The 115343-nt window shown below is 65.5% G+C and carries 97 protein-coding genes and 1 tRNA gene (1 of these 98 cut by a window edge); 33 read left to right on the plus strand and 65 right to left on the minus strand.

Annotated features, from left to right (window positions below; translation table 11 throughout):
• The first annotated feature begins 282 nt into the window (after positions 1-282).
• Positions 283-1659: a septation protein SepH gene (gene sepH / locus AC50YA_RS03550; protein WP_494980982.1), complete on the plus strand. Its 1377-nt coding sequence runs from the start codon at positions 283-285 to the stop codon at positions 1657-1659.
• Between the two features lie 4 nt (positions 1660-1663).
• Here the strand turns inward: sepH and AC50YA_RS03555 are convergent, their stop codons facing one another.
• From AC50YA_RS03555 to AC50YA_RS03565, 3 genes are all read right to left on the minus strand, one after another.
• Positions 1664-2830 (minus strand): alkaline phosphatase family protein, encoded by a 1167-nt coding sequence (locus tag AC50YA_RS03555; RefSeq protein ID WP_494981092.1) that lies wholly within the window; start codon positions 2828-2830, stop codon positions 1664-1666.
• 79 nt (positions 2831-2909) lie between these two features.
• Entirely contained in the window at positions 2910-3656 is a 747-nt protein-coding gene (locus AC50YA_RS03560; RefSeq protein ID WP_494980983.1) for a DUF5998 family protein, read from the minus strand.
• A gap of 42 nt (positions 3657-3698) precedes the next feature.
• On the minus strand, positions 3699-6383 hold the full coding sequence (locus AC50YA_RS03565) for a bifunctional acetate--CoA ligase family protein/GNAT family N-acetyltransferase (protein WP_494980984.1): 2685 nt from the start codon (positions 6381-6383) through the stop codon (positions 3699-3701).
• A 112-nt stretch (positions 6384-6495) separates the two neighbouring features.
• Between AC50YA_RS03565 and AC50YA_RS03570 the strand changes: the two genes are divergently transcribed.
• Together AC50YA_RS03570 and AC50YA_RS03575 are read left to right on the plus strand one after the other, a co-directional pair.
• Positions 6496-9006 (plus strand): DNA gyrase/topoisomerase IV subunit A, encoded by a 2511-nt coding sequence (locus AC50YA_RS03570; RefSeq protein ID WP_494980985.1) that lies wholly within the window; start codon positions 6496-6498, stop codon positions 9004-9006.
• A gap of 9 nt (positions 9007-9015) precedes the next feature.
• Positions 9016-9534, plus strand: coding sequence for a DinB family protein (locus tag AC50YA_RS03575; protein ID WP_494980986.1), 519 nt, complete (start codon positions 9016-9018; stop codon positions 9532-9534).
• Positions 9535-9623: 89 nt separating this feature from the next.
• On the opposite strand, the gene cydD is transcribed toward AC50YA_RS03575, so the two are convergent.
• Genes cydD through AC50YA_RS03590 form a run of 3 tightly spaced genes read right to left on the minus strand, consistent with a single transcriptional unit; the run spans position 9624 to position 15783 of the window.
• The gene (gene cydD, locus AC50YA_RS03580) at positions 9624-13112 is read right to left on the minus strand and encodes a thiol reductant ABC exporter subunit CydD (protein WP_494980987.1); all 3489 of its coding nucleotides are present in this window, start codon (positions 13110-13112) and stop codon (positions 9624-9626) included.
• Positions 13113-13118: 6 nt separating this feature from the next.
• Complete coding sequence (cydB, locus tag AC50YA_RS03585; protein ID WP_494980988.1) at positions 13119-14168, minus strand: cytochrome d ubiquinol oxidase subunit II; 1050 nt, start codon at positions 14166-14168, stop codon at positions 13119-13121.
• A gap of 22 nt (positions 14169-14190) precedes the next feature.
• Complete coding sequence (locus AC50YA_RS03590) at positions 14191-15783, minus strand: cytochrome ubiquinol oxidase subunit I (RefSeq protein ID WP_494980989.1); 1593 nt, start codon at positions 15781-15783, stop codon at positions 14191-14193.
• Between the two features lie 260 nt (positions 15784-16043).
• Between AC50YA_RS03590 and AC50YA_RS03595 the strand changes: the two genes are divergently transcribed.
• Positions 16044-16430, plus strand: a complete 387-nt coding sequence (locus AC50YA_RS03595) for a BlaI/MecI/CopY family transcriptional regulator (RefSeq protein WP_494980990.1) — start codon at positions 16044-16046, stop codon at positions 16428-16430.
• Between the two features lie 6 nt (positions 16431-16436).
• Positions 16437-17462, plus strand: coding sequence for a M56 family metallopeptidase (locus tag AC50YA_RS03600; RefSeq protein ID WP_494980991.1), 1026 nt, complete (start codon positions 16437-16439; stop codon positions 17460-17462).
• 97 nt (positions 17463-17559) lie between these two features.
• Here the strand turns inward: AC50YA_RS03600 and AC50YA_RS03605 are convergent, their stop codons facing one another.
• Positions 17560-19668 carry a DNA gyrase/topoisomerase IV subunit B gene (locus AC50YA_RS03605; protein WP_494980992.1) on the minus strand — a complete coding sequence of 703 codons (2109 nt, stop codon included), beginning with the start codon at positions 19666-19668 and terminating at the stop codon, positions 17560-17562.
• 256 nt (positions 19669-19924) lie between these two features.
• Here AC50YA_RS03605 and AC50YA_RS03610 point away from each other — a divergent pair, with 256 nt between their 5' ends.
• Positions 19925-20146: a DUF7455 domain-containing protein gene (locus AC50YA_RS03610; protein WP_160670061.1), complete on the plus strand. Its 222-nt coding sequence runs from the start codon at positions 19925-19927 to the stop codon at positions 20144-20146.
• A 161-nt stretch (positions 20147-20307) separates the two neighbouring features.
• Here AC50YA_RS03610 and AC50YA_RS03615 read toward each other — a convergent pair whose 3' ends face one another.
• The 4 genes from AC50YA_RS03615 to AC50YA_RS03630 all read right to left on the minus strand — a co-directional run bounded on the left by AC50YA_RS03615 (position 20308) and on the right by AC50YA_RS03630 (position 25662).
• Positions 20308-21615 carry an RNA polymerase sigma factor gene (locus tag AC50YA_RS03615; protein WP_494980993.1) on the minus strand — a complete coding sequence of 436 codons (1308 nt, stop codon included), beginning with the start codon at positions 21613-21615 and terminating at the stop codon, positions 20308-20310.
• 357 nt (positions 21616-21972) lie between these two features.
• Positions 21973-23220, minus strand: a complete 1248-nt coding sequence (locus tag AC50YA_RS03620; RefSeq protein ID WP_494980994.1) for a DUF4192 domain-containing protein — start codon at positions 23218-23220, stop codon at positions 21973-21975.
• 84 nt (positions 23221-23304) lie between these two features.
• Positions 23305-24654 carry an MFS transporter gene (locus AC50YA_RS03625; protein ID WP_494980995.1) on the minus strand — a complete coding sequence of 450 codons (1350 nt, stop codon included), beginning with the start codon at positions 24652-24654 and terminating at the stop codon, positions 23305-23307.
• A 69-nt stretch (positions 24655-24723) separates the two neighbouring features.
• On the minus strand, positions 24724-25662 hold the full coding sequence (locus AC50YA_RS03630; protein WP_494980996.1) for a proteasome assembly chaperone family protein: 939 nt from the start codon (positions 25660-25662) through the stop codon (positions 24724-24726).
• A 24-nt stretch (positions 25663-25686) separates the two neighbouring features.
• Between AC50YA_RS03630 and AC50YA_RS03635 the strand changes: the two genes are divergently transcribed.
• From AC50YA_RS03635 to AC50YA_RS03660, 6 genes are all read left to right on the plus strand, one after another.
• Positions 25687-25911 (plus strand): hypothetical protein, encoded by a 225-nt coding sequence (locus AC50YA_RS03635; RefSeq protein ID WP_494980997.1) that lies wholly within the window; start codon positions 25687-25689, stop codon positions 25909-25911.
• An 11-nt stretch (positions 25912-25922) separates the two neighbouring features.
• A complete protein-coding gene (locus AC50YA_RS03640; RefSeq protein WP_494980998.1) occupies positions 25923-27449 on the plus strand; it encodes a leucyl aminopeptidase in 1527 nt (508 codons plus the stop codon).
• Between the two features lie 280 nt (positions 27450-27729).
• Positions 27730-29112: a dihydrolipoyl dehydrogenase gene (lpdA, locus tag AC50YA_RS03645; RefSeq protein WP_494980999.1), complete on the plus strand. Its 1383-nt coding sequence runs from the start codon at positions 27730-27732 to the stop codon at positions 29110-29112.
• A 124-nt stretch (positions 29113-29236) separates the two neighbouring features.
• Positions 29237-30985: a 2-oxoglutarate dehydrogenase, E2 component, dihydrolipoamide succinyltransferase gene (gene sucB, locus AC50YA_RS03650; protein WP_494981000.1), complete on the plus strand. Its 1749-nt coding sequence runs from the start codon at positions 29237-29239 to the stop codon at positions 30983-30985.
• Between the two features lie 166 nt (positions 30986-31151).
• Positions 31152-31502: a hypothetical protein gene (locus AC50YA_RS03655; RefSeq protein ID WP_058929351.1), complete on the plus strand. Its 351-nt coding sequence runs from the start codon at positions 31152-31154 to the stop codon at positions 31500-31502.
• A 232-nt stretch (positions 31503-31734) separates the two neighbouring features.
• Entirely contained in the window at positions 31735-32163 is a 429-nt protein-coding gene (locus AC50YA_RS03660) for an OsmC family protein (RefSeq protein ID WP_494981001.1), read from the plus strand.
• Between the two features lie 106 nt (positions 32164-32269).
• Here the strand turns inward: AC50YA_RS03660 and AC50YA_RS03665 are convergent, their stop codons facing one another.
• Positions 32270-35755, minus strand: a complete 3486-nt coding sequence (locus AC50YA_RS03665; protein WP_494981002.1) for a S41 family peptidase — start codon at positions 35753-35755, stop codon at positions 32270-32272.
• A gap of 74 nt (positions 35756-35829) precedes the next feature.
• Between AC50YA_RS03665 and AC50YA_RS03670 the strand changes: the two genes are divergently transcribed.
• Entirely contained in the window at positions 35830-36723 is an 894-nt protein-coding gene (locus AC50YA_RS03670; RefSeq protein ID WP_494981003.1) for a TIGR01777 family oxidoreductase, read from the plus strand.
• Between the two features lie 41 nt (positions 36724-36764).
• Here AC50YA_RS03670 and AC50YA_RS03675 read toward each other — a convergent pair whose 3' ends face one another.
• Positions 36765-38672, minus strand: coding sequence for a serine/threonine protein kinase (locus AC50YA_RS03675; RefSeq protein ID WP_494981004.1), 1908 nt, complete (start codon positions 38670-38672; stop codon positions 36765-36767).
• A gap of 137 nt (positions 38673-38809) precedes the next feature.
• On the opposite strand from AC50YA_RS03675, the gene lipB reads away from it, so the two are divergent.
• From lipB to AC50YA_RS03695, 4 genes are all read left to right on the plus strand, one after another.
• Positions 38810-39478, plus strand: a complete 669-nt coding sequence (gene lipB, locus AC50YA_RS03680; RefSeq protein ID WP_494981005.1) for a lipoyl(octanoyl) transferase LipB — start codon at positions 38810-38812, stop codon at positions 39476-39478.
• Complete coding sequence (lipA, locus tag AC50YA_RS03685; RefSeq protein WP_494981006.1) at positions 39475-40482, plus strand: lipoyl synthase; 1008 nt, start codon at positions 39475-39477, stop codon at positions 40480-40482. Before lipB ends, lipA begins: the two co-directional genes overlap by 4 nt.
• An 86-nt stretch (positions 40483-40568) precedes the next feature.
• Entirely contained in the window at positions 40569-41321 is a 753-nt protein-coding gene (locus AC50YA_RS03690) for a DUF4191 domain-containing protein (protein ID WP_494981007.1), read from the plus strand.
• 101 nt (positions 41322-41422) lie between these two features.
• Complete coding sequence (locus tag AC50YA_RS03695; RefSeq protein WP_494981008.1) at positions 41423-41779, plus strand: DUF3817 domain-containing protein; 357 nt, start codon at positions 41423-41425, stop codon at positions 41777-41779.
• A 52-nt stretch (positions 41780-41831) separates the two neighbouring features.
• Here AC50YA_RS03695 and AC50YA_RS03700 read toward each other — a convergent pair whose 3' ends face one another.
• Positions 41832-42269 carry an RDD family protein gene (locus AC50YA_RS03700; protein ID WP_494981009.1) on the minus strand — a complete coding sequence of 146 codons (438 nt, stop codon included), beginning with the start codon at positions 42267-42269 and terminating at the stop codon, positions 41832-41834.
• Positions 42270-42553: 284 nt separating this feature from the next.
• Between AC50YA_RS03700 and glnA (AC50YA_RS03705) the strand changes: the two genes are divergently transcribed.
• Positions 42554-43978 carry a type I glutamate--ammonia ligase gene (glnA, locus tag AC50YA_RS03705; RefSeq protein WP_494981010.1) on the plus strand — a complete coding sequence of 475 codons (1425 nt, stop codon included), beginning with the start codon at positions 42554-42556 and terminating at the stop codon, positions 43976-43978.
• Positions 43979-44244: 266 nt separating this feature from the next.
• Here glnA (AC50YA_RS03705) and AC50YA_RS03710 read toward each other — a convergent pair whose 3' ends face one another.
• The 4 genes from AC50YA_RS03710 to glnA (AC50YA_RS03725) all read right to left on the minus strand — a co-directional run bounded on the left by AC50YA_RS03710 (position 44245) and on the right by glnA (AC50YA_RS03725) (position 49639).
• Positions 44245-44787, minus strand: coding sequence for a GNAT family N-acetyltransferase (locus AC50YA_RS03710; RefSeq protein ID WP_494981011.1), 543 nt, complete (start codon positions 44785-44787; stop codon positions 44245-44247).
• Positions 44784-45215, minus strand: coding sequence for a VOC family protein (locus tag AC50YA_RS03715; RefSeq protein ID WP_494981012.1), 432 nt, complete (start codon positions 45213-45215; stop codon positions 44784-44786). Before AC50YA_RS03715 ends, AC50YA_RS03710 begins: the two co-directional genes overlap by 4 nt.
• Positions 45216-45280: 65 nt before the next feature.
• Positions 45281-48292 (minus strand): bifunctional [glutamine synthetase] adenylyltransferase/[glutamine synthetase]-adenylyl-L-tyrosine phosphorylase, encoded by a 3012-nt coding sequence (locus tag AC50YA_RS03720; protein WP_494981013.1) that lies wholly within the window; start codon positions 48290-48292, stop codon positions 45281-45283.
• A 6-nt stretch (positions 48293-48298) separates the two neighbouring features.
• Positions 48299-49639, minus strand: a complete 1341-nt coding sequence (gene glnA / locus AC50YA_RS03725) for a type I glutamate--ammonia ligase (protein WP_463861239.1) — start codon at positions 49637-49639, stop codon at positions 48299-48301.
• Between the two features lie 264 nt (positions 49640-49903).
• On the opposite strand from glnA (AC50YA_RS03725), the gene panB reads away from it, so the two are divergent.
• Complete coding sequence (gene panB, locus AC50YA_RS03730; RefSeq protein ID WP_494981014.1) at positions 49904-50809, plus strand: 3-methyl-2-oxobutanoate hydroxymethyltransferase; 906 nt, start codon at positions 49904-49906, stop codon at positions 50807-50809.
• Between the two features lie 24 nt (positions 50810-50833).
• Here the strand turns inward: panB and AC50YA_RS03735 are convergent, their stop codons facing one another.
• The gene (locus AC50YA_RS03735; RefSeq protein ID WP_111906938.1) at positions 50834-50998 is read right to left on the minus strand and encodes an SPOR domain-containing protein; all 165 of its coding nucleotides are present in this window, start codon (positions 50996-50998) and stop codon (positions 50834-50836) included.
• A 119-nt stretch (positions 50999-51117) separates the two neighbouring features.
• Between AC50YA_RS03735 and map the strand changes: the two genes are divergently transcribed.
• Both map and ppgK read left to right on the plus strand, forming a co-directional pair.
• Positions 51118-51996, plus strand: coding sequence for a type I methionyl aminopeptidase (gene map, locus AC50YA_RS03740; protein ID WP_494981015.1), 879 nt, complete (start codon positions 51118-51120; stop codon positions 51994-51996).
• Between the two features lie 58 nt (positions 51997-52054).
• A complete protein-coding gene (gene ppgK, locus AC50YA_RS03745; RefSeq protein WP_494981016.1) occupies positions 52055-52858 on the plus strand; it encodes a polyphosphate--glucose phosphotransferase in 804 nt (267 codons plus the stop codon).
• 77 nt (positions 52859-52935) lie between these two features.
• Here ppgK and nrdR read toward each other — a convergent pair whose 3' ends face one another.
• The 3 genes from nrdR to AC50YA_RS03760 all read right to left on the minus strand — a co-directional run bounded on the left by nrdR (position 52936) and on the right by AC50YA_RS03760 (position 55513).
• Positions 52936-53442: a transcriptional regulator NrdR gene (gene nrdR, locus AC50YA_RS03750; protein WP_160669950.1), complete on the minus strand. Its 507-nt coding sequence runs from the start codon at positions 53440-53442 to the stop codon at positions 52936-52938.
• 151 nt (positions 53443-53593) lie between these two features.
• Positions 53594-54970 carry a histidinol dehydrogenase gene (gene hisD, locus AC50YA_RS03755; RefSeq protein ID WP_494981017.1) on the minus strand — a complete coding sequence of 459 codons (1377 nt, stop codon included), beginning with the start codon at positions 54968-54970 and terminating at the stop codon, positions 53594-53596.
• Positions 54971-54979: 9 nt separating this feature from the next.
• A complete protein-coding gene (locus AC50YA_RS03760) occupies positions 54980-55513 on the minus strand; it encodes a hypothetical protein (RefSeq protein ID WP_494981018.1) in 534 nt (177 codons plus the stop codon).
• A gap of 160 nt (positions 55514-55673) precedes the next feature.
• On the opposite strand from AC50YA_RS03760, the gene AC50YA_RS03765 reads away from it, so the two are divergent.
• On the plus strand, positions 55674-56171 hold the full coding sequence (locus AC50YA_RS03765) for a flavin reductase family protein (protein WP_494981019.1): 498 nt from the start codon (positions 55674-55676) through the stop codon (positions 56169-56171).
• A gap of 10 nt (positions 56172-56181) precedes the next feature.
• Here the strand turns inward: AC50YA_RS03765 and dnaE are convergent, their stop codons facing one another.
• From dnaE to dinB, 23 genes are all read right to left on the minus strand, one after another.
• Complete coding sequence (gene dnaE / locus AC50YA_RS03770; protein WP_494981020.1) at positions 56182-59739, minus strand: DNA polymerase III subunit alpha; 3558 nt, start codon at positions 59737-59739, stop codon at positions 56182-56184.
• 50 nt (positions 59740-59789) lie between these two features.
• Entirely contained in the window at positions 59790-60716 is a 927-nt protein-coding gene (locus tag AC50YA_RS03775) for an RluA family pseudouridine synthase (protein WP_160669938.1), read from the minus strand.
• Entirely contained in the window at positions 60709-61299 is a 591-nt protein-coding gene (lspA, locus tag AC50YA_RS03780) for a signal peptidase II (protein WP_494981021.1), read from the minus strand. Before lspA ends, AC50YA_RS03775 begins: the two co-directional genes overlap by 8 nt.
• 91 nt (positions 61300-61390) lie before the next feature.
• Positions 61391-62086: a DivIVA domain-containing protein gene (locus AC50YA_RS03785; protein ID WP_494981022.1), complete on the minus strand. Its 696-nt coding sequence runs from the start codon at positions 62084-62086 to the stop codon at positions 61391-61393.
• A 177-nt stretch (positions 62087-62263) separates the two neighbouring features.
• Positions 62264-62551, minus strand: a complete 288-nt coding sequence (locus tag AC50YA_RS03790) for a YggT family protein (protein ID WP_494981023.1) — start codon at positions 62549-62551, stop codon at positions 62264-62266.
• Between the two features lie 120 nt (positions 62552-62671).
• Positions 62672-63202, minus strand: a complete 531-nt coding sequence (locus tag AC50YA_RS03795; RefSeq protein ID WP_494981024.1) for a cell division protein SepF — start codon at positions 63200-63202, stop codon at positions 62672-62674.
• Positions 63203-63290: 88 nt separating this feature from the next.
• Positions 63291-64031 (minus strand): YggS family pyridoxal phosphate-dependent enzyme, encoded by a 741-nt coding sequence (locus AC50YA_RS03800; protein WP_494981025.1) that lies wholly within the window; start codon positions 64029-64031, stop codon positions 63291-63293.
• Positions 64024-64713 (minus strand): purine nucleoside phosphorylase YfiH/LACC1 family protein, encoded by a 690-nt coding sequence (locus tag AC50YA_RS03805; protein ID WP_494981026.1) that lies wholly within the window; start codon positions 64711-64713, stop codon positions 64024-64026. The genes AC50YA_RS03800 and AC50YA_RS03805 overlap by 8 nt, the downstream gene beginning before the upstream one ends.
• A gap of 8 nt (positions 64714-64721) precedes the next feature.
• On the minus strand, positions 64722-65954 hold the full coding sequence (ftsZ, locus tag AC50YA_RS03810; RefSeq protein WP_494981027.1) for a cell division protein FtsZ: 1233 nt from the start codon (positions 65952-65954) through the stop codon (positions 64722-64724).
• Positions 65955-66141: 187 nt separating this feature from the next.
• Entirely contained in the window at positions 66142-67050 is a 909-nt protein-coding gene (locus AC50YA_RS03815) for a cell division protein FtsQ/DivIB (RefSeq protein ID WP_494981028.1), read from the minus strand.
• The gene (gene murC, locus AC50YA_RS03820) at positions 67043-68419 is read right to left on the minus strand and encodes a UDP-N-acetylmuramate--L-alanine ligase (RefSeq protein ID WP_494981029.1); all 1377 of its coding nucleotides are present in this window, start codon (positions 68417-68419) and stop codon (positions 67043-67045) included. The genes AC50YA_RS03815 and murC overlap by 8 nt, the downstream gene beginning before the upstream one ends.
• Entirely contained in the window at positions 68416-69516 is a 1101-nt protein-coding gene (gene murG, locus AC50YA_RS03825; RefSeq protein ID WP_494981030.1) for an undecaprenyldiphospho-muramoylpentapeptide beta-N-acetylglucosaminyltransferase, read from the minus strand. Before murG ends, murC begins: the two co-directional genes overlap by 4 nt.
• A gap of 6 nt (positions 69517-69522) precedes the next feature.
• Positions 69523-70911, minus strand: coding sequence for a putative lipid II flippase FtsW (gene ftsW, locus AC50YA_RS03830; RefSeq protein WP_494981031.1), 1389 nt, complete (start codon positions 70909-70911; stop codon positions 69523-69525).
• A gap of 2 nt (positions 70912-70913) precedes the next feature.
• Positions 70914-72491 carry a UDP-N-acetylmuramoyl-L-alanine--D-glutamate ligase gene (murD, locus tag AC50YA_RS03835; protein ID WP_494981032.1) on the minus strand — a complete coding sequence of 526 codons (1578 nt, stop codon included), beginning with the start codon at positions 72489-72491 and terminating at the stop codon, positions 70914-70916.
• Positions 72473-73582, minus strand: coding sequence for a phospho-N-acetylmuramoyl-pentapeptide-transferase (gene mraY / locus AC50YA_RS03840; protein ID WP_494981033.1), 1110 nt, complete (start codon positions 73580-73582; stop codon positions 72473-72475). The genes murD and mraY overlap by 19 nt, the downstream gene beginning before the upstream one ends.
• Positions 73579-75045, minus strand: a complete 1467-nt coding sequence (locus AC50YA_RS03845; RefSeq protein WP_494981034.1) for a UDP-N-acetylmuramoyl-tripeptide--D-alanyl-D-alanine ligase — start codon at positions 75043-75045, stop codon at positions 73579-73581. The genes mraY and AC50YA_RS03845 overlap by 4 nt, the downstream gene beginning before the upstream one ends.
• Before the next feature lie 6 nt (positions 75046-75051).
• Positions 75052-76689, minus strand: a complete 1638-nt coding sequence (locus AC50YA_RS03850; protein ID WP_494981035.1) for a UDP-N-acetylmuramoyl-L-alanyl-D-glutamate--2,6-diaminopimelate ligase — start codon at positions 76687-76689, stop codon at positions 75052-75054.
• An 89-nt stretch (positions 76690-76778) separates the two neighbouring features.
• Positions 76779-78581 (minus strand): peptidoglycan D,D-transpeptidase FtsI family protein, encoded by a 1803-nt coding sequence (locus tag AC50YA_RS03855; RefSeq protein ID WP_494981036.1) that lies wholly within the window; start codon positions 78579-78581, stop codon positions 76779-76781.
• Between the two features lie 63 nt (positions 78582-78644).
• Positions 78645-79334 carry a cell division protein FtsL gene (ftsL, locus tag AC50YA_RS03860; protein WP_494981037.1) on the minus strand — a complete coding sequence of 230 codons (690 nt, stop codon included), beginning with the start codon at positions 79332-79334 and terminating at the stop codon, positions 78645-78647.
• Positions 79331-80323: a 16S rRNA (cytosine(1402)-N(4))-methyltransferase RsmH gene (gene rsmH / locus AC50YA_RS03865; RefSeq protein WP_494981038.1), complete on the minus strand. Its 993-nt coding sequence runs from the start codon at positions 80321-80323 to the stop codon at positions 79331-79333. Before rsmH ends, ftsL begins: the two co-directional genes overlap by 4 nt.
• A 170-nt stretch (positions 80324-80493) precedes the next feature.
• Positions 80494-80922, minus strand: coding sequence for a division/cell wall cluster transcriptional repressor MraZ (gene mraZ / locus AC50YA_RS03870; protein WP_494981039.1), 429 nt, complete (start codon positions 80920-80922; stop codon positions 80494-80496).
• A gap of 487 nt (positions 80923-81409) precedes the next feature.
• Positions 81410-81784, minus strand: a complete 375-nt coding sequence (locus AC50YA_RS03875) for an SCO2097 family morphological protein (protein ID WP_494981040.1) — start codon at positions 81782-81784, stop codon at positions 81410-81412.
• A 263-nt stretch (positions 81785-82047) separates the two neighbouring features.
• Positions 82048-83205 carry a DNA polymerase IV gene (gene dinB / locus AC50YA_RS03880; protein WP_494981093.1) on the minus strand — a complete coding sequence of 386 codons (1158 nt, stop codon included), beginning with the start codon at positions 83203-83205 and terminating at the stop codon, positions 82048-82050.
• A gap of 140 nt (positions 83206-83345) precedes the next feature.
• On the opposite strand from dinB, the gene AC50YA_RS03885 reads away from it, so the two are divergent.
• Together AC50YA_RS03885 and AC50YA_RS03890 are read left to right on the plus strand one after the other, a co-directional pair.
• A complete protein-coding gene (locus tag AC50YA_RS03885) occupies positions 83346-83873 on the plus strand; it encodes a hypothetical protein (protein WP_494981041.1) in 528 nt (175 codons plus the stop codon).
• Complete coding sequence (locus AC50YA_RS03890; RefSeq protein WP_494981042.1) at positions 83870-84964, plus strand: polyprenyl synthetase family protein; 1095 nt, start codon at positions 83870-83872, stop codon at positions 84962-84964. Before AC50YA_RS03885 ends, AC50YA_RS03890 begins: the two co-directional genes overlap by 4 nt.
• A gap of 60 nt (positions 84965-85024) precedes the next feature.
• On the opposite strand, the gene AC50YA_RS03895 is transcribed toward AC50YA_RS03890, so the two are convergent.
• Positions 85025-85378, minus strand: coding sequence for an Rv2175c family DNA-binding protein (locus AC50YA_RS03895; protein ID WP_494981043.1), 354 nt, complete (start codon positions 85376-85378; stop codon positions 85025-85027).
• Positions 85379-85618: 240 nt separating this feature from the next.
• Between AC50YA_RS03895 and AC50YA_RS03900 the strand changes: the two genes are divergently transcribed.
• Together AC50YA_RS03900 and pknB are read left to right on the plus strand one after the other, a co-directional pair.
• Positions 85619-87046, plus strand: coding sequence for a lytic transglycosylase (locus AC50YA_RS03900; RefSeq protein ID WP_494981044.1), 1428 nt, complete (start codon positions 85619-85621; stop codon positions 87044-87046).
• An 81-nt stretch (positions 87047-87127) separates the two neighbouring features.
• Positions 87128-89218, plus strand: coding sequence for a Stk1 family PASTA domain-containing Ser/Thr kinase (pknB, locus tag AC50YA_RS03905; RefSeq protein ID WP_494981045.1), 2091 nt, complete (start codon positions 87128-87130; stop codon positions 89216-89218).
• A gap of 52 nt (positions 89219-89270) precedes the next feature.
• On the opposite strand, the gene AC50YA_RS03910 is transcribed toward pknB, so the two are convergent.
• The gene (locus AC50YA_RS03910; RefSeq protein ID WP_494981046.1) at positions 89271-90662 is read right to left on the minus strand and encodes a class II 3-deoxy-7-phosphoheptulonate synthase; all 1392 of its coding nucleotides are present in this window, start codon (positions 90660-90662) and stop codon (positions 89271-89273) included.
• Between the two features lie 71 nt (positions 90663-90733).
• The gene (locus AC50YA_RS03915; RefSeq protein WP_494981047.1) at positions 90734-91513 is read right to left on the minus strand and encodes a lysophospholipid acyltransferase family protein; all 780 of its coding nucleotides are present in this window, start codon (positions 91511-91513) and stop codon (positions 90734-90736) included.
• A gap of 111 nt (positions 91514-91624) precedes the next feature.
• Here AC50YA_RS03915 and AC50YA_RS03920 point away from each other — a divergent pair, with 111 nt between their 5' ends.
• From AC50YA_RS03920 to AC50YA_RS03930, 3 genes are read left to right on the plus strand one after another with little or no spacing between them, the layout of a single operon-like run.
• Complete coding sequence (locus AC50YA_RS03920; RefSeq protein WP_494981048.1) at positions 91625-92446, plus strand: alpha/beta hydrolase; 822 nt, start codon at positions 91625-91627, stop codon at positions 92444-92446.
• Positions 92443-93237, plus strand: a complete 795-nt coding sequence (locus AC50YA_RS03925; protein WP_494981049.1) for an alpha/beta hydrolase — start codon at positions 92443-92445, stop codon at positions 93235-93237. The genes AC50YA_RS03920 and AC50YA_RS03925 overlap by 4 nt, the downstream gene beginning before the upstream one ends.
• Positions 93230-93898 carry a hypothetical protein gene (locus tag AC50YA_RS03930; RefSeq protein WP_494981050.1) on the plus strand — a complete coding sequence of 223 codons (669 nt, stop codon included), beginning with the start codon at positions 93230-93232 and terminating at the stop codon, positions 93896-93898. Before AC50YA_RS03925 ends, AC50YA_RS03930 begins: the two co-directional genes overlap by 8 nt.
• A 10-nt stretch (positions 93899-93908) precedes the next feature.
• On the opposite strand, the gene AC50YA_RS03935 is transcribed toward AC50YA_RS03930, so the two are convergent.
• On the minus strand, positions 93909-94997 hold the full coding sequence (locus tag AC50YA_RS03935; RefSeq protein ID WP_494981051.1) for an ROK family glucokinase: 1089 nt from the start codon (positions 94995-94997) through the stop codon (positions 93909-93911).
• 178 nt (positions 94998-95175) lie between these two features.
• Between AC50YA_RS03935 and AC50YA_RS03940 the strand changes: the two genes are divergently transcribed.
• A complete protein-coding gene (locus tag AC50YA_RS03940; protein WP_494981052.1) occupies positions 95176-96984 on the plus strand; it encodes an AMP-dependent synthetase/ligase in 1809 nt (602 codons plus the stop codon).
• Positions 96985-97066: 82 nt separating this feature from the next.
• Here the strand turns inward: AC50YA_RS03940 and AC50YA_RS03945 are convergent, their stop codons facing one another.
• Positions 97067-100468 (minus strand): pyruvate carboxylase, encoded by a 3402-nt coding sequence (locus AC50YA_RS03945; RefSeq protein WP_494981053.1) that lies wholly within the window; start codon positions 100466-100468, stop codon positions 97067-97069.
• Between the two features lie 301 nt (positions 100469-100769).
• Between AC50YA_RS03945 and AC50YA_RS03950 the strand changes: the two genes are divergently transcribed.
• Positions 100770-101591, plus strand: coding sequence for a ParA family protein (locus AC50YA_RS03950; protein WP_494981054.1), 822 nt, complete (start codon positions 100770-100772; stop codon positions 101589-101591).
• A 136-nt stretch (positions 101592-101727) separates the two neighbouring features.
• Here AC50YA_RS03950 and AC50YA_RS03955 read toward each other — a convergent pair whose 3' ends face one another.
• The 5 genes from AC50YA_RS03955 to gcvH all read right to left on the minus strand — a co-directional run bounded on the left by AC50YA_RS03955 (position 101728) and on the right by gcvH (position 104815).
• Positions 101728-102324 carry a MerR family transcriptional regulator gene (locus AC50YA_RS03955; protein WP_160669851.1) on the minus strand — a complete coding sequence of 199 codons (597 nt, stop codon included), beginning with the start codon at positions 102322-102324 and terminating at the stop codon, positions 101728-101730.
• A 239-nt stretch (positions 102325-102563) separates the two neighbouring features.
• Positions 102564-103067, minus strand: coding sequence for a bifunctional nuclease family protein (locus AC50YA_RS03960; protein WP_056342311.1), 504 nt, complete (start codon positions 103065-103067; stop codon positions 102564-102566).
• Positions 103067-103783 carry a transcriptional regulator FtsR gene (ftsR, locus tag AC50YA_RS03965; RefSeq protein ID WP_494981055.1) on the minus strand — a complete coding sequence of 239 codons (717 nt, stop codon included), beginning with the start codon at positions 103781-103783 and terminating at the stop codon, positions 103067-103069. Before ftsR ends, AC50YA_RS03960 begins: the two co-directional genes overlap by 1 nt.
• Positions 103784-103806: 23 nt before the next feature.
• The gene (locus AC50YA_RS03970; protein WP_494981056.1) at positions 103807-104283 is read right to left on the minus strand and encodes an FHA domain-containing protein; all 477 of its coding nucleotides are present in this window, start codon (positions 104281-104283) and stop codon (positions 103807-103809) included.
• A 145-nt stretch (positions 104284-104428) separates the two neighbouring features.
• On the minus strand, positions 104429-104815 hold the full coding sequence (gene gcvH, locus AC50YA_RS03975; protein WP_494981057.1) for a glycine cleavage system protein GcvH: 387 nt from the start codon (positions 104813-104815) through the stop codon (positions 104429-104431).
• A 118-nt stretch (positions 104816-104933) separates the two neighbouring features.
• Between gcvH and AC50YA_RS03980 the strand changes: the two genes are divergently transcribed.
• Positions 104934-105551 (plus strand): hypothetical protein, encoded by a 618-nt coding sequence (locus AC50YA_RS03980; RefSeq protein WP_494981058.1) that lies wholly within the window; start codon positions 104934-104936, stop codon positions 105549-105551.
• Between the two features lie 4 nt (positions 105552-105555).
• Positions 105556-106425, plus strand: coding sequence for an Fpg/Nei family DNA glycosylase (locus tag AC50YA_RS03985; protein WP_494981059.1), 870 nt, complete (start codon positions 105556-105558; stop codon positions 106423-106425).
• Between the two features lie 61 nt (positions 106426-106486).
• Here the strand turns inward: AC50YA_RS03985 and AC50YA_RS03990 are convergent.
• The 10 genes from AC50YA_RS03990 to AC50YA_RS04035 all read right to left on the minus strand — a co-directional run.
• A tRNA-Pro gene (locus AC50YA_RS03990) sits at positions 106487-106563 on the minus strand.
• Between the two features lie 147 nt (positions 106564-106710).
• Positions 106711-108261, minus strand: coding sequence for a ribosome biogenesis GTPase Der (gene der, locus AC50YA_RS03995; protein ID WP_494981060.1), 1551 nt, complete (start codon positions 108259-108261; stop codon positions 106711-106713).
• A 10-nt stretch (positions 108262-108271) separates the two neighbouring features.
• A complete protein-coding gene (locus AC50YA_RS04000) occupies positions 108272-108952 on the minus strand; it encodes a lysophospholipid acyltransferase family protein (RefSeq protein WP_160678824.1) in 681 nt (226 codons plus the stop codon).
• A 31-nt stretch (positions 108953-108983) separates the two neighbouring features.
• A complete protein-coding gene (gene cmk / locus AC50YA_RS04005) occupies positions 108984-109697 on the minus strand; it encodes a (d)CMP kinase (RefSeq protein ID WP_494981061.1) in 714 nt (237 codons plus the stop codon).
• Positions 109697-110806 carry a prephenate dehydrogenase gene (locus AC50YA_RS04010; RefSeq protein ID WP_494981062.1) on the minus strand — a complete coding sequence of 370 codons (1110 nt, stop codon included), beginning with the start codon at positions 110804-110806 and terminating at the stop codon, positions 109697-109699. The genes cmk and AC50YA_RS04010 overlap by 1 nt, the downstream gene beginning before the upstream one ends.
• Before the next feature lie 3 nt (positions 110807-110809).
• The gene (locus tag AC50YA_RS04015) at positions 110810-112081 is read right to left on the minus strand and encodes a pseudouridine synthase (RefSeq protein ID WP_494981063.1); all 1272 of its coding nucleotides are present in this window, start codon (positions 112079-112081) and stop codon (positions 110810-110812) included.
• Positions 112082-112191: 110 nt separating this feature from the next.
• Positions 112192-112854: an SMC-Scp complex subunit ScpB gene (gene scpB / locus AC50YA_RS04020; protein WP_494981064.1), complete on the minus strand. Its 663-nt coding sequence runs from the start codon at positions 112852-112854 to the stop codon at positions 112192-112194.
• Positions 112851-113663, minus strand: coding sequence for a segregation and condensation protein A (locus AC50YA_RS04025; RefSeq protein ID WP_494981065.1), 813 nt, complete (start codon positions 113661-113663; stop codon positions 112851-112853). The genes scpB and AC50YA_RS04025 overlap by 4 nt, the downstream gene beginning before the upstream one ends.
• 7 nt (positions 113664-113670) lie before the next feature.
• The gene (locus AC50YA_RS04030; RefSeq protein WP_056342349.1) at positions 113671-114570 is read right to left on the minus strand and encodes a ParA family protein; all 900 of its coding nucleotides are present in this window, start codon (positions 114568-114570) and stop codon (positions 113671-113673) included.
• Positions 114571-114802: 232 nt separating this feature from the next.
• On the minus strand, positions 114803-115343 hold the 3' portion of the coding sequence (locus AC50YA_RS04035; RefSeq protein ID WP_494981066.1) for a cation:dicarboxylate symporter family transporter. It continues 806 nt past the right edge of the window; the window shows 541 of its 1347 coding nt (coding positions 807-1347); the start codon falls outside the window, past its right edge — the gene reads right to left on this strand; it ends in the stop codon at positions 114803-114805.

Here is a 115343-nt window from a genome sequence, read left to right on the forward strand (position 1 = left end):
CTCGGCTTGGCTCCATTCCTTTCCGGTCAGCGGGTGACACCCTCGATAACGCCGGAGGCCTCCTGTTTGTGCCCTGCGCGGGGCACATCTTTCGGGGAACCGGCCGCAAAATTAAGACTTCTACTCCGGTCCGTTCCGCCGGCACCGCTGAAACCCCTGCTGCTGGCCGCAATGGCGCCCGAAAGTGCCGGAATATCGCGGCGCGCCCTTGCTCCTAACCCAAAAGGGTGCCGGTGGGTGGCAGAGTTTCGATTGATAGTAATGCCAGGGTGGAGGATTTGTATGCAGGATCTACGGCTTGTAGGCGTACACGACGACGGGGAGCATCTCCTGTTGAGCGGTGCCGGCGGCGAGATGTTCCAGCTGCCGATCGATGAAGCACTGCGGACGGCCAGCCGGTCTTCGGCGAGGACCGCTTCCGCGGCTGCGCCCATTGCCATGTCACCGCGGGACATCCAGTCACGGATCCGCAGCGGCGCCACCGCAGCGGAGGTGGCTGAGCTTTCCGGGCTTCCCCTTGCAAAAGTCGAGCGGTATGAAGGCCCTGTCCTTGCCGAACGGGAGTATATAGCGCAACAGGCGCGGAAGGTGGAAGTGGCTTCGCCCTCCCCCGGCCATGACACCTACCGCTCCGTTTTTGGCGACAACCCGGCGTCCCTCAACGACATGGTCAACCACCGGCTCTCAGCCCACGGGATTGAACCTTCCACCGTGGAATGGGATTCATGGCGGCGCCAGGACGGCAACTGGACCGTGGTGGCCCGTTTTGAAACCAAAAAGGCAGGCGCCTCAGGCATCGGCGAGGAGCCACCTGCGCAGTGGACCTTCAGTCCGGCCCGCAAGTCACTGCAGAACACCAACCGCTGGGCCCAGCAGCTCAGTGAGCTGGAGCCGCTGGACGGTCCCGTCCCGGCCCGCCGCCTCACGGCCGTCTCTGACCGGCCGTTTGACTTTGAAACCGACGCAGAAGCGGCCGCCCGCAATTCGACCGGTCCGCAGGCTGTCCCGCAGGCCAGGGAATCCGACGGTCTGCTGGATATGCTCCGTTCACGCCGCGGACAGCGCCTGGGCGTCGACGAGGACGCGGACGACGCCTTGGCTTTGCTGCTGACCCACGGCGTGCCCGCAGCCCATCCACGTCCTTCTGAGGTTGTCCCTGAACCGGAATCCAAGGAACAGCAGTACCGCGAGCCGGAAATCCGCGAGGCAGCTCCCGCCGAGTCCACCGCACCGGACGACGCCGCACCCGCCGCCGCAGCTGATCCACTCACCCGCAAGCGTGATGCGCGGCCGTCAATGCTGTCCCGGCTGAGCCTTATCCCGCCGCACCGGGACTCTGACGATGACGTCCTGAAACTGCACGACGGCGTCAGCACCGATACGAGGGAAATCACCATCGTGGCGTCCCAGCTTCGTCCCGCAGGACAGGGTGCCCCAGGCGAGTCAGGGCCGGGACGCCCCTCGCCGAACGTGGGCCTGGACGAACTGCTGGGCGGCGGAAGCCCGCGCCGGGCAGCTTACACGGCCAGCAGCGATGACGCAGGATCCGGCCAGCATCACGACCATGACGCGGACCAGCCCGAACGGCAGCCCGCGAAACCGAAGCGGTCAACGGTTCCCAGCTGGGATGAGATCGTTTTCGGGACCAAGCGGGACTGACGCCTCAGCGGCGCCGTGGCCTGCCCTCGGCCGTAAAGCACAGCAACGGTACTTCACGTTCCGCTTTGGTCAGCGAGCCGTGCTGGCCTACCACCTCCATGGCGGCGGGGCGCCCGCGGCGTGTGTCGTAGAGGGCCAGGGCGTCCCGCGCGCCAATCATGATGTCGCCAATCCGGGGCCCGACGGCGGGACGCAGCGTCCCGAACAGTCCGGCGGCGATGGCATCCTCCCGGGTAAAGGCCCAGATCCTGTCGCCGAAACGGGCACGCCACGCGCCCAGCAAGCGCTCCCGGCCCGAGGCGTCTGCCGGGTCCTCAAGGTATAGGTGGACCATCCGGGGTTCCCCCGCCGTATGCCGCACACCGTCAACAAGCGACGCGTCCGCGGCGAAGTCGATCCGCTGCTGTTCCGGGACGTCCAGCATCCCGTGGTCCGCGGTGAGGAGTACGGTGGTCCCGGCCGGGAGCGACGCGTGGAGCCGTTTGACCGTTGCGTCGAGCTCTTCGAGCTGGTGTTCCCACTGTTCAGACTGGCACCCGTGCCGGTGGCCTGCCTTATCCAGTTCGTTGACGTAGAAGTACATGAGGGACGGCCCGCCGGTGTCCATGGCTTCGGCAGCGGCTGCTGTGCGGGCGTGGGCTGTCACGGCTGAGACGAAATTCCCGCCGCGGAGGGCCGCCTGGGTCATGGGCGAGTTGCCGAACTGCGGCAGGCTGACGGTGGTCACATTAACTGATTCGGCGGCCCGTTCGAAGACGGTAGGGAACGGCTGCCACTCAGCGGGGTCCACCTTGGCATCCCAGTTGCCGAGCATGTTGACTACTTTGTCCTGGTCCGGGTCCAGGACGTCATAGCCCACCATTCCGTGCTGGCCGGGCGGGAGGCCGGTGCCGAAGCTGGCCAGGGCAGCGGCCGTGGTTGAGGGGAACGTGGAGTCCAGCCAGACGGGGACTTCCCCCTGACCGGACTGCATAACGGAGCGCAGGAAGGGCGTGTGGGCAGACTTCTGTTTCAGCAGGTTCCGGCCCAGGCCGTCGGCCAGGACCACGCAGACGCGCGACGCCGGCGGAAGGCCGAGGGAGTTCGTGAAACCCTCCACCCCCAGGCTGGCCGCCGCGCTGGTGAGGACATCCGCGATGGACCGCCGGCCAAAGGCAGGCGCGGACGGCATACTCAGCTGCGGGGTGGCCACTTGGGAAATGTGTGCGGAAGAGTCTGAGGAGACTGTTGCTTTGCTTTGGTCCGGCATCTCAGCGCTGCTGGTGACCGCGGCTGAGCCTGTTTCCGAACACACCTGTCCGGGGCCGGGGCTGGAGCGTCTGGCCGGTGTGCGGCACGGGGGCCGTGGAGCCGGTGTTCACGGCCCGCAGGGCGCGGGCGAAGAGTTTGGCGTCCTGGACGGCCTGGGGGCCGTCGGCTTCAGCGCTGATCCGCAGGACGATATCCTCCTGGGCAATGGTGCCGCTGTAGCCGTGGTCTGCTTCGCATTGCGGGTCTCCGCAGCTCGCGGGCCCCATGTCCAGCCGCTGGCCGCCGGACCAGGCAATCGCGAGGGTGACTTCCCGGACCGGATCCGAGGGCTTATAGTCCTGCGGCTGGGAGTACATGTAGCTCAGGACCACTGAGCGGATCTGCGCGACCGGCACGGATTCGGTGGAGATCTGGGCCACGATCTGTTCGCCGGCTTCATCGAGCTGCTGGTCGTCCACGTGGGTGATCACCAGCATGTCGGCGGTCAGGACCAGCACGGTGATGTGGCGGCGGACTTCGGCCCGGTCAAAGTGGGTTTCCAGGTGGACCAGGTGGGCCACGCATTCGCGGCCGTCCAGGGCATCGTCAACGACGTCGGACACCAGCCGCGGGTAGAAACCAGCCTTCTGGAGCGCACCGTCCAGGCTCTGGCCCTGGGGCGTGTGGCTGTGTGAGCTGTGGGGGCGGGTTGCCTGGTTGTCACTGCCGGAAGTGGAAGGCGTCGACGGGGAAGGCTGTGAGCTCATTCCCCCATTTTCACAGATCGGCCGGGGACATGCTAACCGCGGTCAGCCCAGCATGGCCCGGCGGGCACTGTCGGTGCGCTGGGCTGGGTTGCCGATCCGGATATCTGCGGCCAGGATGGACACGCCCTGGGTTCCGCAGAGGACCGGGTTGAATTCCACCAGGGCTATTTCCGGATGGTTGTCCTTCATCCAGGCCAGCCGCCCGGCGACTTCCTCCAAAGCGTCAAGATCCACGGCGGGAAGTCCCTGGTAGCCGAAGAGTTTGCGGGCTGCCCGGGGCCCACGGATGAAGTCCTTCACGTCGGCCGCGGACAGCGGAGGAACCCGGTGCGCCCAGTCATCGAGCAGGTTGACCGCGTCCCCCGCCAGCCCGAAGGAGACCACCGGCCCCAGCAGCGGATCCTCAATGGCCCGGAACGTGCATGCCTGCCCCACGGGGGCCATGGACTGCACCTCCAGGGCCGACGAACCGTAGGGTGCCAGCGAGCGCCGCATCTGCGCGATGTTGCGGCGGAGGGAATCCGGATCCTCGATGTCGAGGCGGACTCCGCCCAGGTCCAGGCGGTGGCGAAGTGCCGGGTCTGTGGTTTTCAGCGCGACGGGCCAGCCCAGCCTGCCGGCGGCAGCAACGGCCTCGTCTTCTGAGTCGAACCCGGCGGACGGCAGCACGGCAATGCCGTAGTGCGCCAGCAGCTCTGCCGCGGACGCCGGTTCCAGGGTCTTGAGCTGCTCCCCGTGGACACCTGGCAGAAGCTGATCCAGCAGGATCCGTGCGCTTTCCGGGTCACAGCCATCGGGTTGGACAAAATGACCGGGGTCCCGCGCCACCCATTCCGCGTAGCGCACCACGGCGGCGAGCGCCGCCACAGCCGCTCCGGCGTTGGAGAAGCACGGCACTGTCCGTCCCTCACCTCCCACCATGCCCTCCACATAGATGGAGGGGTCAAGGATGCCGGTAAAGGCAGCGACTACGGGTTTCCCGGCGGCTGCCGAGCATTCGGCCAGGACCTCGGCAATATGGTCAACGGTCAGGCCGCGCGCCGGGAGCAGTGCGGCCACTACGGCGTGGACGGCATCGGACGCGAGGGTGTCCTCGAGGCTGCGGCGGAGGGCCGGCAGTGCCAGGGACATGCCGGCGTCGAGATCCAGGTCGGTGATGATGCCGTCCACGGTCAGGCCGTGCGCCTCTGCGCTGTCGGCCACCACTTTGCCCAGCGCGAGGGAATTGCTGAAGATGGCCAGCCCTGGCCCCGCCGGGAGCGGCTGGCCGGACACTATCTGGGTGATGTCCATCAGCTGTTCGATGCTCTCGACCCGGATGACGCCGGCCTGGCGCATCATGGCGTCCAGCGCACCGGCAGGTGCCTGGGTGGTCCGGACGGCATGGCCAGGCGGCAGCCGCAGGCCCATGGTTTCAGACTTGGCCACCACCACGGGCTTGGTGCGGGCGAGCCGCCGGGCGATCCGGGAGAATTTACGGGGGTTCCCGATCGACTCCAGATAGAGGCCCACCGAGGTGGTGTCGGCGTCGTCCTCCCAGAACTGCATCATGTCGTTGCCGGAGACGTCCGCGCGGTTGCCCGCCGACAGGAACGTGGAAAGACCCAGCCTGCGGCGGTGTGACGCCGCGTAGAGGGACACGCCGATCGCCGCCGACTGGCTGAACAGGCCCAGGCCCCCGCGCCGCGGCAGGGTTGGCGCCATGGAGGCGTTCAGACTCACGTCGGGATGGGTGTTCACGATCCCCAGGGATGCCGGCCCGATCACCCTCATCCCGTTGGCCCTGGCCTTGCGGACGAGGTTGCGCTGGCGGGCGAGGCCGCGTTCGCCGTCGTCCGCGAAGCCCGCGGAGGCAATCACCAGCCCCTTGACCCCTGCTGCCGCGCACTGGTCAACCACCGTGGCCACTTCCTCATAGGGAACGGCTACAACGGCGAGCCCCACAGGCTCCGGAACCTCGGAAATCCTGCCGAAGGACATCATTCCGGCGAGCTCCAGCGCCTCCGGGTTGATGGCGTAGACCTGCCCCGAGAAACCGCCTTCGATGATGTGTTCCAGCAGCTGGTACCCCACGGTCCCCCATTTGCGGCTCGCCCCGATGACTGCAATGGACGACGGCGCCAGCAGGTCCCGGACGCTTCTCGCCTCGGCGCGGTGCTCGCGTGATTCCATCACCGCCCGTGACTTTTCGGTGGGGTCGATGTTGAACTCCAGGCTGACCACGCCGTCGTCGAAATGGCGTTTGACGTCGTAGCCGGCATCCGCGAACACCATCAGCATTTTGCGGTTTTCCGGCAGCACTTCGGCGCTGAAGCGGCGGATCCCGTTTTCGTGCGCCGCGGCGGCAAGGTGTTCGAGCAGGATCGAGCCGATGCCCCGGCCCTGGTGGGCGTCGGCGATGTTGAACGCAACTTCGGCTTCGAGTGGATCATCAAGCCTGTCGTAGCGGCCGATCCCCAGGATTTCGCCACCAAACGTGATCACCAGGGCAACCCGGTCCTTGTAGTCCACTTCGGTGAAGCGCTTGAGCTCCTTGCTGGAAAGCCGGGCTTTGAACGCGAAGAACCGCATGTAGATTGAGTTCTGCGACTGCCCGGCATGGAAAGCCTGGACGGCGTCCGCATCGCTGGGGTGGATGGGCCTCAGATGGGCGGTTCCACCATCACGCAGCACGACATCGGCTTCCCAATGTTCCGGATATTCGCCGTCCCCGGGCTGATCCACCATAGGCTTAGCCTAACCACAAACTGACGGCGCAGGCCGTGTGCCCGGAGATCATCCTCCACACCTGCACCCAGACCACAGCACCACCAGTCACGCAGAAGGATCCACCAGCCCCATGGCCCGCCGCCAAAGCCCAGCCCCTGCCGGGGACGCTCCCCAGGATTTCGTCGAGAACATCGTGGACATCGATGTCACCTCCGAGATGGAAGGCTCCTTCCTGGAGTATGCCTATTCGGTGATCTACTCCAGGGCATTGCCTGACGCCCGGGACGGGCTCAAGCCGGTCCAGCGCCGGATCCTGTACATGATGAGCGAGATGGGCCTGCGTCCGGACCGCGGCCACGTCAAGAGCGCCCGTGTGGTGGGCGAGGTCATGGGCAAGCTCCACCCCCACGGCGATACCGCCATCTATGACGCCATGGTCCGGATGGCCCAGGACTTCTCACTGCGCCTGCCGCTCATTGACGGCCACGGCAACTTCGGCTCCCTCGACGACGGCCCTGCAGCACCCCGGTACACGGAGGCCAGGCTCGCTGCGGCGGCCCTGACGCTGACCGACCACCTCGACGAAGATGTGGTGGACTTTGTCCCCAACTACGACAACCAGCTGACCCAGCCGGACGTCCTCCCGGCCGCGTTCCCCAACCTGCTGGTCAACGGCGCCACCGGCATCGCCGTCGGGATGGCCACCAACATGGCCCCGCACAACCTGGTGGAGGTCATCTCCGCCGCGCGGCACCTGATCGCCCACCCGGACGCGACCCTCGATGACCTCATGCGCTTTGTGCCCGGACCGGACCTGCCAACGGGCGGCCGGATCGTTGGCCTGGACGGCATCCGGGACGCCTACGCCACCGGACGCGGTTCCTTCAAGACCCGGGCGAAGGTGGAGATCGAGCAGCTCTCGGCCCGGCGCACCGGCCTGGTGGTCACCGAACTGCCGTACATGGTGGGCCCGGAAAAGGTGATCGAGAAGATCAAGGATGCGGTCAACAGCAAGAAGCTGACCGGCATCAGTGACATCGTTGACCTGACGGACCGGCAGCATGGCCTGCGCCTGGTCATCGAACTGAAGAACGGGTTCAACCCGAACGCGGTGCTCCAGCAGCTCTACCGTTACTCGCCGATGGAGGATTCCTTCGGCATCAACAACGTGACCCTGGTGGACGGCCAGCCGCAGACCCTCGGACTGGTGAAGCTGCTCTCCGTGTACGTGGAGCACCGGATTGATGTGGTGCGCCGGCGGACGGCCTTCCGGCTGGGCAAGAAGAAGGACCGCCTGCACCTGGTGGAGGGCCTGCTGATCGCCATCGTGGACATCGATGAGGTCATCCAGATCATCCGTTCCTCGGATGAGGTGGCGGCCGCCAGGGTCCGCTTGATGTCCATCTACGATCTTTCCGAAATCCAGGCCAACTACATCCTGGAACTGCGGCTGCGGCAGCTGACCAAGTACTCCCGGATCGAGCTTGAAAAGGAGCAGGAGGAGCTGCGCCGCGAGATCGCGGAGCTGGAAGCCATCCTCGGCTCCGAGGAGCGGTTGCGCGGACTTGTGTCCTCCGAACTCGGCGAAATCGCCGAAAAATACGGCACGCCGCGGCGGGCCGTCCTGCTCGAATCCGAGGCCGTCTCCCCCACAGTGGCCGCGGCCCTGGCGGCTGCCCCCAACGGCAAGGGCAAGGCCGCGCCGCTCGCCCTGGAGATCTCGGACGATCCCTGCTGGGCCATCCTGACGGCGTCGGGCCAGATCGCACGCACGTCCAACCAGGAGCCCCTCGCCGAGTCCGGGCCGCGGGCCAAGCACGACGTTTTCCGTTCAGTGGTCACGACCTCGGCCCGCGGGGAAATAGCCGCGGTCACCTCCCAGGGCCGGATGCTGCGGCTTCAGGTCATGGACATGCCGGTGCTCCCGCCGATGTCCGGACTGCCCAACCTCGCCGGCGGTGTCCCGGCCAAGGACTTCGTCACGCTGCTGAAGAATGAAACTCTGGCGGCGTTTGCCCCGCTGGATGAAATCCTGGCCATCGGCACCGCCCAGGGTGTGGTCAAGCGGGTCCAGCCCGATTACCCCCTGAACCGCGAAGACTGGGAAGTCATTGCGCTCAAGGACAAGGACCAGGTGGTGGGTGTAGCGCCGGCCGGGTCTGAGGAGACCGATCTGGTGTTCCTGACCCGTGAGGCGCAACTGCTGCGTTTCAGCGCCGCCAACGTCCGGGCCCAGGGCAGGACGGCCGGCGGCATGGTGGGTATCAAGCTGGGCGCCGGAGACCAGGTGTTGTTCTTCGGCGCGGTCACCGCAGCCGACGACGCAGCCGTGGTGGTCACCATTGCCGGCACCAACGGCGCCCTTCCGGGCACAGCGCCGGGTGCGGCCAAGGTGACGTCCTTCGCCGAATACCCTGCCAAGGGCCGTGCGACTGCAGGCGTCCGCGCCCACAGGTTCCTCAAGGGCGAAGACATGCTGCTGCTGGCGTGGGCCGGGCACGGGCCAGCGAAGGCGTCATCGCTGGGCGGCGTGGCCAGGTCGCTGCCGCAGGAGCACGGCCGGCGGGACGGTTCGGGGATTCCGCTGTCCCAGGCAGTGGATGCGGTGGGTCCGGCCATGGCGTGGAGCGATCCGTCCTAGACTGCTGCCATGCCTATCATTCCTGATGAAAAGGACTGGACCTGGGTCCTTTCCCGGCCTTGCCCCGAGTGCTCCTTCGACGCTTCCACCGCCACACCAGCTACGGTGCCGGGCAGCGTGGAGAACATGCTGCCGCGCTGGCGGGCAGTCCTCCGCCGGCCCGAGGTTGCCGAACGCCCGGATGACAGGACGTGGTCGGCCCTGGAATATGCCTGCCACGTCCGCGACGTCTTTACACTGTTCGACCAGCGGCTGAACCTCATGCTCGACGCCGACGCCGCCCAATTTGAGAACTGGGACCAGGACCGCACCGCCGTCGAAAAGGATTACGCCAACGCCGATCCTGCCGTGGTCAGCGCCGAGCTGACGGCCGAGGGCACGCAGATCGCCGAGTCCTTCGCCGGCGTCCGGGAAGCAGAGTGGGGCCGGCGGGGCGTCCGCAGCAACGGCTCCGAATTCACGGTCCTGACGCTGGCCCAGTACTTCCTGCACGACGCCGTCCATCACCTCCACGATGTGGACGGCTGAGGAGCAGACGGCTGAGCCGGACAGGCTGGGCAGAGGACGCCGCACCGGGCACGCCGGGCAGCGCACGCCTTGCTCTAAGGCCGCCGTACTCAACCCACCAGCGAAGCAGCCGCGCCCGTCCGGGAAACTGCCGAGAGCTCCAGCCGGGCGTCATCCGGCCGGATGTCCGCCGGATTGTGGGTGACCATGACCACTGTGCGGTCTTTCAGGCCGGCACGGAGGTCCGCCAGCATGTCCCGTCCCGCCTGCGCGTCCAGATGAGCCGTGGGCTCATCCAGCAGGATGACCTCGGCCCCGGTCAGCAGGGTCCGCGCCACGGCCAGCCTCTGCCTTTCGCCGCCGCTGAGGAAGGAACCGCCCGGCCCTATCCGGGTATCCAGCCCGGCCGGCAGCCGCGACACCAGGGCGCTGAGGCCGACGGCGGCCAGTGCCGCTTCCAGCCCGGCGTTACAGGCTGCAGGCGCACCCGCGGCGGGGACACCCAGCATCAGGTTGCCCCGCAGCGTCGAATCGAACAGGTGAGCCTCCTGCGGGCACCATGCCGCCTTCCCGGTCACCGCTGCCCGGCCGGTGGCGGCCGGCAGGAATCCCAGCAGGACCGCGAGCAACGTGGATTTTCCCGCACCGGACGGTCCGGTGACCGCCAGCCACGTGCCCGGTCCGGCGGTTGCTGTGACGCCGGAGAACACCGGTTCCCCGCCGGGCCACGCCGCCCCGATGTTTTCCAGTTCAACGCCCGCGGCTGCGCCGGAACGGGCGGGGACAACGTGCAGGCCGTCGGCGTCCCCGGTGTCCCCGGCGTCCGTGGCGCCGCCATCCAGCACGCCGGACGCCCCGACCCGGCGCATTACGCTGCGTAGCGCCGGGTACTGGCGCACCGCCGTCGTCATCGCAGCATACGGTTCCACCAGCGCCAACTGGAGCAGGACAACAACCGCGGCAGTGGCGGGGGCCATGGTGCCCGCGAGGACGTCAGGTGCGGTCAGCACGGCAGCAGCCAAGGCCGCGCATCCGCAGGCAGCGACCGTAATCGCCTGGCCGAGGCCTTCGGCCCAGGCGGAGCGCTGCGATGCCCGGGTGGCCAAGCGGTCCTCGGAGCGCAGCGCGTCCAGGACGGTTGCCGCGACGCCGTTCGCGTGCAGCTCCGCCCGGGCATCCAACGCAGCGGACGTGCGCCGCAGGACGCCTGCCCGCAGGCTTTGCTCCGCTGTGGCAGATCGGCGGTCGCCCCACAGGGCGGCGGCCGGTGCCAGGAACAGGCTGAGCGCTGCTGCGACGGCAACGGCCGGCAGCGCGGCCGGCGCCACCAGGGCGGTCGCCAGCAGCGCCGAACCGGCCACGGCCAGCGCCGTGACGGGCGGCAGGACAACGCGCGGCAGCAGGTCCCGGACGGTGTCGACGTCGTCAATCACCGTGCCCAGGACGTTGCCGCCCTGCAGGAGCCGCCGGAGTGAGAGTGCCCTGCGGCTCAGTGATTCCCAGAGCCGTCCGCGCAGCCGGGTGAGGGCGCCGAAGACGGCATCGTGCAGCAGGAGCCGTTCCCAGTAGCGCAGGACGGCGCGCCCGATCCCGAAGAACCGCACCCCGACGATGGCGGTGAGCAGGTACAGGATGGGCGGCTGCTCGCTGGCCCGGATGATGAGCCAGCCGGACAGACCGGACAGGGCCACAGCGAAAAAGGCGGCAAACGTGCCCACCACGGCGGCGCCGGCGAACCGGCCGGCCACCGGTGACAGCAGTCCGGCCAGGAGGCGGGCGGTCCCGTTTGGCCGGGGATCTCCGGCCGCGGGCTTTTGCATCCTCGCCGGACGAAGCCCGGCAGGTTCCAGGGCCTGCTCCTGCTCCTGCTCCACGGTGGCCACGGGTCCGCCATCGCGCCCGGCTCCGGACGTCGCGGTAACCCCGGACCCTGCCAACAACACGGATCTTTCGGAGGGCGCGGTGAGGCCGAGGGCGGATACGGGCACCACGTGGTCAGCCAGCTCGCGGGTCTGCTGGTCGTGGGCCACCAGGATGACGGTGACCTGGCCCCGGAGCGCACGGATCGAGTCCTGAACGAGCGCCGCCGATACCGCGTCAAGGTGTGCCGTGGGCTCGTCAAGAAGCAGAACGGTGGCACCGGTCCTGATTCGGGCGAGGCCGCGCGCCAGGGCAACGCGCCGCAGCTCGCCCGGGCTCAGTTCGGCCGGATGGTGGCCGGCGAGGTGCCCGGCGGCCGCGGCGGCCAGGCAATCCTTAGCCGTCTCCGCTGCTGCCGGCGTGTCAGGGCGCATTCCGCCGCTGAGGTACAGCAGGACCTCGTCGAGCACGGAGTCCGCCACCATGACCGGATGCTGCGGAACCCAGGCGATTGTGCCGCGCGCCAGGCCGGAGAGGCGGCCGGACACCGTGGTTCCGGCGCCGTCCCCTACGGTCCCGGCCAGCACGCCAAGGACAGTGCTCTTGCCGGCGCCGCTGGGGCCGTCCAGGGCGGTGATCAGCCCGTGCGGGGCAGTAAAGGTTAAGGGCCCGACGGCGGGAGCGGACCGTCCGGAGTACGTGACGGTAAGGTCGGTAACCGTCACTCCCCCGGGCCCGGGCACGGAACCCCGGGTGCCGCCGTCGTACGCGGAATCTCCGTTTTCCTGTGCGGGCAGCGGCCGCGGCTCGGGTGCTTCGGTGACTTTCCTGGTCTCGGCCAATGCCGCCCGGCCGTCATCGCTGGCGTGGTGGGCGGTCCCCAGCTCGCGGAGCGGCAGGTAGCAGTCCGGGGCGAGGATCAGCGCCAGGAGGCCGGCCTCGAGCGGCATCTCGCCGTGCACCAGGCGGACGCCGATGAAAACGGCAACCACTGCGACGGAAATCGTGGCGATGAGTTCGAGCGCCAGCGCGGACAGGAACGCCGTGCGCAGTGTCCCCATGGTCCTGGCGCGGTATTCCTCCGAGATCTCCTCAAGGGCCTTTCGCTGCGCCGTGGCACGGCCCAGTCCCACCAGGACGGGCAGGCCCTTGGCCAGCTCGAGCATGTGGGCCGACAGCCGGGTCAGGGTTTCCTGGGCCTCGCGGACATGGTCCTCGGTGTAGCGGCCGATCAGCACCATAAACAGCGGGACCAAGGGAACGGTCAGGACAATCACCACCGCGCTGACCCAGTCGGTGAACAGGATGCGCGCCCCGAGCAGCAACGGGATCGCGGCACAGTTCACCAGCGCGGGGAGAAACTGCGTGTAGTAGCTGTCCAGCGCATCCAGCCCGCGCGTAGCCAGCACGGCCAGTCCGCCGTCGGCCGGGCCGGTGCTGCGCGCACCGTTCCGCAGGGCCCGGGCCAGCAGCTCGGAGCGGAGTTCCTCTTTGATGCCCAGTGCGGCGCGGCGCGCGGCGATGCCCTGGGCCCACACCGTGGCGGACCTCAGGACAACGCCCGCCAGGCCCCAGGGCAACTGCTCGGGCCATGACCCGTTCCCGGTGGCCAGCCCGGCCAGCATGGCAGCCACGGCCTGCCCCATCAGAACCAGTGACAGCGCCTTCAGCGCTGCCAGCAGGCCAAGCCAGTAGATGGCGGAACGGGTGGGCGGTCCGGCCGGAAAATCCGGGCGCACGGCCGGTCAGCCCTTCGTGGTGAACGCCCTGACGGCAATGGCCGGCAGGAAGCTGTGGGCCGCGGGGATCTGGGACGCGCTGACACGCCGCCGGAACACCCAGTAGGTCCACGCCTGGTAAGTGATCACGAGGGGCAGGCCAACGGCTGCCACCACGCTCATCAGCCCGAGCGTGTAATCGGAAGACGACGCGTTGGCAACGGTGAGGTCAAACGCAGGGTCCAAGGTGGAGGGCAGCACCACGGGGAAAACGGCGCCGAAAATGGACGCGCTGCCGAGGAGGAGGAAGACCCCCATCGCCATAAACGCCTTGCCTTCGGACCCCCGCCGGGCCAGGAACCACGCCGCTGCCGCGGCCACCACGGCCACGATCACCGCTGCCCAGGTCCACGGCTTGCCCTCCAGGAACTGGAGGATCAGTGCCCAGCCGGCCATGGGCAGCAGCAGGACCGGAAGCAGCCGGACGAACCAGCGGCGCGCACGGTGGCGGATATCGCCGTCGGTCTTCAATGCGAGGAACGCCAGCGCGTGCAGCAGGGAGAAGCCCACCACCGCCAGCCCGCCCAGCACGGCGTAACCGCTGAACCACGCAAACGCACCGCCTTCGCGGTCACCGTTCGCGTTCAGCGGCAGGCCGGTGGTGGTCAGTGCCAGGGCGGCCCCGACGCCGAAGGCGGCAAAGAAGGAGCCCAGGGCGATGGCCCAGTCCCAGCGCGCGCGCCATGTGTCGGTGTCACCCTTGCCGCGGTATTCAAACGCCACGGCACGGAAGATGAGGGCAACCAGCACCACCAGGAGCGGGAGGTAGAGGGCGGAAAACAGCGAGGCGTACCACAGCGGGAACGCCGCAAACGTTGCGGCCCCGGCCGTAATCAGCCAGACCTCGTTGCCGTCCCAGACCGGGCCGACGGTGTTCAGCAGCACGCGGCGCTCGGTGTTGTTCCGCGCGAACAGCTTCATCAGCATTCCCACGCCGAGGTCAAAGCCTTCAAGGAAGAGGTAGCCGGTCCAAAGCACCGCGATGACGATGAACCAGATGGTGGGCAGCAGTTCCATGCTCGAGTATCCTCTGCTCTTCTTAGTAGGCGAATGCCAGGACGTCGCCGGCGGGCTTGCCGGTGCCAGGGCCCTTGGCGGCGTCCCCGTTTTCGTCGGCCGGGGTATGGGCAAGTTCCGGCATCGCGGACACCACACCGCCCCGGATGAACTTGACCAGGAGCTTGACCTCAACCACAAGCAGCGCCGCGTAGACGGCGGTCAGGACGATCAGTGACGTCAGCAGTTCACCGGCCGACACTCCGGGTGAGACGGCCGCCGCGGTGAACATAAACACCTGGTCGATGCCGTTCAGGTCCGGGTTGGGGGCCACCACAAACGGCTGCCGGCCCATCTCGGTGAAGATCCATCCGGCGGCGTTGGCGCCGAACGGGGCCAGGATGCCGAACACCGCGAGGCGCATCAGCCAGCGCGATGCAGGCACGGTGCCCTTCCGGGTCACCCAGAGCGCGATGAGCGCCGCCAGCGCCGCAATACCGCCGAAGCCGATCATCATCCGGAAGCCCCAGTACGTGACTTCCATGACCGGGACGTACTCAATCTCCTGGCCTGCCCTCTCGCCGTAGATCGGGTTGTTGGGCAGGTGGGTTCCGTAGTCGGCCTTGTACTGGTCCAGGAGGCTGTTGACGCCCCTGACCTCGGTGGTGAAGTCGCCCTTGGCGAGGAAGGACAGGATGCCGGGCACTTCGATCACGGCCTTGATGTCATCGCAGTTCTTGGACCCCAGGTTCCCGATGCTCAGCACGGAGAAGCCCGTACCGTCGTGGCAGGCGGCCTCGGCCGCAGCCATCTTCATGGGTTGTTGCTCAAACATCAGTTTGCCCTGCAGGTCGCCGGTCAGGGCGGTGCCGGCGAAAGAGATCATGGCGACGACGGCGCCAATCCGCAGGGAGCGGATCCACACTTTGTAGTCGGTCAGGTCTCGGCCGGGAATGGCTGCTTCGCCGGGGACCACCCTGCCATCAGCGCCGATGGTATCGATGCCGTCCCGGCGACGCCGCCAGAGGTGGTACCAGGCGATGCCCAGGAGGAAGCCACCGGCCACGGCCAGGGCTCCCATCAGCGTGTGCGGAACTGCGACGAGTGCGGTGTTGTTGGTGAACACGGCCCAGGCGTCCGTCATGACCGGCCGGCCGTCAATAATTTCCGCGCCCACCGGATGCTGCATCCAGCTGTTGGCCACAATGATGAAGTAGGCGGAGAACACCGATCCCACCACGGCTACCCAGAGGCAAGCCAGGTGGATGCCCGGCTTCAGCTGCTTCCAGCCGAAGATCCACAGGCCAAGGAACGTGGACTCAACAAAGAAGGCCAGCAGCGACTCCAACGCCAGCGGCGCCCCGAACACGTCGCCGACAAACCGGCTGTACTCGCTCCAGGCCATACCGAACTGGAACTCCTGCACAATGCCGGTGGCCACGCCCATGATGAAGTTGATCAGGAAAAGCTTGCCCCAGAACTTGGTCATGCGGAGGTATTCGACCTTGCCGGTGCGGTGCCAGAGCGTCTGCATCACGGCCACCACCAGGCCCAGCCCGATGGTGAGAGGCACCATCATGAAGTGGTAAACGGTGGTGATGCCGAATTGCCAGCGTGCGATTTCCAGAGCTTCCACAGCAGTCCCTCGGGTTGGCGGAGCAACTTTTCTACGGTTCGTAGAACTTTGACTTCTACAGAGTGTAGAACAATGCGGCGGGCACAGTAAACCAACAGTTCCATGCGGAAGTGGCTCCCACAAGGTCGCGGCGCGCCCAGTGTTCTACCGTACGTAGAAACTCAGGCGAAAAACAGGTAAATTTGTTTTGTATCTGTAGCGCATATCGCAGTCACCGGGCCGTGAACGGTTCGGTGCGGGGAATCGAAGGATGTATGTCAATGGCAAGTCTTGGCGAACTGGAACGGGCAGTGATGGATCTGCTCTGGGCGGGCCACGAGGCAGCCACGGCGAACACGCTGCGCGACAGGCTGGCAACCACCACCGAAGCCAAAGGGGACGCTGCCGGGCATGAGGGCAAGGAACTTGCCGTCACAACCGTCCTGACCGTCCTCTCGCGGCTCGAGAAGAAGGGCCTGGTGGAGCGGGAACGCGGCACCCGGCCGCACCGCTACCAGGCCGTTTCCAGCAGGGAAGACCACACGGCGGAACTGATGCATGAGGTTCTGGGCTCAGCGCCAGACCGGGCAGCCGTGCTGGCACGGTTCATCGGCTCCGTGACGGACAGTGAAGCGGAAACACTGCGCAAACTGCTTGGCCACATCTAGCGGACCATGTTCTGGACCTCGTACCTGCTGGCGGTCCTGGCGATAGTCTTGGCGTGGCCAGTGCCTATCCTGCTTTCCCGTGCCGCGTGGCCTGCCCGGTCACCGTTCACGGCCATGCTGCTGTGGCAGGCAATAGCACTCGCGGGCGGGCTGTCCATGATCGGCGCCATGCTGGTCTACGGGCTCGAACCGATCGGCGACAACCTCATATCCGGGCTCCGCGGGCTCGCAGGCATGGTCCTTTTCAACGCGCCCACCACGGCACTGGGCTTCTGGCATCTCTTCGCACTGTCCGCCGCGGCCCTGCTCACCGCCCATCTGGTCTTCACCCTTTTGCTGACGTACTACAAGATTGAACGGCAGCGGCGTCGGCACCGGGAGCTCCTGGCTCTGCTGGCCGCCCCGTCCGTGGATGCAGCCCGCACGGTGGTCATCAGCCACGATTCACCTGTTGCCTATTGCCTGCCTGGCGGGGCCCGCTCGGTGACGGTGCTCTCGGACGGCCTGATGGCTGCCCTGGAGCCGGCGGAATTACGGGCCGTCCTGAGCCATGAGAATGCCCACCTCAACCAGCGCCACCATCTCCTGCTGTGGGCGTTTGCAGCCTGGCGCCAGGCACTCCCCTGGCTTCCCACCACGCGCCTCGCGCAGGAGGCAGTGAACTCGCTCATCGAAATGCTGGCGGACGACGTTGCGCTGAAGACGGAAAGCAAAGCCACGCTCATCAAGGCGATCGCCATTGTGGCCAGTGGCCCTACCAGCGGTATGGCGGCGGGTATGGGGGCAGGGATGGCCGGAAGCACGGCGGCCGCTGCGATGCCGTCCGCGCACCCCAGCCTTCCCCTGGACGGGCTTGAGGCGCCCACCGGCGCCGTCACAGGTTCTGCCAGGACCACCATTTCCCGGGTCAGCCGGCTGCTTTCCCCTCAGCCGCAGCTGTCTGCCGCCGCCCGCGGGATGGTTCTTGCGGGCTGCGCCCTGCTCCTGGCCGTGCCCACTGCCCTGCTGATCGTGCCGGGCCTTCTGGGCTGAATCCCAGGCGTGGGCTGAACCGCCGTCGCGGACTGAATCCGCGTCTGGGCTGTGCCGGCATGCACTGTGCCGTCGCGGGTCGAACCATCAGAGGACGTCAGGCGTCGATCCGCTCCCGGTCCAGGCTGGAGGCGCCGGCGATGATGAAGTCTTTGCGGGGGGCAACATCGGACCCCATCAGCAGGTCGAAGGTGTCCTCCGCATGCTTGGCGTTCTCGATCCCCACCTTGCGCAGTGTCCGGTGCCGCGGGTCCATGGTGGTCTCGGCAAGCTGCCCGGCGTCCATCTCGCCCAGGCCCTTGTACCGCTGGATCGGCTCCTTGTAGCGCTTGCCTTCCTTGGCCAGCCGGGCCAGGAGCACGTGCAGTTCCGCCTCCGAGTAGGTGTAGATCATGTCGTTGGCCTTCTGCCCGGCGTTGATGACCTCCACCCGGTGCAAGGGTGGCACGGCAGCATAGACCCGCCCCGCGTCGATCATGGGGCGCATATACCGGAAAAAGAGCGTCAGCAACAGCGTCCGGATGTGGGCGCCGTCGACGTCTGCGTCGGTCATCAGAATGACTTTGCCGTACCGGGCCGCGTTGATGTCGAAGCTGCGGCCCGAACCGGCGCCCACCACCTGGATCAGCGCAGCGCATTCCGCGTTGGAGAGCATGTCGCCCACGGATGCCTTCTGCACGTTCAGGATCTTGCCGCGGATGGGCAGCAGCGCCTGGAAGTCCGAGGACCGTGCCAGCTTGGCGGTTCCCAAGGCAGAGTCGCCTTCCACGATGAACAGTTCGGAACGGCCGACGTCGTCCGTCCGGCAGTCGGCGAGCTTGGTGGGCATGGACGAAGTTTCCAGGGCATTCTTGCGCCGCTGGGTCTCCTTGTGGACCCGGGCGGAAATCCGGGACTTCATCTCGCTGACGATTTTTTCCAGGAGCAGCGCGGAGTGCGCCTTGTCATTCCGGTTGGCTGAGTTCAGCTTCGCGGTGATCTCCTGCTCCACCACCTTCGAGACGATGGCGCGGACAGCGGAGGTGCCCAGGATCTCCTTCGTCTGGCCCTCGAACTGCGGCTCAGCCAACCGGACCGTCAGCACAGCCGTCAGGCCGGCAAAGATGTCGTCCTTTTCGATTTTGTCGTTGCCGGCCTTCAGCTTGCGGGCGTTGGCCTCCACTGCTTTCCGGAACGTCTTCACCAGCGCCTGCTCGAAACCTGACTGGTGCGTTCCGCCTTTGGGCGTGGCGATGATGTTGACGAAGCTGCGGACGGTGCTGTCATAGCCGATGCCCCACCGGAGGGCCACGTCCACTTCACAGTCACGTTCAACCTCGGCGAGCTGGCTGTGCCCCCGTTCGTCGAGTACTGGCACTGTTTCCTTGAATTTGCCTGACCCGTGCAGCCGCCAGACGTCGGTGACGGCGGGATCGGCGGCGAGGAACTCAACGAACTCGGACAGGCCGCCGTCGTGGTGGAACACCTCTTCGTGGCCGGCTGCTTCACCGGGAGTACCGGCCAGCCTGCGCTCATCGCGGACGGTGAGCTTGAGTCCCGGCACCAGGAAGGAGGTCTGACGTGCCCGAGCGGCCAGTTCGTCGTAGGAGAACTTGGCGTCCGGCGTGAAAATCTGGCGGTCCGCCCAGTAGCGGATCCGGGTCCCGGTCACACCACGCTTCGCCTTGCCCGCTACGTCCAGAACCGAGCCGTCCACAAACGGCGCGAACACCGCCGACGGGTCCAGCTTGGATCCCTGATCCTGGAAACGCCCCGGCTCGCCGCGGCGGAACGACATTTTGTACGTCTTGCTGCCGCGGTCCACTTCCACGTCCAGGCGCGCGGACAAGGCGTTCACCACAGAGGCGCCCACGCCGTGGAGGCCGCCGGAGGCGGTGTAGGACCCGCCGCCGAACTTGCCGCCCGCATGGAGCTTGGTGAAGACCACCTCGACGCCGGTGAGGCCAGTCTTGGGTTCCACGTCCACGGGGATGCCGCGGCCGTCGTCGTGAATTTCCACTGAGTTGTCCGCGTGCAGGATGATCTTGATATCGTGCCCAAATCCGGCAAGCGCTTCGTCCACCGAGTTGTCGATGATCTCCCACAGGCAGTGCATCAGCCCGCGCGAATCAGTGGAGCCGATGTACATGCCGGGGCGCTTACGGACGGCTTCGAGGCCCTCCAGGACAGAAAGGTGCCGGGCGGTGTAATCAGAACTTGGTGCCACGGGTTGTGATCTCCTTCAGTGACGGAACAGCTGGCGCCGCGGGCGCTCCATCAAGCCTAGTCGGCGCGGCAGCGGACGGTGGGCTGCCACACTTCCTCCGGGCTGTGGGCGAGGCCACTCGTTATCCTTCCGTGACCGAAACCGGCGGCTTGATCGATTCTTGTGGCTACGCGGACAGCGAACTTGACCCGTCCTTGCGATGGGATTGGTACGAATACTGGTTATATAGACATACAGATCTACTAAGGAGGCCGACATGACAACAGCAGTGGCAGACCGCACACTCAACGCACTGGACAGGTGCGATCGCTGCGGAGCTCAGGCATATGTCCGCGTTGTACTCGAGTCCTCCGGCGGTGAGCTGCTGTTCTGCGGCCACCATGCCCGTGCCATCGAGGCTACGCTGAGGCCGTTGAGCTCCGACTGGCACGATGAGACGGGCAGGCTTCACGAGAAGGCTCCCGTAGCCGTCGACTGACCAAGGCGCACCCAACCTGATACACCTCGAAGAGGACCCCTCCAGCTGGAGGGGTCCTCTTCTTTGTTATGAAGCCAAGGACAAGGAAGCGCGGGGCACCTTCACACCCATCGATCCGAAGATGATGGGCAGAGGGTGACCCGCGCTTCCTGAGTCCTGATCTAGTCCAGGTAGTCCCGCAGTACCTGCGACCGCGACGGGTGGCGGAGCTTGGACATGGTCTTGGATTCGATCTGGCGGATGCGCTCACGCGTAACACCGTAGACCTTGCCGATTTCGTCTAAAGTCTTCGGCTGGCCGTCGGTGAGGCCGAAACGCATGGCCACCACGCCGGCCTCGCGCTCGGACAGGGTGTCCAGGACGGAGTGCAGCTGCTCCTGCAGGAGCGTAAAGCTCACGGCATCAGCGGGAACCACGGCCTCGGAATCCTCGATGAGGTCGCCGAACTCGGAGTCTCCGTCTTCACCCAGCGGGGTGTGTAGGGAGATCGGTTCGCGGCCGTACTTCTGGACCTCCACGACCTTCTCGGGAGTCATGTCCAGTTCGAGGGCCAGTTCTTCGGGCGTGGGTTCGCGGCCCAGGTCCTGGAGCATCTGGCGCTGCACGCGGGCCAGCTTGTTGATGACTTCGACCATGTGCACCGGGATGCGGATGGTGCGGGCCTGGTCTGCCATGGCGCGGGTAATGGCCTGGCGGATCCACCATGTGGCGTATGTGGAGAACTTGAAGCCCTTGGTGTAGTCGAACTTCTCGACAGCGCGGATCAGGCCCAGGTTGCCTTCCTGGATGAGGTCCAGGAACAGCATGCCGCGGCCGGTGTAGCGCTTGGCCAGCGAGACCACCAGACGGAGGTTGGCTTCGAGCAGGTGGTTCTTGGCGCGCTTGCCGTCGTGGATGACGAACTCAAGTTCACGCTTGAACTTGGGGTCCATCGAGCCGTCGTCGGCGTTGATCTTCTCTTCGGCGAAGAGTCCGGCTTCGATCCGGAGCGCGAGGTCCACTTCCTGCTCGGCATTGAGCAGCGCAACCTTACCGATCTGCTTGAGGTAATCCTTGACGGGGTCAGCCGTGGCGCCAGCCGACATCACCTGCTGGACAGGGGCATCGTCGTCATCGGCATCCGAGTAGACGAACCCCTTACCCGTGGCTGCCGATGCGGCCTTGGCGGCGTTGATCTCGCTGTCATCGGCGATGTTGGTGTCGTCGAGGTCCTCCTCAACGTCCTCGTCATCGTCCGATGCGCCGCGCGCGGACTTTCCGGCTGCTTCGGCAGCGGCTTTGGCGCCGGGCTTGGGCCCGCGCTTCTTGGGCTCAGGCTTGCCGTCCAAACCGGCGTCACCGGAGGCATCCTTGATGGCTTTGTTGGCTGCCCGCGTCGCTGCTCGCTTGGCGTTCGTTGCAGCCTGCTTCGCCTCAGGGGACAAATCGTCCTGGGCGGCGGGATCCTTCTTCGCGGAAGACGGGGTCACAGAAAACCTTTCTAGCGGCGGTCTGTGGAATCACCATACGGGCAACACCACTATGACCCTGTCAAGTCCGTGATGAATATCAGGTGCAACCACGGCCGGCAGAGTCTACAAGTAGAACTGCCGGGGCGGCCATAATGTTCCCGACTGGGCTTCATCACATGCACTTGAGTCACGGACCCAACCGGGTCTCGGCAACCATTGTCTCACGGTTTTCCCAAACCGGACCTCAAGGCTGCACCATCGCCGGGGCTGGGGCCACCTGTCTGGGCCGCACGCCTGCAGCATTCGCGGCGGGGATGGCGGCAGGACCCTGGCCTTGCGGCTGCCAGGCTTGCCCCCAGGCCAAGCTGCAACCGATCAGGCTGCATCGGGTTCGAATTTCCGCCAGGCGGCCTCCTTGCGCGCAGCCCAGCCGCAGAGTGTGCCGCGCCGCACGAGCTCAAGCATAAGTTCAGCGAGCCGGTAGCCTGGTTCCTCGTCAAGGGCGCGGCCGAGGTACGCAGCAGCGTAGGACCCCCGCCCCCTGCACCACGCGATCCACCCACGCCCTGTCAGCGCGGCCGCACCGGCCTGCCCGCCGCACGCCGACAGCTGTTCCAGTACTGCGTCCAGGCTGTTAAGAGAGTGCCAGGCGGGAACCACCGGGTCCAGCCCCAACAGGACTTCGCCATATCCCGGAATGCCCGGCTGGCATTTGGTACCAGGACCGGCAGGCGCCCGTCCTGGCAGTCCCGCTCCCGACGCTGGAAGTCCGGAAGGTGTGGGGCCCAGGAGTGCAGGCCCCACCGGAGCCAGGATGCTGCCGGCATCGAAGATGCCGAACTTCTCGGCCCCCGCCAGGGCAGTTGCCTGACCGGCGGCGGCCATCACCAGGACGGCGTCACGCCAGGTGGGGACCCGGAGCGACGCGCGAAGGTAGGCAACGTCGTTGACCGGCAGCGGCCGGCCAGGCGCGTTGGCCAGCAGGGCCTCCCAGTGGACCATCAGCTGGCCAAACTGGTCCCTGCTCCCCCGGCGCCCGTCCAGCTGCTCCGCCCACGTTGCCTCGGAGGCAAGGATGGCTGCCCGGTCCTCGCCGGAAAGCGTGGGCAGAGGATGGGCGCCGTCCTCCGGCCCGGGCCCGACGCTGCTGCCGCGGAAGACCATTTCGGCATTAAGCATGCTGTCCCGGATCGCCTGAACAGACCGGCCCGGCGAGGGGCAGCAGGACTTGTCGGTGCAAAAAGCATCACGCCAGAAGTCGTCACCGACGTACCAGGCGTCCCGCACCGGCATCCCCGCGGTGCCAAGGACCGACAGCAGCGCGTCCAGCAGCCCGCGGTAGGTTCCAGGTGGTTCCATCCAGCCGTCGTTGGTGAAGCAGGCCAGCAGGGCGGCATCGGCATTCTCGTCAGCCTGAAGATAGTCGCGCACCGTGCGGGCGTAGTCCCGCGGGTCCGCGAGCGTTTCCGGGCCTGGAAGATCCAGCCGCAGGGTTGCTCCCAGACGGTTTCCCTGCAGGGTCATCGCGACCAGGCTGTCTGCCGGCCAGTAGCCCAGGGAATGCGGAATGAAACCGAGGATGTCTTCAGGGCCTCGGACGGTCAGGTGTTCTGAAGGTTTCATGACTCCAGTCTTGGCTCATCCGATACCCCACTCCGGAAAAAATGTGCGCCATGTGGACATAGCGGCCGATGTGGAGGACAAGTGTCAGTCTTTGCCCGCGCGGTCGCGCTGGCGCCGCTGGGCCAGGTTCGCCCGCCGCTGCTGCGCCATGGCCCGGAGGAGCGGCGGGACCACAACACCTTGCGCGGCCATCTGGCGCCGTACTTTGCGCCGGCAGGCAAGCGTCATGGCGGCGCCAAAACCCAGCAGCAGGAACTGAACGCTCAGTGCGATCCGGAACGGTTCGAGCCCGTACAGGACGCCGTCGGAATAGCCGCTGGCCAGCAGGACGTCCAGCACCAGGCCGATCAGGAAGATCGCCACAAGGGCCGCGATGAAGCCGCCCACATTCACGATGCCCGTTGCGGTACCGATCCTGTGCGCGGGATTGAAGGTACGCGCGAAATCGAACCCGATCATCGATCCTGGCCCCCCGATGGCCAGGACTACCACCAGGCACGCGAGCAGCCACAGCGGGGAACGGCCAGGTGTCAGCAGCACCGCGGCCCAGGCAGCGGCCGTGGCGCCGGCGATGAGCAGGACCATGGTTGAGCGGCGAAGCGGGTGACGGGAAACGAACTGCCCGATGAAAGGGCCCACGGCCATCGCCGCCGCAACGTACAAAGTCATCAGGCCGGCCACGGTTGTTGCATCCAGGCCCTGGCCCGAGATCAGGAACGGATACCCCCAGGTCATGGCGAAGACGGTGCCGCTGAACTGGATGGTGAAGTGGCTCCACATCCCCAGCCGGGTACCCGGCTGGCGCCACGCCCGCGCGAGCGAGGCGCCGGTAGCCTTCAACCCCTGCTGCGCCTGCGGGGCAGGCGCACCGGGCGGGTGTTCCTTCAACAACACCAGCACCAGCACCACCGCGAGGCCCGCCATGCCGGCGAGCATCAGGAAGCCGGGGGTCCAGCCAAAGGAATGCAGGACAAAGGCGAAAGGCAGCACACTGAACAGCTGCCCGAGCTGGCCCGACATGCCGGTCAGCTGGGTGACCAGGGGAACCCGAGCCGGCGCGAACCATAAGGGAATGAGGCGGATCACGGAAATAAATGTCATGGCGTCGCCGGCGCCCACAAGAACCCGCCCCGCCACACCGCCGGGGATGGTATCAGCGAAGGCCAACTGGAGCTGCCCAAGACCCATCAGGACGGCTCCACCGGCGATCATGATGCGCGAGCCGAACCTGTCCACCAGGAGGCCCACGGGGATCTGCAGGCCTGCGTAGACCAGCAGCTGGAGCACTGTAAAGAAGGAGATGGCGGACGCGCCGGCATGGAACCGCTCGGTGGCCTCCAGTCCCACCACACCAAATGAGGTGCGCTGGGAGACGGCCACCAGGTAGGCGAAGATGCCGATGGTCCAGATCAGCCAGGCTCGGGGTGCGGTCACCCCCTCATTATGCCCGGGCTGCCGCCCCACGCTGGGCAGGCGTCTGGCAGGCGGACGCCGCGGGACGGGCTACGGGTGCGGGTTCTCGCGGGCCAGGTAGGCCTCCACTGCCGCGCCCAGCTCGTCCCCGTTGGGCAGTTCGTCATTCTCATCGGCCAGGAGCGAGCGCCGGACGGTGCCTTCGGCCTTCTCGTCGTACCGCTCTTCCAGCCGGGAGACCACCTGCTGCACATCTTCAGAGGCTGCGACCTGCTCGGCGATCTGGCGGCCCACTTCCCTGCCGGCTTCGCGCAACCGGTCCGCAGGCAACATCAGTGACGTCGCGGCACCGAGGAATTCAAGTCCGGCCACGGCGGCCGGCGGGTATTCCGCCTCAGCGAGGTAGTGCGGAACGTGGATCACGTAGCCGGCAACATTGCGCTCAGCTTCCACCAGCCGCAACTCCAGAATGTGGCCCACGGCCGCCGGAACGTCAACGGTGGGCTTCCAGACCGAAATGCCCTCGATCAATTCCGGACGGTTGCCATGGACGGTCACACCCACGGGGCGCGTGTGCGGCACAGGCATGGGAATGGAGTGGATCCAGGTCACGAGGTTCACGTCCAGCTTTTCCACAATGCCGACGACGGCGCGCGCGAACCGCTCCCATTGAAGGTCGGGTTCAAAACCGGCCAGCAGCAGGAACGGGCTGCCGAGCCCGTCCGTCAGCTTGTACAGTGCCAGCTTCGGCTGCTGGTAGTCCTGCAGGTGATCCTCCACAAAGGAGATGTGGGGCCTCCGCGACCGGTAGTCGATGAGCTGGTCGGCGTCGAACACGGCCACCGGCTCGGCGTCGAGGGTGTCCAGGAGCTCCGCATTGATCTGCCTCACCACGTGGCCGGCATCGGCAAAGCCGGTGAAACCCATCACCAGGTTCAGCCCGCGGAGCGCCGGGCTGTGGAACAGCTCGATGTTGCTCGCATAGAGCGCATCGGGGTCCAGCAGGGAACCGGAAATCCGTTCAAGCACGGCGTCGTCCTTTCAAGGAGTCGGGTGAATATCTTGTACAACGCGGCCAGGCACTCCGGAATTCCGCCGGCCGGTGTGGCGCAGGTCTCAGGAGATTCCGCCGCCGCGGCCCGCAGCGGCTACGATCGTGAATGGCCTGCCGGACGGGTTTACCGGCACCCCGGCGACGTCCCGATCGGACGGCAGCCGGATATCCATGGCCGGGCGCCTGACATCCATACCAGCGCGAACAGCCTTTTCGAGAATTGAGGACTTACCCCGTGGTCAAGAATACTGAAATCAACCTTAGTACCCTCGCTAAGGACCTGAAGAGGACCCCCAGTGACGCCGTGGTGATCGGCGTGGGACAGGGACCGGACGGCCCCGTCCTGCTTGAGAACCCGCTGACCGCGAAATCGGCCGAAGCGCTGACCGATTCCCTGAAGGTCCTGGGTGTCACCGGCGCCGCCGACCAGATCGTTCGGCTGCCCGGCCTGCCGGAAACGGGTGCCGGGGTTCTGGTTCTCGCCGGAGTCGGCAAGGTGGCCGCTGGCCGTCCGCTGACCGAAGAGGCCCTGCGGCGTGCCGCGGGTTCCGCCGTCCGCCAGCTCGGTGGCCTGCCCACCGTTGTCCTCGCGCTCCCGACGGCGGGAGTCGCCGACGTTGCGGCGGTCGCCGAGGGTGCCGCCCTGGGAGCCTATTCCTTCACCGAGTACCGGTCGTCCAACGACGGACTGAAGGAACCGGTCCGCAACGCGGTGATTTACACGGACGTTGCTACCAATGATGCGCTTCGCTCAGCACTGACACGGGCAGGCCTGGTCGGCAAGGCCGTCAACGCCACGCGGTCCCTGGTCAACCAGCCGCCCAGCCACCTGTACCCCGAATCCTTCGCCGAGGCCGCCAAGGAGCTGGCCAAGGGTCTCCCTGTCAAAGTAACCGTCTGGGACGAAAAGCGCCTCGAAAAGGAAGGCTTCGGCGGCATCATGGGCGTGGGCAAAGGCTCCACCCGCCAGCCCCGACTCGTGAAGGTCGAATACGCCCCCGCCAAGGCCACCGCAAAAATCGCACTGGTAGGCAAGGGCATCACATTCGACACCGGCGGAATCTCGATCAAGCCGGCCCTTGGCATGGGCGACATGAAGAGCGATATGGCGGGCGCCGCCGTCGTCCTTAATACTGTGCTGGCGATCGCAGGACTGGGCCTGCCGGTGAAGGCGACCGCCTGGCTCTGCATCGCGGAAAACATGCCCTCCGGTGCCGCCTCACGGCCTGCGGACGTCCTCACCATGTTCGGCGGCAAGACCGTAGAAGTGCTGAACACCGATGCCGAAGGCCGCCTGGTCATGGCAGACGGCATCGTCGCGGCGAGCCGTGAATACCCTGATGCCATCATCGACGTCGCCACCCTCACCGGCGCGCAGCTCATCGCCCTCGGTAACAGGACGGCCGGCGTTATGGGCTCGGACAGCGTGACCGGACCGATCAAGGCCGCCGCCGACCGTGCGGGCGAACTGGTGTGGCCCATGCCATTGCCGGAGGAACTGCGCCCCAGCATCGACTCCCAGGTGGCCGATCTCGCCAATATCGGTGAACGCCACGGCGGCATGATGACCGCGGCGGTTTTCCTGCGCGAGTTTGTCGGCAAGGGCAAGGACGGGGAGCAGATCCCCTGGGCCCACATCGACATCGCCGGCCCGTCCTTCAACAACGGAAGCCCGTACGGCTACACCCACAAGCAGGGCACGGGCTGCACCGTCCGCACACTGGTGGCTTACGTCGAGGACATCCTGGCGGCTGCCGCCTGACCCAGGACCACCTGACCTTTGCTGTTGAGTTGTCACGCGGCCCTTTGTCATGGGACTGCAGAACCGGCCGTGATCCCTTGGCCACATGGCCGCGTGACACTCGACACAAGCGCCCCACAAAGGCGGCGCCAAGGTGGAGCATGGATGAGGGGTTCGCTAAGGTGAACCCCGGTAGTCACAAATGCACGAGAACCTGCCTGCTGGCATAATCACGGCAGTACAAGTTCAAGACCAGATGATGCGCACGATCGCGTCATCGTTCACGCGAGGGAGCGTCTAAGTGGCCGATCAGGCAACTGCGCAAGAATTCGACATCCTGGTACTAGGTGGCGGCAGCGGCGGATACGCCACAGCCCTGCGGGCCGTACAGCTTGGCTTCACCGTTGGTCTGGTTGAGAAGGCCAAACTGGGTGGTACCTGCCTGCACAACGGCTGTATCCCCACCAAGGCCCTGCTGCACTCCGCAGAAGTTGCCGACCACGCCCGCGACGGCTCCAAGTACGGCGTCAACGTGGAGCTCCAGTCCATCGACATGACCGCCGTGAACGCCTACAAGGACGGCATCATTGCCGGTAAGTTCAAGGGCCTGCAGGGTCTGATCAAGGGCAAGGGCATCACCGTCATTGAGGGCGAAGGCAAACTCACCGCCCCGGACACCATCACCGTCAATGGCACAGCCTACAAGGGCAAGAACATCGTCCTCGCCACCGGCTCCTACTCCCGCTCCCTTCCGGGCCTGGAAATCGGCGGCCGCGTGATCACCTCTGACGAAGCCCTGAAGATGGACTACGTGCCCAAGAGCGTCATCGTCCTGGGCGGCGGCGTCATCGGCGTCGAATTCGCTTCGGTATGGAAGTCCTTCGGCGTGGACGTCACCATCATTGAGGGCCTGCCGTCCCTGGTGCCCAACGAGGACGCATCCATCATCAAGGTCCTGGAGCGCAGCTTCAAGAAGCGCGGCATCAAGTTCAACACCGGCACCTTCTTCCAGGGCGTCGAGCAGGACAACGACGGCGTCAAGGTCACCCTGGTGGACGGCAAGACCTTCGAAGCAGACCTTCTGCTCGTTGCTGTGGGACGCGGACCGTCCACGGCGGGCCTGGGGTTCGAAGAAGCGGGCGTCACGGTTGATCGCGGCTTCGTGATCACCAACGAACGCCTCCACACCGGCGTCGGCAACGTCTACGCCGTCGGCGACATCGTTCCCGGCGTGCAGCTGGCACACCGCGGTTTCCAGCAGGGCATCTTCGTCGCCGAAGAAATCGCCGGCTTGAAGCCCGTGGTTGTCGACGACATCAACGTCCCCAAGGTCACCTACTGCGATCCCGAGATTGCCTCGGTGGGTTACTCCGAGAAGGCCGCCAAGGAGAAGTTCGGCGATGACAGGGTTGAAAGCACGGAATACAACCTGGCCGGAAACGGCAAGAGCGCCATTCTGGGCACCGGCGGCATCATCAAGTTCGTCCGCGAAAAAGACGGCCCTGTTGTTGGCGTCCACATGATCGGCACCCGCGTCGGCGAGCAGATCGGCGAAGCCCAGCTGATCGTCAACTGGGAAGCCTACCCGGAAGATGTTGCCGGACTCATCCACGCGCACCCGACGCAGAACGAGGCACTCGGCGAGGCCGCAATGGCCCTGGCCGGTCGCCCGCTCCACGGCTAGTTACAGCCAGCAGCACAGCAAGACAACAGCGTTTGGTGCACCCGGCGTGACCCGCCGGGTGCACTAAGCTCGAACAAGCCAGCCATCATCCGCACAAAAGATCAATAAGGAGAACGGGGACGACATGTCTGAATCCGTTAACTTGCCCGCCCTCGGTGAGAGCGTCACCGAAGGAACCGTCACCCGCTGGCTCAAGCAGGTAGGTGACCGGGTAGAGGTGGACGAACCGCTGCTCGAGGTTTCCACCGACAAAGTGGACACCGAAATCCCCTCTCCGATTGCCGGCATCATCGAGGAAATCCTCGTTGCCGAAGACGAGACCGCCGAAGTAGGCGCTCCCCTGGTCCGCATCGGCGACGGGTCCGGCGGCGGCGCAGCCCCCGAAGCAGCAGCGCCGGCCGAAGAAGCCCCGGCCGCACCGGCTGCAGAGGCACCCGCCGAAGAAGCTCCGGCCGAAGAAGCACCGGCAGCTCCCGCAGCGGCAGCACCGGCCGCGTCGGACGGCGAAAGCCACGACGTCACCCTCCCGGCACTGGGCGAAAGCGTCACCGAAGGAACCGTCACCCGCTGGCTGAAGGCCGTGGGCGACACCGTTGCCGTGGATGAGCCGCTGCTCGAGGTATCCACCGACAAGGTTGACACCGAAATCCCGTCCCCCGTAGCGGGAACGCTGCAGGAAATCCGGGTCAACGAAGACGAAACCGCCGAGGTTGGTGCAGTCCTCGCCGTCATCGGCTCCGGCGCGGCAGCACCCGCAGCCTCCGCTCCGGCAGCAGCACCCGCAGCCTCCGCTCCGGCATCAGCAGCAGCTCCGGCAGCCAAGCCCGCGGCACCGGCGCCCGCTGCGGCACCTGCACCCGAAGCACCCAAGGCTGAGGCGGCACTTGCTGCGGCACCAGCACCTGCCACCGCTGCACCCCCGGCACCCGCGGCCGAGCCTGCTGCCGGCGGCGAGTCCGGCTACGTGACTCCGCTGGTCCGGAAGCTGGCCAACCAGCACGGCGTGGATGTCGCATCGCTGTCCGGCACCGGCGTTGGTGGCCGCATCCGCAAGCAGGACGTCCTCGCCGCTGCAGAAGCCAAGGCCGCTCCCGCCGCAGCAGCACCGGCCAAGCCGTCCGCCGCTCCGGCCGGTCCGGCCGCCTCCTCCCTGCGCGGCACCACGCAGAAGGCTCCCCGCATCCGCCAGGTCATCGCCCGCCGTATGCGCGAGTCCCTCGACGTCTCCACGCAGCTCACGCAGGTGCACGAAGTGGACATGACCAAGGTGGCCAAGCTCCGACTGAAGGCCAAGAACTCGTTCCTGGCACAAAACGGCGTCAAGCTCACCTTCCTGCCGTTCATCGCCAAGGCCGTGGCCGAGGCCCTCAAGCAGCACCCCAAGGTCAACGCTGCGTACGACGAGGACAAGCAGGAAATCACGTACCACAATGCCGAGCACCTGGCGATTGCCGTGGACACGGACAAGGGCCTCCTGGTTCCGGTCATCTCCGATGCCGGCAACCTGAACCTGGCCGGACTGGCCGGCAAGATCGCCGACGTTGCCGGGCGTACCCGCGACGGCAAGATCGGCCCGGACGAGCTGTCCGGCGGAACGTTCAGCATCACCAACATCGGTTCGGTCGGCGCCCTGTTCGACACCCCGATCATCAACCAGCCGCAGGTGGGCATCCTGGGCACCGGCGCGATCGTCAAGCGCCCCGTGGTGGTGGCCGACGAGAACGGTGACGATTCGATCGCCATCCGCTCCATGATGTACCTGTCCCTCACGTACGACCACCGCCTGGTGGACGGCGCGGATGCAGGCCGTTTCCTCCAGACCCTGAAGGCCCGCCTTGAAGAAGGCGCCTTCGAGGCCGACCTGGGACTCTAACCCAAGCCAGAGCCGAGCGACGGCGGTGCACGCACCGGTGGGAAACCACTGGAACGCGTGCACCGCCGTCGCGGTTTAAGCCGCAGTGCCCTTGTCTCCGCCGACACACACAAACACTGCGGCCCGCCTTACTACGTGGCGTAGAACGTCTGCGTAGACTGGGCCTATGATTATCGTGTACAACATCGTGGTTTTCCTGCACATCGTCGGCGCCGCCATGATCGTCGGCATCTGGATCGGGAACATGAAGACCCCCACGGTCCACCCCCGGCAGTTCGATGGCGCGGCTCTTCAGCTCATCACCGGTATTGTGCTGATGGGCCTGATCCCTGCCTTGGACATGGACGCGAACTACTTCAAGTTGGGCATCAAGTTCGCGATCGCCCTGGCCGTCGGCGTGCTGGCTTTCATCGGCCGCCGCAAATACAAGAAGGGCGAGGACATCAGCAAGGGCCTGGCCCACGGCGTTGGCGGACTTGCGCTGCTCAACGTGGCCATCGCCACGCTCTGGAACTGATCGCTGGCTGAACCACTTACGACGGCGCCGCTCCCCTCGTCCGGGAGCGGCGCCGTCGCTGTTTAACCGCCAAGCGGTAACCTCCAGGCGTTAGTCGCCAAGCGGCCGGGCGCACGGTCACAATCCACTGAGAGCGGACACTCTGTGCACGGCTATCGCTCAATCCCTAGGATTGGAACCGGCGGGGCCAGGCAACGGCCGGTCCCGGTTCGAACCGACTTGAGGAGTGGACATGGCAGCAACACGCACCGCGCACACAGTATGGAACGGCGACCTGATGACAGGGTCGGGTCAGACCACGCTGGACAGCTCCGGCCTGGGCACTTTTGACGTTACCTGGAAGGCACGCACCGAAGCGGCCGAGGGCAAGACCAGCCCGGAAGAACTGATCGCTGCAGCGCACGCGAGCTGCTTCTCCATGGCGTTCAGCCTGGCCCTCACCCAGGCCGGGCATGTCCCGGACGAGATCCGTACCAAAGCCGACGTGACGTTTGTTCCCGGCACGGGCATCACCGGGAGCCACCTGACGGTGTCGGCAAAGATTCCCGGCATCTCCGAAGAAGACTTCCAGCGGATCGCCGGCGAGGCCAAGATCGGCTGCCCGGTCTCCGGCGCGCTGGCCAGCATCGAGATCACCTTGGACGCATCCCTGGAAGCCTGATCCGTTCAGGCGGCTGCCGCCGCTACTGAGATAGAGAAGGCCCTGATCCCACCCGGACTAACCGGGAGGGGCAGGGCCTTCTTTGTTGCGTGGTGCCGGGCCGGCCTTAGTCGCCGTGCCGGCGGGCCGGAAGCGGCGCTGGCTTCAGGCGACGGTAGCCTTCGCGGACCGGGGGCTTGTCGGTGGGCAGCTCCTGGATCATTTCCTTGAGCGCACCGATCCCGTATTCCAGCTGGGGGTCCCTGCCGGCGGCATAAGCGTGCGGCGGGTAGAGCACTTCGATGTCGGGATCCACGCCGTAGTTTTCCACGGACCAGCCCACGCCGCCACCGAACCAGGTGGCGTACCGCGGCTGGGTCACGCCGGTGCCGTCAGCCAGGGAGAACCTGTTATCAATCCCCACCACGCCGCCCCAGGTGCGCGTGCCGATCACTGGGCCGATCCCCCGCAGTTTGGAGACCTGGGTGATGATGTCGCCGTCGGACCCGGCAAATTCATCGGCGAGGATGATCACCGGACCCCGCGGCGCGTGGTGCGGGTAGGTCCGCGGACGTTCGCCGCGGGGCATGCTCCAGCCGGTGACCTTCCGGCCAATCAGTTCCGCCACCAGCTGGGACGTGTGGCCGCCGCGGTTCCGGCGGACGTCCACGATGAGGCCGTCGAGGGCAGTTTCGGTGTCCAGGTCGCGGTGCAGCTGCGCCCAGCCGTTAGCCATCATGTCCGGGATGTGCAGGTACCCGTAACGGCCGCCGGAGGCCTCCCGGACGATCCGGCGGTTCGCGGCCACCCACTCCTGGTAGCGCAGGCGCTCCTCATCCTTGACCGGGATCACCGCGATACGCCGCTGCTCCCCTGCCTCGGCTCCATGCGCGGCTCCGTTGCGTAGTGTCAGCTCCACAGCCCGTCCAGCAGCGCCCACCAGCTGCATCGCGGGGCTCACCGTGGCGGACAGCGGCACACCGTCGATGGCCAGGACGACGTCCCCGGCCATCGCGGCGGCGCCGGGCCGGGTCAGCGGCGATGTGGCCAGCGGGTCCGACGACTCGCCTGCAAGGATGCGGGTGATCTCCCAGCCTGCCGCCGTGAAGGCGAAGTCCGCACCGAGGCGGCCCTGGCCGTTGCTGCCATTTTCCGTGACCGCTGTGGGCCGGACGTAAGCGTGCGAGGTGCCCAGTTCCCCGTGAAGCTCCCAGAGCAGGTCCACCAGGTCATCGTGGGACCCCAACCGGTCAACGATCGGACGGTACCGCTTGTGAATCGACTCCCAATCCTGTCCTGCCATGTCTTCTGCCCAGAAGAAATCGCGCTGCAGGCGCCAGGCTTCGTCGAACGCCTGGCCCCAGACGCTGAGGGGATCCATCATGACGCGGATGCGGCCCAGGTCCACCTTGACCAGCAGGCCGGATTCCTCTTCGGCTTTCGCAGCCGAGGGAACCACGCTGACCTGCTTGTCGTTGACCAGCACCACTTTTTTACCATCGCCGGAGAGCCGGTAGCTATCCAGGGCTTCCACCAGCGTGGCGGACTTCCGGCGGGCAAGGTCGAACCGGACCAAGCTGGGGCGGGCGTCCTTGTCTTCCTGGCTGGCTTTTCCGTCGCCGGTGACGCCTGCCAGCGCCCAGTCCAGCCACAGCAGTGCGCCCTCCGTTGACGTGAGTGAGGTGTAGTTGCCCTGGGGCACGGGAACTCCGATGACACGGTGCGCCAACCCGGCCGGATCCACACGGACCGCGGGACCTGCCGCGGCGTCCGCATCCGTGCTGTCCGTGCTTGCTGCGGGGGCCAGGTCAACAGCGGGGCCAAACGGCGACGGCGTCGCGGCTGCCAGTGCCACCAGATACGGCTTGATGGGGCTGGGGAAAGACAGGTCAAACGAGTGTCCGTCGTAGACCGGGTCAAAGCTGCGGTTGGACAGGAAGGCCAGGAACTTTCCGTCCGGCGTGAAACTTGGGGACCTGTCGCAGAAACGGCCGTCGGTGACCTCGACGATGCCGCCCGCCAGGTCTGTGGCGTTGGCCAGCCGGAGCCGGCTCCGGGAGCCGAACGAGGTGACGGGTTCGGACCAGGCCAGCCACTGTGAGTCTGGAGACCACACGAGTTCCGCAATGCTGCCCTCGCCGATGCTGGCGACCAGGGACAGTTCCCCGGTGGCTGTGTCCGCCACATAAACATCTCCGAAGGCGGTACCGGCAGCAATCCACCGGCCATCGGGGCTCGCTTCCAGGGCGCTGGCGCGTGACGGCTTGGGGAAAGCGATGCAGGTCGGCAGGCCGGACGGTCCTGCGTTGACGGCGGATTCCGCCGGGCTGTGGGCCACATCGGCTGGGGATTCATCGGCCGGGGCGTCCTCAGGCACCGCGACAACGACGTCAGCAGCCACCGCTGCAGGTGATGCCGCCGCGGGAACCGGTCGCGGCAGTGGCGCTTCCGCTTGCTTCCGATCGGCGGCGGGGGTCACAGCGACCGGGGTTGCCGTGACGGCAGGAACCACAGTGTCGGGGACCGGCGCGGCAATCTCCTTGATGTAGATCGCTTCCACGCCGTCGTGATCTGCGACGTAAGCGAGGCGGCCGCCGTCGAGCGGCCTGGGGAGCCGTGCCCGGACACCCGGGGTGGCCTCGACGATACGGGATGGGCCGTCCTTGTGGCGGAGCCAGTGAAGGGTGCCATGCGCCTCCACGACGCTGGCGGATCCGCTGTCATCCGGCACCACCGTGCCCAGGTGTTTGGAGGTTTTCAGCAGGCCCGGGCGACGCGATTGCGACGCGGAGCCCAGCGAGATGTCCAGCCGTACCGCGGCAGAGGACAGATCGTGCAGGATCCAGAGCTCACCGGCAGATTCGAAGATGACCCGCTCACCGTCAGTGGACGCGTGCCGGACGTAGAAGTCCTCGTGGTCGGTGTGGCGTCGCAGATCGCCGCCGCCGGGCCGCACCGAGTACAGGTTTCCGTAACCCTCATGGTCCGACAGGAACGCAATGCGCCCGTCCACCCACAGCGGATCCGCGAGGTTTCCGTCGAGGTCGGGTACCAGGCGCTCGAACTCCCCGTTTCCATCGGCGTCAATCCAGAGCTTTCCCGCGGTGCCGCCGCGGTACCGCTTCCACCAGGCCGGTTCACGGGAGAGCACGCTGGCCAGGACAACCGGCCGCTCGTCCCCCACTTCCGGGCCGAAGGCCACGGATTCGACCGGGCCGAAAGGGAGCTCCTCGGCCGACCCGCCGTCGACCGGGACGCTGTAAGCATACGTGTGCCGGCTTTCGGCCTGGCGGAACGCGCTGGTCACCACGACGTCGCCTGCTGCGGTGAAGCCTTTGACCTTGGTTGTGGCGTGGCCGAAATACGTCAGCTGCCGGTAGCCACCGCCGTCGACCTCGGCCGAGACCACTTCCGGGGCGGTTCCCTGGATAACAGTCCAGACCAGCCGCTTGCCGTCAGGCGTAAACCGCGGATTGCGGGCAGGCAGCTGCAGCGACGAAACCCGCCATGCACGGCCGCCGCTGAGCGGTGCGATCCACACGTCGTCCTCTGCCACAAACGTGACCAGATCGCCGTGGACATGCGGAAACCGGAAGTAGCTCGAAGAAGTCATCGTTCGATCATAGTCAACTCCCGGTACCGTCCGAGGGAGGTACCGGCGGCGAGCGGACCGTGGTGTGATGGATCATGCACATCGTCATCGCCGGGGCCTCAGGGCTGATCGGGACCCAATTGTCCGCCACGCTGCGAGAGGCCGGCCACGACGTGACCACCCTCGTCCGACGCGAGCCTGCGTCCCTCGCCGAAATCCGCTGGGACCCCGCAGCGCTCCGGCTGGATCCGGCAGCACTGTCCGGCGCCGACACCGTGATCAACTTGGCCGGGGCCGGGATCGGGGACAGGCCGTGGACCCGCCGCCGGATCGACACGCTGCTGACGTCGCGGTTGGCTGCCACCAGAACCCTGACCGCCGCCATGGACAGGCTTGACGACCCGCCGCGGACGTTTATCAGCCAGTCGGGATCCAACTACTATGGCGATTCGGGGTCCGCCCAGCTGCGGGAGAGTGCGTCGGCCGGCTCGGGTGTTCTGGCCCGCCTGTGCGTCGAGTGGGAGGCCGCCGCCCATGAGGCGCCCGACGGCGTCGGCGTGGTGACAACCCGTACCGGGATTGTGCTCAGCCGTTCAGGTGGCTCCATGGGCCGGCTGCTGCCGCTGCTTCGTCTCGGGGTGGGCGGTCCGCTGGGCAATGGCAGGCAGTATTGGCCGTGGATCACTTTGCCGGACGTCGCCGCTGCCTTCCTCTTCCTGGCGGGCGCCGGAATCCGCGGACCGGTCAATGTGTGCGCCCCCGAAAGCGCGGACGTGAACGCCTTGATCGGCGCGTTGGCATCCGCGCTCCACCGGCCGGCATTTTTCCGGGTACCTTCGCCGGCCCTGCGCCTGGTCATGTGGAAGTTGGCCGACGAACTCATACTGGCCAGCCAGCGGATGGAACCGGCGGTACTTGAAGCCGCCGGCTTCCAGTGGCAGCACCCGTCGCTGGCCGAGGGCGCTGCCTGGGTGGCCGGCAAGCACTGAGTCTTTGTCCATGGGCTGAGCCAACGCGCTGAGGCAACCAGTCAGGACCCCGGCAGGACGTCCGCAATCCGCCAGCGGCCGTCAACGGGGACCAGCACCAGCCGGAGGTTCTGGGCGGCCACCGGCGCGCCCGCCGCCACGACTTTTCCGGAAGCGTCCCGCTCCTCATAGGGCGACGTGGCGGACGTGACGCTGACAACAACCTGGCCGGATGGACTGCCGGGTTCGACGTGCAGGTTCGATACGGTACTGGTGAATCCGGCCAGGACGTGGCCGGACACCTGGAGCTCAGCCTTGAGGCCTGCATCCGCACTGGCGGCAGCCGATCCGGGGGCATTAACCAGCTCCAGCAGCTCCAGCCGGCCGGAGCTGAAGGCCTGGGACCTCACGGCGGCCGGTCCCGGGACTGCGTCGAGCGGGTCCGCCGAGTCCAGCTGAGCCGCGGCGGCGGCCGGGACTTTCGCGGCGGCGAGCATTGTCTCCAGCTCTCCGGTATCCGCACTGTCCGCCGCTGCCGGTCCGCGGGTCCCGTCACCGGAGGCGGCGGCCACCGCCTCTGGTCCAGCGGGCGCCACCCACGGCCCGTCCGGTCCAAAGGCGCCGGCGGCCCAGATGGCGCCTGCCACGATGGCACCGGCTCCCGCCGCCAGCAGCACGTTGCCCCGGTTGCGGCCGGCCATCCCACGCCCGCCGCCCCGGTTCAGGCCGGGATCCACCGACTTCTGCACAGCCGCCGTCCGACGCTTTCGGCCGGGGTTTGGTTGGCGATCGTTCAGGCCGGGTTCCACGGCATGCCTGCCGCGCGGCGCCGGCTTCTCACCGGCGACCGTCTGGGCCGGTGCGGCCTGGCTGCCGGCCTCTGGTGCTCTGGCCTCTGATGCGCGGAGCTTTGGTGCGGGCACCAGGGACATCTCCGCTTCTTCCCCAGCCGGGAACGGAAGGATCTGCCGCGCCCCCACCAGCCCGGACCAGCGCGACTTCGAGATCCGGCGCCGCCAGGCCCGGAGACGGTGACCTACCGCGCCGCCGGGACGTTCCGGGACGCGGCGCCGCGTCAGCAACTGCGGGATGACCGTTGCGTGGACGGAGGACGCGAGGTCCACCGGCAGCGGCGGGGCACTGCGGTAGACCGCCGTCGCCAGCTCAACAGCAGTGGGCCGCAGCCGCCGGTCCTCATTAAGGCCCGCCTCCAGGGCGGCGGCCAGCTCGGCTGGAACGTCAGGGAGCAGGAGTGAGAGAGGTGGGCGGTCGGCGGTGCGGCGTGGCGGCTGGCCCGTCAGGCAGTACCACCCCAGCGCCGCCACCGAGTAGACGTCGCGTTCCGGCTGCAGCCCCGCCCTCACGGCGTCCACAGGTGCCGGATCCATAAACCCCGGAGTGCCATGGTCGGGCACTGCTGAAACATCACCCACCATCCTGGCAATGCCGACGTCGGACAGCATTGGCTTGCCATGACCTGTAAAGAGGACATTCCCGGGCGATACGTCACCGTGGATGAACCCCTGGCCGTGCAAGTAGCCAAGCACCTGGGCAATAGGGGTGAGCACAGTGACCGTCTCCCCGATGGTGAGCTTGGCCCTGCTGCCAACCAGATCTCCGAGGGAACCGCCGGGCGCGTAATCCAGCAGCAGCCCTATTGTCCAACCGCCCGTCAGCGCTGAGCCGGCCGGCCGGTGAAGACGCAGTGCGTCGTGGGCCTTGATGAGGTGCTGGTGGTCGAGGACAGAAAGAATGCGGATTTCACGGCGGATGGCCTCCTCGGCGTCGGCCCCGGGCTCCCTGCCTTCGCCGGGACCGGGTACCCCGCTACGCCCATCACCAAGGCATTTCAGGGCGAACTCCCGGCCGGACCTTTCTTCAGTAACCAGCCACACTGTTGAACTTCCGCCGCGGCCCAACACGCGGCCCACCAGGAAGCCGGGAACCACCGGAGCAGTGAAATCATCCATGACTCATGTCTAGCGGAATCCGGGAATGCCCGCAGAAGTTATCCACAGGCCATGGGCATGCACTGGATCCGCCGGTGTCATGAGAGGTCCGACACTATAACCGGACCCCTCGCGGATCGGGGTCTAAGCTGGACGGCATGACTCTTGAGTTTTCACAGGTGGGTCTCGCCCCGGATTTCGTTGACTACACGCGCGGCTGGGATCTGCAGCGCGGGATCCACGGCAAGGTCGTCGCGGCCGAGGCGCCCAGCACTGTCCTCATCCTTGAACATGCCGCCGTCTATACAGCGGGCAAGCTCACGGAAGAGCACGAGCGCCCGTTGGACGGCACGCCCGTCGTGGCGGTGGACCGCGGCGGAAAGCTGACCTGGCATGGCCCCGGCCAGCTGATCGCGTATCCGATCCTCAAGCTGAAGAACCGGTCAGGCATCCGCGACTATGTGGAGCGGCTCGAAGCGGTCATGATCGCCGTGATGGCTGACTATGGCATCAATACTGAGCGCATCAAGGGACGCGCCGGCGTGTGGATCACAGCGGACAGCAAAGGCCCGGACCGGAAGATTGCAGCAATCGGCATCCGCGTCCTGGACGGGGTCACAATGCACGGAGTCGCCATTAACTGCAACAATGATCTGGCACCTTATGCCCAGATCATCGCCTGTGGCATCACCGACGCCAGCGTCACCACAATGTCCCTCGAAGCCGGCAGGAACATCGCCCCGAGCGATATCGCGGACCGGTTCGTGGCAGAATTTCGCAAGCACGAAGAAGCACTCGTTTCAAGCCCCGAGGGAGCACTCCTGTGACATTGGCACCAGACGGCCGGAAGCTGCTGCGTGTTGAGCAGCGTAACTCTGCGGTACCTGTGGAGCGGAAGCCGGAGTGGATCAAGGCGAAGGTCCAGATGGGTCCGGAGTATGTCCAGCTCAAGAACCTGGTCAAGAAGGAAGGCCTGCACACGGTGTGTGAGGAGGCCGGCTGCCCCAACATTTTCGAGTGCTGGGAAGACAAGGAAGCCACGTTCCTGATCGGCGGCTCCGAATGCACCCGCCGGTGTGATTTCTGCCAGATCGACACGGGCAAGCCGTCCCCGGTGGACATGTTCGAACCGACGAAGGTGGCCCGCTCGGTCCTGGCCATGCAGCTGCGCTACGCCACCGTGACCGGGGTGGCCCGGGATGACCTGGCGGATGAGGGTGTGTGGCTGTACGCCGAGACGGTCCGGAAGATCCACGAGCTGAACCCGGGCACCGGCGTCGAACTTTTGATCCCGGACTTCTCCGGCAAGCCCGAGCACATCGAGGCGATCTGCGATTCCAAGCCGGAGGTCTTCGCGCACAACGTCGAGACCGTCCCCCGGATTTTCAAGCGGATCCGTCCGGCGTTCCGGTACGACCGGTCCCTGGATGTCATCACCCAGGGCCGGGCCCTGGGCATGGTGACCAAGTCCAACCTGATCCTGGGCATGGGCGAGACCCGCGAGGAGATCTCCGAGGCCCTGCGGGACCTGCACGAGGCCGGCTGCGACCTGATCACCATCACCCAGTACCTGCGCCCCTCCGAACGGCACCTGCCGGTGGACCGCTGGGTCAAGCCGCAGGAATTCGTGGACCTCCAGGACGAGGCCAAGGAGATCGGCTTCCTCGGTGTCATGAGCGGCCCGCTGGTCCGCTCCTCTTACCGTGCCGGCCGGCTCTGGGCCACCGCGATGCGCAAGAAGGGCTGGGAAATCCCCGCCCAGCTCGCCCACATCGAATCCTCCGGCAGCACCCGCCAGGAAGCCAGCTCACTGCTCGCCGCCCATTCCTGAGCCGTAGTTTGATATCCCTGAGGGCCGGCACTGGACATTCTCCGGCGTCCGGCCCTCAGGCATAAATCACGTAGAATTGAGGAACTATGGCGAACTCCCCTGATTCCAGTAACAGCACTCCGGCGGCCTCCGACGCCCCGAAGCGTGGCCTCTTCTCGCGCAAGCCAAAAGAAGCAAAGGTCAAGAAGCCCAGCCGGCTCAAGCAGATCGGCGAAGTCTTCAACATGACCCGCCGCCATGATCCCATGGTCCCGTGGCTGATGCTGCTGGTGTTCCTGGGCGTTGTGGCTGTCAGCTTCGTGGTGGGTTTTTGGCTGGACAACTGGATTACTGGCCTGCTCATCGGTATTCCGCTGGGCCTGCTCGGCGCCACCCTGATCCTCTCCCGGCGCGCCGAACGCGCCGCATTCGCCCAGATCGAGAACCAGCCAGGAGCCTCAGGCGCGGCACTGGGCACGCTTAAGCGCGGCTGGATCACCGAAGACCAGCCGGTCGCCGTTAACCCACGCACCCAGGACGCCGTGTTCCGCGCCGTCGGCCGTCCCGGCGTTGTCCTCGTCAGCGAAGGCCCCACCGTCCGCGTTAAGCCGATGCTCGACGCGGAGCGTAAGCGCCTTGCGCGCATCCTCCCGAACGTCACGGTCCACCTGATCGAAAGCGGCCGCGGCGAGGGCCAGGTCCCCATCAGCCAGGTAGCCAAGAAGATGGGCAAGCTGAAGAACGAACTGACCAAACTTGAGGTGAATGCGGTGTCCAAGCGCATTTCCTCGCTGGGCAACCGCCTCCCGATTCCCAAGGGAATCGACCCTTACAAAGCGCGCCCCAACCGCGGGCGCTAGGACTCTTGAACCGCCCTGGTTCCGGCTTGGCCGGAACCAGGGCGGTTTTTGTCTGCCGGACGCCGGCCAACCAGGCGGGCACATTGATTGAAAGTAGCTACATGACGATTCCCGTGAGAACCCTTGTTATCCGGGCCTTCCGCATCCTGGCGGTAGCCGAAGCCTTCAGCTGGGCTGCGCTCCTGGCGGGCATGTACTTCAAGTGGATCGCCAAGACCACTGAACTGGGCGTGGAGATCGCCGGCCCTATCCATGGTGCGCTGTTTGTGGGCTACGGCATCGCCGCCCTCGCCCTGTGGCGGCTCCAGCGGTGGCCCCTCGTGGTGGCCCTGTTCGCGGGACTGTCGGCGGTTTTCCCGTTCGCCACGGTCGCGTTCGAACGCTGGGCCGGAAAGCGCGGCTACCTGACGCCGCGCACGGTCGTTCCCGCCGGGACAAAGGAAACGGCGGGAGTCTAGCCCCGCGCCGTCAGGTGCCGGCATGCCCGCACTGCCAGGCGCTTGAATGCTGCTAGCGCCGCACGAGGACGGTATTCATCGCCTTGTCGTGCAGTCCCCGCTGGTCCGGATCGAAAATTACGGCGGGAATCACGAGGCACAGCAGCACTGATCTCACCACGGCAGCCATCGGACCCGCGGGCCCGCCGCCCAGGCGCAGCACGTGGATCCCGGCCACGCGGTGGCCGATGCTGTAGCCGAGAGTGCCCACGAGCAGCATCTGTTCCGCGGCGAAAATCGCCAACGTGGCCCAGGAGTCACCGCCAAAGGCAAAATTGCTGATCAGCAGGGCAATCCCCCAGTCAAGGACGATGGCGAGGATGCGCCTGCCCGCCCTGGCGATCGAGCCTGAACGGGATTCGGGCAATCCCAGGCGCTCCCCCGGGTACTTTGAGATGCCGGACGTGTCCGGTCCGCTGAGCCAGGAGCCAATGTCATTGCGATCTACCACCGTCCAAGCTTACCGACTCACCGCCGACCACAGAGTGGAAACCGTTGGACCACACTACGGACACCGGATAGCGTTACCTGAACAGGACAATTCTGTAACCTGAACGGGGCATTCTGTAACCTGCCCGAAACAATGTGGACACTGACGGGAAATGACGTGTCCATAGGCTGATAGCAGTTTCAAGCAATACCTCCCAAGCAGGGAAACCAGGTTTCCCTGCCCTTCGGATTGCGCTGGATCAGTTGGCTTGCCAGCCAGATATTACATATGCGTAAGGAGCATAGATGTTCAAGACTGCGGACGAAGTCCTCAAGTTCATCAAGGACGAAGATGTTAAATTCGTCGATATCCGCTTCACCGATCTCCCGGGTGTGCAGCAGCACTTCAACGTGCCGGCAAAGAGCGTCGACGCGGACTTCTTCATCAACGGCCAGCTCTTCGACGGTTCCTCCATCCGCGGTTTCCAGGGCATCGCCGAATCCGACATGCAGCTGATCCCGGACGTTACCACCGCTTTCCTGGACACCTTCCGCATGGAGAAGACCCTTGCGCTGAACTTTTCCATCGTGAACCCCCGCACCGGAGACCCGTACCACCGCGACCCCCGCGGCGTGGCCGAGAAGGCTGAGGCCTACCTCGCCTCCACGGGCATCGCCGACACCGCATTCTTCGCTCCGGAAGCCGAATTCTTCGTCTTCGACAACGTCCAGTACCAGTCCTCCCCCGAGGGCAGCTTCTACAAGATCGACTCCGAAGAAGCACACTGGAACACCGGCCGCGAAGAAGAAGGCGGAAACCTCGGTTACAAGACCCCCATCAAGGGCGGCTACTTCCCCGTTTCCCCCACCGACAAGCAGGCCGACCTCCGCGACGCCATGTGCATCGCCCTGGATGAGGCCGGCCTCGAGGTCGAGCGCAGCCACCACGAGGTAGGCTCCGCCGGCCAGGCTGAAATCAACTACAAGTTCACCACCCTGACCCACGCCGCAGACGACCTGCAGAAGTTCAAGTACGTCGTCAAGAACACGGCGGACGCTTGGGGCAAGTCCGTGACCTTTATGCCGAAGCCGGTCTTCGGCGACAACGGTTCGGGCATGCACTGCCACCAGTCGCTGTGGACCAACGGCGAACCGCTGTTCTACGACGAAAAAGGCTACGCCGGCCTGTCCGACATGGCCCGCTGGTACATCGGCGGCCTGCTGAAGCACTCCTCGGCCGTCCTCGCCTTCACCAACCCGACGGTGAACTCCTACCGCCGCCTGGTCAAGGGCTTCGAAGCTCCGGTCAACATGGTGTACTCGCAGGGCAACCGCTCCGCCGGTATCCGTATCCCCATCACGGGCTCCAACCCCAAGGCCAAGCGCATCGAGTTCCGCGCTCCGGACCCCTCGTCCAACCCGTACCTGGCCTTCGCTGCCCAGCTGATGGCCGGCATTGACGGCATCCGCAACCGCATCGAACCGCCGGCTCCGATCGACAAGGACCTCTACGAGCTGCCCGCCGAGGAAGCCAAGGACATCCCGAAGGCTCCGGGCTCGCTGGAAGAGGCACTGGAGGCCCTGGGCGAGGACAACGAGTTCCTGCAGGCCGGTGGCGTGTTTACCCAGGACCTGATCGACACCTGGATCGAGTACAAGTACGAGTACGAGATCCGCCCGCTGTCCCTGCGCCCGAACCCGTACGAGTTCGAGCTCTACTACGGCGTCTAGCCAGATCTGCGGCTGAACCTGTTCAGTCCGCCAAAAAGTCCGCCCGGGCTGCCAGCATCAACGCTGCGCTCCGGGCGGACTTTTTTGTCCCTAAGGTGGAGGCTGGCTCCAGACGTGCTGAGACCAGGAGCCAGCCCCCTGACATGTGTTCCCCGAGACGAAGACTTTTCAAGCCTTCCCCCCAACAAGGTTTGAAGAACACCGCCAATCCACATGATCGGTCAATGTGGAGCCGCAGGCAATGCCCGGCGCCGTGTCTGGACGAATTATCCTGTGAAGCTTCGGTACATGGTCCGTTGCGGTCCGGAATTGCCGCCCAGGTATTGCCCCTGGTCCACAAAGCCGGCGGTCCTGTATGCGGACAAGCCGGCCGGGTTGGTTTCGTTGACGGAAAGCACGACGCCGGCCTCGTGTGTTCCGCGCCGGGCTGTCAGTTTCGCGGCGGCTTCCACTGCGGACGTTGCCGCCAGCGGCCCGAGGCCCTGTCCCTGGTGGCGCCTGTCGATCAGGAAACCGCGCAGCAGCCAGGCAGAATCCTCGTCCGGCCAGCCGGCGAGACGCGCGGCACCGGCCTGGAGGGTCAGCACTCCGACGGCGTAGCCTGCGGCCTCCACGACATAAGGGAAACGCGAATCCTCCTCCAGTCCCGCCAGGACCATGCGGAGCGGGTCACCCACAAAGCTGCCCTGTCCGGGGCCCAGTTCAAGGTTAGTTACCTCACCCAGCTGGATGGCAAGGGCATCAGCATTGAGATCATCCAGGGCGATGAGCCAAACCGAATCAACCCGGTTTTTCAGGTCGGCTGTCACTCTGATCCGGCGGGAGCCCCGCCGTCGGCCGGTGGACCGTCAGGGTCCATCCAGAGGACCTCCCACAGGTGTCCGTCCGGGTCCTGGAAACTATGGTTGTACATAAATCCGTAGTCCTGGACCTCCTGCGACGGCGTGCCGCCGGCGGCCAGCGCCTTGCGTACCGCAGCGTCCACGGCTTCCTTGCTGTCCACTGAAAAGGCCATGATGGCCTCGGTGGAACTGGTGGCATGGGCCACGTCCCGGGAGGTGAAGGTCTTGAAGAAACCCTCCACCAGGAGCATGACAAAGGCGTTGTCGTTGATGATCATGCAGGTCGCGTTTTCATCGGTGTAGTCCGGGTTGAACGAGAAGCCAAGGGCGGCGAAGAAATCGACGGACCGCTTCAGGTCCTTAACGGGCAGGTTCACGTATATTTGCGTTGCCATGGCCCCCAACCTAGCACCGCACCGCCGCGGCTGTCTGCAGCCTTCGGGGAGGACCCAGAGAGCCGCTAATGGCCGTAGAAGGTCTTCTCGAACACCGCCCGGGCACGCCGGCTGATGCGGAGGTAGTCCTCTTCCAGGGCGGCCGCGTGCCCTGGTTCGTAGCCGCACCAGCGGGCCACCGCTTCCAGGTCCCCCCGTGCGGACGGCAGCATGTCCGAGGCCCTGCCGCTCCAGATGACGTTGGCGGACCGGATCCGGCTGGCGAGCCGCCACGCGTCGGCCAGCAGCTTCGCGTCAGGAGCGGTGAGCAGGCCCAGTGAAGCAGCGGCGTCAAGGGCCTTCACCGTGGATGTTGTCCGCAGTTCCGAGTACTTGGCCGCGTGCTGGAGTTGAAGGAGCTGCACCAGCCACTCGACGTCGCTCAGTCCCCCGCGGCCAAGCTTCAGGTGGCGTGCCGGGTCGGCCCCGCGCGGCAACCGCTCCGCTTCCACCCGCGCTTTGACGCGGCGTACCTCCCGGACATCCTGCTCCGAAATCGTCTCCGGGTATCTGATCGGGTTGATGAGGGCCAGGAAGTCCTTGGCCAGGGCATCGTCGCCCGCCATCGGCCGGGCACGCAGCAGCGCCTGAGCTTCCCAGATCAACGACCAGCGGCGGTAATATTCGGCGAAAGAATCGAGGGAGCGGACCATGGCGCCGTTCTTGCCTTCGGGCCGGAGATCCGCGTCCATCTGCAGCACCCGCTCGGCCATGATGGCCGGTTTGAGCGGCTGGGTGAGCAGGCTGGAGACCTTGGCGACAATCCGGGCCGCTTGATCCTGCGCTTCCTCGTCGGTAAAGCCCGGCAACGCGCGGTGTACGTACATCACGTCGGCGTCGGAGCCGTAGCCGATCTCGCGGCCGCCCTGGCGGCCCATCGCCACCACCAGGATCGCGGTCTTAAGCGGCCCCTCAGCGGAGACGATGCCTTCTGCTACACGCAGGGCGCCCAGCACCGCCGCCCGGTCGGTGTCCGCCAGTGCCGCGCCCACCTGGTCCTGGTTGAGGAGCCCGTCGGAATCGGCGATCGCGATCCGGAGGATCTCCCGGCGCCTGATCAGCCTGATCAGCCTGATGGCGTTTTCCGGGTCCGAGTGGCGCGACATTTTGGACGTGATCTCCTGCCATTGGGCTTCGAAGCCCAATGGCACAAGGTCTTTGTTGGTGCCCAGCCATGCCACCGATTCCGGCGACACCTCCAGTAGGTCGGCAATCAGCCGTGAGTTGGAGAGCACGTTGCATAGCCGTTCGGCCGCGGCTGTGGAATCGCGGAGCATGCCCAGGTACCAGTGGGTGGTGCCAAGGGCCTCACTGACGCGCCGGAACGCGAGCAGCCCGGCGTCGGGATCAACACCTTCGGCGAGCCAATCCAGCAGGATGGGCAGCAGCTGGCGTTGCAGGGCTGCCCGCCGGCTGACACCGGCGGTGAGCGCCTCGATGTGCCGCATCGCGCCCCGCGGGTCGCGGTAGCCCAGCGCGGCAAGACGGCCCTGGGCGGCCTCAGGCGTCAGCCTGGCGTCCTCGCTGCTGAGTTTTGCCGCGGTGTTAAGCAGCGGGCGGTAGAAAATACGCTCGTGCAGTTCGCGGACGGAGCGTTTGGTCTTCTGCCAGGTGGCCAGCAGCGACGCCGGTGGCGGCCTGTCATTGGAGAACGGGCTAAGCACTGACTTTGCGAGGGCGCGCTGTGCCGCATCGCTGACGGGCATCAGGTGCGTCCGCCGGAGCTGGAACAGCTGGATGCGGTGTTCCAGGAGGCGAAGGTATCGGTAGGCGTGATCGAAAGCGGCGGCGTCGGACCTGCCGATGTAGCCTCCGGCTGACAGTGCCGCTATGGCTGCTGTGGTATCCCTGCGGCGGAGGGTTTCGTCGGATTTTCCGTGCACCAACTGGAGCAGTTGGACGGTGAACTCCACGTCCCTGAGGCCGCCGCGGCCAAGTTTGATCTGCCGTTGTTCCTCCGCCGCCGGGATATGTTCGGTGACCCGGCGGCGCATCGCCTGCACAGACTCCACGAATCCGTCACGGCCGGCGGAGCTCCAGATCAACGGGGCCACCGCGTTTTCGTAGCGCTCCCCCAGGTCCTTGTCGCCGGCGATGGTGCGTGCCTTCAGGAGCGCCTGGAATTCCCAGCTCTCGGCCCAGCGGGCGTAGTAGCTTTCGTGCGAGGCCAGGGTACGGACCAGTGGACCGGACTTGCCCTCCGGCCGCAGGTTGGCGTCCACTTCCCAGAGTCCGGGTTCACGTGCCACAGAAGAGATGGCCCGGGAAATGCCGGTGGCCAGGGCTGTGCCGATGGTACTGGCACGGGCGTCCTCAAGGTCGCCGGCGTCGATCACGTAGATAACGTCGACGTCGGAAATGTAGTTCAGTTCCCGCGCTCCGCATTTGCCCATTCCGATGACGGCCAGGCCAACGGCGGCCACCTCCCCGGCGCTGAAGTGCTCAGCAGCCTCGGCACGGGAAACTGCCAGCGCAGCCTCGATCGCGGCCCCCGCCAAGTCTGCGAGTTCAGCTCCGACGGCGGGCATAAAGTCCAGCGGGTCGGCAGCGCACATGTCCTTGACCGCCAGGTCCACCACCCCGCGGCGGTAGGCCGACCGCAGCGCGGCATAGGCGTCGGTTCCGGTCATTCCCGCCACGGGCCGGGCTGACCCGGGTTCGGCGCGGACAGATTTCAGGAGGACAGAGCGGAGCTGCTCCGGATCTGCCTGGCGCGGTTCGGGGCTGGCGGTCACCTCAAACGCCGTGAGGTGTTCCGGATGCCTGATGAGGAACTCGCCGATCGCTTCGGAGGCCCCGAGCACCCGGTAGAGCGGCTCGCTGATCTCCGGATCGGCCGCCGCCAGCTCCCGGAGACCGGGGTGCTTTTCAATCAGCCGCACCAGTGACTGCAGCGCTGTATCGGGGTTGGCAGCCATCTGTAGGCCGGCGAAAATCCTGTCCGTATCCAGGCCGTCCAGTTCCGGGGCAGCCAGGAAGCGCTCACCCTTCTCCAGGTCACTGAAGCCGGCTGAGATGAGGCGGCGGGCGAGGCTCACCGCCGCCTAGAGAATGCCTAAGTTGCGCTGCAGTTCGTAGGGCGTCACCTGAAGCCGGTAGTCCTGCCATTCGGCACGCTTGTTGCGCAGGAAGTGCTCAAAGACCTGTTCGCCGAGGATCTGTGGCATCAGTTCAGAGTCCTCCATGGACCGGATGGCATCGTGAAGGCTGGCGGGCAGGGGGTCGTGGCCCATGGCCCGGCGCTCGGCAGAGCTCAGTGACCAGACGTCGTCCTCGGCTGCGGCGGGCAGGTCGTAGCCTTCTTCGATCCCCTTCAGTCCGGCCCCCAGCAGGACGGCGTAAGCAAGGTAGGGGTTCGCTGCAGAATCGATGCCCCGGTATTCGATGCGTGCGGACTGGCCCTTGCCCGGCTTGTACAGCGGGACCCGGACCAGGGCTGAACGGTTGTTGTGGCCCCAGCTGAGGTAGCTCGGCGCTTCGCCGCCACCCCAGAGCCGCTTGTAGGAGTTCACGAACTGGTTGGTCACAGCCGTGAACTCCGGGGCGTGCTTTAGGATGCCGGCGATGAACTGGCGGGCCGTCTTGGAGAGCTGGAATTCCGCGCCCGCCTCATAAAAAGCGTTGGTGTCGCCCTCGAACAGCGAGAAATGGGTGTGCATCCCGGAGCCGGGGTGGGCGGTAAATGGCTTGGGCATAAAGGTGGCGTACGTTCCCTGCTGCAGGGCCACTTCCTTGATCACCGTGCGGAACGTCATGATGTTGTCCGCTGTCTGCAGGGCGTCCGCATAGCGCAGGTCAATCTCGTTCTGGCCGGGACCGGCCTCATGGTGGCTGAACTCCACCGAAATACCCACAGACTCCAGCATGGTCACTGCCGTGCGGCGGAAATCCTGCGCAACACCGCCCGGAACATGATCGAAGTAGCCGCCCTCGTCAACAGGCACCGGCGCGCCGTCGGGTCCCGGCTGCTGGGACTTAAGGAGGTAGAACTCGATCTCCGGGTGCGTGTAGCACGTAAACCCCATGTCCGCAGCCTTGGCCAGCGTGCGCTTAAGGACGTTGCGGGGATCCGCGGCCGACGGTTCGCCGTCCGGGGTGAGGATGTCGCAGAACATGCGGGCCGTTTGCTCGGTCTCACCGCGCCAAGGCAAGATCTGGAACGTGGCCGGGTCCGGCTGGGCAAGCATGTCGGCTTCGAAGACCCTCGCCAGGCCTTCGATGGCTGAACCGTCGAATCCGAGCCCTTCCTCAAACGCGCCTTCAACCTCGGCCGGGGCGAGTGCCACCGATTTGAGTGAACCTACGACGTCGGTGAACCACAGGCGTACGAACCGTACGTCGCGCTCCTCGATTGTGCGCAGGACAAACTCTTGCTGGCGGTCCATGATGGCCTCTTCTCCGGTCAATCGTTCATGCCCCGGGCCCGCGGAAGCGGCGGCCGGCAGCAGTTCACCATCACTTTACTAAGCAATCGGCTCCAATGCGGGAGACGGCGCCGCACGTAACACAGCGTTAACACAGCAACCGTGGTGGGTACAGCGGCCCGGTGGCAAAAATTCCCTGTGCGGACGTCTGAATATGACGCGGATCACGGCCTGGCAGCCCGTCCGCGGTGGCTAGGACTGCTGCTGCCGCATTACGCTCTTGCCATGGCCTCAACCAATAGCTCTGAGTCAAGCGCGTCCGCTGAAGTACACGCACCTTACGGAAACGGACCTGCACCGGTGCAGCCGCCGTCGTCGGAAGTGAACGCGAAGCCGGCACCCAGGGTGCGCATCCACCACCTGCAGCAGGCCAAGCGGGACGGCAAACACTTCGCCATGCTGACCGCCTACGAGCAGTACAGTGCGGAGATCTTCGACCAGGCCGGCATCGAGGTCCTCCTTGTAGGCGATTCGGCATCCAACAATGTGTTCGGAAACGAGACCAGCCTGCCGGTCACGGTGGATGAACTCCTGCCCCTCTGCCGCGCCGTGGCACGGTCCGCCAAGCGCGCCCTGGTGGTGGCAGACCTGCCTTTCGGCAGTTATGAAGTCTCGGCGCCGCAGGGCGTGGAAACAGGCGTCCGGTTCCTCAAGGAAGGACTGGCCCACGCTGTCAAGATCGAGGGCGGAAAATACTACGCGGAAACCGTCCGGGCCATGGTCCAGGCCGGCGTCCCAGTTATGGCCCACATCGGCTTCACCCCCCAGAGTGAACACGCACTGGGAGGCTACCGGGTCCAGGGCCGCGGGGATGACGCGCAGCGCCTGATTGACGACGCCGTGGCGCTGGCTGACGCAGGGGCGTTCGCCGTCCTGATGGAAATGGTTCCGGCGGACACGGCAGCCGCAGTTGACGCGGCGGTAAGCGTGCCGACGGTGGGGATCGGCGCCGGCAACGCCACCACGGGGCAAGTGCTGGTGTGGCAGGACATGGCCGGGTTGCGCGGTGGCAGGATGGCGAAGTTCGTCAAACAGTACGCTGACCTGCGCACTACCCTCAGCGACGCGGCCAAAGAGTACGGCGACGAGGTCCGTTCAGGCCAGTTCCCCGGCCCGGAGCACTCCTTCTAGGAAGGTTCGGTCCGAGACTGCAGCTCAGTCTTCGTCGCCCTTTTCCCAGGCCTCGTTGCGGGCCCGGACTTTTTCGAGGGCGTGTTCGGCCTCTTCCCGCGTTTTGTAGGGGCCGATCAGCTGGCTCCAGTCCGAGAGTGCGTCTTCTTCCACCTCGTGGGTGTTCACGTTGTACCAGTACTCAGTCATCGGTGCTCCTCGTTCCGGCTGGCAGGGCCCGGCTGTGATCCGCGTAACTTAAACGCTGATGCGGACAGCTTGGGGCATCCAGTTACTTGGCCTAATGCGGTGCCTTATATGATCAATCTATGCCTTCCCTAGCCTCGACTGCACCCACCGGCACGCTTACCCGCGGAACCGTCAGCCCGCAGCTTTCCGTTCCGGCGTCCGTCCCGCGCCCGGAATACGTGGGCAAGCCCGGCCCGGCCAAGTTCACGGGCTCCGAGATCAAATCCGACGAGACCCTCGAGAAAATCCGGATCGCCAGCCGGATCGCCGCACAGGCCATGGTTGAGGTGGGCAACCACATCAGGCCCGGCGTGACCACCGACCAGTTGGACAAGGTGGGTCACGAATTCCTGCTGGACCATAAGGCCTACCCGTCCACCCTTGGCTACCGCGGGTTCCCGAAGTCCCTGTGCTCGTCGCTGAATGAAGTGATCTGCCACGGCATCCCGGACAGCACAGTGGTCCAGGACGGCGACATCCTCAACATCGACATCACTGCTTTTATCAACGGAGTCCACGGCGACACGAACCACACCTTTTTGGTGGGCGGCGTCGACGACGAATCGCGCCTCCTGGTGGAGCGCACCCGGGAATCCCTCAACCGTGCCATCAAAGCCGTAGCTCCCGGCCGGGAGATCAACGTGATCGGCCGCGCCATCCAGTCCTACGCCAAGCGTTTCGGCTACGGCGTGGTGCGGGACTTCACCGGCCACGGCGTCGGCGAAGCGTTCCATACGGGCCTGATCATCCCGCATTATGATGCAGCGCCTGCCTACAACACGGTGATCGAGACTGGCATGGTGTTCACCATCGAACCTATGCTGACCCTCGGCACCATCGAATGGGACATGTGGGAGGACGACTGGACTGTTGTCACCCGCGACCACAAGCGGACCGCCCAGTTTGAGCACACGCTGCTGGTGACAGAGTCCGGCGCCGAAATCCTTACGCTCCCCTGAAAATTTTTCCGGTCAGCCGTCCGGCCGACCTGCCCGCCCTGCCACGAACGGAACAACATTGGCCAAGAAGGACGAGAAGTCGCACAAGAACGCCCCGCTGATCGGCATTGACATCGGCGGTACGGGAATCAAGGGCGGCATCGTCGACCTGAAAAAAGGCAAGCTCCTGGGTGAGCGGTTCCGCGTGCCTACGCCCCAGCCCGCCACCCCTGACGCCGTAGCCGACGTCGTAGCGCAAGTGGTTGCCGAGCTTTCAAGCCGCCCGGAGGCACCGGCGGCGGACTCGCCCGTGGGCGTCACATTCCCCGGCATCATCCAGCACGGCGTGGTCCATTCTGCGGCCAACGTGGACAAGAGTTGGCTCAACACCGATATTGATGCTTTGCTCACCGCACGGCTTGGCCGCCCGGTGGAGGTCATCAACGACGCCGACGCCGCCGGGCTGGCGGAAGCCCGCTATGGCGCGGGCAAGGGTGTGGACGGAACTGTCCTGGTGATCACCCTCGGCACCGGAATCGGCTCAGCATTCATCTTCGACGGCCGCCTCGTTCCCAACGCAGAACTGGGGCACCTGGAGATCGACGGCTTTGACGCCGAAAGCAAAGCCTCAGCCGTGGCCCGCGAACGGGACGGACTGACCTGGGAGGAATACAGCGTGTTGCTGCAGCGCTACTTCTCCCACGTGGAATTCCTGTTCTCGCCCGAGCTGTTCATCGTGGGCGGCGGCATCTCCAAGCGCGCCGACGAGTATCTGCCGCGCCTGTTGCTGCGCACCCCGATCGTGCCGGCCGAACTCAAGAATGAGGCCGGGATCGTCGGCGCCGCCGTCGAAATTGCCGTGAAGCACAAGCTCACAAAATAACCGGTGACTGACCGGCGCGGAGGGGCAGCCGGTGCCGGTGGTGGCGGCGGCTTCCCCTCCGCGGCCACCACCGGAGCTTACAGGGGGCTCTTTTCGGAGCTCTTGGCGGCCGCCGCCGCGTGTTGCGTGCCTTCTTCCACGGACTCGTGACGGAGCAGTGCAATGGCGGTCTCGAAGTCCTCAAGGGATTCGAAGGCCTGGTACACGCTGGCAAAGCGAAGGTAGGCCACCTGGTCAAGCTTCTGCAGCGGACCAAGGATGATCAGGCCAACTTCATGGGCGTCGATCTCGGCCGCGCCCGAGGCGCGGATCTGCTCCTCCACCTCCTGTGCAAGGAGTGCCAGGTCATCTTCACTGACCGGCCGGCCCTGGCATGCCTTACGCACGCCGTTGATGACCTTGCTGCGGCTGAAGGGTTCGCCCACCCCGGAGCGTTTGATCACCGAAAGGCTGGTGGTTTCGACGGTAGTGAACCTGCGGCCGCATTCCGGGCACTGCCGGCGGCGGCGGATGGCCGAGCCGTCATCGGCCATACGGCTGTCCACAACGCGGGAGTCCGGATTGCGGCAAAATGGACAGTACATGGTGTCCCCTCCCTCGATGTCTTCCGGCGCCGATGTTTCCGGCCCCGGCGGACCTCTCCGTCTCCCAGTTTACGACTACATGTAGCGGAATAACAATCCTGTAATTACCACATGTAGTGGTGCCTGCAGCCTGCCCCGCAGACCTGCTGCATCAGTGGGCCTCGCGGAAGCGTGCCGTCACAGCTTCACCGTGCGCCGGCAGGTCCTCCGCACCGGACAGGCTCACGATGTGGCCGCTGACTTCCTGCAGCGCGGCCCGGCTGTAGTTGATGACCTGGATGGCACGCAGGAAAGTGGTGACGTTCAGTCCGGAGGAAAACGCCGCGGTCCCGCTGGTGGGCAGGACGTGGTTGGAGCCGGCGCAGTAGTCGCCCAGGCTGACAGGACTGTAGTCCCCCACAAAGATCGCCCCTGCGTTCCGGATCCGGGCAGCGACCGCCGGCGCGTCAGCGGTCATGATTTCAAGGTGTTCAGCGGCGTAGGCGTCGCAGGCTGCGATGCCTTGTGCCAGGTCCTCCACCAGGACAACTCCCGACTGCGGGCCGGACAGCGCCTCGCATACGCGCGCGGAGTGCTTGGTACCGGCCGCTTGCCGGTCCAGTTCGATGCGGACTGCCGCAGCCAGGTCCTCCGAGTCCGTGATGAGCACGGAAGCCGCTTGGGGGTCGTGCTCCGCCTGGCTGATCAGGTCTGCTGCCACCAGGTCAGGTTGCGCCGTTGAATCAGCCAGGATGGCGATTTCTGTGGTCCCCGCCTCGGAATCGATTCCCACCACACCCTTGACCAGGCGCTTCGCCGTTGCCACAAAAATGTTTCCCGGACCCGTGACCACATCAACAGGCTCCAGCGCCGGCCCGGCGTCGTTTGCCTCCACGCCGTAGGCGAAGGCAGCTATGGCCTGTGCACCGCCGATGGCGTAGACCTCGTCGATGCCGAGCAGGGCCGCTGCCGCGAGGATGGTGGGGTGCGGGAGGCCGCCGAAGTCCTTCTGCGGCGGCGATGCCAGGGCAATGGACTGAACTCCCGCAGCCAGCGCCGGGACTACATTCATGATGACCGACGACGGATAGACGGCGAGGCCGCCGGGGACGTACAAGCCGACCCGCGATACCGGCACCCAGTTCTGGCTCACCAGCGCACCGTCGCCGAGTTCGACGTCGAGATCGCGCGGCCGCTGCCCGTCCGCGAAGCGCCGGGCCCGGCTGATGGATTCTTCCAGCGCGCCGCGCACCGCCGGATCCAGCTCCGCCAGCGCCCGGGCCAACGAGGCCGCCGGGACTCTTGGGTGGACCTGCTGGACTCCGTCAAAACGGAGTGCCAGGTCGCTGAGGGCGGTGAAGCCGTCCGCGCGGACCGCTTTGATGATGTCCAGTACCTTTTGTTCCGCGTCCGCCACGGTGTGCTGCCGGGCGCGGGGAACAGCGGCGCGCAACCCCGCGAGGGTCAGGCCCCTGCCCCGAAGGTCGACTGTCCGGAAGCTGACAGCGGCGGCAGGAGGGGTGGCTGGAGAATCAGGAGAAATGGTCACCGGTCCATTTTACGCGCCGGGTGTGCTGCCTTCGGCTACCGGCGTGCCCGCACTCCCTGGGCCGTTCTTGAGCAGGTTCATCAGGCTCAGGACAAACACGGACGTGGCAGTCGCGGCCGGCCACAGGATAAGCACGGGCAGGGACCGGAGCGAGAACGCGACGCTCGCATTGACCGACGTGCCTGCGGGTCCGCCCCATAGCTGGCCCGCAAGCACGCCAGTCAGCCACGCGATCAGGGCCCCGCCCAGTCCGCCGGCCAGGCCCAGGAGAAAGGCCGCCTGCGCACTGCGGCCGCCTTTGTCGGTCAGGAAGACGGCCACCAGGCACCCCGCGAAGACACACAGTCCAGCAAGGGTGAGGTCCCTGAGCAGCCATACCTCCGGATTTGTCCCGTCCGCGAAGGCCGGGTTGCGGGTGATCAGGTTCATCCCCCCGGGGGCGAGCAGCCACCACAGCAGGCCGACGGGAACACCACCGGCAGCAGCAGCGGCAAACCATTTCCACGGCAGCCGGGAAGACCGGCGGCTGATGTGTTCTCTCATGAAACAAACCTTAACAAATGTCGGGTGTGGCTGATCAGATGACGTGGGCAGTCTGGACAGATGACGTGCTGGGTCCAGCGATTGCTCCCTGTCCGGCGGGGACTAATACCCTTAAGGAAGAGTCCATTTCAGCCTGCTTTTTCAGGGAGCCACGTTCAAGATGACAGACAAGACGCCGTTCGAGGGCACCTTCAAGGAAATGTTCCGGAGGCATGCCGCCGGGGTCGCCATCATCACCGTGAACTACCAGGGCGAGCCCTACGGCTTTACCGCCACGTCCGTGGCCTCATTGTCAGCACAGCCGCCGCGGTTCACGTTCAACATGGCGCGCAGTTCAAGTTCCTGGCCGGCCGTGGCCAACGCCACCCACCTCGGCGTCCACATGCTGGGTCTGGAAAACCAGGCGCTGGCCGACCGTTTCGCGCGCACCAAGGACAGGTTCGGCGGGGACCACTGGGAACTTGGCCCGCACGAGGTCCCGGTCCTCAAAGACGTCGCGGGCTGGCTGATCGGCAAGATCCAGATGCGGCTCTCCTTCGAGAACAACGCCGTGGTGGTAGTCGAAGTTGTCGACGGCGAAGTGGGCGACGACGGTTCGCCGCTGCTGTACCACTCCGGCGGCTATGGCCAGCCGGTCCCGCTGGACTACGAGATCTGACTAGCGGAACCTAGTTATCCAGGCAGGTGGGGCCCAGGAGTACCTTCAGGTCGCCGAACAGTGACGGACTGGGGTTGACCCTGAGATGGACGGGCAGCCCCATGACTTCCGTCCGTGTGTCCCCCTGCAGGTGCAGCCGGACTTCCGAGTTCCCCCGATGGTTCCGAAGGACATCGCCCAGTTCGGTGACCACAGCCTCGGTGGCCTTGTGGGTGGGCATCGAAATGAGCACGGGGCCGTTGGTTCCTTCACTGAGGTCCGGAACGGACAGTTCCATGCAGTTCAGCGCCACGGCACCGTCGTCCCGCCGCTGCAGGCGGCCCTTGACCACTACGATCAGGTCCTCGGCAAGGACCGACGCGATGGGGCCGTAGACCTGGCCGAAGAACATCACCTCCATCGAACCGCCGAGGTCTTCGATTTCGGCGCGGGCATAGGCGTTGCCACTGGCCTTGGCGATCCTGCGGCTGAGCGAGGTGATCATGCCGGAGATGGTGATGATGGCGCCGTCGTGCGGCCCGTCTTCGCCGATGATCGAGGTGATGGACTGGTCCGCGTGCTGGCTGAGGAGTCCTTCCAGGCCCTGCAGCGGGTGGTCTGACACGTACAGGCCCAGCATGTCGCGCTCAAACGAGAGTTTGTCCTTCTTCTCCCATTCCGGCAGGTCGGGAATCTCGATGCTCAGCGATGCTTCGGATTCGGCCTCCTCGAAACCGGCGAAGAGATCGAACTGGCCGATCGCTTCGTTTCGTTTGAGGGTGATGACGGAGTCGATGGCCTCTTCATGGATCATCGCCAGCGCGCGCCGGTGGTGGTTGAGGGAATCGAAGGCCCCGGCCTTGATCAGGGATTCAATGGTCCGCTTGTTGCAGACCACCGCGGGAACCTTCATGAGGTAGTCCTTGAAGGACGTGTAGGCGCCTTCCTTTTCGCGTGCGGCCACCATGGCTTCGACGGCGTTGACGCCGACGTTGCGGATGGCGCCCATGCCGAAGCGGATGTCGGTGCCTACGGGGGTGAAGTTCAGCGCGGATTCGTTCACGTCCGGCGGCAGCACGGTGATTCCCATGCGCCGGCATTCGTTGAGGTAGATTGCCGATTTGTCCTTGTCGTCACCGACCGACGTCAGCAGGGCAGCCATGTATTCCGGCGCAAAGTGCGCCTTCAGGTAGGCGGTCCAGTAGGAGATCACACCATAGGCGGCGGAGTGGGCCTTGTTGAAGGCGTAGTCGGAGAACGGCAGCAGGATGTCCCAAAGGGTCTTGACCGCGGCCATGGAGTAGCCGTTGTCCTGCATGCCCTGGGAGAAACCTGCGAACTGCTTGTCCAGCTCGGATTTTTTCTTTTTACCCATGGCGCGCCGCAGGATGTCCGCCTGCCCGAGGGAATAGCCGGCGAGTTTCTGCGCCACGGCCATAACCTGCTCCTGATAGACGATCAGGCCGTAGGTCCCGCCAAGGATTTCAGCAAGAGGTTCCTTAAGTTCGGGGTGGATCGGGATGACTTCCTGGATCCCGTTTTTGCGCAGCGCGTAGTCTGTGTGCGCGTTGGCGCCCATTGGGCCGGGCCGGTAGAGCGCGAGCACGGCGGAGATATCTTCGAAGTTGTCAGGCTTCATCAGCTTCAGCAGGGAGCGCATGGGGCCGCCATCAAGCTGGAACACGCCCAGGGTGTCGCCCCGGGCCAGCAGTTCGTACGAGGCCACGTCATCAAGGGCCAGGCTGTCCAGGTCCAGGTCCAGGCCGCGGTTGAGCTTGATGTTCTCCAGGGCGTCGGAAATGATCGTCAGGTTCCGCAGGCCGAGGAAGTCCATCTTGATCAGGCCCAGGCCCTCGCAGGTGGGGTAGTCAAACTGCGTGATCACCTGGCCGTCCTGGATGCGCCGCATGACCGGGATGACGTCGATGATGGGGTCCGAGGACATAATGACGCCGGCGGCGTGCACGCCCCACTGGCGCTTCAGCCCTTCGATACCGAGCGCCGTCTCGAAGACCTTGGCGGCCTCGGGATCAGTAGCGATCAGCTGGCGGAAGTCACCGGCCTCGCTGTAGCGCTTTGAGTCCTTGTTCTGGATGTCGGCGAGCGGAATGTCCTTGGCCATCACAGCCGGCGGGAGTGCCTTGGTCAGCTGCTCCCCCATGCTGAACGGGTAACCCAGCACACGGGAGGAGTCCTTCAGCGCCTGCTTGGTCTTGATGGTGCCGTACGTGACAATCATGGCCACACGCTCGTCGCCGTATTTCCGGGTCACATAGTCGATGACCTCAGACCGGCGACGGTCATCGAAGTCAACGTCGAAGTCAGGCATGGACACACGGTCCGGGTTGAGGAACCGTTCAAAGATCAGGCCATGCAGGAGCGGATCAAGGTCCGTGATGCGCATGGCGTACGCCACCATGGAGCCGGCTCCGGAGCCACGGCCCGGACCGACGCGGATGCCGTTTTTCTTTGCCCAGTTGATGAAGTCGGCCACCACCAGGAAGTATCCAGGGAACCCCATGGAGGTGATGACTTCGAGCTCGTAGTCAGCCTGCGTGCGGACTTTATCCGGAACACCGCCCGGGTACCGGTATTCCAGTCCGGTGGCAACTTCCTTAACCAGCCAGGATGTCTCGTCCTCGCCCGGCGGGCAGGGGAACCGCGGCATGTAGTTTGCGCCGGTGTTGAACGAGACATCGCAGCGCTCGGCGATCAGCAGCGTGTTGTCGCAAGCCTCCGGGTGGTCCCTGAACAGCTCCCGCATCTCCTGCGGGGACTTGAGGTAGTAGCCGCTGCCGGAGAACGCGAAGCGGGAGCCGCCGTTGTCATACGATGGCTCCAGCAGCGTGGAACCTGACTGGATGGCAAGCAGAGCTTCGTGTGCCTTGGCGTCGTGTTCGTGTGTGTAGTGCAGATCGTTGGTGGCCACCAGTGGCAGGTTCAGATCCTTGGCCAGCCGCAGCAGGTCGCCCGTGACCCGGCGTTCGATGTCCAGGCCATGGTCCATCAGTTCGCAGAAGTAGTTCTCCGCACCGAAAATGTCACGGAATTCCGAGGCAGCTTCCATGGCCTCGCGGTACTGGCCCAGCCGCAGGCGGGTCTGCACTTCGCCCGAAGGGCAGCCAGTGGTGGCGATCAGGCCTTCGGAGTATGTGTTCAAGAGCTCACGGTCCAAACGCGGCCATTTGCCGAAGACTGCGTCCAGTGAGCCAATGGACGAGGCCCGGAAGAGGTTGCGCATGCCGACGTTGTTATAGCTCAGCAGCGTCATGTGGGTGTAGGAGCCACCGCCGGAGATGTCGTCCTTGCGCTGGTGTTCCTCGCCCCAGCGCACACGGCTTTTGTCCGTCCGCGCGGTGCCGGGGGTGATGTAGGCCTCGACGCCGATAATCGGCTTGATCCCCTGGTCCGTGGCGCGCTTCCAGAAATCGAAGGCCCCGAACAGGTACCCGTGGTCGGTGGTGGCCAGGGCCGGCATCCCGAGGCGTTCAGTCTCGTTGAAGAGCTCACCCAGGCGGGCTGCGCCGTCCAACATGGAGTATTCGGTGTGGTTATGGAGATGGACGAACGAGGCATTGCTGGAAGTCACCGCACCATTCTAAGCGCTGGCGGACCGCCAACGGCCCAGCGACCCAGCCGCTACGCCTCCCCCGACGCCAGGACTTCCAGGGCAAAGGCCAGGTCCTGCGGGTATTCGCTGGTCACGGTCACGCGTTCCCCCGTTGCAGGGTGGTCGAAGCCGAGCTGCCGGGCATGGAGCCATTGCCGGGTCAGGCCCAGGGTGGCGGCGAGCCGGGGATCCGCACCGTAGGTAAGATCTCCGGCGCACGGGTGCCGCAACGCTGAAAAGTGGACACGGATCTGGTGAGTGCGCCCTGTCTCAAGGTGCACCTCCACAAGGGTGGCCTTGCCAAAGGCCTCCAGCACTTCGTAATGCGTAATCGACGGCCGGCCGTCTTCGATCACGGCAAAACGCCAGTCGTGTCCGGGGTGGCGCCCGATTGGTGCGTCTATGGTGCCCTCCAGGGGGTCCGGGAGCCCCTGGACCACCGCGTGGTACACCTTCTCCACGGTGCGCTCCTTGAAGGCCCGCTTCAAGGCTGTGTAGGCGCGTTCCGTTTTGGCCACCACCATCACCCCGGACGTGCCGACGTCGAGCCGGTGCACGATACCCACCCGCTCAGGTGAGCCCGACGTCGAGATGCGGAATCCCGCTCCTGCGAGACCGCCGACCACGGTGGGCCCTACCCAGCCGGGAGAAGGATGTGCGGCAACGCCCACCGGCTTGTCCACAACGACAAATTCGTCGTCGTCCAGCAGGATTTTCAGGCCTTCCACAACTTCCTCCACCACTTCGAGCGGGTCCCGTCGTTCAGGCACCGTCACTTCCAGGACATCGCCGGCAACCAACCGCGCGGACTTACCGAGTTTCTTGCCGCGGCTCAGCACGTTGCCTTCGGCAATGAGGGTCGCGGCCATTGACCGGGATATCCCCATCAGCTTGGCGAGCCCGGCGTCAGCCCGCGTTCCGCCGAATTCGTCGGCGACCACCACACGCTCAGGCATCGTCGCTGTCTTTCGGCTGGGCCGCCTCTTTCCGTGGCGCCGCGACGTGCCGTGAGCCATCCAGGGCGATCCCCCGCAACGTCAGGATGCAGATGATGACCACTGCTGAGACCACCGCGGAATCGGCGATGTTGAAGATCGCAAAATTGGGCAGCTGGATGAAATCCACCACGTGCCCCATCCCGAAGGAAGGCTCCCGGAAAAGCCTGTCCGTCAGGTTGCCCAGGGCCCCGCCCAGGAGAAGACCCAGTGCCAGCGACCACCAGGCCGAGCCCAGCTTGCGCACTTGGAACAGGATGGCGATGGAGACGCCGGCCATGATGATGGAAAACACCCATGTGACGTTCTCCCCGATCGAAAATGCGGCGCCGGAATTGCGGATGAAGTACCAGTGCAGGAGCGGCGGCAGCACCGGGATGCGTTCACCCTCCACCATCGAGGACGTCACCCACAGTTTTGTCAGCTGGTCCAGGACGTACGCAAAGACCGCAAAACCGGCGAAGAGCGAGAGCAGGAGTGCCCGCGGGGGGCGGGACGATGAAGGAGAGGGGTTTGCGGCGTCAGCGGCGAGGTGGTCAGTCATGGTGCTTTCATTTGTGAAACCGATGTTAATCCCAAAAGCCGGCGGCCGAGGAATCCTCAGCCACCGGCTCTCAGAATACGTGCTTGAAGGACTAGTTCGCTTCGACCTCAGGCGCCGCCACGGAACCGCGGGCGTCAAGATCGCGCAACTGGCCTTCGATGTAGGCCTTCAGGCGTGAGCGGTAGTCGCGTTCGAAGCCGCGGAGCTGCTCGACCTTGCGTTCCAGCACGGAGCGCTGCTGCTCGAGGGCACCGAGGATCTTGCGGGACTTCTCCTGGGCATCGTTGACCAGGCTGCTGGCCTCGATCTGGGCCTCGGCGATGATCTTGTCCTTCTGGGACTGGCCGTCGGCGACGTGACGGTCGTGCATCTGCTGCGCCATGGCGAGCAGTCCGGCAGCGGACTCGGCCGAAACCGTGCTTCCAGCGGATGCGGCGGGCGCAGCAGCCGGAACAGCCGCAACAGGCGCTGCCGGCTCGGCTTCCTTCTTCTTGGGGGCCTCGGGAGCTTTCGCCTCGACCTCAGCCTTCGCCGGGGACTCAACCTTCTCAGCCCTGACGGGCGCGGGAACCTTCTCGACCACCGGGGCGGACGCAGCCGAGCTGGCCGGCACGCCGGAACCTGATTCTGCAAGCTTCTTGCGGAGCTCGTCGTTCTCCTGGTTCAGGCGCCTGAGTTCCACAACGATCTCGTCCAGGAAGTCATCAACTTCATCCTGGTCGTAGCCTTCGCGGAACTTGGTCGGCTGAAAGCGCTTGTTGACAACGTCTTCTGGCGTCAAAGCCATCTGGTCACCTCATTGGTCTAGTTAGTCAGTAGGCCTTCCGGCCGTCAAAACTACGGTACCTAAATATTGTCTGGTTCCTCTAATTCAACACTGGGTGTCAAACCGGAGATTTCTTCGCGGTACGGGGGGAGTTCCAATTCCAGGAACTTCGCCTGCGCCGCTAGGTCTTGTCGAAGATTACGCGAATCCCCTGGTGACCGCCATCGCGATGCTGACTGCGATGAACAGGACCAGAAACCCGAGGTCCAAGGTGACCCCTCCGAGCCTCAACGGCGGGATCAGCCTCCGGAGCCCCTTGAGCGGCGGATCGGTGATCGAGTACACCGTGTGGGCCACCACGAGGGCAGTACCACGCGGACGCCATTCCCTGGCAAACATCTGGACCCAGTCAAAGACAAGCCGGATGATCAGTGCCACGAAGAACAGCAAAAGGGCGATATAGACAAGTCCGAAAACAATTCCCATGACTTAACTCATATCTCCATGTCCATTCCGGATACCGCGGTGCCCTGCCAATGTTTCTTGTCTATTTCAGCACAGATGCCAGACAGGTGTACCTGTCTGGCATCCGGAATAAGCTCAGGGCTAACTTTGATTGAAGAAGCTGGCCTGGGTCTCGCTGACCTTCTTGTCATCGCCAATGACCTCAATGTAAGACGGCGACAGCAGGAATACCTTGTTGGTGACCCGTTCGATGCTGCCTCGGAGCCCGAAAACCAGGCCGGCCGAGAAGTCGACGAGACGCTTGGCGTCCGCTTCGCCCATGTCGGTCACGTTCATGATGACGGGGATGCCGTCCCGGAAACTCTCACCGATGAGCTTGGCGTCGTTGTAGGACCGCGGGTGAATCGTGGTGATTTGCCGAAGCCCGGACGGTTCTTCGCGGCCCGAGGCCGCACGCTTGATGGGGGTCACTGGTGCGCGGTATTCCTCTTCGGGGGCGTGTGACGACTCGCGGCTGACATCGCGGACGGGTGCCGGTGCACGGCGTTCCTCGCGGTCAACTTCCATCGAATCGTCCTCGTCCTTACGTGTTGTGGTGTGCTCGGACTCGTAGTGTTCATCGCCGTCGGCGAGCCCAAGATAGATCATTGTCTTGCGCAGAGCGCCGGCCATGGTCGACTCCTAATCGTGTCCGTAGGCGGGCCGCCCAATGACTTGACAGCCTTGAATCCCCCGCCATTCACTTCCTATGGTTTCGACGCTACCCCACGGCGGGACGCGATCCGAGAATATCGGAACCGATTCGCAGGTGTGTCGCTCCGATACGGATGGCCGCTTCCAGGTCCTGGCTCATGCCCGCCGAGATGGCCGTCGCGCCGGGATGCTCGGCTACCAGGTCCGCCGAGATGGCTGCCAGTTTTTCGAACGCCGCCTCCGGACTGGTGCCCAACGGGGCGACAGCCATAACGCCTGCCAGTTCAAGTCCTGCCGCAGCCGCCAGCCGTTCGGCCAGGAGCGGTATCTCCACCGGAGCTGCGCCGCCGCGGTGGGCTCCGGCGTCGTCGTCGAGGCTGACCTGGATGAAGCATTCCAGGGTTCCCCGGCCGGTCCGGTCCTGTTCCACCGCGATGGCGCGCTCCAGACTGTCCACCAGGGCCACCCGGTCCACGGAATGAATTGCCTGCGCATACTTGGCCACGGATTTCGCTTTTTTGCTCTGCAGCTGCCCCACGAAGTGCCAGTTGAGTCCGAGGCCTGCCAGTTCGGCCGCCTTCGAGGACGCTTCCTGATCCCGGTTCTCGCCGACGTCGCGGACGCCCAGCGCGGCCAGGCGCCTGATGTCCGCGGCCGGATGGAATTTGGTGACCACAATCAGCGTGGGCAGCTGCCCCGCCCGGCCTGAGTTTTCGACGGCGGCTTCAATGCGCCGCTGCACGCCGGCGAGTCGCTCCGCGAGCTCTGCCATCCGTACCGGGTTGTCCTCCACCATGCCCTCATTCATGCGACCACACCAGTCCCGCGAAGCGCCCAGTGGTGTTGGACCTGCGGTAAGAGAAAAGCTCGTTGTGCTCGAGCGTGCACGGGCCCGAATATTCAATGACGACGCCGGCAGCTGCAAGTTGGCTTTTCGCTCCCGCCGGCAGATCCAGCGCGGGCGTGCCCCAGGACGTGGCAGCCCATGTCGCCGGCACCTGCGCTGCCACCTGGGTGCGGAGGTCCGCGGGCACCTCATAACATCGCCCGCAGATTGACGGGCCCAGCCAGGCACGGATGCCTGTGGCCCCGGCTGAGCGCATCCGCTCCACCGCTGCCAGGAGAATGCCGTTTTCTATCCCCGGTCGGCCTGCGTGTACGGCGGCGAGGACCGGACTGCCCGCTCCCTGCCCCACGAGCACTGCCGGGATGCAGTCGGCCACCATCACCGCAAGCGGCAGTCCCCGGGACACCACGGCATCGGCGGTCGGCGCAGGCGTGGCCGGCTCCATCATTTCCACGGCCGTGCCGTGGACCTGCTCCATGAACCGGAGGGAACCGGGGGCCATGCCGGCAGCGTTCTCCAACGCCGCCCGGCGCTGGAGAACGTCAACGGCGTTGTCCCCGACGTGCAGGGCGAGATTGCCGGCCTGAGTGTCCGTGAACGCCACACTCACGCCAGCAGACACTTCAGCCCGCCAATAGAACACCCCGGGCCCTACTTCAGGAAGTCGGGGACATCCAGGTCATCGGCGCGGTTCCCCGAGAGGTCCGGCTCCACTACCGAGGGGAGGTCGACGTCGAAACCTGAATCGGCGGGGACCGCCGACGGGCGCTGCTGGCCCCAGTTGCTCAGACCCGACGCGCCGACGCCGGCGTGGACCGGCTGGACGTTGTGCTGGTGGCTGCCGCCCGAGGTGGGGGCCTGAGCTGGCGCGGGCGCCGCTGCCGGCCGCTGGGGTGCGACGTGCGGCTGGGACTGGTCCATGGAGGGAGAGGTGGCCTTGACGTCGTCGAAACCGGCGGCAATGACCGTGACACGGGCCTCGTCACCGAGTGCGTCGTCGATTACGGCACCGAAGATGATGTTGGCTTCGGGGTGGGCCACTTCCTGGACCAGACGGGCAGCTTCATTGATTTCGAACAGGCCAAGATCGGAACCGCCCTGGATGGAGAGCAGGACACCATGGGCGCCGTCGATGGAGGCTTCCAGCAGCGGCGATGCAATGGCGAGCTCAGCAGCCTTCACCGCACGGTCTTCACCGCGGGCGGAGCCGATGCCCATCAGCGCGGACCCTGCGCCCTGCATCACGGACTTGACGTCCGCGAAGTCAAGGTTGATCAGGCCCGGGGTGGTGATGAGGTCCGTGATGCCCTGGACACCGGACAGCAGGACCTGGTCAGCGGAACGGAAAGCGTCCAGGACGGAGACGTTGCGGTCGCTGATGGACAAAAGCCTGTCGTTCGGGATCACGATCAGCGTGTCCACTTCGTCGCGGAGGGCGTCGATGCCCGCCTCTGCAGAACCCGCACGACGGCGGCCCTCAAACGTGAACGGGCGGGTCACCACACCGATGGTCAGGGCACCAAGCGACCGGGCGATGCGTGCTACCACGGGCGCGCCGCCGGTGCCCGTGCCGCCGCCTTCGCCAGCGGTGACAAAGACCATGTCGGCGCCGCGGATGACCTCTTCGATTTCCTCGGCGTGGTCCTCCGCAGCCTGCTTGCCCACCTCAGGGTTCGCGCCGGCTCCCAGGCCGCGCGTCAACTCACGCCCGATGTCGAGTTTGACGTCTGCATCGCTCATCAACAATGCCTGCGCATCGGTGTTCACCGCGATAAATTCGACGCCGCGAAGACCGACCTCGATCATGCGGTTGACTGCGTTCACGCCACCGCCGCCGATGCCGACGACCTTGATGACGGCCAAGTAATTCTGCGGAGCTGCCACGTTACGTGTCCCTTGTTCGTGTCCTATTGCGAAAACTGGTGGAGTCGGGCTTGAAGCTTCGAACCTTAACCTTCGAGTTGAAGGTTATAGTTATGTCAAGTAACTCATGTTGGAACGCTATTTCCTATGGTTCAGACATTCAATAACCGGAGCCGCGTGTCGCGGGAATACCGGGTAAATATAGCGTTCAACGCGTCACCGGATGCCGGGGCGCGCTCACATCGTACACACGGACGGGGTTCTTCGGGTCCGCGGGAACCTTCAGCAAGGCTTCAAGTACCTTGGCCTTGAGCTCCTTCTCCCCCGCATTCCCCCAAATGATGGTCTGACCGTCCACCAATTTGAGCTCCACGGCGTCCACGGACTGGGCGGACGCGTTGGACAGCTTCGACAGCACGTCCAGCGGGAGTGCACCGAGGACCGCTGCGGTGGCCTGGAAGAGGTCCTTGCCGATGGTTCCGGCGCCGCCGTCGATCACGGGCAGGGCAATCGCGGCCGGGTCCGGGGGGCTGGCCAGCACCACACCGTCCACATCAACCAACTGGTACTGCTCCCCCTGCTTCACCAGGGCCACCGGAACGCGCTCCAGCACCTGGACGACTAACCCTGAAGGCGGCCGTGCCTGGGTCGAGACGGACTTGATCTGGACGAGGGGCGCCAGGAGGCGGCTGACCTCCTCATCGCTGATCTGGGGCAGGGGTTTGCCCTTCAGGGGTTCCAGTGCGGCCTGGACCTGTTCTGTGGTGACGAGTCGGGTCCCGGACACCGATACGGTGCCTACGGCAAGGACCGGCGAAAAGATTGCGGCGGCCAGCAGCGCGCAGACCAGTGCCAGGACAGTGCCGAGGGCCACCAGGAAGTTGCGTTTGCGGCGCTTTCCGGGCGGCTCCGGGAAGGCCAGCACATTGTCAGTGCCTGCTGGTGCCTTGTCCGCCGTCCGCTTGCGGTCGGCGTCCTTGGCCTTTTTGCGCCCCGGCAAAGGCGGGGTGTCCGTTTCCGGGGCGCTTTTGGAAGCCGAAATGACCTCCGGTTGCGCCGGCGCGGCTGGCTGCCGCCTGCCCGGTGAGGCGTACGTGGGCCGGCGCGGACTACCCATCGAGAGCCTGCACGATCTGCGGTCCGAAGGCCGTGACATCCCCTGCCCCGACGGTCAGGATGATGTCGCCGGGCCGGGCGGCGTCCGTGAGGGCAGCCACCGCTCCGCCCGACTCCACCAGGCGTCCGCCGGGAGCCAGGTGATCGGCGATGAGCTGGCTGCTGACCCCTGGGATGGGGTCTTCGCGCGCGGGGTAGATGTCCAGGACCAGTGCGGTGTCTGCAAGGTTCAGCGCTGCTGCGAACTCCTCGGCAAACTCCCTGGTGCGGGAGAAGAGGTGCGGCTGGAACAGGACGTGGACGCGGTGCCCGCCCGCCACGGATCGTGCAGCCGTCAGGGCAGCCCGTACCTCGGTGGGGTGGTGGGCGTAGTCGTCATAGACGCGCACGCCGCGCGCCTCTCCTTTCAGTTCAAAGCGCCGCGAAGCGCCCGAGAAGTGCGCCAGGGCACGCGCGGCAGTTTCTGCGTCGACCCCCAGTTCCAGCGCGACGGCGACGGCGGCGGCGGCGTTCAGCGCGTTGTGCCGGCCCGGGACCTGCAGGTCCAGGGCAAACCGTCCGGCAGGTGCGGAGACCGCCACGTCCCCCGGGCCGCCGTCGTGCAGTACCAGATCCGACCCGTCCGAGGTGCCGTACAGCACCACCCGGGTGTTGCCGCGCGCGAGTGTGCGCTCTGCAAGGGCGGCCGCGCCGGCGTCGTCAGCGCAGGCAATCAGGACGCCTTCGGCCGGAAGCAGTTCCGTAAAGCGGTCGAAGGACTCGTAGACGGCCTCGGCGGTGCCGTAGTGGTCCAGGTGATCGGGTTCCACATTGGTGACCACGGCAATCCTGGGCCGGTAGTTCAGGAAGGACCCGTCGGACTCGTCCGCTTCGGCCACAAAAACGCCTGTTGTGCCATGGGCGGCATTGACGCCGAGCGCAGGCACGTTGGCACCGATCGCAAACGAGGGGTCCAGCCCGGCTCCCTGGAGCAGGACGGTGATCATGGATGTGGTGGTGGACTTGCCGTGGGTGCCTGCCACGGTCACCACGAGATCGTCCCCCATGGTGGCCGCCAGTGCCTCCGAACGGTGCAGCACGCGCAGGCCGGCCGCGCGCGCGGCCACCAGTTCAGGGTTGTCCGCACGGATCGCCGAGCCGGCCACCACGGTCTGGGCATCGCCCACGTTGGACGCGGCGTATCCCACCGCGATCCTCGCGCCGGCGGCTGCCAGCTCCGCCATCACCGGAAGGTCCTTGGCATCCGATCCGCTGACGGCGACGCCGCGGGCCACCATGATGCGGGCCACGGCGGACATTCCCACCCCGCCGATGCCGATGAAATGGACGCGGCCCAGGGACTCCTGGCTGCGGATGCTTGCGGGGGTCATACGGATACCGCTTCCAGGACAAGATCAGCCATGCGCTGATCGGCGTTTCTGATGCCAAGGCGGCGCGAGCTGGCGGCCATGGTGGCCAGTCGGCCGGGGTCGGTGACCAGGGGGATGAGCTGGCCCGCCACCCACTGCACGGTGAAGTCCTTATCCGGGACCAGGAGTGCGCCGCCGGCGTTCACGAGGCCCGCCGCGTTGAGCGCCTGTTCGCCGTTGCCGATGGGCAGCGGGACAAACACTGCAGGCACTCCCACGGCGGCCACTTCGCAGACCGTGGCTGCGCCGGACCGCGCGAGCAGCACGTCCGCGGCGGCGTACACCCGTTCCATGCCGTCCACATACTCCACCTGCCGGTAGCCCGGTGCGGCGAGCGGGCCGCCGTCGGGCCCCAAAACCGTCTTGCCGCGGCCGGTGATGTGGAGCGTCTGGATCCCCGCCGCACCAAGGTCCTGCACGGCGGCGGCCACCGCGCGGTTGATGCTCTGGGCCCCGGAGGAACCGCCGGTCACAATCAGCGTGGGCGTGGTGGGATCCAGGCCCAGGGATTCGCGGGCGGCGGCACGGGCAGCGTCCCGGTCCAGGCTGGAGATTTCGGTCCGCATGGGCATGCCGACATGGCGGGCGTGACGCAGGCGCGTGGTGTCGAAGGCGGTGGCCACGTGACGGGTCAGGAACGATCCCACCCGGTTGGCCAGCCCAGGCCTGGTGTTGGCCTCATGGATCACGATGGGGATTCCCCGGCGCCGGGCGGCGAGGTACAGCGGTGTGCAGACATAGCCGCCGACGCCCACCAGGACGTCGGCCGAGGCTTCGTCGAGGATGCGTCCGGACTGCCTGACCGCTCCGGCCAGCCGTGCGGGCAGCCTGAGCAGGTCCACGGAAGGTTTCCGCGGAAATGGCACCCGGTCGATCGTGGCCAGTTCCAGGCCGGCGGCGGGCACCAGCCGGGTTTCCATGCCGGCGGGCGTCCCCACAGCGAGCAGCCTGGCACCGGGCGCGGCCGCCCGCAGGGCGGCCGCGATGGCCAGCAGGGGGCTGATATGGCCGGCGGTTCCGCCGCCCGCCAGGACAATGGACAGGTTCTGGGAAATCATCTGGTGCTACGTACGCTTTCTTGCGGTTGTTTTGGGGCTGGCGCTGTTGCCGCCGGTTGTTTTGGGGCCGGCGGTTTGGCGGCCAGCTGTTTTGCGGCCGGTGGATCCCCCGGCCTTCCTGGCTCCGAATTTCAGCAGCTTCTTCGGCCGGAGGGCAGGCGCCATCTGTTCGCGGGCGAGCGACAGCACCACCCCCACGGCGCAGAGCGACATCAGCAAAGCCGAACCGCCGTATGAAATGAACGGGAGCGGCACGCCGATCACAGGCATCAGCCCTGTTACCACGGCCATATTCACCGTGGCCTGCCCCAGCAGCCACACCATGATGGTGCCGGCCAGCACCCGGTGGAACATATCCTCCTGCGCCACCACTACGCGGTAGATGGCGGCGCCGAGGATGGCAAAGAGGACAAGCACGACGACGGTGCCCACCAGGCCGAGTTCCTCGCCGATGATGGCGAAAATGAAGTCGTTATGGGCTTCCGGGATCCAGCTGTACTTCTGCCGGCTTTGGCCGAGGCCGACGCCGAACCAGCCTCCGGATGCGAGCCCGTAGAGCCCGTTGGTGGCCTGGTAGTTGGCGTCGATGCCGTCGGCACAGGACTGGCCTGTCCACCACGACGTGATGCGGCACATGCGGTTTGAGCTGGTGATGGCCATGATGGCTGTGCCGGCTGCGGCCGCCAGGGCGGCGAACCCGAACAGGTACAGCGGTACCCCGGCGAAGAAGAGGGCGGCACCAGTGATCATCATGATGATCATGGCCGTGCCCAGGTCGTTGCCCAACAGGACCAGGCCGATGACCCCGCCCGCCAGCGGCACGGCCGGGATCAGCACGTGGGGCCAGCGCTGCAGCAGCTTCCCTTTCCTGGCCAGGACGGTGGCCATCCAGAGCGCCAGCGTCAGCTTGGACGCCTCGGACGGCTGGAACGTGATGCCGCCCAGGTCGATCCAGTTCTTGTTGCCGTTGACTTCGTCACCGATCAGCTGCACGAGCACCAGGAGGACGAGGGCCCCGCCCAGCCCCGGCCAGGCCAGGCGCTTCAGCCAGACCACGTTGATGCGTGAGAGGACAAACATGGTGAAGATGCCAATGGCGGCGAACATGCCCTGCTTCAGGGCGTCGCCGTAGGGCGATTTTCCGGCAGCGATGGATTCGACGCTCGAGGCCGACAGCACCATCATGATGCCGATGGCGGTCAGTGCCAGCGTGGATCCAAGGATCAGGTAATACGTTGAGCCGTTCTTGGAAGTGCCGGTTCCTTCCAGCGTGGACCAGAAGGCCTGGTACCAGCCCCGGATCCGTTCCGGCAAGGTGATGGTGGACTTTACGGGCGAAGCGGTTTTCCCGGCGCGCGGACGTGAGGCCGGCGACCGGGTGGGCGTGCTGACCATTGTTACTCCTCGCCGGTCTGGGCCTGCCCTTCCACCAGCTCGCGGACAGCTTCAATAAAGGCGTTGCCGCGGTGAGCATAGGAAGAGAACTGATCCATGGAAGCAGCTGCCGGGGCCATCAGGACGGTGTCGCCTGATGCCGCCAGCTGCGCCGCTGACGCAACGGCCCGGGACATCACGGCCGCACCGGAATCCGGCGAGCTGCCCGTGCTGGCTCCGCCCGTTACGGCAGTCTGCATATTTTCAGTGTCGCCCGCCGGCGTCGTGATCACGGGGACATCCGGCGCGTGTCGCTGCAAGGCGTCCGCCAGCGCGGTGGTGTCCGTACCGATGAGCACCACAGCCTTGAGCCGGGCAGCGTGGTCCCGGACCAGGTGATCGTAGCTGACGCCCTTGGACAGGCCGCCCGCGATCCAGATGACGTTCGCAAAGGTGGCCAGTGAGGCGGCTGCCGCGTGCGGGTTGGTGGCCTTGGAATCGTTGACCCAGAGCACGCCGTTCTCCTTGGCGACCGGCTGGATGCGATGGTTGCCAGGCACGTAATCCTGGATTCCCTGGCGCACCGCCTTCGCATCCACACCGTAGGCCCGGACCAGGGCAGCGGCTGCAAGGGCGTTGGCTACCATGTGCCGGGGCGCAAACTGCCCCAGGTCGGTCATCGAGGCCAGTTCGGCGGCGCTGTCCTTGCGTTCCTCGATGAACGCACGGTCCACCAGCAGGCCCTCCACCACGCCGAGCATGCTGACAGCCGGGGTGAGCGTGGTGAAGCCGACGGCACGGCAGCCGTCCACGACGTCGGCGTCCTCAACCATCCGTTCGGTCTCGATCTGTTCTGCGTTGAAGATGCAGGCCTTCTGGGTCCGAGCGTAGACCTGCGCTTTGTCCGCGAGGTAGGAATTGTAGGAACCATGCCAGTCAACGTGGTCCTCAGCCACGTTCAGGCAGACACTGGCCACCGGCGACAGCGATTCGGCCCAGTGCAGCTGGAAGCTGGAAAGTTCAACCGCGAAGACGTCGTACTCCACGGGGTCGCGGAGGGCGTCCAGGATGGGGGTGCCCACATTGCCGACCGCGATGGCCTTCAGGCCTGCTGCCTGCAGCATCGACGCGGTCAGGCCCACCGTGGTGGTTTTGCCGTTAGTGCCGGTGATGGTCAGCCAGTCAGCGGTTTTGTGTCCGGCCCGGACCCGCAGGCGCCAGGCCAGCTCCACGTCGCCCCAGACCGGAATGTGGGCGCGTGCAGCGGCGGCCAGGAGCGCCTGGTCTGGCCGCCAACCCGGGGAGGTCACGATGAGTTCGGGGAAGCTGCCATCGATCTTGGGGATCCTGTTGACGGCGTCCTCGCCCAGGAGCACGTCCACGGCGCCGACGATCTTCAGGGTGTCGGCCTGTGCCTTGGCTGTATCGCTGGTGGCGGCGTCAACCACCACCACCCGGGCACCGAGTTCGATAAGGGTATCCGCCGCGGCGAACCCGGACACTCCGATGCCGGTGACTGCAACGCGCAGCCCCGCCCAATCAGAGTCCCAGCTGACCAGGTTTTGGAGGCGGGCAGAAACAGTCACAGGAGCACCACCCATTCAGCGTAGAAGACACCCAGGCCCACGGCCACAAAGAGCCCGCCCAGGATCCAGAACCGGACCACCACGGTGACTTCCGCCCAGCCTTTGAGTTCGAAATGGTGCTGCAGGGGCGCCATCTTGAAGACGCGCTTACCGCCGGTGGCCTTGAAGTAGCCCACCTGGATAATCACGGACAGGGTAATCAGGACGAAGAGACCGCCGATGATTCCCAGCAGCAGCTCCGTGCGCGACAGGATGGCGAAGCCGGCGATCGCGCCGCCGATGGCCAATGACCCGGTGTCGCCCATAAAGATCTTCGCCGGGGAGGTGTTCCACCAGAGGAACCCCACGAGGGCTGCGCTCAGGATGGCGGCCAGGAGCGCCAGGTCCAGGGGGTCCCGGACCGAGTAGCAGCCGCTGCCGGCCTCGCGCGGTGACCCGCAGGCCTGGTTGTTCTGCCAGATGCCCATCAGCGTGTAGGCACCGAACACCATGACCGACGCACCGGCCGCCAGCCCGTCCAGTCCGTCAGTGAGATTCACGCCGTTGGTGGCGGCTGTGACGATCAGGTTGGACCAGAGCACAAAGAGGATTGCGCCGACCACCGTGCCGGTGAAGGCCAGGTCCAGCCATGGAATGTCACGGACCAGGGAGATTTTAGTCGAGGCCGGCGTCAGGCCGTCCGGGTCGGGAAAGTTCAGTGCCAGGATGGCGAAGGCTATGCCCACGGCAGCCTGGAGGATGAGCTTGGCCTTCGCATCGAGGCCAAGGCTCCGTTGCCGGGAGATCTTGATGAAATCGTCCAGGAAGCCCACCAGCCCCATGCCGACCATCAGGAAGAGCAGGATCAGGGCCGAAGCGGAGGGGCCTGCCGAATCCGGGTTCATCATCCACATAATCAGGTGGGTCAGTCCGTAGCTGAGCAGGACCGCTCCCACCACCACGGTGCCGCCCATGGTGGGCGTACCGCGTTTGGTGTGGTGGGACGTGGGTCCGTCATCACGGATGAACTGTCCGTAGCTCTTGCGGACAAGCAAGCGGATAAACAGCGGCGTTCCCACCAAGGCAAACAGCAGGGCAAGTCCTGCGCCGATCAGTAGTGCAATCACAGCAGCTCGCTCCCTTCATGGGCGGGTTCCGTGGATTGTGGGGGTAATGCTATCCGATCGCCCAGGTGCCGCAGTCCAACGCTGTTGGACGACTTGAAAAGCACCAGGTCGCCGGGCTCAAGCTCGGCGTTCAGGAGCGCATAGGCGTCCTCTGCGGTTTCGGCGAATACGCATTCGTCGCCCCAGGACCCCTCCTGGACGGCGGAAACGTAAAGTGCGCGGGCTTCGCGGCCGACGACGACCAGCCGGGAAATGTTGAGGCGGACCACCTGGGTGCCCACAACAGTGTGTTCACGGATTGAATCAGGTCCCAGTTCCAGCATGGCGCCCAGGACAGCCCAGGTCCGACGCCCGCGGCCCAGGTCGGCCAGGGTGCGCAGGGCCGCCCGCATGGACTCCGGGTTGGCGTTGTAGGCGTCGTTGATGACGGTCACGCCGTCAGCACGTTCGGTGCGTTCCATCCGCCAACGGCTTGCCGCTGACTGTGTGCTCAGCGATGCGGCGATGTCCGTGCCGGGCACCCCGGCCGCGTGCGCGGCAGCTGCTGCGGCGAGGAGGTTGCCGGTGTGGTGGGAGCCGATGAGGCGGCTGCTGACGTGCAGGCCTGTTTCACTGCCGGGCAGAACGAGCTCGAATTCCGGGTTGCCCTCAGTGTTTGTGTCCGGATTCACGGCCCGAACGGTCGCGTCAGTGCGTCCTTCGGCCGAGAATCCCAGCACGGTGGCGCCGGTGCGGCTGCGCATGGCAGCGACGCGGTCGTCGTCGAGGTTGATGACTGCAGTGCCGCCGGCGGCGAGGGCCTCCAACAGCTCGCCCTTGGCCTGGGCAATGTTGTCCACGCCGCCGAACTCCCCGGCGTGGGCGGTGCCGATGCCAAGGACTACGCCGATGTCAGGCTTCACCATGTCGGCCAGGTAGCGGATGTGCCCGATGCCGGTGGCGCCCATCTCGATCACCAGGTACCGCGTTTGGGTGTCGGCGCGGAAGACAGTGAGCGGCACGCCCACCTCTCCGTTGTAGGACCCCTGAGGCGCAACGGTGATGCCCTGCTGGGTAAGGATGCCGGCGAGGAGATCTTTGGTGGTGGTCTTCCCGGCTGAACCGGTGATTCCGATGACGGTCAGTGCATCGCCTGCAGCAGACCGGGCCAGGCGGATCCGACGGACCGCTTCGGCGGCCAGCGCTCCCATGGCCAGCACGGCATCCTCGACCAGGACAGCCGGATAGTTAACGCCGTCCGGCCCCGTTACGGGGCGCTCAGCGAGAACCAGCACCGCGCCGCGGCTGAAGGCCGCAGCAACAAAGTCGTGGCCGTCGGCGTGCTCGCCAGGTTTCGCCACGTACAAGGACCCGGCGGCAGCCTCCCTCGAATCAGTGACCACCGACAGGGGTGTGATCCCCGGATCGGCGTCCAGGCGGCCGTGTGTGATATCGGCGATTTCCGCCGCAGTAAGTGCAATCATCTCGGTCTAGGACTCTATCCGGTCGTCTCGGAGAACGTTGAATCCCCTGGCTGTCAAGGCGTTCCGCAGTTCCACGCGATCGTCCAGCGCAAGATTGACGCCCTTGACTTCCTGCCAGACCTCATGGCCGCGGCCGGCCACCAGGATGGTGTCGCCCGGACCGGCCAGTTCAACGGCCCGTCGGATGGCGGCATCGCGGGGGTACACCTCTTCGATGACACACCCCGGCGATTCCTGTTCGCGCGCTGACCGTGCGCCAGCCAGAACATCTGCCCTGATGGCCGCAGGGTCCTCATCGTGGGGGTCGTCGTCCGTGACGATGACAATGTCGGCCAGCTTTGCGGCGACCGCTCCCATGGCGGGCCGCTTGCCTTGGTCGCGCTGTCCGGTGGCTCCGAAAACCACGATCACCCGGGAGCCGGGCAGCGGTGATCTGACCGCTTCCAGTGCACGTGCCAGGGCATCAGTGTTGTGGGCGAAGTCCACTACGGCCGCCGGTTCTTCGGAGACGAGCTGCATGCGTCCTGGTACGGCAACGGTGAAGGGGTCATGGTGGTCCAGGGCGGCCTGCACGGTGGCGGCGTCCACTCCGCCGGCCAAGACCATAACCGTGGCCAGCGCCGCGTTGGCGACATTGAAAGCGCCCGGCAGGCCGGTGTGGACGGTGAGGTTGACGCCGTCGGGGCCCTGCAGGCTGAAGTCGGTTCCCAGCCCGCGCGCGGCGGTAGCCGTGACGGTCCAGTCCGCGGCTCCGCCGGGTGTCATCGAGAGGGTGGTGACCGGGATCCGCGCCCTGGCGGCAAGCCTGCGGCCCCATTCGTCGTCGACCGTCACTACAGCCCTGCGGGCACGGCCCGGCGTGAACAGTTCCGCCTTCGTGGCGAAGTAGTCCTCCATGGTTCCGTGCAGGTCCAGATGGTCCTGCGTCAGGTTCGTAAAGCCGGCAACGTCGAAGAGCACGCCGTCAACCCGCTGGAACGAAACGGCGTGGGAGGAGACTTCCATGGACGCGGCGTCCAGTCCGCGTTCCCGCATGAGGGCGAGCAAGCCGTGGAGATCCGGTGACTCAGGTGTGGTCAGGAGGCTGGGAACCGGTTCCCCGCCGGCCAGGATTTCGATGGTTCCGATCAGGCCGGTCTGCTGTCCGAGCGCACGGAGCAGGGCGTTGATGAAGTACGTGGTGGTGGTCTTGCCGTTGGTTCCCGTCACACCATACAAGTGCGGCGTCCGCCCGGCTGAGGGCTGGCTCTGGTAGATCATGGCGGACAGCGGCCCCACCACGTTGCGCGGCCCTGCCACCACCAGGACGGGCACGGCGGTGTCCGCAGACAACGCGAGAAGGCGTGCACCGGCGTCGTCGGTCAGGACTGCCACCGCTCCCCTGGCGACCGCCTGCGGCACAAAGTCGGCGCCATGGCGGGAAGCCCCCGGCAACGCCACATACAGATCGCCCTGTTCCACGGTTCGCGAATTCAGTGAAATCCCCGTAACGCTGACGGCCGCGGAATTGCCCGGGACCTGCACACCGATCGCGTCGCCGATCGTGTCCAGGCGGACCGCAGCAACTGCCGTAGGCCTGAACCGCGCGGGGGCTGGTTCCCCTGCCGGCCCCGCGTTGCTGGCTGGTGCGTTCTGCTCTGACAAGGGAATCTCCGATGGTGGTACTAGTGGATCATGCCCGCGGGAGACTGCTTCCGCTGCGGGCGATAAGGGAACTGCTGCCTGGCTTGATGCTACTTGGCGTACTGCGGCAGCCTGGCAGGTTCGCCCGTGGACGGCTGGACGTTATAGGTGCGCAGCGCCTGGCTCATAACCGAACGGAACACCGGCCCCTGCGTAATGCCGTAGATATTGCCCTTGGGACGCTGCAGTACAACCTCAACAATAAACCGGGGATCATCCATCGGTGCCATCCCCACGATGGAAGCGGTGTAGCCGCAGAACCCTGACTTCCCGTCGTCGCACGGCGATTCAGAGGTTCCGGTTTTTGCCCCCACCCGGTATCCGTCGATCGCGGCGTCCTTGATCTGGCCTTCGGTCACCGCGCTTTCCAGGATGTCCTGGACCTGCTGCGCGGTGCCGTCCGAGACCACCTGCCGGGAAGGCTGCGGGGCGACCTTCTGCTCTGTTCCGTCAGGTGAAATGTAAGCATCAATCAGGCGCGGCTGGAGCATCACACCGTTGTTGGCGATCGTCTGGAAGGCGCGGACCGTCTGCAAGGTGGACTGCGACACACCCTGGCCGAACAGCACCGTGTATTCCTGGCGGCCGTCCCACTGGTCCGCCGGGGTGAGAATGCCGGAGGCCGTAGACGGCAAGCCGATGTCCGGGGCTTCACCGATGCCGAATTTCTTAAGCCAGTCGTACCGTTGTTCCTTGGTCAGCCGCGAGCCGGCCGCCACGGTGCCGGTGTTCATGGACCAACCCAGGATGCCGGCGAGTGTGCGCTCTTCGGTGCCATGGGTAAAGGCGTCTGTGAAGGTCTGGCCGTCCACGGTGTACGACGGTCCGAGAGTGAAAGTATCCAGGGGGCTGGATTTTCCTTCCTCAATCAGGGCGGCAGCCGTGATCATCTTCTGTACCGAGCCGGGCTCGTACGCTGCAGTCACGGAGCGCACGCCGCGGTCCTTCGCCGCTACCCGGCCAGGATCATTCGGATCCGGGGCGTTAGTGTCCGCCATCGCGACAATGTCACCGGTCTTGGCGTCCATCACGGTGATGACGCCCCACTCGGCGCCTTGTTTGTCCGACTGGCTCTGAATGGCCTGCTGGGCGAAATACTGGAGATCGGAGTTGAGGGTGAGCTTGACGTCCTTGCCGTCCTCCGGCGGTGTCAGTTCATCCACGCCGACAGGAATCCGCAGACCGTCAGCGCCGATCTCGAAGAGCCGCTTGCCGTCCTTCCCGCGCAGCAGCCCATCCTGGGTCTGCTCGATCCCCGCCTGGCCGGTGTTGCCGTCCTGGAGGAAGCCGATAATGCCGCCGGCCACGGAACCGTTGGGGTATACGCGTTTGCTGACGCCCACCGTGTCGACGCCAGGAATGCTGAGTTCCGATACCCTAAGCTCCACGTCCGGCTTCAGGTCCTTCGCCACGATGTAATAACCTTGTTCGCCGGTGACTGCCTCGCGGACGGCGTCGAGGTCCATGCCAAGGGCAGCGGCAAGCTCCCGCAGGCCCTGCTCCCGGGTCACCTCTACCACCTTGTCCTTGCCATCCACCTGGTCAAAGCGTGGGAATGTTTCGGTCTTGGTGTTGACTCTCTGGTCCACCACAACGTTGTAGCGGATCACACTGTTGGCCAGGACCGTCCCGTTGGCGTCCAGGATGCTGCCGCGTTCGGCGGGGAGGGAAGTCTCGCGCATCCGGTAGTCGAGCGCAGCGGCGGCCATCCCGCCGACGTCGAGCCCTTGGACGAAGAAGAGCTTGCCGCCGACCACTAACAGCAGCGTCAGCATAATGCCCAGGCCGAGGCGCAGTCGCTTGGTGGCGTTAGGGGCCTTGCCGCTTTTTGCCTTGCCGGTCCTCTGCGCCACCGTGATTTCCTTGCTGCTCGCCTTGTTGCCTGTATTAGTGCCTGACTGGCTGTCCCTCAGCGGCTACCGGTTAGACCCGGGCACCTTCTGTTCGGGTGCCGGAACCGAACCGCCGTGGAGCTCCGCGGCAGGTGCCGGTGGTGCGGGCGCCTTAGCCGGTGGTGCTGCAGCGGCAGGTGCAGCCGCCGCGGCGGGTGCCGCTGCAGGGGCCGGCTCCTCGGCAGCCGGTTTACGGTTCGTCAGCGGCTCCCACTTCGTTGCCGGGGGAACCACTGTGAGCACTCCTTCGATGGCTGGAGCAGGGATCACGGATCCAGCCGCGCCACCCTTCACAGCCGGAGTTGCCTTGCCCGTGACTGCAAGGGTGGAGAGGTCGATCTGGCCTTTGACTGTGGAAGCTACCATTCCCAGGTCTGAGGCCTTGGCTGCCAGGTTCTGGGGAGCCTCGAAGTTTTGGACCTGCTGTGTCAGGTCCTGGTTCTGCTTGGTCAGCGTGCTCTGTTTGCTCCTCAGTTCCACCAACTGGTACTGGGAGGTAGAGACTGAGATGTTCAGGACCAGCACGGCGACGAGCGCAACGGCGAGCAGGGCGAAACACATCACCACAAACGGCGCGCGGCGCTTCTTCGGAGCGGAACGCACCACCGACAGGGGTGTGCGTTCCCTGCGGCCGGCGCCAGAGGGAAGCGTCCTGATCGCCGGGGCGCTGCTGCCGGAGACGATCGGAAAGTTCTTGACGGCGGCAGTGCTCATGCGTCTCTCCTGGCTCTGATACGTTCTACGGCCCGCAGCCTTGCAGAGGCTGCGCGCGGATTTTCTGCAATCTCGACGGCGGTGGGTACCTCGGTGCCCTTGGTCAGGGTTTTGAGGAAGGCCTTGTGTTCCTCAAGTTCCACCGGAAATCCGAGCGGCGCGGAGGATTTGGAGCCAGCCTGGAAAACGGATTTGACGATTTTGTCCTCGAGGGAGTGGTACGACATCACCACGACGCGTCCGCCCAGGGCCGTTGCTGCCACGGCTGCCGGAACAGCGCGCTCCAGCACGTCCAGTTCCTCATTCACTTCGATGCGTAGTGCCTGGAACGTCCGCTTGGCAGGGTGGCCGCCCGATTTGGCGGCTGCCGCCGGAACCACGGAGCGGATCTGTTCCACCAGTTCCCCTGTGGTGGCGAACGGCTTGACAGTCCTCGCCGCGACAATCCTGTTGGCGATCCGGCCAGCGAACTTCTCCTCGCCCCACTTCCGGATGATCCGGACGAGGTCCTCTTCGCTGTAGTTGTTGACCACGTCTGCCGCGGTCTGCCCGCGGCTGGTGTCCATCCGCATGTCCAGCGGAGCGTCAAAAGAGTAGGCGAAGCCACGCTGACGCTCGTCCAGCTGCAGGGATGACACGCCCAGGTCCATCAGGATGCCATGAACGTGGGCTACGCCCAGGTCCTCGAGGACGTCGGCGATTTCGTCGTAGACGGCGTGGACCAGGTCCGTCCGGGAAGCGAAGGGTGCGAGCCGCTCCCCTGCCAGTGCCAGCGCTTCCTCGTCACGATCGATGCCGATCAGATGCAGGTCAGGGAAACGCTCCAGCATTGCTTCGGAGTGGCCACCCATGCCGAGCGTCGCATCAATGGCGATGGGGGTTTCGCCGCGGAGGCGGGCCGCTTCAAATCCGGGGGCCAACAAATTAATGCACCGGTCCTTGAGGACCGGCACATGGCGTTCGGACGTTGGCTTCGGGTCATCGTTCATGCCTTCGTCCTTTCCTGCCGTAGGTGTTGGTGTGCTGCTTCTTGAGCCAGATCCCCATCCGCGCCTATCATCCTGCCGGCCTGGCTCCGGGGAAGTGAGGCCAGGTTGACTGTCCGATGGGCGGCTGGAGATCTCGTTCAAGAAGCGGTTCCGCCGGGCCGTTCAGGTGATCACAGAATCCCCGGAATGGCATCGTCGGTTTCGGAGAAGGCGGTTTCCTTCTCCGCGAGGTACTCGTTCCAGGCCTGGGCATCCCAGATCTCGGCGCGGGTTCCTGCACCGATGACGGCCAGTTCCCTGCCGAGGCCTGCGTACTCCCGGAGCGCGGCCGGAATGGTTACGCGCCCTTGCTTGTCAGGTACCTCGTCCGAGGCTCCAGAGAGAAAGACGCGGATGTAGTCCCGGGCCTGCTTGGAGGAAATGGGCGCCTCCCGCATTTGCTCGTGGACACGTGCAAATTCCTGCTCACTGAAGACGTAGATGCAACGCTCCTGTCCCCTGGTGAGAACAAGTCCGTTGGCAAGTTCCTCGCGGAACTTGGCGGGGAGGATAATTCGGCCCTTTTCGTCCAGACGTGGCGAGTGCGTGCCCAGAAACACTGGCCCACCGCCTGTCTGCCGTCAGGAACTGCACATCCCCTGCGTTGCAACTACCCTCTTATGCCCTCCACATTACTCCACTTTCCACCACAGTCAACGCGAATCAGGCCAATATTCACCCCTTTCAAACCTTTGTCCCCCAAATGGCGCGGGAGTAGGAGGTGGATGGAAGTGGAGGGTCCCGTAGCCGTTTCGGCTCGAACCATAAGTGCCCGACGGCGGTGACACGCCCCCGTCGCACCGTCATCTGACGCCGGCGGCGTTTCAGCGGGCGCCCGGCTCCCGCAATCAGGTAGCAGTACGTGTCGTTATGGTCCAAAAGGACACTTACTGCGACCTGCCTGGGGAGAGTTCGGGCGGTTGAAGGCGGTTAAAAGCAGAAGACCCGCCGTGGCGGGTCTTCGGCTGCGGTCATCCTGACCGAGGGGAGCGAAGTGGAGGACAGTGCGGCGCGAAGGCCCGCGATACCGGACCTACAGGCGCTGCTCTAGGATTCGTCGCGGCGACGCTCGTCCCAGCGCTCTTCCAGACTGGACATAAATGAACTCCGGGGCTTTCCGGATTTACCTGTGCCAGGTGCGGAGCGCTGCTTGCCGCCGGCAGAGTTGCGCATTGTGGCGAAGTACACACCGCCGCCCATCACCACAAAGCCCAGGACACCGACGAAGATGTTCTGGACCGTCACGCCGACCAGGAGCAGGGCGATCCCCGCGAGGGTGCAGAGGACACCAATCACGATGTGACGGGTGGACCACGTTCGTCCAGGATCCGAACCCATGGAATTCGCGAATTTCGGATCGTCCTCGTGCAGCTGCTTCTCCAGCTGCTCCAGCAGCTTCTGTTCGTGCTCCGAGAGCGGCATCACGACCTCCTTAAGTAGGCCAACGTCCGGGCTGGTCCCATCCCGTACTACTGCTCCAATAACGACCGGCATGCCCGGGAGGTTCCCGCCCCGCCGACGATGGCGGGATGCGAACACCGGCGTGCGGGCCTTGGAACTGCAGCATATCCAAGAAGTCCGGCAATAACTGAAAACTATGTACATATAAGGATAGTTTGTCGGGGGCCGTTCTGAAAGACGGCCATCACCTCCCTGAACCAAGCACGCAACCTGTCGGCGCCCTGCTAAGGCCCGTTTCCGGAATCCAGCAAACTGGCGGGGAGCACAGATTTGCTGCCGAACTTTCGACTTACCTCATCCAGCACCTGTTCTGCCGCCCGCCAGTTGTCATCCCGGCGGTCAAAGCTCAGCTGGAGGGACGTGTGGGCGGTGTCTTCGAGCTGCTCCGCCCGGATGCCAACAAGCCGCACGGTCATGGGACGACTCCCCAATGATTCCAGGAGCTGGATGGCCACGGCATACAGCAGTTGGGCGCTGTCAACGGGTGTGTGGACAGTACGGCTCCTGGTGATGGTGGAAAAATCGGCATAGCGGAGTTTTAATGCCACCGTTCTTGCCACCATCCCCGAACTCCGCAGCCGTCCTGCCGTCCGGTGGGAAAGCCGCAGCAGCTCCCGGGCGATCAGGGCGTCATCGCCGGTGTCCACGGCGAAGGTCTCTTCGGCCCCGATGCTCTTCTCCAGCCTCACGGGGGTCACGGGCCGCGGATCGATCCCCCACGACAGCCGGTAGACGTGTTCACCGGTGGCACCCAGCATTTTCTTAAGGGAGGACACCGGCGTGGCAGCCACGTCCGCCACGGTCCTGATGCCCATCCGGGCAAGGACGTCCGTGGTCTTGGCGCCTATGCCCCACAACGCCCCGACGGGCAGACTGTGGAGGTAGGGCACCGTCTCCTCGGGTCCAATCAGCAACAGCCCGTCAGGTTTGCAACGCGTGGAAGCAATTTTGGCTACGAACTTACTGGCGGCTATGCCCACGGAGGCTGTAATGCCCAGTTCGGCGGCCACCCGGCGTCGGATCAGTTCACCTATTTCGCGCGGGGGTCCCAACCGCCGGATGGCGCCGCCGACGTCCAGGAAGGCTTCGTCGACACTCAGCGGCTCCACCAGATCGGTGATGGACTCGAAGATTTCCATCAGCTGGGCGGAAACCTCGTAGTACAGCTTGTGGCGCGGTTCAATGATGACTGCCTTGGGGCACATCCTGGCTGCGACCACCATGGGCATGGCGGACTTCACTCCGAACGCACGGGCTTCATACGACGCCGAGAGGACCACTGAGCGGTCCGCAGGAAATCCTACGATCACCGGTTTGCCCCGGAGTTCCGGCCGGGTGCGAAGCTCCACTGCGACGAAGAATGCATCCATGTCCACGTGCATGATGCAGTTACGCCGGAGCTCACGAAGACCCGCTTCGGTGTACTGGTTGTTCCGCTCAGGCCCCACACCGGCAATTGTATCGGTTGGTACTGACTAAACTGGAGGCTGAATCCGGCATCAACACCAGGAGGACAGTCCCTGTGACCGTCATGAGAAGTCTTAAGCCAACAGGATTAGCGGCTCTTGCCGCGGGCGCAATGCTGGCCCTTGCTGCCTGCAGCCCCGCGGAGCCCGGAGTGACATCTTCCCCCTCAGTTGCATCCTCACCAGCATCCGGCAGCGCCAGCATCACCGCGTCCGCCAGCCCGACGGCGTCGCCGGGGACTTCCGCCACCGTTGGGACAATCGTGGCAGGGTTCCCGGAAGCGCTGCTCCCCCTGATGCCCGGCGCCACGGTGATTTCGAGCAGCTTTGACAAGACGTCATCGCCCGCCACGGCGGCACTCGTGGCCAGCATCAACGCCCCGACTGCCGCCGTCGTGGATTTCTACACAAAGCACCTGGAGGCGCAGGGATTCAAAGCCGTCCCCGGCGACGCTGTGGGCGCCGTCGCTTCCAAGGACTTCGTCCGGAACGACTCCGAGACGGTCAACATCGCCGCCGTCGAAGCGGCCGGTGTCTCCACGTTCACCATCGGCGCCAACGTGGCTGCTGAGTCAGCCAAGTGAGCGTTTCGGAGCAGTTGAGGATTGAGCAGACTGCATTCGTTGCAGCTGTTGCCGGTGAGCTGACAGACTTCCTCACCACACGGCAATCGCTCATGGCCGCCATTTCACCCGATATCGATCCCATTATGGGTTCCATTTCCAACCTGGTGACCGGCGGAAAACGGCTCCGTGCCCTTATGTGTTACTGGGGGTGGCGCGGCGCGGGCGGCGAGCAGGAGGCCGAGGAAATCGTGACGGCGGGATCGGCCCTGGAGCTTTTCCAGGCAGCTGCCCTGATCCACGACGACATCATTGACCGCTCGGACACGCGGCGCGGCGGGCCCAGCGTGCATCGCCGCTTCAGCCAGCTGCACCAAGCGCAAGGCTGGGCGCTGGACAGCGAGCGGTTTGGGCATGCAGCCGCGATCCTGACCGGGGATCTGTGCCTCTCCTTCAGCGAGGAGGCCTTCACGGACATCGGCGAACAGGCGGGCGCGGGCAGCCGGGCGCGGCTGATCTTCAACCTCATGCGTGCCGAGGTCATGGCGGGGCAGTACCTTGACATCCTGGAGGAAGTGGCCGGTCCTGTCCGGGACCGGGCCGGAGCAGTGACAAGGGCACAGTCCATCATCAGGTTCAAGTCCGCCAAATATTCCACTGAGCACCCGCTGGCGCTTGGCGGCGCCCTGGCAGGCGCTCCGGACGAGTTGCTCCGGGGCTACTCGGCCTTCGCGCTGCCGCTGGGCGAGGCGTTCCAACTGCGCGACGACGTCCTGGGCGTCTTTGGGGACCCTGTCACTACAGGCAAGCCGGCAGGTGACGATCTCCGCGAAGGCAAGCGGACCGTACTCATTGCCCTCGCACTCGGCCAGGCATCAACCGCAGAATCGGCATTTATCGATGCGAAGCTGGGCAGCCCTGACCTGGGCGACGCCGATGTGGCCGAGATCCGCCGGATCATCGAAGAGTCGGGGGCGCTTCAGGCGACTGAAGTGCTGATCACCGAATTCGGCGCCGCGGCGTATGACGCGCTGGAACAGCTGCCGCTGGACGAACTGCCCAAGACTGCACTGCGTAAATTGGCGGAAGCCACGGTCAGCCGCGCGTCCTGACGTTGGCGCTGGTCTTGGCCACCCCCGAGGGCCCGGCGTTGTCCGGGCCCTTTGCGTGGCTTACCAGGCCAGGGTCTGGGCCCGGCGCCTGATTTCCGTCTTGCGGCCTTCCCGCAAGGCATCAATCGGCCGGCCGCGGAGCGACTCGTCGGGGGTAAACAGCCAGACGATCAGGTCCTCGTCGGAATAGCCGGCGTCCGCCAGGACCACAATGGTCCCCTTAAGGCTGTCAACAACCTGGCCGTTCAGGAAAAACGCGGCTGGAACTGAGCGTATCCGCCGTTCCCCGACCCGCAGGGCCGCCAGCGCGCGTTCATCAATAAGGCCGTGGACTCTCGTAATCGAAACGTCCAACAACTGCGCGACATCCGGCAGGGGCAGCCACTCGCCCACAAGGCTTTCTACGTTACTCACGGATCAAGATTGCCACGGCCGGAGCCCTGCCGCCTAGTCGGCAATGGCGGCCATTGCCGTGAATCACACGACACTCCACAAAACTCTTTATGCCGCATGCGGCGGAATTCTTGTGCTATGCGAAATTTCGTGAGAGATTCACATAGATCACATTTGTAACAGCAATAACTTAAGTAACACTAGTATCAATAGTCACATAGCATCTCCCGTCCCCGGCAGTTGAAGAAGAGGATTCTTTCCATGACGACGTCCCGCTCGCCAAAGCTGCCCCCCAGGCAGAGCCTGCCCATGATTGCTGTCACCACAGCGGCGCTTCCTGCGGTTGTCTTGTCGTCGTTGGCCCTCGCCCAGCCTGCTGCCGCAGAGGCACCTGCCCGCGCCATCCCGGCAACCCTTGCCGCCGCGATGAAGGCCCAGGCCGCCGAAGCAAAAACTGCCCTGATCCCGGCGGCTTCTGTTTCCATTACTATTCCGGCTGCCTTCCAGCCCATGCAGCCGGCGGCACCCGCGGAGTACACCATCGCCCGTGGCGACACGATCAGCGGAATTGCCGGCAAATTCGGACTGAACACCTACGAGGTCCTCAAGCTCAATAACCTCCAGCCGAACACCATCATTTACCCCGGCCAGAAGATCAAACTGTCCGGCTCGGGTTCCGCCGCTGCGCCAGCTCCGGCGCCGGCGGCCCCCGCCGCGGCCGCTCCGGCCAGCGCCGGAGGCAGCTACACGGTAAAGGCCGGCGATACGCTCGGCGCCATCGCGGCCCGGTACAACGTCAGCGTGGCCGATGTTTTCAGCTGGAACGGCCTGAACATGCGCTCCATCATCTACCCGGGCCAGAAGATCAACGTCGGCGCAGGTGCTCCCGCAGCCCCGGCTGCGGCCGTCCAGCCTTCGTCCGCTCCCGCGGCACCGGCGGCTCCCGCCCCCGCTCCTGCGGCGCCCGCTCCCGCTCCCGCTCCCGGCGGTTCATACACGATCAAGGCCGGCGACACCCTGTCAGCGATCGCCTCCAGGCACGGCGTGAAGCTCTCGGACATCCTGGCCGCCAACCAGCTGAGCATGACTACTGTCATCTACCCCGGCAACAAGCTGGTCATTCCTGGCGCCTCCATTCAGCCCGCTTCCTCCACCCCGACCACCCCGGGGGCCCCGGCAGCCCCCGCGGCCCCCGCCGCGCCGCTCGTCCCGGGCACTTTCCTGGGCTTTACCTACCCCGCGGTAGTTGTGAGCTCTGCCAACGAGAACAAGGCCCTGCTGAACGCCTCTCCCGTCCCGTCCCGGGCCGAAATGCGCGCAATTGTGGCCGACACGGCCCGCCAAATGGGAGTGGACCCCTCACTGGCACTGGCCTTCGCGCACCAGGAGTCAGGCTTTGACCAGCGTGCGGTGTCACCGGCCAACGCGATCGGCACCATGCAGGTCATCCCGTCCTCCGGGCAGTGGGCCTCAGACCTCGTAGGGCGGAAGCTGAACCTGCTGGACCCCTACGACAACGCAACGGCCGGCGTGGCGATCATCAAGCGGCTTATCGCCACCAGCAAGGACCAGGACACAGCAATTGCCGGGTACTACCAGGGCCAGTACTCGGTCAGCAAATACGGCATGTACGACGACACCAAGGTTTACGTAGCTGCCATCAAGGCGCACCAGCAGAACTTCGGCTAAGCCACCAGCCCAGGGATAACGATAAGGGTCCGGACCGCACGTCGGTTCGGACCCTTTTCCATGCGGGATTAGGATCGTAGGGTGCAGGAACAAGTGTCAGACCGTCTCGTGGGAACGCTGGTGGACAACCGCTACGCCGTCCGCTCCAAACTCGCGCGTGGCGGCATGTCCACCGTATATCTGGCCACGGATCTCCGGCTTGAGCGCGATGTTGCCCTCAAGGTCCTCCATCCCCATCTCGCCACCGACGAGACGTTCCTGGACCGGCTGGGCCGCGAGGCAAAGGCCGCCGCGAAGCTGTCCCACGCCCATGTAGTGGGCGTCCTGGACCAGGGTAACGACGGCCAGACGGCCTATCTGGTGATGGAACACATCAAGGGCCACACCCTCCGGGACGTCATTAGGTCCAAAGGCGCACTGCCTCCCCGGCTGGCCCTTGCGCTGATTGATCCGGTGGTGCAGGGCCTCGGCGCCGCCCACGCCGCGGGGCTGATCCACCGGGACGTAAAACCGGAGAACGTCCTGATCGCCGACGACGGCCGTATCAAGATCGGCGACTTCGGACTGGCCCGTGCGGTAACGACGTCCACAAGCACCGGGACACTGATCGGTACCGTGGGTTACCTCTCCCCCGAGCTTGTGCTGGGAAAGCAGGCTGACACCCGGAGCGATATCTACTCCGTGGGCATCATGCTCTATGAAATGCTGACCGGCCAGCAGCCGTACGACGGCGAGGTCCCCATCCAGGTTGCGTACAAGCACGTGAATGAAACCGTCGGTCCGCCGTCAGCCCTGGTGCCTGGCCTTGCCACCGAGGTGGATGAACTTGTCCAGTGGTGCACCGCAAACGATCCCGAGAACCGCCCGGTGGACGGCAACGCCCTGCTGCAGGAACTGCGCCACATCCGGACCAACCTCACGGACACCGAACTGGACCTCATTGCGCCTGCAGCGACCCCGGGAGGGCAGCAGAACCCTACCGAGATCATCGCCCGCACTAACAACCCAACAGCAGTGATGTCGTCCTTCTCCCGGCCGCAGCCACAGCACCCACCGCATGCTCCGCATGCCCTGTATCCGCCCGACGCCGACTACCGGCCCGGCGAACAGTACCGGCCGGAACTGCAGTACAGGCCGCAAACGCATTACGGGCCCGCTGATCAGGACGCGGCCCCGGCTGCGGTACCCCTCAGCAAACGCGCCCAGCGTAAGCTCGACAAGGAGCACGAGAAGGCAAGGTCCCGGGCTGCGGCGACCCCGGTCCGGAGCCTGCGGGAAGGCAACCCGCGGCGCCGCGGCGTCCTCTGGGTGGTGGTTCTGGTCATCATCGCGTTGCTTGCCACGGGCGCCGGCTGGTTCTTCGGCATGGGTCCCGGGTCACCGGCCACCATTCCGGCGGTCGCCAACAAGTCAGTGGCCCAGGCCCAACAACTGCTAAGCGAGGCGGGATTCCAGTCACGCACCAACGACGTCTTCGACGACGCCGTTCCCTCCGGACTCGTTGTGGGCTCCGACCCGACCGCCGGCACCGAGACCAGGAAGTTCCAGCCTGTGTCCCTGTTTGTTTCCAAGGGCCCGCAACTGTTTGAACTCCCGAAACTGACCGGCGGAACGCTGGACGACGCGAAAAACGCCCTGAACAAAGCCGAGATGGCGCTGGGTACCGTCACTGAACAATTTGATGACGCCGTTGCAGTTGGCGTCGTGATGGCCCAGGATCCGGCCGCCGCGACTCCCGCGCGCCACGGCACACCGGTGAATCTTCTGGTCTCCAAGGGGCCGCAGCCGATCCCCGTTCCGTCAGTCGTCGGACTGGAGGAAAACGCCGCCGTCGACGCCCTTGAGGCGGCCGGCCTCAAGGCTGAGGTCGCGAAGGACGAGGTCAACGATCCCAAGGTGCCCAAGGGGTCGGTGGCCGCCCAATCGCCGGCGACCGGCACCCTGACAAAGGGCGGGACAGTGACGCTGACCATTTCCGACGGACCCAAGCTCGTGGACGTCCCCAGCTTCATCGGTAAACAAGCCAAAGAAGCCGAAGAAGCCCTGCGCGCGTTGGGCTTCGAGGTACGGGTGAACAATATCCTCGGCGGCTTCTTCGGCACGGTACGGGATCAGGACCCGGTGAAGAAGAAAGTGCCTGAAGGCTCCGTCGTGACCCTCACGGTGGTGTAGCCGGCGGGCCGCCTGCCACACCACCGCGGAAGGGAGACTCCGCGCCAGGCGGTCAGTGCTTGGCCAGTGCCCCTGCCACCAGGAACGCCATTTCGAGGGACTGCATGTGGTTCAGGCGTGGATCGCAGACCGACTCGTACTTGTCGAGGAACGCTTCCTGGTCCACCGGGTCGGCACCGCCCAGGCATTCGGCGACGTCGTCACCGGTCATCTCCACGTGGAGGCCACCGGGAACCGTGCCCAGGGCCTGGTGGACTTCGAAGAACCCGCGCACTTCGTCAATGACGTCGTCGAAGTTGCGGGTCTTGTAGCCGTTGGGCGAGGTGACGGTGTTTCCGTGCATCGGATCGGTGACCCAAAGAACCTTGGCGCCGGAGGCAGTCACCTTCTCCACGATGGCCGGAAGCTTCTCGCGGATATTGCCCGCGCCCATACGCGTGATAAAGGTCAGCCTGCCCGGCTCCCGCTCGGGGTCCAGCTTGTCGATGAGGCGCAGGGCGTCGTCGCCAGTTGTCGAGGGGCCCAGCTTCACGCCAATGGGGTTCCGCACGCGTGAGAGGAAATCAACGTGCGCGTGGTCAAGTTCCCGCGTACGCTCCCCGATCCACAGGAAATGAGCAGACGTGTCATACGGGAAACCGGTCCGCGAATCGATGCGGGTCAGTGCACGCTCGTAGTCCAGCAGCAGGGCCTCGTGGCTGGCGAAAAACTCCACCCGCTTGAGTGCCTCGAAATCAGCACCGCAGGAGGCCATGAACTTGATGGCGCGGTCGATGTCACGGGCCAGTGACTCGTAGCGGGCGTGCGCAGGGTTTTCGGTGAAACCCTTGTTCCAGTGGTGCACCAGGCGCAGATCGGCAAAGCCGCCCTGCGTGAAGGCCCTGATGAGGTTCAGCGTGGAGGCGGACGTGTGGTACGCCTTGAGCATCCGGGCGGCGTCATGGCCACGGGACTCGGGGGTGAACTCGTAGCCGTTGACGATGTCGCCGCGGTACGCCGGCAGGGTCACGCCGTCGCGGGTCTCGTCATTGGAGGAGCGGGGCTTGGCGAACTGGCCGGCCATCCGGCCCATCTTGATGACCGGCATCGCTGCACCATAGGTGAGCACCACGGCCATCTGGAGGATGGTCTTGACCCGGGCACTGATCTTATCCGCCGTTGCAGCTTCAAAGGTCTCAGCGCAGTCGCCACCCTGCAGCAGGAAAGCTTTGCCCTCCGCCGCAGCCGCCAGCCGCTCACGGAGAATGTCTACTTCGCCGGCGAAAACCAGCGGCGGGAGCACGGAAAGTTCCCCGACAGATGCGGCGAAAACGTCCTTGTCCTGCCAGCTGGGCTGCTGGGAAACGGGAAGGTCACGCCAATCATCAAGGCCAGGATAATTGGCTGCTCCGCTCTGGGCGGTGCTGGACAGCGAAAAGGCAGGTTTTGCAGATAGCTCAGTCACTATCTAAGACTAATGTGCGCGGCTGGCTTCAGGACACCTGACCGTCACGCGTACCGAGAGCGGCGTCACAGTCAGCCGGCTGCCGGCGCCTTGCCCTCAGTATCAGTGCCGGCAGCCCCGCCGTCAGTTTCGGCGCGTTTCGCGGAGGCACCGCCAGCCTCGGTGGCCGCTGCTCCCGCAAGGCGGAGCTTGACCACGGCAGCGTACTCGTCCACGTACTCCTGGCCGGAGAGCCGCATCAGCTCGAACATGATCTCGTCGGTAACCTTGCGCTGTATCAGCCGGTCCTCCACCTGGTCTGCGTACTGGCTGAAATCCAGCGGAGCACCGAAAATCATGCCGATCCGCCGGATATTCGGCATCCGTTTGCCGATGGGCTGAACCTTGTCCGTGCCGATCATTGCCACGGGAATCACGGACACACCAGCTTCCAGGGCCAGCCTGGCGACTCCCACCTTTCCCCGGTACAGGCGTGCGTCGGGGCTGCGGGTCCCTTCCGGGTAGATGCCCAGCAGTCCACCGCCGGTGAGGACATCCATGCCGGCGTTGAGCGAAACGGCCGACGCCGCGCCGCCGGACCTGTCCATGGGCAGCTGGTTGGTGAGCCTGAAGAACAGGGCCGTCAGCCTGCCTTTGATGCCCGTGCCGGTGAAGTACTCGGACTTGGCCAGGAAAACAACCGGCCTGCGAACCGTCAGCGGCATAAAGATGGAGTCGGAGAAAGACAGGTGGTTCGAGGCGATAATGGCCGCCCCCTGCGCCGGAACGTTATCCAGGCCCTTGACCCAAGGGCGGAAAAGAAGCCGCAAAACCGGCCCCAGGAAGATCCTCTTCATGACCCAATAGAACACGTGACGAACCTCTCCGGAAACCGTCCAGCCAGCCCTTCGTCGGGCCGGGCGGGCACTCCAATGCAACCCTACTCTAGTGAGATTTGTCCCGAACAATGACACGATGGTGTCATGACAGAAAGCAGCATCGCGCCCCGGCCTGCCGCTTTCAGCTACCCCGGCCACGGACCCAACGCCACCACCGGGATTGCCATCTGCCATGGCTTCACGGGGAGCCCGCTCAGCGTCCTGCCCTGGGCAGAGCACCTTGCCGCCCAGGGATTTGCGGTGTCGGTACCGCTCCTGCCCGGCCACGGGACGGACTGGCGGCAGCTCGCGCGCTCAAACTGGCGCGACTGGTACGGGACTTTCGAATCGGCGTACCTGGAGCTGAGCGCCCGGACGGAGCAGTGTTTTGTGGCCGGCCTCTCGATGGGCGGCGCCATTGCGTTGCTGACGGCCGCCAGGCATCCCGTGGCTGGCGTCTCTTTGGTGAATCCCGGCCTCAGCTTCTATGACCGCCGTGTGCGTGTCATCGGAGTGCTCAAGTATTTCCAGCGCACCACTTTGCCCATCCAGGAGGAACAGCCCACGGCGGGAGTCACCAATGACGGCGACTACTCGCGGACTCCGTTGGCAGCCGTGCACGAGCTCAAGAAGCTTTTCGGCATGGCCACCCGCGGGCTGCACCAGGTCACTGCCCCGGTGCAGGTGTTCAAGTCCCAGTCTGATGTTGTGGTGCCGGCCACCTCGCTCCTGACGTTGCGGCAGCGTTTGGGCCCGCGGCTGGTGGAGGTAGTGGACCTGCACAACAGCGGACATGTGGCCACCCTGGATGTTGATGCGCCTGAGATCTTTGCCCGTTCCAGCGGATTCTTCCTCGCCCACACACCCAGCACTGCACCGTCAGCCCGAACCGCGGCCACACCTCACACCACCTCGGAGACTTCATGACCGGCCTACCGGACCACAGCCCTTTCAGCAGTCCCGTCAACGGCGACGGATCCCGGATCGGAGTGGTCCTCTCACACGGGTTCACCGGCAGTCCGCACGGGCTGCGCGCGTGGGCCCAGACGCTCGCCGACGCCGGCTTCGCTGTACGCATGCCGCTGCTGCCCGGGCACGGCACCAGCTGGCAGGAGCTTGCGCGCACGCGCTGGCCGCAGTGGCACGGCGCCGTGGACGACGCATACCTGGACCTGGAATCCGACTGTGACCACGTCTTCGTCGCCGGACTGAGCATGGGCGGTGCCCTGGCCCTGAGAATTGCCGCCACCCGGCCCGTAGCCGGGGTGATCGTGGTGAACCCCGGACTCGTCATCGACGATCCCCGCGCGCCCTTGGCCGGCATCCTGAAACTGGTCCTGAAGAGCACTCCGGCCATTGCCAACGACATCCTCAAACCCGGGATGGACGAGGGCGCCTACCCCAGGACGCCCGTAGCCGCGGCCCATGAGCTGAACAAGATGTTCAAGGACACCATCCGGTTACTCCCCCGCATCACCGCGCCCGTACGGGTTTTCCGCTCCACCGTGGACCATGTGGTCTCGGACACGAGTGTGGCAGCGCTGCGCCGCGGCCTGACCAACGCACCGCTGACACTGACCACCCTGGAGAACAGCTACCACGTGGCAACACTTGATAACGACGCCGAGGAGATCTTCCGCGGGTCCGCCGACTTCATCCGGGCGGTGGTTGCGGGCACGGCAGCAGCCCAGGTCCAGGAGGGTACCGGCCATGAATAGGCCGGACTCCGGCTCACCGGACCAGAGCGCAAACCAGGACGATGCTGTGTGGCTGGACCTGGTGGCCCGGCTCGAAGAAAAGCCAGGAGACCATACCGGCACAGCGGAGCCGGGCAGTGCCACCTCCGCCGGTCCGGACGCCCCGGGCCAAGACGCCCCGGGCAGTAACGTGCAAGGTCCTGGCGCCAAGACTCCCGATCCAGCGGGCCCGGACGCCGTGGCCGGGTCCGGCAGGTCCGCGACGTTCCGCGACTTTGATCCGCTGGGTCTGGCGGGAACAGCCCCCACCGAACTGTCCGCAGCCGAACGGCAGGCCGCGATGCCGGGCGCCGGCGGGCAGGGCAGCGGCGAGGGGACCGGCAGCTACGGCCAGGGCGGCGCTGCTGACTTGGGCCCGCGTGACTATGCCGTGGAGGACGACGCCGGGGACTTCGTTCCCGAAGAACCGCCAAGCCTGGCCGGGACGGATCCCCTGACCATGCTTGCGTGGCTCGGCGCAATTGGTGCGCCTATCGCCTTGCTCCTGGCCGTGATGTTCTGGCGGTCCGCGCCGCTGCTGGCGATAGTGGGCATGGTGGCAGTGTTCATCCTTGCCGTGGTTTACCTGATCATGAAGCTGCCCCAGGAAAAAGACGAGAACGACGACGGCGCCCGCGTCTGAGGTGCGTCCGTCACCGCATGCGGCTGCTGACGCGGGACAGATCAGCCGCCCCGATGAGCCCCGCGTTTGGTCCGAGCGCTGCCAGCTCGATGCCGGCCGCCGGACGGAAGCCACGGCCCGTAAGGTTCCGGGCGAACGCCTTGCGCGCGGGCTCCACAAGCAGGTCCCCTGCCGAACATAGTCCCCCGCCGATCACAAACAGCCCCGGATCCAAAGCTGCCGCAAGGTTCGCCAATCCCAGGCCCAGCCATTCGCCCACTTCATCCAGGAGTTCGCGGCAGGCCGCGTCACCGGCGAGTGCAAGATCAGTAACAATCGCCCCGGTGATCTGCTCCGCGTCACCGCCGACGGTGGCCAGCAGTTCCTGGGCAACGGGCGAATTGGCGCGCGCCAGAATCCTCGCTTCCCGGCCCAGGGCGTTGCCGGAGGCGTACTGCTCCCAGCAGCCCCGGTTGCCGCACTCGCAACGCTGCCCGCCGGGCATGATGATCTGGTGGCCGAATTCGCCGGCTACACCAAACCGGCCGCGCTCCACCCGCCCGTCCATCACCATGGCACCGCCGATGCCGGTACCGAGGGTGATGCACACCAGCCTGTCCTCGCCCTGCCCCGCACCAAAGCGCCATTCCGCCCAGGCCGCGGCGTCGGCGTCGTTCGTCAGCAGCACAGGCCGGCGCAGCAGTCGCTGCAGGTTTTCCCGCAACGGCTCGTTGCGCCAGGCGAGGTGCGGACTGAAAAGCACGGTTCCGCCGTCCAGGTCCATCCACCCGGCCGCACCGATGCCTACTGACCAAACCCTGTGGCCGGCCCCGAGTTCGTCCACGAGCTCTACGATGACCTGCTCCACCGCTCGCGGGTCGCTGCCGGGGGTGGACCGCCGGGCCTCGCTCAGGATCCTTCCGTCGGCATCCACCACGCCGGCGGCGACCTTGGTGCCGCCGATATCAATGCCGATTGCCAGCCCCTTGCGCCCGAGCCGCAGGTGCTCGCGGAATGTATCCGCCTGCCTGGGCCGGGCCCTCAAGGCCAGCGGCCGCCGCCGCCAGGGGGCTGGACGTCGGAGCGGAGCGGCTGGCTCGCCGGGGGGCGTTACGTACATAGTGCTTCATTCTAGGGCGCGCCGGGCGGGGAGCGCCGGAGGCCGGGCCCACGGCCACCCCACTCCCCTTTGACTCATATGTTACTGGCCAGTAGGTTTGTTTCTGCACGGCCACGTTACAGGCGTATTAGTCTTTAGGCATACCCTGTGCGGGTCTATGGATATCAAAGGAGCTATAGTGCGCGAATTCAGTGTTCCGCCCCTGGTTGTTGTCCCACCGGAAACCAACATCACCGATCTTGTGCTTCGGCAGGCAGCCAAGCCCAGCAACCCGGCGCTCTTCTCGCGGCTGGACTCCGCAGGCGCCTGGCGGGACGTCTCCGCCACAGAGTTCCTGGCGGACGTCTCAGCCCTTGCGAAGGGCCTGATGGCCAGCGGCGTGGGAGCCGGCGACCGGGTGGGCATCATGTCCCGCACACGCTATGAGTGGGCCCTCATCGACTTCGCCATCTGGTTCGCCGGCGCCGTCTCAGTGCCCATCTACGAGACCTCATCTCCGTCGCAGGTTGCCTGGAACCTCGGCGATTCCGGGGCGGTGGCCGCGTTCGGCGAGGCCGCCCACCATGAGGACATCATCCGGCAGGCTGCCACCTCCGAAGGCCTCACCGCCCTCCAGCACGTCTGGCAGCTCGAAGGCGGCGGACTGGACGCCGTCCGTGAGGCCGGACGGGACGTCAGCGCCGCCGACCTTGAGGCCCGCCGCTCATCGGCGCGGCTCAGCGACGTTGCCACTCTCATCTACACCTCAGGCACCACCGGCCGGCCCAAGGGCTGCGAGCTGACCCACGGCAACTTCGTTGAGCTGTCCGACAACGCACTGGCACTGCTCGGCGACGTCGTCAACGAGCAGGCCAAAACCATCATGTTCCTGCCTTTGGCGCACGTCTTTGCACGGTTCATTTCGGTGCTGGCCGTGGCCGCCGGTGCCACTGTGGCGCACACCCCCGACATCAAGAACCTGCTGGCTGACCTGCAGAGCTACCAGCCCACGTTTATCCTGGCCGTCCCGCGCGTCTTCGAAAAGGTGTACAACTCGGCCCTGACAAAGGCCGAGGACGGCGGCAAGGGTGCCATTTTCCACAAGGCCACAGAGACCGCCATCGCGTACTCCAAAGCCAGGCAGGCCGGGCACGTTGGCCTGGGGCTGAAACTCAAGCACACGGTATTCGACAAACTCGTCTACGGAAAGCTGCGCGCTGCCATGGGCGGCAACGTGGCCCATGCCGTGTCCGGCGGCGGCCCGCTCGGCGAGCGGCTGGGCCACTTCTTCCAGGGCATCGGCCTGCAGATCCTTGAAGGCTATGGCCTCACGGAGACCACCGCCCCGATTTCCGTGAACACTCCTGCCCTGATCAAGATCGGTTCCGTAGGCAAGCCCCTGCCGGGCAACTCCGTCAAGATCGCCGAAGACGGCGAGATCCTTGCCAAGGGTGTTTGTGTGATGCGCGGCTACTACCAGCGCGATGACCTGATGGCGGATACGTTTGCCGACGGCTGGTTCCGCACCGGCGACATCGGACGGCTCGACGACAACGGCTTCCTGTGGATCACCGGCCGCAAGAAGGAAATCATTGTCACGGCCGGCGGCAAGAACGTGGTCCCGGCCCTGCTGGAAGACCAGATCCGGGCGGATGCCCTGGTCTCCCAGGTCCTGGTGGTGGGTGACAACCGGCCGTTCATCGGCGCACTGGTCACCCTGGACCAGGAGGCCCTGCCCGGCTGGCTCCAGCGGCACGGACTGCCGGCCACCACCACGCTCGACGAAGCGGTCGAGAACCCGGTGGTCAAGGCCGCCGTGCAGGACCTCATCACGCAGGCCAATGCCTCGGTGTCGCAGGCGGAGGCCATCAAGTCATTCCGGATCGTCGCTTCCGACTTCACGGAAGCGTCCGGCCACCTGACGCCGTCCATGAAGGTGAAGCGGGCCCAGGTAATGAAGGACTTCGAGACAGTCATCGAGGAAATGTACGGCGCGCCGCGCGGCTAAGCGGCAACGCAAAAAGGAAGGGCCCTCCCGGCGGAAGAAAACTTCCAAGCCGGGAGGGCCCTTCCTTTTATGCCTGGACTGCTTAGCCCTGCTCTACGACCAGGAGGAGGTCCCCGCCCTGGACCTGCTCCACCGCTGAGATGGCGAGCCGCGAGACCTTGCCTGCCACCGGCGTCGTAATGGACGCTTCCATCTTCATCGCCTCGATGGTGGCCACCGTGTCACCGGCCTTGACGGTGTCGCCGGCCGTGACGGTCACCGTGACGGCGCCGGCGAACGGCGCCGCAACGTGGCCGGGCCGGGCCGGGTCTGCCTTCTCGGCGGCCTTGACGTTGCTCACCACGGAGCGGTCACGGACCACAACGGGCCGGGACTGGCCGTTCAGGGTGCACATCACCGTACGCATGCCCTTTTCATCGGGCTCGGAAACGGCTTCCAGCGAGGCGATCAGCCGGACACCCTTCTCCAGCTGGATCTCGTGCTCGGCGCCGCGCTGCAGGCCGTAGAGGTAGTCGCGGGTGTCGAGGACGGAAATGTTGCCGTACGTCTCCACGCTCTTGAGGTAGTCCTTGGTGGGACCCTCGAAGAGCAGGCGGTTCAGCGTGCTCTGGCGGGTCTTGGAATCCCCCTTGAGCGCGGCGCTGTCCTCGGGGCTGAGGTCAACGTCGCGGACCTTGATGCTGCGGCCCTGAAGCGCCTTGGTGCGGAAAGGCTCCGGCCATCCTCCGGGCGGGTCGCCAAGTTCGCCGGACAGGAAGCCGATCACGGAGTCGGGGATGTCGTAGTTCTGCGGGTTTTCGTTGAAGTCCGACGGATCTGCGTTCAGCCCCACGAGGTGCAGGGCGAGGTCGCCCACCACCTTGGACGACGGCGTGACCTTCACCAAGCGGCCCAGGATCCGGTCCGCCGCGGTGTACATGTCCTCGATCGCCTCGAAGCGCTCCCCCAGGCCCAGCGCCATGGCCTGCTGGCGCAGGTTGGACAGCTGGCCGCCCGGGATTTCGTGCTGGTAAACACGGCCGGTGGGGCCTGGAAGGCCTGATTCGAACGGCGCGTACACGCGGCGCACTGCTTCCCAGTACGGCTCAAGGGAGCTGACGGCGTCAAGGCTCAAGCCGGTGTCCCGCGGGGTGTGCGCCAGCGCCGCCACAAGGGCGGAGGCGGACGGCTGGCTGGTGGTCCCGGCCAGTGAGGCGGAGGCAACGTCAACAGCGTCCACGCCGGCGTCAACTGCCGCCAGCAGGGTGGCCAGCTGGCCGCCTGCCGTGTCATGGGTGTGGAGGTGGACCGGGAGGTCGAAGCGTTCGCGCAGTGCAGCCACCAGCTTGGCGGCCGCTGCCGGGCGGAGTAGCCCGGCCATGTCCTTGATGGCCAGGATGTGGGCGCCGGCGTCCACAATCCGCTGCGCCAGTTCCAGGTAGTAGTCCAGCGTGTACAACTTCTCGTCCGGGTTCAGCATGTCGCCGGTGTAGCACAGTGCCACCTCGGCTACGGCTGTGCCGGTAGCCCGGACTGCGCGGATGGCAGGTGCCATCTGGTTCACGTCGTTCAGGGCATCGAAGATGCGGAAAATGTCGATTCCGGTGGCGGCGGCCTCGTTGACGAAGGCCACGGTCACCTCTTCCGGGTACGGCGTGTAGCCCACCGTGTTCCGGCCGCGCAGCAGCATCTGCAGGCAGACATTGGGCAGCGCTTTCCGCAGGGCCGCCAGGCGGTCCCAGGGGTCCTCTCCGAGGAAGCGCAGTGCCACATCGTAGGTCGCGCCGCCCCAGGCCTCAACGGACAGGAGTTCCGGCAGGAGGGCGGTGACCGCGGGGCCGGCGGCCACGAGGTCGCGGGTCCGCACGCGGGTGGCCAGCAGGGACTGGTGGGCATCGCGGAAGGTGGTGTCGGTGACGGCCACGGCGGTCTGCTCACGCAGGGCCTTGGCGAAACCTTCGGGGCCAAGCTCCAGCAGGCGCTGGCGCGATCCTGGTGCTGCCTGGTGATCCCCCACGGCGGGGAGTTTGGCGGCCGGATCCGAGTGCACTTTCAACTCGCCGTTGGGCTTGTTGACCGTGACTTCGGCCAGCCAGGTCAGGAGCTTGGTGCCGCGGTCGGCGGAGACCCGGGCCTTCAGCAGCTGGGGACGCTCGTCGATGAAGTTCGTGGCAACGTTGCCGCCAATGAAGTCGGCGTCGTCGAGCACGGCCTGCAGGAAGGAAATGTTAGTGGAGACACCACGGATGCGGAACTCCGCGAGTGCCCGGCGCGCGCGGGCCACGGCGGCCGGGTAGTCGCGGCCGCGGCAGCTCAGTTTCACGAGCAGGGAGTCGAAGTGCGGGCTGATTTCGGCACCCGAGTACACAGTGCCGCCGTCGAGCCTTACACCGGCACCGCCGGCGGAGCGGTAGCCGGTGATCTTCCCGACGTCGGGCCGGAACCCGTTGGCCGGGTCCTCGGTGGTGATGCGGCACTGCAGGGCTGCGCCCTTGAGCTGGACCGTCTCCTGGGAGAGGCCGAGGTCCGCGAGGGTCTCGCCGGAAGCGATCCGAAGCTGTGCCTGCACCAGGTCGACATCAGTCACTTCCTCGGTGACGGTGTGTTCGACCTGGATGCGGGGGTTCATTTCGATGAAGACGTGCTGTCCGGCGCGTTCGCCGACGGTGTCCACCAGGAACTCCACGGTTCCGGCGTTGACGTAGTTCAGGGCCTTGGCGAACTTCACCGCGTCACGGTAAAGGGCCTGGCGGATGCCTTCGTCCAGGTTGGGTGCGGGAGCGATCTCGATGACCTTCTGGTGACGGCGCTGGATGGAGCAGTCACGTTCGAAGAGGTGGATGACATTGCCCTCGGCGTCGGCAAGGATCTGCACCTCGATGTGGCGCGGGCGGAGCACTGCCTGCTCCAGGAACATCGTGGGGTCACCGAATGCCGCATCGGCTTCGCGCATGGCGGCCTGCAGCGCCTCGGGAAGGGCTTCCCTCGTGTCGACGCGGCGCATGCCACGGCCGCCGCCGCCGGCGACGGCCTTGGCGAAGATGGGGAAACCGATCTCGTCGGCTGCAGCGATCAGCTCATCCATGTCCTTCGAGGGTTCACTCGATTTCAGGACCGGAACACCGGCCTCGCGGGCAGCCTTCAGCGCTGCCACCTTGTTGCCGGCCAGCTCAAGCACCTCAGCCGGCGGGCCAACAAAGGTGATGCCCGCTTCCTTTGCTGCGCGGGCCAGGTCGGGGTTTTCCGACAGGAAGCCGTAGCCGGGGTAAATGGCGTCGGCGCCGGACTCCTTGGCGACGCGGACCACTTCGGCAACATCGAGGTAGGCCCGGACAGGATGCCCCACTTCGCCGATCAGATATGCCTCATCGGCTTTCTGGCGGTGGATCGAGTTTCGGTCCTCATTGGGGAAGACAGCAACGGTCTTGGCGCCCAGCTCGTAGCTGGCACGGAAGGCCCTGATCGCGATTTCGCCGCGGTTGGCCACCAGAATCTTGGAAAACATAATTCTCCTGCATCATTGCGGGTGTATCGGTAAGTGGTCACAGTGTCTAAGACCCGCGCTTAGAAATACAAATCATTGTGGCCACAGTCACAGAAACTTCCGTCATGTCCCGCGCGCATCAACGGAGGCTGGCAGAACCGGCCACCCATACCATCGCCGTGCCATGCCGCGTCCCTATAAGGCGGGATTCACCGGCGCAGCCACATATGATGAGTAAGGCGGCTCGAGCCGCCGGCTTCGGCAGTGCCGGAGCAAACATTACCCCCAACACGGCAGCCGGCGTTAGGTTTTGGTCTCACAAGTGCAAGTAGTCAGCATCAGCAGCCTCAAGGGCGGAGTCGGCAAGACGTCCGTCACCACAGGATTGGCGTCTGCGGCGCTTGCCGCGGGCATCCCCACACTGGTGGTGGACCTCGATCCCCATGCGGATGCGACCACGGCCCTGGGGGTTCAGGCCGGCGACCAGCTGGACATCGGCAGGATGCTCAAGAGCCCCCGCCGCGCCAAACTGGCGGACAATGTCGCTGGCAGCTCCTGGACGGCACGGGCGCATACAAACGGATCCGGACCGGCTGTACTGGACGTCGCGGTGGGTTCGGCGTACACCGGCATCTACGACCGCCCCGACCTTGGCCGTCGGGATCTCCGCAGGCTTTCCGCGGTCCTGGCCGGCGCCGACCGCTATGAGCTGGTCCTCATTGACTGCCCGCCATCGCTGAACGGGCTGACCCGGATGGCCTGGTCCGCGAGTGACAAGGTGGCCCTGGTGGCCGAGCCGGGACTTTTCTCCGTAGCGGGAACGGAACGGACCATGCGCGCCATCCAGCTGTTCAAGCAGGAATTCGCGCCCAACCTATCCCCCGCAGGCATTGTGGCCAACCGCGTGCGCACGGGCTCCTCCGAACACACGTACCGGCTCGCGGAAATGGAATCGATGTTCGGTGACCTCCTGTTGAGCCCGCGCATCCCTGAACAGGCGAACTGGCAGCAGATCCAGGGCGCGGCCCATCCGGTGCACCACTGGCCCGGGGAATCCGCGAAGTCATCCGCTGCGTTGTTCGACGCCCTCCTGGTCAACCTCCTGGCGACCGGAAGCGGCCTGCGAAACCGTACCCAGCGGTAATCCCACGGCTGCAGCGCTCGGCTGCAGCCCAAGGTTCCGCGGACAAGAAGAACCCAAGGTTCCGCGGACAAGAAGAAGAGGCCACCCCCGCTGCCGGAGGTGGCCTCTTCTGTTGGAGTTGGTTCAGCCCGGTGTGTCAGCCGATCTTGCGGGAAGCGCGCCGCTTGCTCAGCTCGTCGTCGGGAAAGGACTGTTCGGCGGCGTGTTCGCTCGGCAGGGATGCCAGGCTGCCCTCGACTTCGCGCCAGACCCTGCCCACGGCGATGCCAAAAACGCCTTGGCCGCCCTGGACAAGATCAATGACCTCATCAGCGGACGTGCATTCGTAGACGCTCGCGCCGTCGCTCATGAGCGTGATTTGTGCCAGATCCTCCACACCGCGTTCGCGCAGGTGTTCCACCGCCGTGCGGATCTGCTGAAGGGAAACGCCGGTGTCCAGGAGCCGCTTGACGACCTTAAGTACGAGGATGTCGCGGAAGCCGTAGAGCCGCTGCGAGCCGGAACCTGCGGCGCCGCGGACTGCGGGCTCAACCAGCCCGGTGCGTGCCCAGTAGTCGAGTTGGCGGTACGTGATGCCGGCAGCCTTGCAGGCCGTGGGGCCGCGGTAACCGGCGTCCTCGTCCAGGACGGGAAGGTCTTCGGTAAACAGGAGGCCCTGGGCACCGCTCGCGGGCACAGCCACACCAGCCGTTGTGGGCTGCTTCAGCCCGCCTGCTTCGCCTTTGGGACTCACCTGGATCCTCCTTCTTATAAGCTCCCGGGGGACCACTGCATCAGCCGGTGCACGCATGAAGTCCATGCATGTAATTTCGCGGGGGTCGTACTTTTACAGTGTGACTTGCGCGGCTGCTGTAAGCAATGGGAGCTTGATACCTTCGACGTTAGGCCCGCCGCGCCCCAAGGTCAAAGATCTAGGCCGCTTGGTGCAGGCGTGTCGGAACTTTCAGGCTCAACTTTAACCTTAACGTGACCTCAGCCGTCGAAGTCTTCCGGCTCAACATCGTCCAGGAACTCACGGAACCGCCGCAGTTCGCGTTCCTCATCCACGGTGGGGCCGGGGTCGGTGTCCTCGCCCTCGTCATGCTCGGTGATGCGGACTCCGGCTTCATCCATCACGGAGTCGGCACACCAGATGCGGCACTTGGCCCGCAACGCGATCGCGAGGGCATCCGATGCACGTGAGCTGACCGTGGTGCCGTTCTCGAACTGGAGCTGGCCATAAAAAATGTTGTCCTCAACGGCCACAATGTTGACGCTGACAACCGAGTGGCCCAGGGATTCCACCACGTCCACCAGGAGGTCGTGCGTCATCGGGCGTGGAGGCACTACCCCTTGCTGGGCCAGGGCGATAGCACTTGCCTCTGGCGTCCCGATCCAGATGGGCACGTGGCGTTCGCCGTGGATCTCGCGCAGCAGGACGAGCGGCTGGTTGGACGGCAGTTCGATGCGAACGCCGACGATCTCCACTTCGATCATCAGATGTCCATACGTGAGATACGGTCCTGGACCAGTGCCCGGTGCAGGACCAGGCAGAGGTCGCTGATCTCGCGGGCCGCTTCCGCAGCCCGCGCCTGTGACGCGGAATCGCGCCGGGACGCGAGCGGCGCAACTGCCCGCTCCACGAGCCCGAATTCACGTTCCGCGGCGGCCTGGAACGGACGCAGGTGGCGCGGTTCAAGGCCGTGGCTCTCCAGTTGCACGCAGGCACGGGCAACCTGGAGGGCGTGCTCGTCGAACTTGCCGTTGCTGTGGCTGATCAGCCCGAAGCTCAGCAGGGATTGGAGCAACGGAATGCTGGCGCCGGATTCAGTCCGCAGCTGTTCCTCGGTGAATTTCCGTCCCCGGTTCTGAAGCTCCACGGCCAGTTCATCCGAAACGATCCGCGGCGAAACCACGAGGCCGGGCGGCAGGTTCTCCGGCCGCTCTCCCCTGTCAATCGCATCAAGGTAGTCCTTGATGACTTTCAGTGGAAGGTACTGGTCCCGCTGCAGCGCCAGCACAAAACGGAGACGTTCGACGTCACCGTCCGAGTACTGCCGGTATCCGGCCGGCGTACGGCGCGGATTAATCAGTCCTTTTTCCTCCAGGAACCTGATTTTCGACGCGGTCATACCCGGAAAGTCGCCGCTGAGCTGCGCGAGGACTTCCCCGATGTTCAGAACTTGGGGCCCCCGGCGTTCCGGTTGTGCCATTGCCACAGGCAAGTGTCCCGGGATCAGGCGCGGCCTGCTGCGCGGGCAGGGCTCAGGTAGAAGGTGAGTCGGAACTTGCCGATCTGGACTTCGTTCCCGGACCTTAGTTCAACACTGTCCACGCGGTCGTGGTTGACGTACGTGCCGTTGAGGCTGCCTGTATCAACCACTTCAAAGCTCCGCGCAGTGCGTCGGAACTCGACGTGGCGGCGCGACACGGTGACGTCGTCAAGGAAGATGTCGGCGTCAGGATGGCGTCCGGCCGTGGTGGTGTCCGTGTCCAGGAGGAAGCGGGCACCCGCGTTCGGGCCGCTATGGGCAACGAGGAGCGCGGAACCGGCCGGCAACGCCTCCACGGATGAACGCTCATCCGTGGACAGCTTGGGGGCGATGGTGGGCTCGTCAGTGACGGGGGTGAGATGGATCGAGGTGGTCTCCGAAGCCCTGGCCGCCCCTGTGCCGTAGTCGCCTTCGGCAGGTTCCTGTTCGTGGCCAACCATGGATTCCTCCTCTTTCGCTGCAGCTCTCACGCCTGCAATCAACATGTGCCCTGACGGATCCGCCTCGCGGATCCGCTTCCGGGCCCCGATCCAGCCACTGACGTGCGAAGACGCCCGTTGGCCGGACCGGATGAACCCGTTAGCTTCAGCCTACCTGTTGTTCGTACTCGGATGCACTGAGCAAGGATTCCACAGCGTCAGCTTCGGCAAGCCGGATCTCGATCAGCCAGCCGTCGCCGTACGGATCGGAGTTGATCAAGGCCGAATCGGTATCGAGGGATTCGTTACGTACGACGACTTCGCCGCTGACGGGAGCATAGATATCGCTGACGCTCTTGGTGGATTCGACTTCGCCAACGACTTCGTTTGCGGTGACTTTAGTGCCGGCTTCCGGCAGCTGGGCGTAGACAACATCTCCGAGTGCGTCCTGCGCGAAGTCGGTGATGCCCACCCTGACCACGCCGTCGGCGCTCGGTGCGGATACCCACTCGTGCTCGGCGGTGTAGGACAGGTCTTCGGGAATGTTGCTCATCAGGGGCCTTTCATCGGGTCAATCACCAATGTCAACGGGGCCGGGAAAACAAGCCGCCGCTGAAAGTATAGGCACAACTCCCCGGGCGTTCGAGGAGGATTCTGACATGATGAGACGCATGAGAACAGATGCACAGGAAACGCCCGCGAAAAAGGCAAACTGGGCTGCTCGGATCATCCTCGTTGTGGTTGCGCTGGTGGTCCTCGGCATCTCTTATTTTGCCTTTGCGGCGATCCTCCCGGTCTGGTGGGCGAATGTCATCCGCAACCAGGTCCAGGGCAATCTTGGGGCGGGCATCCTGGTGGGGATGTTCTACGGGTTCGTTTTCACGTTCGTCCCCCTCCTGGTGGCCTGGCAGGCAACCCGCAAATCCGTGAGCTGGCCCTGGAAGCTGGCCATCCTCCTCGCCGCTGTGGCCCTCGCGTCGCCTAATCTGCTGACCGCCGGGATCATGTTCGGCGGCTCGCAGGCCGCCCACAACGGACAGCGGATCCTTGGCACGGAGGCCACCTGGTTCCCCATGTGGACACAGATCTCAGCCATCGCCGCTGCCGTCATCTTTGTGGTTGGCCTGATCCTGTGGAGGGTCTGGCGGCAGCGCGGCAAGAAGATGAAGGCGCTCAAGAAGGCTGATACCGAGCGTTCCCTGGCCGCGAAGGCGGCCAACGGCTCCGCTGCCAGCTCACCTGTTCCCGAAGCGCCGGCCGCAACCGACAGCCAGGCTGACCGCAAGTAAAGCCATGCCGGAGTTTCCCGAGGTTGCAGGCCTGGCCGGATTCCTGGACAAGCATTTGCGCGGATCGGTGGTGCGGAAGGTCCAGATCGTTTCTTTTGCTGTCCTGAAGACAGCTGATCCGCCGTTCACAGCGCTGGAGAACTGCACCGTCACGGGCGTACGGCGGTTCGGAAAGTTTGTCAGCATTGACACCGGCGGTCCGTCATTGGTCTTCCACCTCGCCCGGGCAGGATGGGTCCGCTTCACCGACTCCCCCACCGGCACGCAGCTCCGGCTGGGAAAGGGCTACATCGCCGCCCGGCTGGCATTCACCGGACCGGACGGCGCCCATGGCATGGATCTCACCGAGGCGGGGACCAAAAAGAGCCTGGCCGTGTACGTGGTGCGCGACCCCCAGGATGTGCCGGGCATCGCGGCCCTTGGGCCGGACCCGTTCAGCGCAGCGTTCGACGCCGACATGCTCGCGGAAATTCTCGGCTCCACGTCGCAGCAGATCAAGGGCGTCCTGCGGAGCCAGAGCGTGATCGCGGGGATCGGGAACGCCTACAGCGACGAGATCCTGCATGCTGCCAGGATCTCTCCCTTTGCCACCGCCAAGTCCTTGGACCGCGGCACAGTGCAGGTGCTGTATGACGCAATCCACAGCGTGCTCGGAACTGCCCTGGCTGAGGCCGAGGGCAAGCCACCCAGCGAGCTCAAGGACGTCAAACGCAGCCACATGCGGGTCCATGCCCGCGCCGGCGAGGCTTGCCCGGTGTGTGGTGACACAGTCCGGGAGGTGTCCTTCGCCGATACGTCCCTGCAGTACTGTCCCACGTGCCAGACCAAAGGAAAGATCCTGGCGGACCGCAGGACATCGAAGTTCCTGAAATAGGCCAGGTGACGGCACAAAACAGAAGCGTCCCGGAGAAAATTTCTCCGGGACGCTTCTGTTTTGGTCGGGCTGACAGGATTTGAACCTGCGACCCCTTGACCCCCAGTCAAGTGCGCTACCAAGCTGCGCTACAGCCCGTTAGTTCCGCCGTTCTCCGCTGCGTTTACTCCTGATGTTAGCCAGGATTTCAACTCAGCAGTCCGGCCGAACCACCTTGAAAAGCTTACACGATTCCGGAGGGTGCAAGTGACACTTTGCCGCCTGCACGCCCCCGGTGTGTCGGAATTAACGCTTCTTGCCGCGCTTTTCGCGGACACGCATGTTGACCTCGATAGGCGTGCCCTCGAAACCGAACGTTTCGCGGAGCCTGCGGGTGATGAAGCGGCGGTAGCCCGGGTCCAGGAACCCGGTGGTGAACAGCACAAACTTCGGCGGGCGGCTGGACGCCTGCGTGCCGTACAGGATGCGCGGCTGCTTTCCGCCGCGGACCGGGTGCGGGTGCGCCGCTACAAGCTCGCCAAGGAAGGCGTTGAGCTTGCCGGTGGGGATGCGCCTGTCCCAGTTCTCAAGGGCCAGGTCCAGGGCGGGAACCAGGCGGTCCTTGTGCCAGCCGGTCAGCGCGGAAATGTTGACCCGGGGCGCCCAGGCCACGTGGGCCAGGTCCTGTTCGATTTCGCGCTCCAAGTAGGTGCGGCGTTCGTCGTCGAGCAGGTCCCATTTGTTGAAGGCCAGCACCAGGGCGCGGCCCGACTCGATGGCAAGCTGCAGGATTCGCACGTCCTGCTCGCTGAGGACTTCATCAACGGCGAGAAGAACGACGGCGACCTCCGCCTTCTCCAGCGCGGCCTGCGTTCGGAGGGAGGCGTAGTAGTCCGCACCCTGCGCCATGTGCTGACGGCGGCGGATGCCCGCCGTGTCCACAAAGCGCCAGGTGCGGTCGCCGAGTTCGATGAACTCATCCACGGGATCACGGGTGGTACCGGCGGTGTTGTCCACTACTACACGCTCGGACCCTGCCAGCTTGTTCAGCAGCGATGACTTGCCCACGTTCGGGCGGCCGATCAGTGCGATGCGGCGCGGGCCGCCGGAGCGTTCCATGCCCTCAATCGTGGAGAACTCCGGCAGGGTGTCCATCACGTGGTCCAGGAGGTCGGCCACGCCGCGTCCGTGCAGGGCCGAGACGGGGTAAGGCTCACCGAAGCCGAGGCCCCACAGGCTGGCGGAGTCCGCCTCCTGGGCGAAGTCGTCCACCTTGTTGGCCACCATGATGACCGGCTTCTTGCTGCGGCGGAGCATCTTCATAACGCCCTCGTCCGTTGCGGTGGCGCCCACCGCGGAGTCGACGACAAAGAGCACGGCGTCGGCCAGCTCCACGGCCATTTCGGCCTGTTCGGCCACACGGGCGTGGATGCCGCGGGCATCGTGCTCCCAGCCGCCGGTGTCCACCACGGTGAAGTTGCGCCCGTTCCAGTGTGCCGAGTACATCACCCGGTCCCGCGTTACGCCGGGGGTATCCTCGACCACGGCTTCGCGGCGGCCCAGGATGCGGTTCACAAGGGTGGATTTGCCCACGTTGGGACGGCCGATGATGGCAAGCACGGGATCGAGCTTGACGGGACCGTCAAAGTCCTCGTCGTCGTATTCCCCGCTCAGAAGGGCGGCGTCTTCCTCGTCGAGTTCGTAGTCGGCCAGGCCGGCGCGGAGCGACGCGGCACGCAACTCCGCTTCGTCGTCGTCCATGGCGGCCAGCCGCTCGGCCACCTGGTCCGTGCCGGTGGGCGTGTATTCGTCTTCGCCGGCGCCGGAGTGGCCGGAGGTTTGAGTCGTATCGCTCATTGCACTTTCCTTAGTGGTCATCTGCCGGCGTCCCGGCTACTGCTGTGAAGTTCGTGCGGAAATCCGCGTGGGGCAAAGGCTGCCCACTGTGTTGGATGGTCTCCTGGACGTGCCCCGCAAGCGCAGCGCGGATTTCCATTCCCGCCCTGTCCATTGAAGCACGGCCCGTTTCGCCGGGGTTGCGGCTGAGGGTCAGTGCGTTGCCGAAGCTGACGTGGAACCGGCGCCCCGGCCTGGGTACTGTGTCGAGGTGTTCGTTGCCAGTCCGGGTGCCGAGGATCGCCACGGGAACCACAGGAGCGCCGGAGTTCAGGGCCAGCCAGGCCACCCCGTTGTTGATGTCCGTTGCCTGGCCGCTCCCCCGCGTACCTTCCGGAAGAATCCCGATGCAACGGCCGGCGTCGAGCATGTTTTTGCCCAGCAGCAGCGCTGCCCGGTCCCCGGAGCGGTCCACCGGCAGCTGGCCGGAGGCCCGAAGGACCCGTCCCAGCATGCCCTTGAACATCTCCTTCTTGACCAGGATGTGCATGGGACGCGGCGAGGCGCCGAACATCACCGGCCCGTCCAGGAAACTGATGTGGTTGCCGGCGAAGATCACGGGCCCTCCTGTGGGCACGTTGTCCCGGCCAGTGACGGACGTCCGGTACACCGCATGGTCCAGGAGCCATCCGACGGGCCGGCTCCAGGTCATGGTCCAGCCGGAGGGAAGGCGCAGGCCGCCGTCAGTCACGGTTAAGCACCTTCGTGACGATCACGAGCGCCGCATCCACGGTTTCGGCGAAGTCCAGGTCGGAAGAATCCAGGGTGACAACACCGTCGGCGGCCTGGGTGAAGTTCACCACCGTGGAATCCTTGGCGTCGCGCTGGGTGACCTGGGCGGCGAGTTGCTCCGCATTCTGCGTGCCGCCCAGCTGGATGCCGCGGCGGCGAAGCCGGGCTTCCTCACTGGCCGTCAGCAGCAGGCGGACTTCAGCGCCCGGCGCGACGACGGTGGTAATGTCCCGGCCCTCCACCACGATGCGGCGGTGGTGCTTTTCAATAAGCTCACGCTGCCGGCGGATCAGTTCGGTCCGGGCACCGAGCGTTGTGGCCACCGCACTGACCGCCGACGAAATTGCCGGTTCGCGGATGGCGTCCGTGACGTCGGTCCCGTCCACACGGACGTATTCCTCCCGCGCTGTGGTGCTTACGTCAAGGACGAGGTCCCTGGAAGCCTGCTCCACGGCGGCGGCGTCGCCGAGGTCGATTCCGCTGGTGACGCAGAACCAGGTCAGGGCCCGGTACATGGCGCCGGTGTCCAGGTAGGCAAGGTGCAGCCGTCGGGCCACTTCCTTGCTCACGCTGGACTTGCCGGAGCCTGACGGTCCGTCGATGGCAACCACCAGGGGCCTGCCGACGCGCAAGGCCGGAAGGGTGTCAAGAAGTTCTTGTGTCATTACTGCAATACCCGCCATCCGCGGTCGTTGAGTGCTTCGATCAGGTGGTCATGCTTGTTCGGCAGCACAGACAGTTCCACCATGCCCACGTTCTGGCCCGAGGAATGGTCCAGCCGCAGGTCCTCCACGTTCACGCCGATCTCACCGATTTCGGTGAGGAGCCGCGCTATCTGGCCCGGCCGGTCATCCACGAGGACTGTCAGCCAGGAGTAGGCCTGCGGCGGGCCACCGTGCTTGCCCGGAATACGGGCCTGCCCGGCGTTGCCTTCGCTGATCAGCTGGGCCAGGTCAAGCCTGGCGCCCGGCGCAAGGGGCTCCTCCAGCGTGCCGATGAGCCGGTTCAGGTCCTCACGGACGCCGTAAAGGATCTCCACGACTTTCCCCGCGTTGCCGCCCAGGATCTGGACCCACAGCGTGGGATCGCTGGCGGCGATCCGGGTGACGTCCCGCAGCCCGTTGCCGGCGAGGGACAGCGCGTGAAGCGGCGTCCCCTGCAGCCGGCTGGCCAGCAGGGAGGACATGATCTGGGGCAGGTGTGACACCAGGGCCACGGCTTCGTCGTGTTCGTCGGCAGTGAACTGGGAGACCACGGCACCCAGGTCCGTGGCCAGGGAACGCGCAGACTGCACGGCAGCCGCGGATGACTCCGGGCCAGGACAAACCACCCACGGCATGGACGTGAAGAGCTCCCCGCGGGCCGCAACCGGCCCGGACTTTTCGCGCCCTGCCATCGGATGGGTGCCCACATAACGGGTGAGGTCCGCGCCGCGGCCGCTCAACTCCGCCAGGATGGCGGCTTTGACGCTGGCGATGTCAACCACCACGGAATCCGGGTAGTCGGCAAGCGCACGGGCCACGACGTCGGCGGTTACGTCCGGCGGTGCCGCCACCACCACAAGCTCCGGCGCCTCGTCCCCAAGCTGGTCCAGGGGCTGGCCGGCACCGATGTCCACGGCTACTGCCTGGTTGGTAGGCGACGGGTCAGACAGGAATACGGGCACGCCGCGTCCACGCAGGCCCAGCCCGATGCTGGCACCGAGCAGGCCGGTGCCAATCACCACGACCGGTCCGTTGAGGTGTCCCCGCCCGTGGGAGCGAAATGCGGACATGCCTCAGAGTCCTACGGATGCCAGCAGGTGGCCGACTTCCTGCTTGCCAAGGTTGCGGATGCTGCCCTGGCGCTGGTCGCCCAGACCGATGGGACCCACCTTGACGCGCACCAGGCGCAGGACCGGGAAACCGACGGCGTCGAACAAACGCCGGACGATCCGGTTCTTGCCCGAGTGCAGGATTACTTCGATCAGCACGTGGCCCGGGGTGGAGTCCACCAGCTTGAAGGAGTCAACGGAGGCAAAGCCATCCTCAAGTTCCACGCCTTCCCTGAGCTGGGCGCCGACTCCCTGCGGGAACGGGCCGCGGACCTGGACCAGGTAGGTCTTAGGAACCTCGTAGGACGGGTGGGTCAGCCGGTTGGCCAGTTCGCCGTCGTTCGTCAGCAGCAGCAGACCCTCGGTAGCGACATCCAGCCGGCCAACGTGGAACAGGCGTTCGCCCTGGTGGGTCTTCCGCACAAAATCGCTGATGCAGGGACGGCCGTCGGGGTCCTCCATAGTGGACACCACGCCCTTGGGCTTATTGAAGACCATGTACACAAGGTTTTCATCCAGCTGGATGCGCAGGCCATCAACGTGGATGACCGCTGTCTTGGGGTCCACGCGGACACCAAGCTCAGTGACCACCTGGCCGTCGACTTCTACCCGGCCTTCGGAGATCATCTCTTCGCAGACGCGGCGCGAAGCCACGCCGGCCTGCGCCATGACCTTCTGCAGGCGGGTGCCATCGGCGTCGTGCATTTCAGACTGCGGAACGGAACCGCGGGGTCCGCGCTTGCGGGCAGGCTTGCGGACGGGGCCAAGGTTCTGGCCGAAACGTTCGCTGCCGAAGGCGCGTGACGCCGCGGCTCCGGGCCTGCCGGTGCGTGGCTTGGGCTTGAGGGCGCCCGGAGTGCCGGGAGCCTTGTTGGCGCCCGGCTTGCGGGCGGCAGGCTTGCGCGCCGAGGCGCTGGCAGCGGGCTTCCAGTCGGAGGCACCGCGGCCGGCCGGCGGCGACGCCGGCGCATCGCCGGGATCCACAAATGGCTCCTCGCGCGGCCTCGGGGCCTTGTACGGCCGGTCCCCGCCGCCGAATCCGGCGTTACGCTTGCCGGCGCCGGCGCGGAAACCGCCGCCTGCCGCGCTGGGACGGCCGCTGCCGCCCTGTGCAGGGTTGCGGCTTGCGCCGCCCTGCGCCGGATTACGGCTGGCGCCGCCCTGTCCGGCATTGCGTTCTGAACTGTTACGTCCCGAACTGTTACGTGGTGAACCCTGGCGTCCCGCCTGTGTCATGACCCGTCCTTCGTTATCTGGCCGGCTGGTTGTCCAAGAACAACCCTAGCCAGCCATGCAGAAATTATCTGCCCTTATGAATATTCGTGTGCGCACGCGGGATTCCCCGCCTACATTCTGTCGGCGTCGTAGAACTCCGCGATGCCCTCAAGCCCCGGAAGATGGGGTGAAAGCTGAGGCAGTTCCGCTACGGAGCCGATTCCCATCCGTTCCAGGAAATACGACGTGGTCCGGTAGAGGATGGCGCCCGACTCAGGATCATGTCCCGAATCTTCGATCAGCCCGCGCTGGGTCAATGTCCGTACGACAGAATCGACATTGACTCCTCGAATTGCAGACACCCTGGCTCTGGAGACAGGCTGGCGGTATGCGATGACAGCCAGTGTTTCCAGAGCCGCCTGCGTGAGCCTGGCCGTCTGACCCTCAAGCACAAACCGTCCGACGATCTCGGCGAAGTCTGCGCGGGAGTAGATCCGCCAGCCACCGGCGATGTTCCGCAATTCGAAACCCCGGGGGCTGGCACTGAAACCAGCATCGCTGGCATCGTCCATGTCCGGGGCTTTAACAGTATAGCCGCTATACTCCCGCTGCAGTTCCGCCAGTAACTGCTCGACGACGGCGACCGTCAGGTCAAGCCCGGCGGCCAGTTCAGTGGCGGTGGCCGGTTGGTCCAGGACCATCAGGACCGCCTCGAGTGCAGCCTTGGCACCGCCGGGAAGATCCCGGACATCCAGGCCCGGCTCCGCCCCGGGCTCCTGATGTTCTTGGCTCACGACAGTTCCTCGTATTCTTCGCTTAGGTTTTCTGTTGACCAGTCCCGGCCGTCTGCAGTCCAGTGCACGGTGAGATCGCCCAGCGGCGACACCTGGTCGAAGGACACTGCCCGGTCCCGGAACATCTCCAGCAATGCCAGGAACCTGGCCACCACTACCAGGGTGGAATCGGCGTCGGCGATCAACGCGCGGAAAGACAGGGGCTTCCCCAACTGGAGCCGGAGCCCCAGGATCTCGGCCTGTTCCTTCACGCTGACGGTGCTGCCATGCAGGTGGGCAAGGCCCACCTCGGTGGGCCGCGGCGACTTGGGCTTCAGGGCGGATTCGGCCAGGCGGGCGAACTGGTCCGGCGTGTGCTTCCACACCAGTTCCGGGAGCATGGCGGCAAAGTGCTCCTCCAAGGCAACCTGACGCGGAAACCGGCTGGCTTCCTGTTCCAGGGTTCCGGCCATCAGCGCTGCCACCTGTTTGAACGCCTTGTATTGGAGGAGCCTGGCAAAAAGGAGGTCCCGCGCTTCCAGCAGGGCGATGTCCTCATCGTCCTCGACTTCGCCGGCGGGCAGGAGCCGCGCCGCCTTGAGGTCCAGGAGGGTGGCGGCAATGACCAGGAATTCACTGGCTTCATCCAGCGCCCATTCCTCGCCGAGCTTCTGGAGCTTCCTGATGTACTTGATGAATTCATCAGTGACGGTGGCAATGGCCACCTCGGTAATATCCAGCTGGTGCTTGGCGATCAGGCCCAGCAAGAGGTCGAACGGGCCGGTGAAGTTGGCCAGCCGCACTTCAAAGCCGGGTTTGGACTCGGCCACGGCGTGGCTAGGGTGCGCCGCCGCGCGAAATCAGCTCTTTGGCCAGGCGGCGGTAGGCATCGGCGCCGATGTGGCTGCCTGCGTAGCTGGTGATCGGCTCGGCCGCGACGGTGGCGTCCGCGAACTTGATGGAGCGTTTGATGACGGTCTCGAAGACTTTGTCGCCGAAGGCTTCCACCAGGCGGGTGATGACTTCGCGGCTGTGGAGCGTACGGGCGTCGTACATGGTGGCCAGGACACCATCTACCTGCAGGCCGGGGTTCAGCCTGTCCTGGACTTTGTCGATGGTTTCTACCAGGAGGGCTACCGCACGGAGTGCGAAAAACTCGCAGATCAGCGGGATGATCACTCCGTGGGCGGCAGTCAGGGCGTTGACCGTCAACAGTCCCAGAGAGGGCTGGCAGTCAATCAGGACGACGTCGTAATCGTCTTCGACTTTTTTCAGCGCCCTGTCCAGGACCTGCTCACGGGCTACTTCATTGACCAGCTGCACTTCTGCGGCGGAGAGGTCGATGTTGGCCGGCAGCAGGTCCACGTTTTCGACGCCGGTCTGGTGGATGGCGTCGCGGATGTCCACCTTGCGGTCCATGAGGACGTTGTAGACCGTCAGGTCCAGTTCGTGGGGGTTGATGCCAAGGCCCGCGGACAGCGCGCCCTGCGGGTCGAAGTCGACCAGCAGCACCCTGCGGCCGTATTCGGCAAGGGCCGCTGCCAGGTTGATGGTGGACGTGGTCTTGCCAACGCCGCCCTTTTGGTTCACCATGGCGATCACGCGCGCGGGACCGTGGGACGACAGCGGGGCGGGTTCCGGAAATTCGCGGTGGGGGCGCCCGGTGGGACCCATCACGGCGTCTTCCAGATCGAGTTCCGTGCCTTCCAGAGTTGCCGAACCCTGTTCGCTGCTCACGTATCTATCCACACTTTCGATGACGGTGATTTTCCTGCTGCTGGAGCTCCAGCGCCGATCCTGCTTTCCACCTAGGCTACAGGCCCCGACACGGTATTCGGGGGAACTTGACTTTGCGTGGATTCTGAGCCTTGACCTTCTAGTAGAGGTCGAAGGTTAGGCTTCCGCACGCAGGAACCGCCCGCACAGCCGGGGCTGTGCGGGCGGTGTAGTGCCTCGTCAGGTCCGCAGGTCAAGCATGCGCCGGCTCCGCTGCACTGCCGGATGTAGTCCCCATGCGGTCGCTGTGGCCGGCCATCATGGTCTGCTCATCAAAGGGCAGCTGCCCGGAGAGAACACGTTCAACCTGCTCACCGTCGATCTCCTTCACCCAGGTGCCGATCAGGACGGTGGCGACGGCGTTGCCGGTGAAGTTGGTCAGTGCGCGGGCCTCGGACATGAAGCGGTCGATGCCGACAATCATGCCCACGCCCCCCAGCAGCTGGGGCGCGTGCGCCTGGAGACCGGCAGCCAGGGTGGCCAGGCCGGCACCGGTGACGCCGGCGGCACCCTTGGAGGCAATGATCATGAAGATCAGCAGGGAAATCTGCGCTCCGAGATCCAGCGGCGTGCCCATGGCGTTGGCCACGAACAGGGAGGCCATGGTCAGGTAGATGGCCGTGCCGTCCAGGTTGAAGGAGTAGCCCGTGGGGACGGTGACGCCGACGACGGGCTTGGAAACGCCCAGGTGTTCCATCTTGGCGATGAGCCGCGGAAGCGCGGCTTCGGAAGAG

Source organism: Pseudarthrobacter sp. RHLT3-21, assembly GCF_059383495.1.

Coding starts and splice junctions, on each gene's coding strand:
- murC (WP_494981029.1), bottom strand. CDS start 68,419: ATGACCCCCGCAAGCATCCGCAGCCAGGAGTCCCTGGGCCGCGTCCAT.
- AC50YA_RS03620 (WP_494980994.1), bottom strand. CDS start 23,220: ATGAAACCTTCAGAACACCTGACCGTCCGAGGCCCTGAAGACATCCTC.
- cmk (WP_494981061.1), bottom strand. CDS start 109,697: ATGACACAAGAACTTCTTGACACCCTTCCGGCCTTGCGCGTCGGCAGG.
- map (WP_494981015.1), top strand. CDS start 51,118: ATGCCTTCCCTAGCCTCGACTGCACCCACCGGCACGCTTACCCGCGGA.
- AC50YA_RS03815 (WP_494981028.1), bottom strand. CDS start 67,050: ATGGGTAGTCCGCGCCGGCCCACGTACGCCTCACCGGGCAGGCGGCAG.
- lspA (WP_494981021.1), bottom strand. CDS start 61,299: ATGACTGACCACCTCGCCGCTGACGCCGCAAACCCCTCTCCTTCATCG.
- AC50YA_RS04000 (WP_160678824.1), bottom strand. CDS start 108,952: ATGACCTGGAGCCGGCCCGTCGGATGGCTCCTGGACCATGCGGTGTAC.
- AC50YA_RS03570 (WP_494980985.1), top strand. CDS start 6,496: ATGGCCCGCCGCCAAAGCCCAGCCCCTGCCGGGGACGCTCCCCAGGAT.
- AC50YA_RS04010 (WP_494981062.1), bottom strand. CDS start 110,806: ATGTCCGCATTTCGCTCCCACGGGCGGGGACACCTCAACGGACCGGTC.
- AC50YA_RS03900 (WP_494981044.1), top strand. CDS start 85,619: ATGACGACGTCCCGCTCGCCAAAGCTGCCCCCCAGGCAGAGCCTGCCC.
- AC50YA_RS03945 (WP_494981053.1), bottom strand. CDS start 100,468: ATGTTTTCCAAGATTCTGGTGGCCAACCGCGGCGAAATCGCGATCAGG.
- AC50YA_RS03565 (WP_494980984.1), bottom strand. CDS start 6,383: ATGGTGGATCAGCCCGGGGACGGCGAATATCCGGAACATTGGGAAGCC.
- der (WP_494981060.1), bottom strand. CDS start 108,261: ATGAGCGATACGACTCAAACCTCCGGCCACTCCGGCGCCGGCGAAGAC.
- AC50YA_RS03600 (WP_494980991.1), top strand. CDS start 16,437: ATGTTCTGGACCTCGTACCTGCTGGCGGTCCTGGCGATAGTCTTGGCG.
- AC50YA_RS03760 (WP_494981018.1), bottom strand. CDS start 55,513: ATGAGAGAACACATCAGCCGCCGGTCTTCCCGGCTGCCGTGGAAATGG.
- AC50YA_RS04015 (WP_494981063.1), bottom strand. CDS start 112,081: ATGACACAGGCGGGACGCCAGGGTTCACCACGTAACAGTTCGGGACGT.
- AC50YA_RS03845 (WP_494981034.1), bottom strand. CDS start 75,045: ATGATTGCACTTACTGCGGCGGAAATCGCCGATATCACACACGGCCGC.
- AC50YA_RS03925 (WP_494981049.1), top strand. CDS start 92,443: ATGACCGGCCTACCGGACCACAGCCCTTTCAGCAGTCCCGTCAACGGC.
- sucB (WP_494981000.1), top strand. CDS start 29,237: ATGTCTGAATCCGTTAACTTGCCCGCCCTCGGTGAGAGCGTCACCGAA.
- AC50YA_RS03555 (WP_494981092.1), bottom strand. CDS start 2,830: ATGCCGTCCGCGCCTGCCTTTGGCCGGCGGTCCATCGCGGATGTCCTC.
- AC50YA_RS03775 (WP_160669938.1), bottom strand. CDS start 60,716: ATGCCTGAGCGTGTGGTGGTCGCCGACGAATTCGGCGGAACGCGGGCT.
- sepH (WP_494980982.1), top strand. CDS start 283: ATGCAGGATCTACGGCTTGTAGGCGTACACGACGACGGGGAGCATCTC.
- cydB (WP_494980988.1), bottom strand. CDS start 14,168: ATGGAACTGCTGCCCACCATCTGGTTCATCGTCATCGCGGTGCTTTGG.
- lipB (WP_494981005.1), top strand. CDS start 38,810: ATGACTCTTGAGTTTTCACAGGTGGGTCTCGCCCCGGATTTCGTTGAC.
- nrdR (WP_160669950.1), bottom strand. CDS start 53,442: ATGTACTGTCCATTTTGCCGCAATCCGGACTCCCGCGTTGTGGACAGC.
- ftsL (WP_494981037.1), bottom strand. CDS start 79,334: ATGAGCACTGCCGCCGTCAAGAACTTTCCGATCGTCTCCGGCAGCAGC.
- AC50YA_RS03660 (WP_494981001.1), top strand. CDS start 31,735: ATGGCAGCAACACGCACCGCGCACACAGTATGGAACGGCGACCTGATG.
- AC50YA_RS03655 (WP_058929351.1), top strand. CDS start 31,152: ATGATTATCGTGTACAACATCGTGGTTTTCCTGCACATCGTCGGCGCC.
- ftsW (WP_494981031.1), bottom strand. CDS start 70,911: ATGGTCAGCACGCCCACCCGGTCGCCGGCCTCACGTCCGCGCGCCGGG.
- AC50YA_RS03695 (WP_494981008.1), top strand. CDS start 41,423: ATGACGATTCCCGTGAGAACCCTTGTTATCCGGGCCTTCCGCATCCTG.
- glnA (WP_463861239.1), bottom strand. CDS start 49,639: ATGGACCGCCAGCAAGAGTTTGTCCTGCGCACAATCGAGGAGCGCGAC.
- AC50YA_RS03960 (WP_056342311.1), bottom strand. CDS start 103,067: ATGATCGAAGTGGAGATCGTCGGCGTTCGCATCGAACTGCCGTCCAAC.
- AC50YA_RS03575 (WP_494980986.1), top strand. CDS start 9,016: ATGCCTATCATTCCTGATGAAAAGGACTGGACCTGGGTCCTTTCCCGG.
- AC50YA_RS03795 (WP_494981024.1), bottom strand. CDS start 63,202: ATGGCCGGCGCTCTGCGCAAGACAATGATCTATCTTGGGCTCGCCGAC.
- AC50YA_RS03790 (WP_494981023.1), bottom strand. CDS start 62,551: ATGGGAATTGTTTTCGGACTTGTCTATATCGCCCTTTTGCTGTTCTTC.
- AC50YA_RS03875 (WP_494981040.1), bottom strand. CDS start 81,784: ATGCCGCTCTCGGAGCACGAACAGAAGCTGCTGGAGCAGCTGGAGAAG.
- gcvH (WP_494981057.1), bottom strand. CDS start 104,815: ATGAGCAACATTCCCGAAGACCTGTCCTACACCGCCGAGCACGAGTGG.
- murG (WP_494981030.1), bottom strand. CDS start 69,516: ATGATTTCCCAGAACCTGTCCATTGTCCTGGCGGGCGGCGGAACCGCC.
- rsmH (WP_494981038.1), bottom strand. CDS start 80,323: ATGAACGATGACCCGAAGCCAACGTCCGAACGCCATGTGCCGGTCCTC.
- AC50YA_RS03980 (WP_494981058.1), top strand. CDS start 104,934: ATGAGAACAGATGCACAGGAAACGCCCGCGAAAAAGGCAAACTGGGCT.
- AC50YA_RS03985 (WP_494981059.1), top strand. CDS start 105,556: ATGCCGGAGTTTCCCGAGGTTGCAGGCCTGGCCGGATTCCTGGACAAG.
- AC50YA_RS03675 (WP_494981004.1), bottom strand. CDS start 38,672: ATGGATGATTTCACTGCTCCGGTGGTTCCCGGCTTCCTGGTGGGCCGC.
- AC50YA_RS03560 (WP_494980983.1), bottom strand. CDS start 3,656: ATGAGCTCACAGCCTTCCCCGTCGACGCCTTCCACTTCCGGCAGTGAC.
- AC50YA_RS03610 (WP_160670061.1), top strand. CDS start 19,925: ATGACAACAGCAGTGGCAGACCGCACACTCAACGCACTGGACAGGTGC.
- AC50YA_RS03970 (WP_494981056.1), bottom strand. CDS start 104,283: ATGGTTGGCCACGAACAGGAACCTGCCGAAGGCGACTACGGCACAGGG.
- dinB (WP_494981093.1), bottom strand. CDS start 83,205: ATGCACGTGGACATGGATGCATTCTTCGTCGCAGTGGAGCTTCGCACC.
- AC50YA_RS03690 (WP_494981007.1), top strand. CDS start 40,569: ATGGCGAACTCCCCTGATTCCAGTAACAGCACTCCGGCGGCCTCCGAC.
- panB (WP_494981014.1), top strand. CDS start 49,904: ATGGCCTCAACCAATAGCTCTGAGTCAAGCGCGTCCGCTGAAGTACAC.
- AC50YA_RS03930 (WP_494981050.1), top strand. CDS start 93,230: ATGAATAGGCCGGACTCCGGCTCACCGGACCAGAGCGCAAACCAGGAC.
- ftsR (WP_494981055.1), bottom strand. CDS start 103,783: ATGGCACAACCGGAACGCCGGGGGCCCCAAGTTCTGAACATCGGGGAA.
- AC50YA_RS03800 (WP_494981025.1), bottom strand. CDS start 64,031: ATGAATGAGGGCATGGTGGAGGACAACCCGGTACGGATGGCAGAGCTC.
- AC50YA_RS03935 (WP_494981051.1), bottom strand. CDS start 94,997: ATGTACGTAACGCCCCCCGGCGAGCCAGCCGCTCCGCTCCGACGTCCA.
- AC50YA_RS03715 (WP_494981012.1), bottom strand. CDS start 45,215: ATGGCAACGCAAATATACGTGAACCTGCCCGTTAAGGACCTGAAGCGG.
- murD (WP_494981032.1), bottom strand. CDS start 72,491: ATGGGTGGTGCTCCTGTGACTGTTTCTGCCCGCCTCCAAAACCTGGTC.
- glnA (WP_494981010.1), top strand. CDS start 42,554: ATGTTCAAGACTGCGGACGAAGTCCTCAAGTTCATCAAGGACGAAGAT.
- AC50YA_RS03735 (WP_111906938.1), bottom strand. CDS start 50,998: ATGACTGAGTACTGGTACAACGTGAACACCCACGAGGTGGAAGAAGAC.
- AC50YA_RS03595 (WP_494980990.1), top strand. CDS start 16,044: ATGGCAAGTCTTGGCGAACTGGAACGGGCAGTGATGGATCTGCTCTGG.
- AC50YA_RS03765 (WP_494981019.1), top strand. CDS start 55,674: ATGACAGACAAGACGCCGTTCGAGGGCACCTTCAAGGAAATGTTCCGG.
- AC50YA_RS03785 (WP_494981022.1), bottom strand. CDS start 62,086: ATGGCTTTGACGCCAGAAGACGTTGTCAACAAGCGCTTTCAGCCGACC.
- AC50YA_RS03670 (WP_494981003.1), top strand. CDS start 35,830: ATGCACATCGTCATCGCCGGGGCCTCAGGGCTGATCGGGACCCAATTG.
- AC50YA_RS03665 (WP_494981002.1), bottom strand. CDS start 35,755: ATGACTTCTTCGAGCTACTTCCGGTTTCCGCATGTCCACGGCGATCTG.
- AC50YA_RS03920 (WP_494981048.1), top strand. CDS start 91,625: ATGACAGAAAGCAGCATCGCGCCCCGGCCTGCCGCTTTCAGCTACCCC.